This window comes from Aggregatibacter aphrophilus ATCC 33389 (genome assembly GCF_900636915.1).
In the GTDB taxonomy this organism is placed as follows: domain Bacteria; phylum Pseudomonadota; class Gammaproteobacteria; order Enterobacterales; family Pasteurellaceae; genus Aggregatibacter; species Aggregatibacter aphrophilus.
This window is the reverse complement of sequence record NZ_LR134327.1, coordinates 230,685-344,226: the sequence shown is the minus strand read 5'-3', so window position 1 is coordinate 344,226 and position 113,542 is coordinate 230,685. Positions and strand designations below refer to the sequence as shown.

The 113,542-nt window shown below is 44.5% G+C and carries 125 protein-coding genes, 5 tRNA genes, 4 rRNA genes, 4 pseudogenes, 1 riboswitch and 1 other annotated feature (1 of these 140 running past the window's edge); of the genes and pseudogenes, 98 read left to right on the top strand and 40 right to left on the bottom strand.

From position 1 onward, the window contains the following. Positions 1-31: 31 nt before the first annotated feature. Positions 32-847, bottom strand: coding sequence for a class I SAM-dependent methyltransferase (locus EL144_RS01875; RefSeq protein ID WP_005703548.1), 816 nt, complete (start codon positions 845-847; stop codon positions 32-34). Positions 848-1,088: 241 nt separating this feature from the next. Further along, positions 1,089-2,588, bottom strand: coding sequence for a helicase HerA-like C-terminal domain-containing protein (locus EL144_RS01870; protein WP_005703547.1), 1,500 nt, complete (start codon positions 2,586-2,588; stop codon positions 1,089-1,091). Between the two features lie 125 nt (positions 2,589-2,713). Here EL144_RS01870 and EL144_RS01865 point away from each other — a divergent pair, with 125 nt between their 5' ends. The 5 genes from EL144_RS01865 to gltS all read left to right on the top strand — a co-directional run bounded on the left by EL144_RS01865 (position 2,714) and on the right by gltS (position 6,498). Then, positions 2,714-3,382, top strand: a complete 669-nt coding sequence (locus tag EL144_RS01865) for an MOSC domain-containing protein (RefSeq protein ID WP_032995046.1) — start codon at positions 2,714-2,716, stop codon at positions 3,380-3,382. A 2-nt stretch (positions 3,383-3,384) separates the two neighbouring features. Beyond that, the gene (locus tag EL144_RS01860) at positions 3,385-3,858 is read left to right on the top strand and encodes a YchJ family protein (RefSeq protein ID WP_005703545.1); all 474 of its coding nucleotides are present in this window, start codon (positions 3,385-3,387) and stop codon (positions 3,856-3,858) included. Further along, on the top strand, positions 3,855-4,691 hold the full coding sequence (locus EL144_RS01855) for a virulence factor BrkB family protein (RefSeq protein WP_005702061.1): 837 nt from the start codon (positions 3,855-3,857) through the stop codon (positions 4,689-4,691). The genes EL144_RS01860 and EL144_RS01855 overlap by 4 nt, the downstream gene beginning before the upstream one ends. Next, complete coding sequence (gene dtd / locus EL144_RS01850; protein WP_005702062.1) at positions 4,688-5,122, top strand: D-aminoacyl-tRNA deacylase; 435 nt, start codon at positions 4,688-4,690, stop codon at positions 5,120-5,122. Before EL144_RS01855 ends, dtd begins: the two co-directional genes overlap by 4 nt. A gap of 167 nt (positions 5,123-5,289) precedes the next feature. After that, positions 5,290-6,498, top strand: coding sequence for a sodium/glutamate symporter (gltS, locus tag EL144_RS01845; protein ID WP_005702063.1), 1,209 nt, complete (start codon positions 5,290-5,292; stop codon positions 6,496-6,498). Positions 6,499-6,564: 66 nt separating this feature from the next. Here gltS and cpxA read toward each other — a convergent pair whose 3' ends face one another. The 3 genes and pseudogenes from cpxA to EL144_RS01830 all read right to left on the bottom strand — a co-directional run bounded on the left by cpxA (position 6,565) and on the right by EL144_RS01830 (position 9,354). Further along, positions 6,565-7,953 carry an envelope stress sensor histidine kinase CpxA gene (cpxA, locus tag EL144_RS01840; protein WP_005702064.1) on the bottom strand — a complete coding sequence of 463 codons (1,389 nt, stop codon included), beginning with the start codon at positions 7,951-7,953 and terminating at the stop codon, positions 6,565-6,567. A 55-nt stretch (positions 7,954-8,008) separates the two neighbouring features. After that, positions 8,009-8,416, bottom strand: a pseudogene (locus EL144_RS01835) (winged helix-turn-helix domain-containing protein); the annotation flags it as partial. 239 nt (positions 8,417-8,655) lie between these two features. After that, entirely contained in the window at positions 8,656-9,354 is a 699-nt protein-coding gene (locus EL144_RS01830; RefSeq protein WP_032995454.1) for an XRE family transcriptional regulator, read from the bottom strand. Between the two features lie 210 nt (positions 9,355-9,564). Here EL144_RS01830 and EL144_RS01825 point away from each other — a divergent pair, with 210 nt between their 5' ends. The 25 genes from EL144_RS01825 (at position 9,565) to EL144_RS01695 (ending at position 24,886) form a co-directional block, all read left to right on the top strand. Then, positions 9,565-9,816, top strand: coding sequence for a helix-turn-helix domain-containing protein (locus EL144_RS01825; protein WP_005544208.1), 252 nt, complete (start codon positions 9,565-9,567; stop codon positions 9,814-9,816). Positions 9,817-9,830: 14 nt separating this feature from the next. Continuing rightward, a complete protein-coding gene (locus EL144_RS01820) occupies positions 9,831-11,837 on the top strand; it encodes a transposase domain-containing protein (RefSeq protein WP_005705076.1) in 2,007 nt (668 codons plus the stop codon). 34 nt (positions 11,838-11,871) lie between these two features. Continuing rightward, entirely contained in the window at positions 11,872-12,789 is a 918-nt protein-coding gene (locus tag EL144_RS01815; RefSeq protein WP_005705078.1) for an AAA family ATPase, read from the top strand. Continuing rightward, a complete protein-coding gene (locus tag EL144_RS01810) occupies positions 12,789-13,019 on the top strand; it encodes a hypothetical protein (RefSeq protein WP_005705079.1) in 231 nt (76 codons plus the stop codon). The genes EL144_RS01815 and EL144_RS01810 overlap by 1 nt, the downstream gene beginning before the upstream one ends. Before the next feature lie 15 nt (positions 13,020-13,034). Next, positions 13,035-13,658, top strand: a complete 624-nt coding sequence (locus EL144_RS01805; protein WP_005705080.1) for a DUF3164 family protein — start codon at positions 13,035-13,037, stop codon at positions 13,656-13,658. Between the two features lie 10 nt (positions 13,659-13,668). After that, positions 13,669-13,869, top strand: coding sequence for a hypothetical protein (locus EL144_RS01800; RefSeq protein ID WP_005705081.1), 201 nt, complete (start codon positions 13,669-13,671; stop codon positions 13,867-13,869). A gap of 2 nt (positions 13,870-13,871) precedes the next feature. Further along, complete coding sequence (locus tag EL144_RS01795) at positions 13,872-14,084, top strand: ANR family transcriptional regulator (RefSeq protein WP_005705082.1); 213 nt, start codon at positions 13,872-13,874, stop codon at positions 14,082-14,084. A gap of 160 nt (positions 14,085-14,244) precedes the next feature. Continuing rightward, on the top strand, positions 14,245-14,436 hold the full coding sequence (locus tag EL144_RS01790) for a hypothetical protein (RefSeq protein WP_032995457.1): 192 nt from the start codon (positions 14,245-14,247) through the stop codon (positions 14,434-14,436). Beyond that, a complete protein-coding gene (locus EL144_RS01785; RefSeq protein ID WP_005705084.1) occupies positions 14,429-14,608 on the top strand; it encodes a hypothetical protein in 180 nt (59 codons plus the stop codon). The genes EL144_RS01790 and EL144_RS01785 overlap by 8 nt, the downstream gene beginning before the upstream one ends. 2 nt (positions 14,609-14,610) lie before the next feature. Continuing rightward, positions 14,611-14,889 carry a hypothetical protein gene (locus EL144_RS01780; protein WP_005705085.1) on the top strand — a complete coding sequence of 93 codons (279 nt, stop codon included), beginning with the start codon at positions 14,611-14,613 and terminating at the stop codon, positions 14,887-14,889. Positions 14,890-14,891: 2 nt separating this feature from the next. Then, positions 14,892-15,452 (top strand): DUF5420 family protein, encoded by a 561-nt coding sequence (locus EL144_RS01775; protein WP_032995459.1) that lies wholly within the window; start codon positions 14,892-14,894, stop codon positions 15,450-15,452. Between the two features lie 2 nt (positions 15,453-15,454). Continuing rightward, positions 15,455-15,949: a DUF551 domain-containing protein gene (locus EL144_RS01770; protein ID WP_005705088.1), complete on the top strand. Its 495-nt coding sequence runs from the start codon at positions 15,455-15,457 to the stop codon at positions 15,947-15,949. A gap of 115 nt (positions 15,950-16,064) precedes the next feature. After that, a complete protein-coding gene (locus tag EL144_RS01765; protein WP_005705089.1) occupies positions 16,065-16,604 on the top strand; it encodes a hypothetical protein in 540 nt (179 codons plus the stop codon). Next, on the top strand, positions 16,588-17,061 hold the full coding sequence (locus EL144_RS01760) for a gp16 family protein (RefSeq protein ID WP_005705090.1): 474 nt from the start codon (positions 16,588-16,590) through the stop codon (positions 17,059-17,061). Before EL144_RS01765 ends, EL144_RS01760 begins: the two co-directional genes overlap by 17 nt. Beyond that, positions 17,058-17,477, top strand: coding sequence for a Mor transcription activator family protein (locus tag EL144_RS01755; protein ID WP_032995460.1), 420 nt, complete (start codon positions 17,058-17,060; stop codon positions 17,475-17,477). The genes EL144_RS01760 and EL144_RS01755 overlap by 4 nt, the downstream gene beginning before the upstream one ends. A gap of 78 nt (positions 17,478-17,555) precedes the next feature. After that, the gene (locus tag EL144_RS01750) at positions 17,556-18,101 is read left to right on the top strand and encodes an N-acetylmuramoyl-L-alanine amidase (RefSeq protein ID WP_032995461.1); all 546 of its coding nucleotides are present in this window, start codon (positions 17,556-17,558) and stop codon (positions 18,099-18,101) included. A 236-nt stretch (positions 18,102-18,337) separates the two neighbouring features. Continuing rightward, positions 18,338-18,571: a DUF2644 domain-containing protein gene (locus EL144_RS01740; RefSeq protein WP_005705095.1), complete on the top strand. Its 234-nt coding sequence runs from the start codon at positions 18,338-18,340 to the stop codon at positions 18,569-18,571. Then, positions 18,564-18,848 (top strand): DUF2681 domain-containing protein, encoded by a 285-nt coding sequence (locus tag EL144_RS01735; protein ID WP_005705096.1) that lies wholly within the window; start codon positions 18,564-18,566, stop codon positions 18,846-18,848. The genes EL144_RS01740 and EL144_RS01735 overlap by 8 nt, the downstream gene beginning before the upstream one ends. A 119-nt stretch (positions 18,849-18,967) precedes the next feature. Next, positions 18,968-19,186: a TraR/DksA C4-type zinc finger protein gene (locus EL144_RS01725; RefSeq protein ID WP_005705097.1), complete on the top strand. Its 219-nt coding sequence runs from the start codon at positions 18,968-18,970 to the stop codon at positions 19,184-19,186. Next, entirely contained in the window at positions 19,183-19,518 is a 336-nt protein-coding gene (locus EL144_RS01720) for a DUF2730 domain-containing protein (protein ID WP_005705098.1), read from the top strand. The genes EL144_RS01725 and EL144_RS01720 overlap by 4 nt, the downstream gene beginning before the upstream one ends. A gap of 3 nt (positions 19,519-19,521) precedes the next feature. Next, positions 19,522-19,821 carry a VpaChn25_0724 family phage protein gene (locus tag EL144_RS01715; protein WP_005705099.1) on the top strand — a complete coding sequence of 100 codons (300 nt, stop codon included), beginning with the start codon at positions 19,522-19,524 and terminating at the stop codon, positions 19,819-19,821. 22 nt (positions 19,822-19,843) lie between these two features. Continuing rightward, a complete protein-coding gene (locus EL144_RS01710; protein WP_005705101.1) occupies positions 19,844-20,413 on the top strand; it encodes a DUF3486 family protein in 570 nt (189 codons plus the stop codon). After that, a complete protein-coding gene (locus tag EL144_RS01705) occupies positions 20,410-21,972 on the top strand; it encodes a terminase large subunit domain-containing protein (RefSeq protein WP_089503478.1) in 1,563 nt (520 codons plus the stop codon). Before EL144_RS01710 ends, EL144_RS01705 begins: the two co-directional genes overlap by 4 nt. Before the next feature lie 9 nt (positions 21,973-21,981). After that, on the top strand, positions 21,982-23,562 hold the full coding sequence (locus EL144_RS01700) for a DUF935 domain-containing protein (protein ID WP_005705104.1): 1,581 nt from the start codon (positions 21,982-21,984) through the stop codon (positions 23,560-23,562). Then, the gene (locus tag EL144_RS01695; protein ID WP_032995465.1) at positions 23,549-24,886 is read left to right on the top strand and encodes a phage head morphogenesis protein; all 1,338 of its coding nucleotides are present in this window, start codon (positions 23,549-23,551) and stop codon (positions 24,884-24,886) included. Before EL144_RS01700 ends, EL144_RS01695 begins: the two co-directional genes overlap by 14 nt. 8 nt (positions 24,887-24,894) lie before the next feature. Here the strand turns inward: EL144_RS01695 and EL144_RS11250 are convergent. After that, positions 24,895-24,969 (bottom strand) — tRNA-OTHER (locus EL144_RS11250). A gap of 43 nt (positions 24,970-25,012) precedes the next feature. On the opposite strand from EL144_RS11250, the gene EL144_RS01690 reads away from it, so the two are divergent. From EL144_RS01690 to EL144_RS01575, 24 genes are all read left to right on the top strand, one after another. Beyond that, positions 25,013-25,456 carry a phage virion morphogenesis protein gene (locus EL144_RS01690; protein WP_005705106.1) on the top strand — a complete coding sequence of 148 codons (444 nt, stop codon included), beginning with the start codon at positions 25,013-25,015 and terminating at the stop codon, positions 25,454-25,456. A 186-nt stretch (positions 25,457-25,642) separates the two neighbouring features. Continuing rightward, positions 25,643-26,719: a phage protease gene (locus EL144_RS01685; RefSeq protein WP_005705109.1), complete on the top strand. Its 1,077-nt coding sequence runs from the start codon at positions 25,643-25,645 to the stop codon at positions 26,717-26,719. Continuing rightward, the gene (locus tag EL144_RS01680) at positions 26,719-27,645 is read left to right on the top strand and encodes a Mu-like prophage major head subunit gpT family protein (protein ID WP_050332959.1); all 927 of its coding nucleotides are present in this window, start codon (positions 26,719-26,721) and stop codon (positions 27,643-27,645) included. The genes EL144_RS01685 and EL144_RS01680 overlap by 1 nt, the downstream gene beginning before the upstream one ends. A gap of 76 nt (positions 27,646-27,721) precedes the next feature. Further along, positions 27,722-28,120, top strand: coding sequence for an HI1506-related protein (locus EL144_RS01675; RefSeq protein ID WP_005705112.1), 399 nt, complete (start codon positions 27,722-27,724; stop codon positions 28,118-28,120). After that, positions 28,120-28,527: a gp436 family protein gene (locus EL144_RS01670; protein ID WP_005705114.1), complete on the top strand. Its 408-nt coding sequence runs from the start codon at positions 28,120-28,122 to the stop codon at positions 28,525-28,527. The genes EL144_RS01675 and EL144_RS01670 overlap by 1 nt, the downstream gene beginning before the upstream one ends. Next, positions 28,527-28,961 carry a DUF1834 family protein gene (locus EL144_RS01665; protein WP_005705116.1) on the top strand — a complete coding sequence of 145 codons (435 nt, stop codon included), beginning with the start codon at positions 28,527-28,529 and terminating at the stop codon, positions 28,959-28,961. The genes EL144_RS01670 and EL144_RS01665 overlap by 1 nt, the downstream gene beginning before the upstream one ends. Before the next feature lie 2 nt (positions 28,962-28,963). Next, the gene (locus tag EL144_RS01660) at positions 28,964-29,149 is read left to right on the top strand and encodes a DUF7210 family protein (RefSeq protein WP_005705117.1); all 186 of its coding nucleotides are present in this window, start codon (positions 28,964-28,966) and stop codon (positions 29,147-29,149) included. Beyond that, entirely contained in the window at positions 29,136-29,882 is a 747-nt protein-coding gene (locus EL144_RS01655) for a phage tail tube protein (protein WP_005705118.1), read from the top strand. Before EL144_RS01660 ends, EL144_RS01655 begins: the two co-directional genes overlap by 14 nt. A gap of 84 nt (positions 29,883-29,966) precedes the next feature. Then, entirely contained in the window at positions 29,967-30,392 is a 426-nt protein-coding gene (locus tag EL144_RS01650; protein WP_005705119.1) for a DUF6631 family protein, read from the top strand. Positions 30,393-30,400: 8 nt separating this feature from the next. After that, on the top strand, positions 30,401-30,580 hold the full coding sequence (locus EL144_RS01645; RefSeq protein ID WP_005705121.1) for a hypothetical protein: 180 nt from the start codon (positions 30,401-30,403) through the stop codon (positions 30,578-30,580). Positions 30,581-30,607: 27 nt separating this feature from the next. Further along, on the top strand, positions 30,608-33,907 hold the full coding sequence (locus tag EL144_RS01640; protein ID WP_050332961.1) for a tape measure protein: 3,300 nt from the start codon (positions 30,608-30,610) through the stop codon (positions 33,905-33,907). An 11-nt stretch (positions 33,908-33,918) separates the two neighbouring features. Further along, on the top strand, positions 33,919-34,914 hold the full coding sequence (locus EL144_RS01635; protein WP_005705127.1) for a hypothetical protein: 996 nt from the start codon (positions 33,919-33,921) through the stop codon (positions 34,912-34,914). Positions 34,915-34,916: 2 nt separating this feature from the next. After that, on the top strand, positions 34,917-35,882 hold the full coding sequence (locus EL144_RS01630; RefSeq protein WP_005705130.1) for a hypothetical protein: 966 nt from the start codon (positions 34,917-34,919) through the stop codon (positions 35,880-35,882). 5 nt (positions 35,883-35,887) lie between these two features. Continuing rightward, entirely contained in the window at positions 35,888-37,579 is a 1,692-nt protein-coding gene (locus EL144_RS01625; RefSeq protein ID WP_005705131.1) for a hypothetical protein, read from the top strand. 53 nt (positions 37,580-37,632) lie between these two features. Then, positions 37,633-38,442, top strand: a complete 810-nt coding sequence (locus tag EL144_RS01620; protein WP_005705132.1) for a phage BR0599 family protein — start codon at positions 37,633-37,635, stop codon at positions 38,440-38,442. A 12-nt stretch (positions 38,443-38,454) separates the two neighbouring features. After that, positions 38,455-38,706 carry a hypothetical protein gene (locus EL144_RS01615; RefSeq protein WP_005705133.1) on the top strand — a complete coding sequence of 84 codons (252 nt, stop codon included), beginning with the start codon at positions 38,455-38,457 and terminating at the stop codon, positions 38,704-38,706. 3 nt (positions 38,707-38,709) lie between these two features. Continuing rightward, positions 38,710-38,916, top strand: coding sequence for a hypothetical protein (locus EL144_RS01610; protein WP_005705134.1), 207 nt, complete (start codon positions 38,710-38,712; stop codon positions 38,914-38,916). Continuing rightward, positions 38,916-41,702, top strand: a complete 2,787-nt coding sequence (locus EL144_RS01605) for a phage tail protein (protein WP_005705135.1) — start codon at positions 38,916-38,918, stop codon at positions 41,700-41,702. Before EL144_RS01610 ends, EL144_RS01605 begins: the two co-directional genes overlap by 1 nt. Before the next feature lie 71 nt (positions 41,703-41,773). Beyond that, positions 41,774-41,965 carry a hypothetical protein gene (locus tag EL144_RS01600; RefSeq protein ID WP_005705136.1) on the top strand — a complete coding sequence of 64 codons (192 nt, stop codon included), beginning with the start codon at positions 41,774-41,776 and terminating at the stop codon, positions 41,963-41,965. A 217-nt stretch (positions 41,966-42,182) separates the two neighbouring features. Beyond that, positions 42,183-42,638 (top strand): hypothetical protein, encoded by a 456-nt coding sequence (locus tag EL144_RS01595; RefSeq protein ID WP_050332963.1) that lies wholly within the window; start codon positions 42,183-42,185, stop codon positions 42,636-42,638. Between the two features lie 38 nt (positions 42,639-42,676). Then, a complete protein-coding gene (locus tag EL144_RS01590) occupies positions 42,677-43,150 on the top strand; it encodes a hypothetical protein (RefSeq protein ID WP_005705138.1) in 474 nt (157 codons plus the stop codon). Positions 43,151-43,265: 115 nt separating this feature from the next. Continuing rightward, positions 43,266-43,589, top strand: coding sequence for a lactate dehydrogenase (locus EL144_RS01585; RefSeq protein ID WP_232010624.1), 324 nt, complete (start codon positions 43,266-43,268; stop codon positions 43,587-43,589). Between the two features lie 10 nt (positions 43,590-43,599). Further along, entirely contained in the window at positions 43,600-43,812 is a 213-nt protein-coding gene (locus EL144_RS01580; RefSeq protein WP_032995467.1) for a ribbon-helix-helix domain-containing protein, read from the top strand. A 95-nt stretch (positions 43,813-43,907) separates the two neighbouring features. Further along, the gene (locus EL144_RS01575) at positions 43,908-44,141 is read left to right on the top strand and encodes a hypothetical protein (RefSeq protein WP_032995468.1); all 234 of its coding nucleotides are present in this window, start codon (positions 43,908-43,910) and stop codon (positions 44,139-44,141) included. Between the two features lie 316 nt (positions 44,142-44,457). Here EL144_RS01575 and EL144_RS01570 read toward each other — a convergent pair. The 3 genes and pseudogenes from EL144_RS01570 to yejK form a co-directional block, all read right to left on the bottom strand. Beyond that, positions 44,458-44,751 (bottom strand): annotated as a pseudogene (locus EL144_RS01570) (response regulator); the annotation flags it as partial. A 45-nt stretch (positions 44,752-44,796) separates the two neighbouring features. Then, positions 44,797-45,210: an outer membrane protein assembly factor BamE gene (gene bamE, locus EL144_RS01565; RefSeq protein WP_005704384.1), complete on the bottom strand. Its 414-nt coding sequence runs from the start codon at positions 45,208-45,210 to the stop codon at positions 44,797-44,799. 66 nt (positions 45,211-45,276) lie between these two features. Then, positions 45,277-46,299, bottom strand: coding sequence for a nucleoid-associated protein YejK (gene yejK / locus EL144_RS01560; RefSeq protein WP_005704385.1), 1,023 nt, complete (start codon positions 46,297-46,299; stop codon positions 45,277-45,279). Positions 46,300-46,424: 125 nt separating this feature from the next. Between yejK and EL144_RS01555 the strand changes: the two genes are divergently transcribed. From EL144_RS01555 to EL144_RS01545, 3 genes are all read left to right on the top strand, one after another. Then, complete coding sequence (locus EL144_RS01555; RefSeq protein ID WP_005704386.1) at positions 46,425-46,646, top strand: YejL family protein; 222 nt, start codon at positions 46,425-46,427, stop codon at positions 46,644-46,646. Positions 46,647-46,652: 6 nt separating this feature from the next. Further along, positions 46,653-48,392 carry a DUF3413 domain-containing protein gene (locus tag EL144_RS01550; protein ID WP_005704387.1) on the top strand — a complete coding sequence of 580 codons (1,740 nt, stop codon included), beginning with the start codon at positions 46,653-46,655 and terminating at the stop codon, positions 48,390-48,392. 255 nt (positions 48,393-48,647) lie between these two features. Continuing rightward, a complete protein-coding gene (locus EL144_RS01545; RefSeq protein ID WP_005704388.1) occupies positions 48,648-49,637 on the top strand; it encodes an amidohydrolase family protein in 990 nt (329 codons plus the stop codon). A gap of 92 nt (positions 49,638-49,729) precedes the next feature. Here EL144_RS01545 and mazG read toward each other — a convergent pair whose 3' ends face one another. After that, the gene (gene mazG, locus EL144_RS01540; protein ID WP_005704390.1) at positions 49,730-50,524 is read right to left on the bottom strand and encodes a nucleoside triphosphate pyrophosphohydrolase; all 795 of its coding nucleotides are present in this window, start codon (positions 50,522-50,524) and stop codon (positions 49,730-49,732) included. Between the two features lie 193 nt (positions 50,525-50,717). Between mazG and uspA the strand changes: the two genes are divergently transcribed. From uspA to ruvX, 9 genes and pseudogenes are all read left to right on the top strand, one after another. After that, the gene (gene uspA, locus EL144_RS01535) at positions 50,718-51,143 is read left to right on the top strand and encodes a universal stress protein UspA (RefSeq protein ID WP_005702073.1); all 426 of its coding nucleotides are present in this window, start codon (positions 50,718-50,720) and stop codon (positions 51,141-51,143) included. Positions 51,144-51,350: 207 nt separating this feature from the next. Next, positions 51,351-53,975, top strand: a complete 2,625-nt coding sequence (alaS, locus tag EL144_RS01530) for an alanine--tRNA ligase (protein WP_005704392.1) — start codon at positions 51,351-51,353, stop codon at positions 53,973-53,975. A gap of 141 nt (positions 53,976-54,116) precedes the next feature. Beyond that, positions 54,117-54,299, top strand: a complete 183-nt coding sequence (csrA, locus tag EL144_RS01525; protein ID WP_005702075.1) for a carbon storage regulator CsrA — start codon at positions 54,117-54,119, stop codon at positions 54,297-54,299. A gap of 35 nt (positions 54,300-54,334) precedes the next feature. Next, a pseudogene (locus EL144_RS01520) lies at positions 54,335-54,509 on the top strand (phosphomannomutase CpsG); the annotation flags it as partial. A gap of 21 nt (positions 54,510-54,530) precedes the next feature. After that, positions 54,531-55,418 carry a UTP--glucose-1-phosphate uridylyltransferase GalU gene (gene galU / locus EL144_RS01515; RefSeq protein WP_005704394.1) on the top strand — a complete coding sequence of 296 codons (888 nt, stop codon included), beginning with the start codon at positions 54,531-54,533 and terminating at the stop codon, positions 55,416-55,418. Positions 55,419-55,570: 152 nt separating this feature from the next. After that, complete coding sequence (metJ, locus tag EL144_RS01510) at positions 55,571-55,888, top strand: met regulon transcriptional regulator MetJ (protein ID WP_005702077.1); 318 nt, start codon at positions 55,571-55,573, stop codon at positions 55,886-55,888. Between the two features lie 71 nt (positions 55,889-55,959). Further along, positions 55,960-56,694: a 16S rRNA (uracil(1498)-N(3))-methyltransferase gene (gene rsmE, locus EL144_RS01505; protein ID WP_032995292.1), complete on the top strand. Its 735-nt coding sequence runs from the start codon at positions 55,960-55,962 to the stop codon at positions 56,692-56,694. An 8-nt stretch (positions 56,695-56,702) separates the two neighbouring features. Beyond that, entirely contained in the window at positions 56,703-57,260 is a 558-nt protein-coding gene (locus tag EL144_RS01500) for a YqgE/AlgH family protein (RefSeq protein WP_032995293.1), read from the top strand. Then, a complete protein-coding gene (gene ruvX / locus EL144_RS01495) occupies positions 57,260-57,679 on the top strand; it encodes a Holliday junction resolvase RuvX (RefSeq protein WP_005704396.1) in 420 nt (139 codons plus the stop codon). Before EL144_RS01500 ends, ruvX begins: the two co-directional genes overlap by 1 nt. Before the next feature lie 100 nt (positions 57,680-57,779). Here the strand turns inward: ruvX and eno are convergent, their stop codons facing one another. The 3 genes from eno to pyrG all read right to left on the bottom strand — a co-directional run bounded on the left by eno (position 57,780) and on the right by pyrG (position 61,882). Further along, complete coding sequence (gene eno, locus EL144_RS01490; RefSeq protein WP_005704398.1) at positions 57,780-59,090, bottom strand: phosphopyruvate hydratase; 1,311 nt, start codon at positions 59,088-59,090, stop codon at positions 57,780-57,782. 181 nt (positions 59,091-59,271) lie between these two features. Next, positions 59,272-59,937: a thiamine phosphate synthase gene (thiE, locus tag EL144_RS01485; RefSeq protein ID WP_050332882.1), complete on the bottom strand. Its 666-nt coding sequence runs from the start codon at positions 59,935-59,937 to the stop codon at positions 59,272-59,274. Positions 59,938-60,006: 69 nt separating this feature from the next. Beyond that, positions 60,007-60,105: riboswitch (TPP riboswitch) on the bottom strand. Positions 60,106-60,247: 142 nt separating this feature from the next. Then, the gene (gene pyrG / locus EL144_RS01480; RefSeq protein ID WP_005704400.1) at positions 60,248-61,882 is read right to left on the bottom strand and encodes a glutamine hydrolyzing CTP synthase; all 1,635 of its coding nucleotides are present in this window, start codon (positions 61,880-61,882) and stop codon (positions 60,248-60,250) included. A gap of 196 nt (positions 61,883-62,078) precedes the next feature. Here pyrG and brnQ point away from each other — a divergent pair, with 196 nt between their 5' ends. From brnQ to hisIE, 17 genes and pseudogenes are all read left to right on the top strand, one after another. Then, on the top strand, positions 62,079-63,422 hold the full coding sequence (brnQ, locus tag EL144_RS01475) for a branched-chain amino acid transport system II carrier protein (RefSeq protein ID WP_318655610.1): 1,344 nt from the start codon (positions 62,079-62,081) through the stop codon (positions 63,420-63,422). Positions 63,423-63,548: 126 nt separating this feature from the next. Beyond that, positions 63,549-63,688: a sequence feature (His leader region), on the top strand. A gap of 31 nt (positions 63,689-63,719) precedes the next feature. Further along, positions 63,720-64,619, top strand: a complete 900-nt coding sequence (hisG, locus tag EL144_RS01470) for an ATP phosphoribosyltransferase (protein WP_005704402.1) — start codon at positions 63,720-63,722, stop codon at positions 64,617-64,619. A gap of 93 nt (positions 64,620-64,712) precedes the next feature. Then, positions 64,713-65,003, top strand: coding sequence for a helix-hairpin-helix domain-containing protein (locus EL144_RS01465; RefSeq protein WP_005704403.1), 291 nt, complete (start codon positions 64,713-64,715; stop codon positions 65,001-65,003). A 12-nt stretch (positions 65,004-65,015) separates the two neighbouring features. Next, positions 65,016-65,255, top strand: a complete 240-nt coding sequence (locus EL144_RS01460) for a recombinase RecA (RefSeq protein ID WP_005704404.1) — start codon at positions 65,016-65,018, stop codon at positions 65,253-65,255. A gap of 50 nt (positions 65,256-65,305) precedes the next feature. Next, a complete protein-coding gene (locus EL144_RS01455) occupies positions 65,306-65,803 on the top strand; it encodes an SRPBCC family protein (RefSeq protein WP_232010638.1) in 498 nt (165 codons plus the stop codon). Between the two features lie 3 nt (positions 65,804-65,806). Next, positions 65,807-67,093, top strand: coding sequence for a histidinol dehydrogenase (gene hisD, locus EL144_RS01450; RefSeq protein WP_005704407.1), 1,287 nt, complete (start codon positions 65,807-65,809; stop codon positions 67,091-67,093). 67 nt (positions 67,094-67,160) lie between these two features. Further along, a complete protein-coding gene (hisC, locus tag EL144_RS01445; protein ID WP_005704408.1) occupies positions 67,161-68,216 on the top strand; it encodes a histidinol-phosphate transaminase in 1,056 nt (351 codons plus the stop codon). A 137-nt stretch (positions 68,217-68,353) separates the two neighbouring features. After that, positions 68,354-69,442 (top strand): bifunctional histidinol-phosphatase/imidazoleglycerol-phosphate dehydratase HisB, encoded by a 1,089-nt coding sequence (gene hisB / locus EL144_RS01440; RefSeq protein WP_005704409.1) that lies wholly within the window; start codon positions 68,354-68,356, stop codon positions 69,440-69,442. A gap of 55 nt (positions 69,443-69,497) precedes the next feature. Beyond that, positions 69,498-69,905 carry a hypothetical protein gene (locus EL144_RS11455; RefSeq protein ID WP_232010637.1) on the top strand — a complete coding sequence of 136 codons (408 nt, stop codon included), beginning with the start codon at positions 69,498-69,500 and terminating at the stop codon, positions 69,903-69,905. A gap of 37 nt (positions 69,906-69,942) precedes the next feature. Further along, positions 69,943-70,335: a hypothetical protein gene (locus EL144_RS11450; RefSeq protein WP_012771826.1), complete on the top strand. Its 393-nt coding sequence runs from the start codon at positions 69,943-69,945 to the stop codon at positions 70,333-70,335. A 7-nt stretch (positions 70,336-70,342) separates the two neighbouring features. After that, positions 70,343-70,936 carry an imidazole glycerol phosphate synthase subunit HisH gene (gene hisH / locus EL144_RS01430; protein ID WP_005704411.1) on the top strand — a complete coding sequence of 198 codons (594 nt, stop codon included), beginning with the start codon at positions 70,343-70,345 and terminating at the stop codon, positions 70,934-70,936. A 120-nt stretch (positions 70,937-71,056) separates the two neighbouring features. Continuing rightward, positions 71,057-71,475, top strand: a pseudogene (locus tag EL144_RS01425) (transposase). Between the two features lie 88 nt (positions 71,476-71,563). Next, the gene (hisA, locus tag EL144_RS01420) at positions 71,564-72,307 is read left to right on the top strand and encodes a 1-(5-phosphoribosyl)-5-[(5-phosphoribosylamino)methylideneamino]imidazole-4-carboxamide isomerase (RefSeq protein WP_005704413.1); all 744 of its coding nucleotides are present in this window, start codon (positions 71,564-71,566) and stop codon (positions 72,305-72,307) included. After that, complete coding sequence (hisF, locus tag EL144_RS01415; RefSeq protein WP_005704414.1) at positions 72,289-73,062, top strand: imidazole glycerol phosphate synthase subunit HisF; 774 nt, start codon at positions 72,289-72,291, stop codon at positions 73,060-73,062. Before hisA ends, hisF begins: the two co-directional genes overlap by 19 nt. Positions 73,063-73,252: 190 nt before the next feature. After that, positions 73,253-74,401, top strand: a complete 1,149-nt coding sequence (locus EL144_RS01410; protein WP_005704768.1) for an IS4 family transposase — start codon at positions 73,253-73,255, stop codon at positions 74,399-74,401. Between the two features lie 75 nt (positions 74,402-74,476). Then, positions 74,477-75,100, top strand: coding sequence for a DUF2726 domain-containing protein (locus tag EL144_RS01405; RefSeq protein WP_005704739.1), 624 nt, complete (start codon positions 74,477-74,479; stop codon positions 75,098-75,100). Further along, the gene (hisIE, locus tag EL144_RS01400; RefSeq protein WP_005704737.1) at positions 75,100-75,702 is read left to right on the top strand and encodes a bifunctional phosphoribosyl-AMP cyclohydrolase/phosphoribosyl-ATP diphosphatase HisIE; all 603 of its coding nucleotides are present in this window, start codon (positions 75,100-75,102) and stop codon (positions 75,700-75,702) included. Before EL144_RS01405 ends, hisIE begins: the two co-directional genes overlap by 1 nt. A 48-nt stretch (positions 75,703-75,750) precedes the next feature. Here the strand turns inward: hisIE and nfuA are convergent, their stop codons facing one another. After that, positions 75,751-76,335 carry a Fe-S biogenesis protein NfuA gene (gene nfuA, locus EL144_RS01395; RefSeq protein WP_032995366.1) on the bottom strand — a complete coding sequence of 195 codons (585 nt, stop codon included), beginning with the start codon at positions 76,333-76,335 and terminating at the stop codon, positions 75,751-75,753. Positions 76,336-76,445: 110 nt separating this feature from the next. Beyond that, complete coding sequence (locus EL144_RS01390; RefSeq protein WP_050332923.1) at positions 76,446-77,132, bottom strand: DNA utilization protein GntX; 687 nt, start codon at positions 77,130-77,132, stop codon at positions 76,446-76,448. A gap of 159 nt (positions 77,133-77,291) precedes the next feature. Here EL144_RS01390 and EL144_RS01385 point away from each other — a divergent pair, with 159 nt between their 5' ends. Beyond that, the gene (locus EL144_RS01385) at positions 77,292-78,107 is read left to right on the top strand and encodes a Cof-type HAD-IIB family hydrolase (protein WP_005704731.1); all 816 of its coding nucleotides are present in this window, start codon (positions 77,292-77,294) and stop codon (positions 78,105-78,107) included. 40 nt (positions 78,108-78,147) lie between these two features. On the opposite strand, the gene purN is transcribed toward EL144_RS01385, so the two are convergent. Further along, complete coding sequence (purN, locus tag EL144_RS01380) at positions 78,148-78,786, bottom strand: phosphoribosylglycinamide formyltransferase (protein WP_005704730.1); 639 nt, start codon at positions 78,784-78,786, stop codon at positions 78,148-78,150. Then, a complete protein-coding gene (purM, locus tag EL144_RS01375; protein WP_032995365.1) occupies positions 78,786-79,826 on the bottom strand; it encodes a phosphoribosylformylglycinamidine cyclo-ligase in 1,041 nt (346 codons plus the stop codon). Before purM ends, purN begins: the two co-directional genes overlap by 1 nt. 182 nt (positions 79,827-80,008) lie before the next feature. Here purM and EL144_RS01370 point away from each other — a divergent pair, with 182 nt between their 5' ends. Further along, a complete protein-coding gene (locus EL144_RS01370) occupies positions 80,009-80,506 on the top strand; it encodes a surface-adhesin E family protein (protein ID WP_005704727.1) in 498 nt (165 codons plus the stop codon). A gap of 97 nt (positions 80,507-80,603) precedes the next feature. On the opposite strand, the gene clpB is transcribed toward EL144_RS01370, so the two are convergent. Next, positions 80,604-83,174: an ATP-dependent chaperone ClpB gene (gene clpB / locus EL144_RS01365; protein WP_050332921.1), complete on the bottom strand. Its 2,571-nt coding sequence runs from the start codon at positions 83,172-83,174 to the stop codon at positions 80,604-80,606. Between the two features lie 245 nt (positions 83,175-83,419). Between clpB and EL144_RS01360 the strand changes: the two genes are divergently transcribed. Beyond that, complete coding sequence (locus tag EL144_RS01360) at positions 83,420-84,016, top strand: ComEA family DNA-binding protein (protein WP_005704724.1); 597 nt, start codon at positions 83,420-83,422, stop codon at positions 84,014-84,016. Positions 84,017-84,168: 152 nt separating this feature from the next. Here EL144_RS01360 and EL144_RS01355 read toward each other — a convergent pair whose 3' ends face one another. From EL144_RS01355 to tusA, 5 genes are all read right to left on the bottom strand, one after another. Next, positions 84,169-85,398 carry an aromatic amino acid transporter gene (locus EL144_RS01355; protein WP_005704722.1) on the bottom strand — a complete coding sequence of 410 codons (1,230 nt, stop codon included), beginning with the start codon at positions 85,396-85,398 and terminating at the stop codon, positions 84,169-84,171. 103 nt (positions 85,399-85,501) lie between these two features. Next, positions 85,502-86,185 carry a metallophosphoesterase family protein gene (locus EL144_RS01350; RefSeq protein ID WP_005704720.1) on the bottom strand — a complete coding sequence of 228 codons (684 nt, stop codon included), beginning with the start codon at positions 86,183-86,185 and terminating at the stop codon, positions 85,502-85,504. 16 nt (positions 86,186-86,201) lie between these two features. Next, positions 86,202-87,473: a multifunctional transcriptional regulator/nicotinamide-nucleotide adenylyltransferase/ribosylnicotinamide kinase NadR gene (nadR, locus tag EL144_RS01345; protein WP_005704718.1), complete on the bottom strand. Its 1,272-nt coding sequence runs from the start codon at positions 87,471-87,473 to the stop codon at positions 86,202-86,204. An 85-nt stretch (positions 87,474-87,558) separates the two neighbouring features. Continuing rightward, on the bottom strand, positions 87,559-87,807 hold the full coding sequence (gene ubiK / locus EL144_RS01340) for a ubiquinone biosynthesis accessory factor UbiK (protein ID WP_005704717.1): 249 nt from the start codon (positions 87,805-87,807) through the stop codon (positions 87,559-87,561). A gap of 28 nt (positions 87,808-87,835) precedes the next feature. Then, positions 87,836-88,075 (bottom strand): sulfurtransferase TusA, encoded by a 240-nt coding sequence (gene tusA / locus EL144_RS01335; RefSeq protein WP_005704716.1) that lies wholly within the window; start codon positions 88,073-88,075, stop codon positions 87,836-87,838. A 202-nt stretch (positions 88,076-88,277) separates the two neighbouring features. Here tusA and EL144_RS01325 point away from each other — a divergent pair, with 202 nt between their 5' ends. From EL144_RS01325 to EL144_RS01280, 10 genes are all read left to right on the top strand, one after another. Beyond that, a complete protein-coding gene (locus EL144_RS01325; protein ID WP_005704715.1) occupies positions 88,278-89,741 on the top strand; it encodes a TrkH family potassium uptake protein in 1,464 nt (487 codons plus the stop codon). Next, complete coding sequence (gene hemG / locus EL144_RS01320) at positions 89,741-90,253, top strand: menaquinone-dependent protoporphyrinogen IX dehydrogenase (RefSeq protein ID WP_005704714.1); 513 nt, start codon at positions 89,741-89,743, stop codon at positions 90,251-90,253. The genes EL144_RS01325 and hemG overlap by 1 nt, the downstream gene beginning before the upstream one ends. Before the next feature lie 331 nt (positions 90,254-90,584). Further along, a 16S ribosomal RNA gene (locus EL144_RS01315) occupies positions 90,585-92,124 on the top strand. Between the two features lie 85 nt (positions 92,125-92,209). Beyond that, positions 92,210-92,286: transfer RNA gene (locus tag EL144_RS01310), tRNA-Ile, on the top strand. Between the two features lie 95 nt (positions 92,287-92,381). After that, a tRNA-Ala gene (locus tag EL144_RS01305) sits at positions 92,382-92,457 on the top strand. Positions 92,458-92,855: 398 nt separating this feature from the next. Next, positions 92,856-95,752: ribosomal RNA gene (locus EL144_RS01300) — 23S ribosomal RNA — on the top strand. Positions 95,753-95,956: 204 nt separating this feature from the next. Beyond that, positions 95,957-96,072: ribosomal RNA gene (gene rrf, locus EL144_RS01295) — 5S ribosomal RNA — on the top strand. A 49-nt stretch (positions 96,073-96,121) separates the two neighbouring features. After that, positions 96,122-96,237 (top strand): 5S ribosomal RNA (gene rrf / locus EL144_RS01290). The 16S, 23S and 5S rRNA genes sit together here with 4 tRNA genes alongside, the layout of an rRNA operon. A gap of 7 nt (positions 96,238-96,244) precedes the next feature. After that, a tRNA-Asp gene (locus tag EL144_RS01285) sits at positions 96,245-96,321 on the top strand. Positions 96,322-96,357: 36 nt separating this feature from the next. Further along, positions 96,358-96,433: transfer RNA gene (locus tag EL144_RS01280), tRNA-Trp, on the top strand. Positions 96,434-96,469: 36 nt separating this feature from the next. Here EL144_RS01280 and EL144_RS01275 read toward each other — a convergent pair. The 15 genes from EL144_RS01275 to ilvG all read right to left on the bottom strand — a co-directional run bounded on the left by EL144_RS01275 (position 96,470) and on the right by ilvG (position 110,324). Further along, positions 96,470-97,078: a hypothetical protein gene (locus EL144_RS01275; RefSeq protein ID WP_005702118.1), complete on the bottom strand. Its 609-nt coding sequence runs from the start codon at positions 97,076-97,078 to the stop codon at positions 96,470-96,472. After that, positions 97,075-98,061, bottom strand: coding sequence for a beta-ketoacyl synthase N-terminal-like domain-containing protein (locus tag EL144_RS01270; protein WP_005702966.1), 987 nt, complete (start codon positions 98,059-98,061; stop codon positions 97,075-97,077). Before EL144_RS01270 ends, EL144_RS01275 begins: the two co-directional genes overlap by 4 nt. Then, positions 98,061-98,351, bottom strand: a complete 291-nt coding sequence (locus EL144_RS01265; protein ID WP_005702120.1) for a phosphopantetheine-binding protein — start codon at positions 98,349-98,351, stop codon at positions 98,061-98,063. The genes EL144_RS01270 and EL144_RS01265 overlap by 1 nt, the downstream gene beginning before the upstream one ends. Further along, a complete protein-coding gene (locus EL144_RS01260) occupies positions 98,351-99,592 on the bottom strand; it encodes an ABC transporter permease (protein ID WP_005702965.1) in 1,242 nt (413 codons plus the stop codon). The genes EL144_RS01265 and EL144_RS01260 overlap by 1 nt, the downstream gene beginning before the upstream one ends. Continuing rightward, entirely contained in the window at positions 99,586-100,308 is a 723-nt protein-coding gene (locus tag EL144_RS01255) for an ABC transporter ATP-binding protein (RefSeq protein ID WP_005702964.1), read from the bottom strand. The genes EL144_RS01260 and EL144_RS01255 overlap by 7 nt, the downstream gene beginning before the upstream one ends. After that, on the bottom strand, positions 100,305-101,060 hold the full coding sequence (locus tag EL144_RS11670; protein ID WP_005702963.1) for a BtrH N-terminal domain-containing protein: 756 nt from the start codon (positions 101,058-101,060) through the stop codon (positions 100,305-100,307). The genes EL144_RS01255 and EL144_RS11670 overlap by 4 nt, the downstream gene beginning before the upstream one ends. Then, positions 100,945-101,238 carry a BtrH N-terminal domain-containing protein gene (locus EL144_RS11440; protein WP_269149062.1) on the bottom strand — a complete coding sequence of 98 codons (294 nt, stop codon included), beginning with the start codon at positions 101,236-101,238 and terminating at the stop codon, positions 100,945-100,947. The genes EL144_RS11670 and EL144_RS11440 overlap by 116 nt, the downstream gene beginning before the upstream one ends. 89 nt (positions 101,239-101,327) lie before the next feature. Then, entirely contained in the window at positions 101,328-101,717 is a 390-nt protein-coding gene (locus EL144_RS01245) for a hypothetical protein (RefSeq protein WP_005702124.1), read from the bottom strand. Continuing rightward, positions 101,707-102,867, bottom strand: a complete 1,161-nt coding sequence (locus EL144_RS01240) for a beta-ketoacyl-ACP synthase III (protein WP_005702125.1) — start codon at positions 102,865-102,867, stop codon at positions 101,707-101,709. The genes EL144_RS01245 and EL144_RS01240 overlap by 11 nt, the downstream gene beginning before the upstream one ends. A 2-nt stretch (positions 102,868-102,869) precedes the next feature. Beyond that, positions 102,870-103,787: a hypothetical protein gene (locus EL144_RS01235; protein ID WP_005702962.1), complete on the bottom strand. Its 918-nt coding sequence runs from the start codon at positions 103,785-103,787 to the stop codon at positions 102,870-102,872. 144 nt (positions 103,788-103,931) lie between these two features. Further along, entirely contained in the window at positions 103,932-105,473 is a 1,542-nt protein-coding gene (gene ilvA, locus EL144_RS01230; RefSeq protein WP_050332647.1) for a threonine ammonia-lyase, biosynthetic, read from the bottom strand. A gap of 213 nt (positions 105,474-105,686) precedes the next feature. After that, a complete protein-coding gene (ilvD, locus tag EL144_RS01225) occupies positions 105,687-107,525 on the bottom strand; it encodes a dihydroxy-acid dehydratase (protein WP_005702958.1) in 1,839 nt (612 codons plus the stop codon). Positions 107,526-107,819: 294 nt separating this feature from the next. After that, entirely contained in the window at positions 107,820-108,452 is a 633-nt protein-coding gene (locus EL144_RS01220) for a hypothetical protein (protein WP_005702957.1), read from the bottom strand. Continuing rightward, positions 108,452-108,667 (bottom strand): acetolactate synthase 2 small subunit, encoded by a 216-nt coding sequence (ilvM, locus tag EL144_RS01215; RefSeq protein WP_005702956.1) that lies wholly within the window; start codon positions 108,665-108,667, stop codon positions 108,452-108,454. Before ilvM ends, EL144_RS01220 begins: the two co-directional genes overlap by 1 nt. 4 nt (positions 108,668-108,671) lie before the next feature. Continuing rightward, positions 108,672-110,324 (bottom strand): acetolactate synthase 2 catalytic subunit, encoded by a 1,653-nt coding sequence (ilvG, locus tag EL144_RS01210; protein ID WP_050332644.1) that lies wholly within the window; start codon positions 110,322-110,324, stop codon positions 108,672-108,674. 166 nt (positions 110,325-110,490) lie between these two features. Here ilvG and EL144_RS01205 point away from each other — a divergent pair, with 166 nt between their 5' ends. Then, positions 110,491-111,309: a Cof-type HAD-IIB family hydrolase gene (locus EL144_RS01205; protein WP_005702953.1), complete on the top strand. Its 819-nt coding sequence runs from the start codon at positions 110,491-110,493 to the stop codon at positions 111,307-111,309. Next, positions 111,309-111,695, top strand: coding sequence for a fluoride efflux transporter CrcB (gene crcB / locus EL144_RS01200; RefSeq protein WP_005702952.1), 387 nt, complete (start codon positions 111,309-111,311; stop codon positions 111,693-111,695). The genes EL144_RS01205 and crcB overlap by 1 nt, the downstream gene beginning before the upstream one ends. Here crcB and EL144_RS01195 read toward each other — a convergent pair. Together EL144_RS01195 and EL144_RS01190 are read right to left on the bottom strand one after the other, a co-directional pair. Beyond that, complete coding sequence (locus EL144_RS01195) at positions 111,652-112,605, bottom strand: alpha/beta fold hydrolase (protein WP_005702950.1); 954 nt, start codon at positions 112,603-112,605, stop codon at positions 111,652-111,654. The genes crcB and EL144_RS01195 overlap by 44 nt on opposite strands. Then, positions 112,592-113,542, bottom strand: partial view of an O-antigen ligase family protein gene (locus EL144_RS01190; RefSeq protein ID WP_032994770.1) — the 3' portion only. Its footprint extends 309 nt past the window's final position; only the last 951 of its 1,260 coding nucleotides appear in the window; its start codon lies beyond the right edge, outside the window; its stop codon occupies positions 112,592-112,594. The genes EL144_RS01195 and EL144_RS01190 overlap by 14 nt, the downstream gene beginning before the upstream one ends.

Here is a 113,542-nt window from a genome sequence, read left to right as displayed (position 1 = left end):
AGCAAAGTGCGGTCTTTTTTTACCTCAAATTTTAAATAATTCGATACCGTAAGAAACGATAAGATTTGCGGACTGTGGGGAATATCCACATGATGGCGGCTTTCAATAAACCGATACGTTTCCAAGCCGGAAAATCGAACATATATTTTGCCGACATGAGTTGCAGATTATTTGCCCAATGCTCCATTTCATGATCGTCATCACAACCGTAATCAAATTGGGCTCGCATATGTTTTATTACGTCATGATGTTTTTGCGAATTACGACTCATCCAAGTGCTACCGATATCAAAAGCGATTTCACCACCGCTAAAACGGGCGGCTAAGTCTTTAAACAGTTTTTTCACTTGCGCTTCATTGAAGTACATCAACACGCCTTCAATAACAAATAAAAACGAAGCGTGCGGGTATTGCGTTTGTAATGTATCCATCCAATCCGTTTCAAAGGCTGACGCGGGCAATAAAATTTCGTTTTCCGCCAGCGGCATCATTTGCTTGCGTAATGCAATGACATCAGGCAAATCCAGTTCATAAAAAGGCGTGTTTTTGCCGATATCACCGACACGCTCATGACGTGCGTCCAACCCGCAGCCGACCATCACGATAATTGGTTGTTGATGGCGTTGAATAAAGTCTTTAGTCACGTTATCCAAATATGTGGCGCGAATCGCCGAACCTACGGAACTGTGTACGGCGGTATCAAATTTACTGAAATCGTAATCGATTTGCGGTACTAGACGCAGAGCTGATTCGTCATGAATAATCGGATCGGGTTTTAATGATTCTTGATAACGCATATATAGCGGAATAAGTAGGGTTTCGCTGACCGCATCTTGAATTTGAAACATAGTTACTCCTTATGTTTATACTGCTTGTTTGCAGTGGAATAAAGCTATGGCGGGCAGTACGGCGTAAACTGCCGTCATGGAAAAGGGATTTCTCTTATTAATAGGCGTGATTATAGATGAGAATTATTCTTAATTAAAGACTGGATAATGAAGAGTGAAAAACATTAAAAAAATGACCGCACTTTTTAAGAGAATATTGTCAGTGAATATCAAAAAGTGCGGTTCATTTTTCGGATGAATTTTATTTTTTAAACGCGCCCAAAATCCCACGCATAATTTGTTTGGTGATTTGGTTGCGGATGTTGCGTCCCACGGATTTTGCTACGCCACTGACCAATTCTTCCGTCACAGTCAGTTGCTCGCCACGTTTTTTGGTACCGAAAATCATGCGGCTGAGACTACCCATAATGCCGTTTTCTTCTTCCTGCTTGGCTTGTTCAGCTTGTTTTTGCGCTACGGCGGCTAAATCCGCTTGTTGGTTTAACACCTCAAAAGCAGATTCGTTATCCACATAATCTTTATAGAAAGCGTATAAATCGTCGTCTTTCACCCAAGCGGTGCGTTGTTCGGCGGTAATAGGCGCTAATTGGCTTTTCGGTGGGAAAATATAAGCAATTTCCACCGGTGTCGGCATGCCTTTTTCATCTAAGAACGAGACTAATGCCTGACCTACGCCGAGTGTTGAAATGGTTTCAACCACGTTTATGTTCGGGTTGGAACGGAAGGTTTCCGCGGCCGATTTCACGGCCTTTTGATCGCGTGGCGTAAAGGCGCGCAAGGCGTGTTGTACGCGGTTGCCTAATTGACCTAGCACGGTATCCGGTAAGTCCAACGGGTTTTGGGTCACAAAATAAATGCCCACACCTTTGGAACGAATCAAACGCACGACCTGTTCTACTTTATCCACCAATACGCTTGGTGCACCGTCAAACAGTAAATGTGCTTCGTCAAAGAACATCACAAATTTCGGTTTGTCGGGGTCGCCCACTTCCGGCAATTGTTCAAACAATTCCGCCATTAACCAAAGCAAGAACGCACTGTACATACGTGGGGAGTTAATTAATTTTTCCGAATTAAGCACATTGATGACGCCGCGTCCGTCACGGGTTTGTAACCAATCATCTAAATTTAATGCAGGCTCGCCGAATAAATTTGTTGCACCTTCGTTTTCTAAGGTTAATAAGGCGCGTTGAATGGCGCCTACGCTGGCGGCAGACACGTTGCCGTATTCCACTTGGAAGGTTTTGGCATTTTCCGCCACATATTTCAGCATTGCGCGCAGGTCTTTTAGGTCGATAAGCAATAAGCCTTTGTCATCGGCAACGCGGAATACCAGGTTGAGCAAACCTTCTTGCGTCGCGTTGAGGTTTAATAAACGGGAGAGCAACAACGGCCCCATTTCGGAAATGGTGGTGCGTAGCGGAATGCCGGTTTCACCGAACACGTCCCAAAAGGATACAGGGTAACCACTCAAATAGCTTTCGCCGCCTAAATTGAATTGTTCAATACGCTCGGCGATTTTGCCTTGCATCGCACCCGGTTGCACTAAACCGGAAAGGTCGCCTTTCACATCCACTAAAAACACCGGTACTCCATCGTCACTAAAGGCTTCCGCCATTTTGCGTAACGTGACGGTTTTACCTGTGCCGGTGGCACCGGCGATTAAACCGTGGCGGTTCGCCATTTTCGCGGTAATACCAAGTTGTTGGTTTTGAGGGGTTTGGGCTAATAAATATTGCATTGTTATTGTTCCTAATGGATTGCGAATGAATTTTCCGCATGATATTTAAAAATAGAAGTGCGGTCAAAAAATAAGTTGTTTTTACGGTATAATTCTGCAGATTTCAGATAATAACGAGGAAAATGATGGCAAATGCAGAAATTTTGATCATTAAGGTCGGGCAAGTACAACAGCTGACTTTTGCTGACGGCTCAATATATGAAAGTGCTATTCGCAAGCAACCGGTAGATACGGTGAACATCCATGCGCTAGGGGCGGAAGGCAATGATGTGGGATTAAAAGCCCATCACGGCGGCGTGGATAAGGCGCTCTTTTTTATGTCGGAAGATTCTTTCCCGGCGTTAAATGCGTTATTAGATGAAAATTTTTCTTATCAGGGCACAGCGATTTACGGTGAGAATTTTGTGGTTTCCGAGTTGAACGAAGATTCCGTATGTGTGGGAGACCGTTTTCAAATTGGCACCGGCGTGGTGGAAGTGTCGCAACCGCGTAAGCCTTGTGAACGTTTATCGAAAAATACCGAAAATCAAAATACTCAACAGACCGTATATCGTTCCGGTTGGTCCGGTTGGTATGTGCGCGTGGTACAAGCGGGTGTAATTCATAAAGGCGATAAACTGCACTTGTTAAGCCGTCCGCATCCTGAATTTACCATTCGTCATTTGAACCGTTTATTGTCGGCACCCAATCATGCAGAGGAGCTTGAACAGGCCTTGGCTCTTGAGGTGTTGGCGCCGGCGTTCAAGCGTTCGTTAAATTCACAACTGATAAAATTACAAGAAAAACAGAGTTAAAAATGACCGCACTTTTAGATTCAAATTGCCCTTGTCAATCGCAGCAAACTTATCAAGATTGTTGCGGACGTTTTCACGCCAGTGAACAATTGCCACAGACCGCCGAGCAACTCATGCGTTCCCGCTATGCCGCTTATGTACTGAAAAATGTGCCTTATATTGTGGAAACCACCGTGCCAAGACAACAGGCGTTACTAAACGTACAGGCCATTCAAACTTGGGCAGAAAATACCCAATGGCTTGGTTTGCAGATTTTAAAGACGGAGACGTTGAGCAAGCTCCAAAGTGCGGTGGAATTTAACGCCGTTTTTCAAGGTGAGGAGGGGGAACAATCTCATCATGAACGTTCGATTTTTGTAAAAATTGACGGGCGTTGGTATTTTGTGGATCCAACGGTGCCGCTGCCGACGATGAAACAACCTTGTGTGTGCGGTTCTGGCAAAAAATTTAAGCATTGTTGCGGAGGCTTTTTATGATTGAGTGGAAAACGTTTTGTACGATCTTTTGGCAGCGTTTTAATCAGAATAAATTAACCCAAGCCGCCGGTTATTTGACTTACAGCACCATGCTTGCCATTGTGCCGTTAATTATGGTGGTATTTTCCATTTTCTCGGCATTTCCGGTGTTTAACGAAGTAACCGGTGCCTTGAAAGAGTTTATTTTCACCAATTTTGCTCCGTCGGCGAGTGATGTAGTAGGGCAATATATTGATGAGTTTGTGAATAATTCCAAGCAAATGAGCGCGGTGGGGATTATCAGTTTGATTGTGGTAGCATTAATGTTGATTAATTCTATTGACCGTACGCTAAACAGTATTTGGCATGACACTAGCACTCGTCCGATTTTTACTTCTTTCGCTATTTATTGGCTCATTCTCACCTTAGGCCCGCTGTTAGTTGGCACCAGTATTGCCGCCAGTGCCTATGTAAAAACCATGTTTGAAAATGCATCGGGATTTTCTTTTGGCTTGAAATTATTGAGCTTTGTGCCGTTTCTTTCTACGTGGTTTATCTTCACTGTGATTTATATGGTAGTGCCGAATAAAAAAGTCAGCATCAAACATTCTGCTGCCGGTGCGCTTATTGCTGCCGTGTTTTTCACGTTGGGTAAGCAGGCCTTTGCTTGGTATATCGTGACATTCCCGTCTTATCAGTTAATTTATGGTGCGATGGCCACTCTGCCGATTATGTTACTGTGGATTCAGTTAAGCTGGACGTTCGTGCTACTCGGCGCACAATTAGCAGCAGTGTTGGCGGAAGTGCGGTCGGAAAAAATGATAAATTTAGAACAAATAGAGGAAACAAAATGATCGCATTAATTCAACGGGTAACTCAGGCGAAAGTGGACGTCGAGGGCGAAGTGGTCGGGCAAATTGGTAAGGGTTTGTTGGTGCTATTAGGTGTGGAAAAGGATGATGATTGCCAGAAGGCGGATAAGCTTGCGGAAAAGGTACTCAATTATCGTATTTTCAGCGATGAAGATGACAAAATGAATTTGAATGTGCAACAAATTGGTGGCGAAGTGTTGGTGGTGTCGCAGTTTACCTTAGCTGCGGATACGCAAAAAGGGCTGCGTCCGAGTTTTTCTAAAGGCGCACCTCCTGCATTGGCCAATGCGCTTTATGATTACTTTGTACAAAAGTGCGGTGAGAAAATTAAGGTGGAAACGGGGAGATTTGCTGCGGATATGCAAGTAAGCTTAACTAATGACGGCCCAGTTACATTTTGGTTAAATAATTAAGGTTTGACCTGTATTTTTATGTGTTTTTTGTAGAAGTGGTCTTTATTTTCTGCTAAATTGAAAGTCCTTTCGTGATTAATAAAAATTTTTTATTCTTCGCATAAGTTTTTCTGTGCTTTATATTTCAAGTTGTCATGGAAAAATTACTATCAAAAAGAGGATATTCTATGAATTTTAATACCTATGAAACCCTTGCTCTAGCAGGTTTTGTTTTGTTGCTAGGCTATTTCTTAGTCAAACGTATTTCCTTCTTGAAAAATTATAATATTCCCGAGCCGGTTGTGGGCGGTTTCTTAGTTGCGCTTATTCTTACCGTTTTATATCAAGGGTGGGGTTTGTCTTTTACTTTCGATACGAACTTGCAGTTCACCATGATGCTGGTATTTTTTTCTTCCATCGGTTTAAGTGCCAACTTTGCTCGTTTGATAAAAGGTGGTAAGCCCTTAATTATTTTCGTGATTGCTGCAACATTATTAATTTCTGTACAGAATTTTGTTGGTGTTGGTGGTTCTGTATTATTTGGTATTGACCCTGCTTACGGGTTAATTGCCGGTTCAGTGACATTAACCGGTGGGCATGGTACTGGTGCAGCATGGGCAGGTAAACTAACAGAGTTATTCCACCTTGAAGGCGCCTTGGAATTAGCCATGGCTTGTGCAACCTTTGGTTTAGTCTCCGGTGGTATTATCGGTGGTCCGGTGGCACGCCATTTATTAGGGAAAATGAAACATGGCGAGAATCCGGAAAGTGATGATGTCGATGATGTACAAGAGGCTTTTGAGCATCCCACTTATCAGCGTAAGATTACAACTCGTTCTTTAATTGAAACCATCACTATGATGGTATGTTGTTTACTTATTGGTCAGTTCTTAGATATACAAACAAAAGGCACACTTATTGAGTTGCCGACGTTCGTATGGTGTTTATTTACCGGCGTGGTAATTCGTAACTTGTTAACCCATATTTTCAAATTTAATGTTGCCGATTCTGCTGTAGATGTATTAGGTAATGTGGGTCTATCTTTATTCTTGGCAATCGCATTGATGTCCTTAAAATTATGGCAATTAGCAGGTTTAGCGTTACCTGTGGTCGCTATTTTGGCTATTCAAGTGGTATTAATGGCTGCATTTGCGATTTATTTGACTTATCGCATAATGGGAAGAGATTATGATGCGGTGGTACTAAGTGCTGGTCACTGTGGTTTCGGTTTGGGGGCTACGCCAACGGCCGTGGCCAATATGCAAGCAATAACCAGCCGTTTTGGGCCTTCTCATAAAGCCTTCTTAATCGTGCCGATGGTTGGGGCGTTTTTCATTGATTTGGTAAATGCTGCTGTACTAAAAGTATTTATGGAAGTCGTAAAATACCTACATTGATCACCTGATACGAAAAACAAAGAACCCTATTGATGATCCATAGAGTTCTTTGTTTTGTAATAGAAATTATTTGGCAATCCAAAGCGGTAGGCGTAAAGTCACGGCTAATCCACCTAAGCCACTTTTTCTTGCCCATACTGCGCCGTGATGGTCTTTAGCTGTGTTGGCTACAATAGATAAACCCAGCCCTGCACCGCCTGTTTTTCTAGTTCGAGCTTCATCAACACGATAAAATGGTTTAAAAATTTTTTCGTATTCTTCTTGTGGTAAACCTTCTCCGTTGTCTTCAATACGTATGAAGAGATCATTTTCATAAATATAAATGTACATAACAATGGCTGATTTTGTGTACTTCAACGCATTTCTAATGAGATTTTCCACTGCACTTGCCAATAAGCCGTGATTACCATTTAGGTAATATGTTTCTGGATGGACAATAGACTGAACAACGGTAAATTTAATATGTCGTTGTGCGGCTTCAAATTCCGCATCATTTAAGACTTCTGCCCATAATGTTGGAATTGGGAAAATGTTTTTTTCTAAATGACTGTGTAATTGCTGACGGGAAAGTTGCAATAAGTCATTGATCATTTTATCTAGACGTTGTGCTTCCGTATCAATTCGTTGGATTTCACTACTGTCGCCTAATTTACGGCGTAGCAGTGCCGTGGCTAACTGTAAGCGGGTGAGTGGTGTTCTAAGTTCGTGAGAAATAGAGGATAATAACGATTGTTGGTTTAATAACACTTCTTCGAGAGACTGCATCATTCGGTTAAAACTTTGTCCTACTTGGCGGAGTTCTAACAATCCTTTTGTTTCAAGATCTTTATTAATTCTCAAGTTTCCGATAGCAACGGCATTTGCGGCTAGTTGCAGATTGTGGATTGGTTGTCCGATACTGCGTGACAGCCACCAAAGCAATGGTGTAGAAATTAGAATGACCAATACAATCAGGAAAAATGGACGATCAAAAATATAATTTAAGATTTCTTTCTGGGCATTAATTTGATTAACAAAGTATAAACTATAGGATTGGTTATGTTCCGGATTTAAATAAAGTGAAAATGGTCCAACAATTTGAATATTGGAATAGATTTTTTTCAACGGTTGTTCTAATACTGCATTATTAAATATAAACTGGCGTAACGATTTTTCTTCTTCTGGTAAAGCGCCTAGAATTTGTCCGCTTGGTGCAATTAAAACCGGATGTGCGCTAAATCGATCATTTGGAAATACAGGCACACCGGCCAAAATACGTGAAATTTGATTATTACGGATAGAGGTGGTGATTTCTTTTTGATATTTTGCAACTTCGTATTCTTTTAGATTGGAATAAATATGTGCGTCAAAATAGGGCAACAGGAAAATAAATATTAATAAAATAGAGAATGTTAACCAGAAGAAGGTAAATATTCGGATGGTTAATGAGTTAAAAATAAATTCTTTTCTGAACATGATTCTTAGAGATAAAAAAGGCTATATGGAAATGGAATAGCCTTTAGTTAGTTGATTATTTTTCGGCAATTAATAGATAGCCTCGACCACGGAGCGTTTTAAACCATGGTAAGTCATCAGGACGATTAGGTAATTTCTTCCGTAGGTTTGACATATGCATATCAATCGCTCGATCAAACGGAGTCAGTGGTTTGCCTAGAACTTCTTGGCTTAATTCTTCACGGGTAAGAATTAGACCTGGGTTCATAATGAGTTTGAGTAATAAGGTAAATTCTGTGCCGGTTAATTCAAGATCCTTTGAGCCAAATAAGGCTTGTTGGCGTCCTGGATAAAGCAAAATGCCGGCAAACTCAACTTTATCCAAATCAGCAGGATCTTTGACGCTATTGGCTTGTGCAGTACGTCTTAGAATTGCTTTAATACGGGCGACTAATTCACGGTCGTTAAATGGTTTTTGCAAGTGTACCCAACCACTTAATATTAGAAATTGATAACAGGTTAGGACTTAAATTGAATTAAACGGAATTAAGCGGGAAAGAATCAATGAAATAAAGGGCTGAAAGAAATTTTGGCCTTTTTTGTTGGGTGGTTTTGTCGTTAAAGTTGGTTTTAGAAAAAAAGTGGCTAAAATCTAAAAAGGGCGGTTTTAGCCACTTAATTGTAGAAAAACAAAAAGGCGTTTAAAAAACGTTTAAAGACCGTTTAAATTACGCTTTTGCCGATGTAGGCAACTTGTCCGATTATCTCTAAATTGTCCGCTTCCTCTTTGGTTAGCGTTATCGGGGCGTACTCTTCTTTGTTGTCTGAAATGAGCTCTATGCCGTTCCAGTTGAGTTTTACACGCTTAACCCACACGCTTTCGCCGTTTTGCACTAAATAGATTTTATCGCCCTTGATCTCTTTTTTAGAGAGGTCAACCAACATCTGATCGCCGTCATCAATGGTTGGGCGCATGGATGTGCCATCTGCCCAAAATACGGCGGCGTGCGTTGGTTTAATGCCGAGCTTTTGCAACAGGCTGTCCGAATATGGCACTTGCCCGTCGGGCGCGGTTACGCCCTCGTTAAAGCTGCCAAAGCCTGCCGACACGTTTACCGAACAAAAGCAGTCAATCATTGAAACTCCGCTTATTTCGTGCTTTTGTGCGCGTTTAATCGGAGGACTATCAACATCCCCGTTCTTCTCGCCAGTTAGTAAATAACTAGGCTCAACCCCTAATTCTTCCGCAAGGGTAATAATCATTGAAGCTATAGGCTCAGTTTGACTTGTTTCCCAATTCTGCAAGGCAGATAACGAAAGCCCCAAATTCTCTGCCATGGCATTTCTGGAGATTTTTTTCTGCTCTCTTAACTCTCTAATTCGACTTCCTATTGATGAGTTGTTTTTAAACTTAACACGCATAACTTTAAAAAATCCTTGTATTTTCTTTAATGTTTTTAAAGTTGAATTAAAAGTTATTGATTTCAAAGAGATACAATAAACAACCCTTAAAACAACGCTTAATTTTTAATCAATTAACTTTAAAATGACTTTTTTAAAGTTGATTGAGTTGTTTTTATGGTTTATTATCCTCATTAGATTAACGAGTGAAGTTATCTAATGAGGACATAAATGGAAACTAAAAAAACAGCTATTGATTGGCATAGAGAAGACATCAAAGCTGCATTAGCAAAAAAAGGTTGGTCGTTGCGCCAGTTATCGTTGAAACACGGTTACAGCAACGGAAGCACGTTAAAAAATGCGTTAGACCGTCCATGGTTGAAAGGTGAACGCATTATTGCTGAAGCGATTGGCGTACCTGCCGAAGTGATTTGGGCATCTCGCTATGAGCAACGCAACCTTAAAAAATATGCTGACAGATAGTTTTGAGGTTATTTATGAGCGTAAACAACTTAAAAACACACTACTCAGCAAAAGAATTAGTTGGTTTAAGTTTAGCAACTTTGCCTAATTCGGTGCAAGGAATACTTTACCAAGCTAAAAAGAATTGCTGGGCAACTCAAAAAAGAGTTGGTAAAGGCGGTGGTGTTGAATATGCCGTGAAATCCATGCCGGAAGACGTGCAAGCCGAAATCGTGGTGAAACTTGGCAAAAGTGCGGTGAAAAATCTCCCAGTTTTAGCCGAGGAAAGTGCGCCTGTTGATGCGCAGTTGTTGTGGGCGACCTATGAACAAGGCACGGCAAAGCAACAACAAAAAGCGCAAATGAAGCTTGGCATTATGTTTGCGGTGGCCGAATTGGTCAACGGTGGCGTGAAGATTTTGGATGCGTTGGCATTGGTATGCCATAAACACAACCAAGATGGCGAGAAATCGGTCACGGTGAGTGCACTTAAGTCTTGGTGGTATCAAGTTAAAGACGCTGATCGTAGTTTGTGGCTACCGCTTTTAATGGATAGCTACGGTGCGCACAGCGAAAGCCGCGAGGCCGCTTTTACCTCTGAAGCCTGGGCATTTTTCCGCGCCGACTATTTCCGTAATGAGCGCCCTCAGTTTGGATCTTGTTATGAACGCTTGAAACGTGCGGCAAGTGCGAACGGTTGGGTTATCCCAAGCCCCTCTAGTATTAAGCGCAAAATCTTGCGCGAAATCCCAAAAACCCACCAAACCTATTTAAGAGATGGCACTTATGCGTTGAGCCGCATGTATCCATCGCTCATTCGTACCGTTGCCGGCATTGAAGCAATGGAATGGGTCAACGGGGACGGTTATAAGCATAACGTTTGGGTGAGATGGCATAACGGCCACATTATCCGCCCTAAAACGTGGCTTTGGCAGGATGTGCGCACCCGCAAAATCTTGGCGTATCGGTGCGATGAGTCGGAAAACACCAACATGATCCGCTTGGCGTTGCTTGATGTCGTGAATAAGTACGGTATCCCGAAACACTTAACCATCGACAACACCAAAGCGGCAGCCAATAAGAAAATGACAGGCGGGGTGAAAAACCGTTACCGCTTTAAAGTGCGGGAAGATGAGGTGCAAGGGATTATTCCGGCGCTTGGCATCCAACTGCACTGGACAACGGTGCGCTACGGCCGAGGACGGGGGCAAGCCAAGCCGATTGAGCGTGCATTTTCGCACGGTGGCTTGGGTGAGCTTGTGGATAAGCACCCTTTACTTGCCGGCTACCACGCAGGTGACAACGCATTAGACAAGCCTGATAACTACCAAGGCAACAAGGCGGGCGTGGACTATGAGAGTTTTATTTTAGCCCTCGAAGAAGGCATACAGATGTTTAACGAACGCCAAGACCGCGCCACTGAAATTTGCCAAGGCAAACTGAGTTTTAATCAAGCATTTGAACGGGATTATGCGGTTGCCGAGAAACGTTGGGCAACGCCTGAACAACTGCGCTACTTACTCACATTACACGAAGAAGTCACGCTAAAAGACAACGGCACCTTTACGTTAAAAGCCGGTGGCGAAGTGCAAGGATTACGCAACCGATACGAGGCTTACGAGTTGATTGGTACAAGCCACAAGAAAGTGGTGGTGCGTTACGACCCGAACAATTTGCACGATGCGGTTTGGGTGTACAGCTTGGATGGAAGTTATTTAGCCGAGGCGCACTGTACGGTGGATGCCGCCTTTGGCGACACAAGTGCGGCACAAGACCACTCTCGCAAAGAGCGCGAATTTGTACGCCACACCCAAAAAGCGGCGAAAGCGGCACAGGATATGGCAATCCAAGAGGCAGCCGCCTATATGCCACCGGTGGAGTTTGAAGAAAACCAAGAGGCGGAAGCCCAAATGTGGCAAGTCATTAAAGAAGGCACCGCATTACGCAAAGTGGAAGTCGTGCCGGAGGATGAACAAGAAGACGAAGCCGAACAATGGCTGATGAAAGGCATCGCCATGTTGAAAGAAGAAAAAGGGCTTTAAAGCCAGTTTAAACCACCTTTAAGGAGCGAAAAAAATGACATTAAGAGAGCAAATTAGCTTATTAATCAAACAAGGCAAGCTCACGCAAGCCAAGTTAGCGCGCGAAACGGGCGTAAACGGCGGGGCATTGAGTGCATGGCTAAACGAAAAATACACCGGCAATGTAGAAACAGTGGAAGAACCCATTAAAAACTGGATGGCCTTAAACGAACGTAAAGTGCAGGTGTTTGTTGAAGCGCCAAGTTTTATCGAAATCCCGACTGCTAAAACGGTGTTTGGTGTGCTTGATATGGCGCGCATTTTGCCAACGATGGTGACCATTTACGGCGCCAGTGGCGTAGGCAAAACGAAAGCCTGCCAAGCCTATCAACAACACAACACCAACGTGTGGATGATTACCGCAAGCCCGGCACGCGCCACGTTAAGCAGTATTTTGTATGAATTGGCATTAGAGCTTGGCATTAATGATGCGCCACGCCGTAAAGACCGCCTAAGCCGTTTAATTGTTAAAAAGCTACAAAAATCAAAAGGTTTGGTGATTATCGATGAAAGCGACCACTTGCCTTATGACGCTCTTGAAGAAATCCGCATTATCCAAGAAGAAGTCGAAGTCGGCTTTGCCCTAATCGGTAACGACAAGGTTTACAACCGCATCCAAGGCGGGGTGAACCAAGCGCACGAATATGCGCGCCTTTGGAGCCGTATTGGTAAGCATACGCCTATCAAGGGGAGCAGTAAGGCCGATATTAAAGCGATTGCAGGTGCTTGGGGTTTGGATACTGACGATAAAGATTTGATGACCGTACTTAATAGTATCGGCACCAAGGCAGGCGGTTTACGCGCGTTGACGCAGTATTTAAAACTTGCCGCTATCACCGCCAAAGCACAGGGCACCGCAATTACATTAGACCTGATTTTAATCGCACAAAAACAAATGACCGGGGGCAACTGATGAAAACCTTAAAAACGGCTTTGATTTTGACCGCACTTTTGAGCGGTGTCGCCCAAGCGGAAACGCTGAAATGTGCTGATAGCGATGAGTTGTGTTGGCAACAAGCGGCAAATGCAGAATGGCGCGAAGAATTTGGCGATATGCCACCGCCATTGACGGCCGAAGCCGAAAAAGAAGTGCGTGCATGGCTCGCCAAACACTACCCAAACACTGATTTTAGTAACCCGTAAAAAAAGGAAAAACAAATGGAAACTCAAAAAGTAACAATCCCCGAAGGCTATCGCAAAGACGCACGCGGCGCGCTTATCCCTGAGGCATCAATTAAAGAAATCGACAAAGTGCGAGATGAGTTGGTGCTTGAAATTGTGCGCAAGGCCGTAGCGACTAACCAAGTCATGAAAGACTTTAAAAGTGAAGTGTTTGGCGACATCGCCGCCTTTGTCGAACTTTCCGCTGCGCAGTATGGCGCAAATTTAGGCGGTAAAAAAGGCAACGTCACACTTTATAGCTTTGACGGTGAATACAAAGTGCAACGCGCTATCGCCGAATCATTGCAATTTGATGAACGCATCCAAGCGGCTAAAGCATTAATTGACGCCTGTTTGCAAGACTGGACAGAAGGCAGTCGCCCTGAGCTTAAAACCATTATTGACCGCGCGTTTGACGTGGATAAGGAAGGCAATCTTAACTCAAACAAGATTTTAGCCCTACGCCGCGTGGACATCCAAGACCCACGCTGGAAATGCGCGATGGACGCTATCTCCGACAGCGTGCAGGTGGTTGGCTCAAAAAGCTATATCCGAGTTTATAAACGCGTCGGCGACACCGACAAATACGAACCAATTAGTCTTGATTTAGCAAGCATTTAAGGAGCGCAAAATGAACTACTTAGGATTAACAGGAAGAAAAGAATATCCGGACCTAATTAATTTAGACCAAGTAACCATCATTAAAGCGGATAAAAACGAAGATGGGACCGTAAAACTGACATTTAACTTTGTCAACGGGTCAACTGTGACGGCGGATAGAGTCACCGCAGCAGATTACACCCGAATATTAAACTCAATTAGACGGGATTAATCATGGAAATGACCTACAAGGACTTATCCGAGCTGGCCGTTGAAGTGGAACGTGCGGGGGATTTGAGTTATGCCGCGACGCTTTGGTTTAAGGCGGCAGATATCGCCAAAAAAACGGTTAATCAAGATTGGGCAATTACGCGCGGTGAATTTTGCGAACACTGGCACCCAAGATTAAAACGCAAGAAACAAACGGAGGTAAAGCAAGATGGATGAACGCTTAATAACACTGCTGAGTATATGGGGGTGGGCTAGCTTTGCATTGATTGTGATCTTGCTTGCTTGCAAAGGCCGATAAAGCCCATTTACAGCGCATTTAAGCACGGTTTAAGTGCGCTGAATAATGAGTTTTAGAATAACAACTAAGGAGCGAATAATGGCTAAATATCTCGTCAGGCTAGATTGCACGGTGGAATTTGCAATTGAAGCCGAAAACATGCAACAAGCGATGGACGCTTGCGATTTGAATAACAATGACCTCACCCAAATGGCGCACATCATCACCGAAGTGTATGACGTGATTGAGGTTGAGCCTGTGCCATCCAAAGGGGATGAATACTATGATTGACAAAGATAAAAAGTCGCATGTAACTATCCAATTGGCACAGATTATTGAGCAGTTAGAAATGGCCAAGGAAATGTGGCAGGAAGATGATGATAAAGCGTGCTTGAAGCTATTACAGGCAGCAAGCAGAGAAATGAAATGTGTGGCGTGGAAGATTACGCCGGTGTTGGAGTGAGTATGGCAGAGCTAACAACAGAAGACCTAAAAGTTGGGCATGTTTATTCGGCGAAACGCCCTCAAACATACGGATTCGCCCGTTTATTGGGAGATAGACAAATCCTTTGGGTTGGGATGATTTATGACAACAAAGAAGGGTTCGTCCAGGGGTTGCAATATGACAGCCCGTCAGTAAAAGATGGACGGCATTATCCGAAAATTAGCGTAACCAAATTTTTAAAATGGGCAGACGCCGACATAACCGAAATAATGCCTAAGGGCGAATGGAGAAAGGGGTAAAAATGAAACCTGAATTTAGATATTTTAAATGTGCATTAAATGTTGAACCGGTTAAATCACTTTATCAACAATGGAATATCGACCACGAACAACGAAACAAAGAATTAGACGTAATTTTTGACACTATCCCGTTTTATGAGTTTTGGCGCGGCAGTGAAAGTCGAATTTATGGCATTGTATGTAGCGAAAACAATCCTGAATTTGAAAAAATTAAAGAGGATAAAACCTATAAATTTGAAATGATTGAAGGTGGGAAAGTGAATATTACCGGCAACAATCGCACCAAAGCCGGCAAGGCGTTTAACGCTAAAATCCAAGAACTCAGAAATATATTAAATCAATATCCAAGTTTTAATGATTTTATGATAAGCGAGTTAGCGCTTAATTGTTGGGTGTTTGCGAGTAACATGGCATATATCGCAGTGTGTGGTGTGGCAAGCGATCACTTTATCGCAAAAATACCGGTGAAATCAGAAGGCTTCGGTGGTGATGATTTTCCGGCAATCCCTGAGTGTTTAACGGAAATCAAACAAAGTGAATTTTTGATGTTACAAGGAAAATAAAAATGAACAAATATTTTGCTTATGACGCGTTAGAACGTGAGTTCACAACGCACGATACATTAGACGAAGCTAAATCACAAGCACAAGACTGTGTCGACCAGATATTTGAATTTGGCACAAATGATGGATTTGATACTGACCTTGAAGACGCTATAAAAGAGGGGTGTTTTGGGGTTGTGTTAGGCGGATTTGATTTACCGACCAGACCGCTCACCGAAGAGGAAAAAGAACTCTATGCCGATGAGTTCATTCACATGGTTGAAAATCCTCCGGTGCTTGTTGAGTATCCACAAAATGGCTGGATTAAGTGTTCGGAACGGTTGCCAGGCGATTGGAGTGAAGTTTTATTTGCAATGAAGGTACCGGAATCCGAATCCGGGTGGCTAATTAGAACGGGCAGCTACTTTGAAGATGGTATGGGATTTTGTAGTTTTGACGGTGTAGAGTTTGAAGGTGTAACACATTGGAAACCGTTGCCACAACCACCAATCGACTAAAACCCATTTACAGTCCATTAAATCTTCCCTAACCCCTCTTTACAAAAGAGGGGAATAAGTTAGATGAAGTGGGCTGAATAATGTGTTTTAAACCTAGTTTAAAGGAGTTTTAAAAGTGAAATTATGCCGTTGCCCGGTTTGCCATAGTGACATCCACTTGGATGTGCTATTAGAAGATGACGCGGGGCGTGAAATGTTGGGTATTATTACCAATTTACGCGGCGACAATGCCCGTGCGTTGGTGAGTTATATTTCCCTATTTAGACCGGGAAAAGCGGCATTATCTAACTCAAGAGCATTAAAATTAATGCAAGAGGTGTTGGATATGTATCAGCCGAGTCCGTTGTTGTCCCATGCGCTCACCGAAACTGTCAGTGGCGTGATGAAAAACCGCCGTGAAACCCGAAATGTGGTAGCGTTAACAAATCACAATTATCTCAAAAAGGTGTATGAGGGGGCGAAACCGTTATTTGCTGTGGTGCGCAATGAGCAAGGTAAAAGTACGGTGGAAAATACGGAAAAATTGGAAGAAGACAAGCGTACGGCTGCAATACAGTACATTGAGCAATATGCTGCTATTGGGCAATTGGAATTTGTAAAGAATATGCCGGAATATACAATTTGGTTGGAATGGAAAAATGATACTAGACGTTAAATTAACTAAACCTAAACTTATCCAGCTGATCCATATTGCAAAAAGCAAGTTAAATATGGATGAGTTAAGTTATCGTGTGTTGTTGGATAATCTAACCGGCAAAACAAGCACCACTAAAATGACGATTGAGGAGCTTTTAAAAGTGTACGAAAGCATGAAAGATAAGGGGTTTAAACCACAAGTCAGAAAAGGCAGAACACCGGTAACTGAACATGCGATTGTGAAATCCCGAATCACTCACAAAATCCGCGCAATTTGGATACAAATGCACAAAGCAGGCATTGTTAAAGACGGCTCGGAGCGTGCGTTAAATCGGTTTATGCACAATACATTGTTTAAAGCAAAAAACAATCAACCAAATCAGCTAATCAAGCTCAATGTGCAAAGTTTAGATGACGACGAAGCAACAAAACTACTTGAGATTTTGAAAAAATGGCAACGGAGAGCGCAAGTATGACAGACGAACAACACGATTTATTTGCAGATGACCACGAGATGGTCGGGCAGTTATTTGATAAGTTAGATCACATTCCGGATGATGAATTATCCAAGTCTTGGGAAAGCGTGTTAGTCAAATTAGTGCAGTTGATTAAAGCCGAATTTAGCCGACAAGGAAAGAGCTTTGATGATAAGACTATCGAAAAAATAATCCTTGTCATATCGCACTATCTCGGCGGTCGTGCTATCTACCTGCCGCGCGCAGACAGACTAAAAGAAGCACTCCGCGACTATGCTATCTATAATGATTTTAACGGCGGTAATGTGCGGGCATTAAGTGAGCGTTACGGCTTGTCTGAGCCGCATATTTACGCTATTATCCGCAAACAACGTAACATCATCAAAAAACGCTATCAGCCTGAATTACCCTACTAAATTTAGTGATAGACAATAAACCCGAATAGCTCCTTACTTTGTTTAAACTCCCTTTAAAACATTAAAGGGAGTTTTTTTATGTCTTTACCCATCCACAAAATAGTGATCCATTGCTCGGCCACACAAAACGGCAATCAATTACGCACTGCCACACAAACCGCCGCACAACGCATTGATGAGTGGCACAAAGCGCGCGGATTTAAACGTGACGCCGCAAAATGCAAACAATTTAACCCGCACTTAACCTCTATCGGCTACCACTTTGTGATTGATACTGACGGCACCGTGGAAACAGGCCGTCAAGTTGGTGAAGACGGGGCGCATGTAAAAGGCCACAACCAACATTCCGTCGGCATTTGCCTAGTCGGTGGCGTCACCAAAAGAGGCAAAAACCACGGTGAATACACCGAGGCGCAGTGGATTGCACTGCACAAACTCTTACGCAAACTCGAAAGTCAACATCCCAGTGCTCGCATTTGTGGACATCGTGATTTAAGCCCTGATTTAAACGGCGACGGCACGATTACGCCGAACGAGTGGCTGAAAGATTGCCCTTGTTTTGATGTATGGGCATGGCTTGATAGTGAGCAAATGATTAACTTTGACCATTTGTATAAGGGGTAAATGATGGGGCTTCCGATCTGTTTATTTGCCGTTTGCAGTTTTGGTGCTGTTATATCGTTTATGCATGACAAGACTGACATAGCGATTTTATTTTTGATTGTCGCAGTATGTCTAATTGGCATTATGTTTACTGTGATTAGCGTCAGTTTTGATGTTGTTACCGATTGCCAAGATTACGGCAAATTCAAAATAGGCGTTAATTTTTACCGTTGCGAGCTTATACAGGGGCAATAATTATGTTTTCACAGCTTTACACTAACGCGGACGGCCGATTGTCCACAACCGCATTTATCCAGTTTTTCGGCGCGATTTTAATGGCCGTTATCCTCTGCTTTTGCGCATGGGTTGACCGTCCTTATGTGCCGGAAATGTTTATGTACTTTGCCATTTTTTGCGCAGGCGGTGCAGCAACCAAGGGCTTTGCTAACGCATTAAATCGCAACAGACACAGAGACCCTAATTATGATTAATTTAAGCCTAATTGGCGCGCTTGGCGCCGTTATCTTGGCCATCATCGGCTATGTGTATTTTAAAATCCGCAGAATTAAATCTCACGCAGAGAGCCTGTCTCGTGCAAACGCGGAATTAACAACCAAAAACGAACAGCTCAAGACCGAAAAAGCGGTCGTTGAGAAACAAGTTAAAAACTACAAAGTGAAGCAAAAAAATGATGAAACAACTCATGGTCTTGGTCGCGACTCTGTTGTTGACGAGTTGCGCAAAAACAACGACTTACGCGCCGAATAATAGTTGCGCAGGCTTTGCCATTATTAAAGCCTCGGAAAAGGACACGCTAGGCACGTTGCGCCAAGTGTTAGCCCATAACAAAACCTATCGCACCATTTGCGAGAAGGAATCACAACCCAATGAATGACATTGTTGATAAAACCCAAGAAAGGGAAGAAATAATGTGGGATAACTGGCGCAAACAACAGGCATCGGCGCAACAATTTGCCAATGCCATGAACACGGCGCGGTATTGTATGGATTGCGGTGCGCTTATCCCCCCAGCCCGCATTAAAGCCATGCCGCACTGTGTGCGTTGTGTAAGTTGTCAACAAGAACACGAAGAATCACAAAAATGATGGAAATTATCTCTTTTATCCAGAAAAACTGGAGCATTATCGCCACCCTTTTTGGCGTTATAGGAACCCTTTTTTGGCTCAAAATGGATAGTAAATATGCCAAAAAAAGCGATATTTACATGCTGCAAGATGGCATCGAAAAAAACGATGAACGGTTGACAAAAATGGAATTAAAAGTGGACGCGTTACCCACTGCAAAAGATTTTGCATCACTTGAAAAATTGATGACAAAAATTGAAGGCGAAACGAAGGCCACTAACGCCACATTAAGCGCAATTAGCCGCCAAACGGGCTTATTGCTGGAAGATAAAGTTTTGAACCGAAAGGAATAAATCATGCACGATATTTTTACTAAAGACCAACGTCTTGTCATGCTCCGCACGCTTGCGGAAGACGGCTACGACGCTAACGAGTCCATCTTACAAGATGTATTAACCGCCTACGGACACAACATCAGCCGCGATTTGGTGCGCAATCATGCGATTTGGCTCGAAGAACAAGGTTTAGTCAAAATCAAGCGCATTGACACCGGCAAAGGTGAGTTTTTTGTCCTCGTCATCACTCAAAGAGGGTTAGACGTGGCACAAGGGCGCGTTATCGTGGACGGCGTTAAACGCCCGTCACCTCACCTTTAAACCGACTTTAAAGGGGCTTTAAATGAGTGATAAAACCACCCGCGGGCGCGCATCAAAAGTTGATTTATTACCACCGGACATCAAAACCCGCCTTGCCATGATGTTGCGCGACAAGATGTTTTCACAGGCTGAAATTTTGGAAGAAATTAACGATCTCATCCGCGATTGTGGCTTGCCGGAAACCGCACTTTTGAGCAAAACAGGGCTTAACCGCTATGCCAGCAAGATGGAAAAGATGGGGGCAAAAATCCGCGAAAGCCGCGAGATGGCCGAAATCTGGACGAAGCAAATCGGCGAAGCGCCGCAATCGGATGTTGGCAAACTCTTAATGGAGGCGGTCAAGACCATTGCCTTTGATAAGGCCATGGCGTTAGGTCAAGATGATGATGTCGACCCTAAAGTCATTAATCAGCTTGCTTTAGTAGCCAACCGAATTGAGCAAGCACAAGCTATCAACGAGGAGCGGGAGCGCAAAATTCGCAAAGAGGTGGCGCAACTTGCCGCAGAAACGGCGGAAAAAGTGATTTCGCAAGCCGGACTATCGCAAGAAACCGTTGACCACCTGAAAGCAAAAATTTTGGGGATTGCATGATGAAGTTACCGGATTTTATCCCGTTTGATCCGAAAGAATTATTATTGGGCTATCAAAAGCGCTGGGTTGCTGATGATAGCCCTTTAAAAATTGCCGAAAAGTCCCGTCGAACAGGTTTAACCTGGGCGGAAGCGGCAGATGATGTATTAATTGCGGGCAGAGCAAAATCAGACAGCGGGTCTGATGTTTTTTATATCGGCTCCAACAAAGAGATGGCACGCGAGTTTATTGACGCGGCGGCCATGTGGGCGGAAAACTTTAACCAAGCCGCCGGGCAAATCCAAGAAGAGATTTTTGATGACGAAGACAAGGACATTTTAACCTACGTCATCTACTTTGCATCGGGCTTTAAGATTAAAGCACTCTCATCCAACCCTAAAAACTTGCGTGGTATGCAAGGGGTCGTGTGTATTGACGAAGCGGCATTTCACGAAAAACTAGCCGAAGTTCTGAAGGCGGCTCTTGCGCTTACCATGTGGGGCGCAAAAGTGCGGTTAATCTCAACTCATAACGGCGTGGACAATCTGTTTAACCAATTAATCCAAGATAGCCGCGCGGGTCGCAAAAGCTACTCCATCCACACTATTACACTAGATGACGCGTGCAAAGAGGGGCTTTACCAACGTATTTGCCAGGTGTCAAAACAGGAATGGTCACCAGCAAAAGAAGATGCCTGGAAGCGCGGTTTATTGCGTGACACCTCCACGGAAGAAGACGCACTGGAAGAATACTACTGCGTACCAAAACGAAGCTCCGGTGGTTATATCCCTCGTCCGCTAGTTGACCGCGCGGCGAATCCGGATAAGGTCAAACTTGCATTTGAATGCGACAGCAAGTTTATAGACTACAGTGAGATGGAGCGTATTACGCTAGTCAATGAATGGCTAATCAAAGACGTTTTACCGCACTTAGACGCGCTAGATAAAGATATGCGTCACTCGTTTGGGTGTGACTTTGCGCGTAAAGGCGACTTGAGTATTTTTAGCGTTTGTGCCGTGCAACCGACTACGGCACGCCACATGGATATCACCCTTGAGGTGCGTAATTGCCCTTATGAGCAACAAAAACAAATCGTATTTTTTGTGTTAAAACACATCCCACGTTTTATCGGTGCGGCATTTGATGCCACCGGAAACGGGGGGTATTTAGCGGAGTCCGTGCTATTGCGTTATGGCGCAAGCATGGTCGAGACGGTGCAGTTAAATGATAAATGGTACCGCGAGTGGATGCCAAAATATAAAGCGCTATATGAAAGCGGACTGATCCAAATCCCGCAAGATGAAGAAATCATCTTAGACCAAGGGCACATTGTGGTGATTAATGGCGTACCGAAAATCGACCGCGCCCGCAATCAAGGCAAAAGCGGACAGCGCCACGGAGACAGCGCGGTGTCGTATTGTATGGCAGTGCGAGCAAGTTATATGACGGGCGGAGAAATTGAGTTTACACCACTGCCCGCCAAACACCAAAGCGCGACAGGCGGCCGAAATTTTGAATACTCCAACAGCGAAAAAGAAGACCTTAAGGCCGAGTTTGGCTCTGATTGGGATAATATTTAAGGATTACTTATGCAAAGCAAAATTTTAGACATCCACGGCAAACCATTTGCTTTTGATGACGAGCTACAAACCGAAAATGACAGCCGCTTAGGTTGGTTGCAACGTCATTATAGTGAGCACCCGGCAAGCGGTCTTACCCCATCCAAAGCGGCAACATTATTACGTGCCGCTGAAATGGGCGACTTAATCGGACAATGTGAATTGGCCGAAGATATGGAGGAAAAGGACTCACACTTGCAATCGGAGCTCGGCAAGCGCCGTAATGCCATCTTGACAATGGATTGGCAAATTGCCCCGCCGCCTAATGCCGGTGCGGCAGAACAACGAGACGCACAAATGCTCGAAGAAATCTTGCGTGACGCAACGTGGCTGGATGATTGCATTTTTGATGCGACTGACGCCATTTTGAAAGGGTTTAGTTGCCAAGAAATCGAGTGGGAACCGGGCCTTGTCAGCGGCCTGAAATTAATCCGTAATGTTAACTGGCGCGACCCTGCGTGGTTTATGACGCCGCAATATGACCGCAATACATTACGCTTGCGCGATGGCACAGAAAAAGGCGTGGAGCTGGCTAAATTTGGATGGATTACGCATATAGCCAAGGCGAAAACGGGTTATTTGTCCCGTATTGGTCTTGTGCGCACCTTGGTTTGGCCGTTTATTTATCGCAACTACTCCGCCCGAGATTTTGCCGAGTTTTTGGAGATTTATGGCCTGCCATTGCGCCTTGGTAAATATCCGGAAGGGGCTACCAACAACGAGAAAAATACATTGTTACGGGCGGTAATGAGTATCGGTCATAACGCAGGCGGCATCATCCCGCGCGGCATGGAGATTGAATTTGCCAAGGCGGCTGACGGCAATGCGGCAGAATTTATGGCGATGATTGACTGGGCGGAAAAATCCATGTCTAAAGCGATTTTAGGCGGCACGCTCACCTCGCAATCTGATGGCAAGACCTCGACCAATGCCCTTGGCAATGTACACAATGAGGTGCGCCAAGAATTACGTGACGCCGATTTAAAACGCTTAGCCGCAACGCTAACCCGTGATTTGGTGTACCCGCTTTATGCGCTTAACTGTAAGTCATTTAACGACGCGCGCCGCATACCACGATTTGAATTTGACACCGCCGAAAGTGAGGATATTAATAGCTTTGGTGAGGGATTGGGCAAGTTAGTTGACATCGGGTTTAAAATCCCGTTGCAATGGGCGCAAGATAAAATGCAAATCCCTGTTGCAGCCGAGAATGAAGACGTATTAAGCCGAACACAGCCCAAAGCCGAACCGGAAGACCCGCGCAAAAAAGCCATATTAAGCGCTAACCTACCGGAGCTTAAATTTAACACAATCCACCGCGACCCCGACGACTTAATCGACGAGCTGGAGCCTACGGCAGAAGAATACGAGTCGGTGATTGACCCGATGTTAAAACCGATTGTGGACGCTATCCGCACAGGTGGCTATGAATACGCACAAACCCGCCTGGCCGAACTCTATCAAGATTTGGACGATGACGCGTTGGAGCAAATGCTTACCCGTGCATTATTTGTTAGCGACTTGATAGGACGTCTCAATGCCAACCGCTAATCTAGATATGCGCGAGCTATTGCGCATGGAGCCTAAACTTGCCGTTGACTATCTCAAGGCCAAGGGGTATGCCATCGCCTGGAATTGGCAAGAAGCCCTTGAGGATGCCCACGCGCGGGCGTTTACCGTGGCAAAAGTCACCCGCATGGATATTTTAGAGACTATCCGCACGGCCACCGTGGAAGCCATTGAAAAAGGCATCCCGGAGCGCGAATATATCAACAATTTGCGCCCCAAACTGGAGGCGTTGGGATGGTGGGGAAAAGTTAAAGTGTCTAATACCAACGGCACGGAGCAGACGATACAGCTCGGCAGTCCGCGCCGCTTACAAACGATTTTACGCACCAATAAAATCACCGCTTACCATGCCGCGCGCTACGCCGAACAAATGGCCAACGCCGATGAACAGCCCTATTGGCAATATTTGGCGATTAAAGATAGTCGCACTCGGGCAAGTCATTTAGCCTTGCACGAGAAGGTGTATCGTTATGACGACCCGATTTGGGATGTCATGTATCCGCCCAATGGCTGGAATTGTCGTTGCCGGGTGCGTGCGTTAAGCCAAAGACGGTTAGACAAAATGGGGCTTGAGGTAAGTCAATCGGGCGGCAGAATTAAACAGGATTGGGCGCTTGCGGGCGTGGATAAGGCCACCGGCGAAGAAACCCATGCCAAAGTGTATAGCCTAACGACCGATAAAGGCACCATTACCACGGACGCAGGATGGAGCAATAATGTTGGCAAAAGTGCGGTAGGAAATGACATCGTTTTAATCCGTAAAATCTTAGATGCAAAAAACCGTGATTTACGTAGTCAGACTATCCAAGCAATCAACAAAAGTGAAGCGCGGCATAAGGCATTTGAGAATTGGGTTAAAGCCAACCTGAATAATCGTGGGGCAAGTGACCGATATATTAGCGCAGGTATTGTGTCTGAGGATATTGCTGACGATGTTAAGCAAATTACCGGACAAACAAGCCAACGCCTGCTTGTTATGACCGAAAGAAACTTATTACATGCCAATAGTCATAAACATCACAAAGGCGGCATAGGCTTAAATGAAAAAGAATACAGCTCATTATCACGTATTATTGCGGATGAAAGTTTGGTCGTCTTTGATAGGAGTGAGGGGCATAACAATCTGATCTATTTTAATGCCGACCGTAGTATTAAAGTGATTGTAACAGCCGATTTTAATCGTCGCAGACTGAAACCAAAAGAACAGGTGGATGCTGTCATTAATGCTTATAAGGTCGAAGACTTTGATATGGTATTAAATGCGATAAAAGGCGGTGTGTATGTAGTATTGAAAGGAAAGCCTTAAATGACTAAGCGCTGGGGCAGGATTTGAACCTACAGTATACATGATTTTGTCATCATGCCGCGTTGCCGTTTCGCCACCCAGCGCGTTAGTTGAATTGATTTAACCCCTTTTGAAGGAGTATGTCAAGTGGAACTCGATATAAAATTTGACGAAAAAGACATGCGCATTGTACAGGGCGCATTTGCTAAACTGGTGCAATTAGGCAAATCTGACGGCATTACACGCAAAATGGCTAACGTATTGCGTGAAGATGCTGAAGACGCTTTAGAGGATGAGCGGTCACCAAAAGGTGAAAAGTGGGAAGATCTCGACCCCGCCTATAAAAAAAGTCGTTATGCCAAGGGTTATGATGGTAAGATATTGCACCGCACCGGCTTATTGATGGCAAGCCTTAATATTGATTATGGTGATGACTTTGCCGCCGTGGGTGTGTCTGAGTCTTACGGCATATATCATCAGCTTGGCACCAAAAAAATGCCTGCGCGTCCGTTTTTAGGGATATCCGAGCAGGGAATAGATGAAATCAAGGATATTTTAAAAAACGCAATAAAACGCGCGTGGAGCGATTAAAATATATTAAGGCGATAAATCGTATTAACTTAATTTTTTAAACGCACTTAAACGCATTTAAACCCCTCTTAAACGCGATAGCAAATCCAATCTTAATCACAAATCACAAAATCAAACTAAAACATCATTAATTATTGCGAGCCACAATAAACCCACCACCCCCTCAAATTGGCGCATTATTGCGCCATGAAAACGACAAACCACCCTATTGCCGTCTTAACGGCCCAAATCAACAAAACCTCGGCGGACGGCTGGCAACAGCTTTTGCCGAAGGGTGAATTTAGATCTCGTGACGGCTCCCCGCACGACGTGCCGCATTGGTATATCGATGAGACGATTGCAAAACGTCTCATTGCCCGCTTACGTGCGCTAAAACAAGACGCCTTAGTTGACTACGAGCACGAAACCATCCTCAAAGCCAAAAAAGGCGAAGGCGCGGGAGAAGTGCTTGCCGCCGGGTGGTTTAATGCAGATGAAATCAAGTGGTTTGACGATAACGAGCGTCAAGGCTTGTGGATTAAGCCGCGCTGGACGCCAAAAGCCTATGACCACATCAAAAACGGCGAATTTGCTTTTTTAAGCGCCGTATTTAGTTACGACGACAAAGGCAAACCCATCGAACTCAGAATGGCAGCGCTAACCAACGACCCCGGAGTCACCGGCATGCGTCGGTTGGCGGTGCTGTCAGCCCAACTTAATCAACCCAACCCCAAGGAGAAAGCAACAATGAATCCATTGTTAAAGCAGTTGCTTGGCAAACTGGGTGTGACCGTGGAAGACAACGCGGAACTCACCGAAGAGCAAGCACAAACCGCACTTTCTGCGCTGGACGGCATTACCGCCGCCAAAACGACAGCCGAAACGCAAGTCGCCGCATTAAGCGCCAAAATCAATGATGTGGATTTAAGCAAATATGTGCCGAAAGCAACGTATGATGCCACGGTGCAACAGCTTGCCGTGTTATCCGCAAAAACCAATGAAACCGACGTGGCGGGCGTAATCGCAAAAGCCAAAAACGAAGGCCGCGTAATGGAAACCGAAGTGGACTATTTAACCGGCTTTGGCAAACAGCAAGGCGTTGCGGCGTTATCCGCCATGCTTGATGCACGTCCGAAACTTGCCGTGTTATCCGCACAACAAACGGAAAATCTGGAACAGCCGAAAGAAAAAGGCGTAGCAGTATTATCCGCAGAAGAACAAACCGTCGCAAAATTGTTAGGCATTAGCGAAGACGATTTTGCCAAAGAAAAGGAAGCTAAATAATGGCTAATGTAACCCCTGAAATCGTAAAAGCGTTATTTACCGGTCTTGGTAAAAACTTTCGTGAGGGCTTAGAAAAAGCCCCGAGCCAATACACCAAAATCGCTACTGTGGTTAACTCTACCACCAAAAGCAACACCTACACCTGGCTAGGTCAAATGCCTAAACTTAAAGAATGGGTAGGCAAACGCGCAGTCACCGCTATCCAGTCTCACGGTTATGCGGTAGTCAACAAAGACTGGGCGTCAGGGGTAGAAATCCTTCGTACCGACATTGAAGATGACAATATCAGCGTATATGCCCCGCTTGTCATGGAGTTAGGCCGCTCCGCAGGTGAACAACCGGACGAATTAGTGTTTGGCGCATTAAAAGCAGGCTTTAAAACAGCGTGCTATGACGGCCAGTACTTTTTTGACACCGACCACCCGGTTGGAAAAAATCCGGATGGCACGGACCCGGTGCAGGTGAGCAATATCACCGATGACAGCACTAATGTCACCGAAGATGGCGCATGGTACCTGTTAGACTGCTCCCGCGCGTTAAAACCGATTATTTTTCAAAATCGCAAAGCGCCCACGCCGGCTCAAATGACCGACGCTAACGCACAGAAAGTCTATGAAGAAAACATGTACAGCTACGGGGTGGACTTCCGTTGCAACGTGGGCTACGGCTTTTGGCAGATGGCACACGCCGTAAAAGGCAAGCTAACCGCCGAAAACCTGTGGAAAGCCATTAAAGCAATGCGCAAAGTAGAAGGTGACGGTGGCCATAAATTGGGCATTAAACCAACTCACATTGTGGTGCCGGTAGATTTGCAAGAGGAAGCCACCAAGTTGTTAGATCGTGCATTCCGCGTTGAAAACGGTGCCACCGTGGACAACGAATTACGCAACTTAAAACTTGAGTTGATTGTTGCAGACTACCTGTAACCGTTCATCAAAAAGTGCGGTGATTTTTAACCGCACTTTAAACCCCTTTTAAAACCTCTTTAAGGATAAAAATGCAATGCTTAACTTATTTAAAGTTGCGGTCCACAACCGTATTAAAGATGGCTATTGCCGCGCTGGGCGTGTGTTACCTCTCGGCAAAAGCACCCTTGAAGCGCTTACGGCTGAACAAGTGGCGGCGTTACAAGGTGACCACCGGTTGGTTGTTGGAACGCCTGAACCCATGGAGCCTAATCAAGAAGGTGACGGGCAACAAGTACCTCAAAACGGCGAGAACGGAACGCCGACAAAAACCGTGGATGACGGTGCATTACCAGCCGATTTAAACAGCCTGACCGTTGAGCAGTTAAAGGCCGCATTAACCGAGCGTAATGTGCAGTTTGCCGGCAATGCGGTGAAAGCGGATTTGGTTGCCTTATTGGCTGACGCCGTTAAGACCGTGCAGGACGGGCAATAATGCTTTACGCCACCCCGGAAGGCTTAGTTAAACGCTATGGCGAGCAAAGCATTAAAACGCTTGCCATAAGCGCGGACAGCCCCAAAGTCGCCGAAGCGCTTGAAGACGCCTCTCAGACGATTGATAGCTATCTTGCCGGGCGTTATACCCTGCCGCTAAAAAGCGTGCCTGCGGTATTAGAGCGCCACTGTTGTTACATCGCCCGCTATTTTTTGGAAAAAAATCGAGCAACCGACCAAGCCCGCCGAGATTACGACGACAGTATCCGCTACCTCGAAAAAGTGGCCAACGGCACTATCTCGCTCGGGATTAGTGAGGACGGCAAAACAGTGGAAGGCGATAATGTGGCCATCATTGAATCACAGGGCTCCGTATGGGCGCGTGATAAAGCAAAAGGGTTTATCTGATGAGCAATATTGCGAAAACCAGTGACGCGCTACAAGCGAGAATCCGTGAGCTTTGCGGTGATGTATTGCGAGAGGTGACCTCACATCCCGGGCACTGGGATGACTCGGCGGTCACACGCATTGTAAGTAATCCGCCCGCCGCTTATACCGCATGGCTTGGGCATATGCCGGGCGAACATCCGGGTATTGTGCAGGCACGCTGGGCGGTGTATGTCGTCGCAAACGTGTTAGACGGCGAGCGCGAAAATGATGTCGGCATCTATCAGTTGGTTGAGCGGTTAAGCGCGGGCTTGCACCGTTATCGACTACCACCAAGTGGCACATTTGAGCTGTTAAGCGTGCAAAACCTGTGGTCTGACACGCAAAGCGGCATGGGTGTGGCAGTTTACGGCATGTACTTTAAAGCACCAATGCCAAGCTATGACAAAGGGTAACTATGGCACAAACTAAAATTATCTTAACCGCTCCGCATACCCATGCAGGGCAACAATATCAGGCGGGAGAGACGTTGGAGTTAGACGAGTCCTCCGCAGAATTTATCTTAAAAATGGGCGCCGGCAAAGCTACCGCGACCCGTCGAGCAGAAGCACCAAGCGAGGAGACAAACAATGGAGCGCAATGAAACTTATAGCTACGGTCAAGGCCGTGTGTACCTTGGCGAACGTTTGCCAAACGGCGAACCGAAAAATTTACGTTGGGTAGGTGATGTGTCCGAAGCCAACCTATCCTTAAGCACGGAAGAATTTACCCACAAAGAATCTTACTCGGGTCAGCGCCAAGAAGTACGCAAAATCAATACCGGCAAATCAGGCGAGGTAAGCCTTAAATTCCACGAGTTAAGCCCTGAAAACTTGGCGTTGTTGTTACTTGGTGAGTATACCAAAATTGCCGCGGGTACAGTTACCGGCGAAGCGTTACCAACGGAAATTAAGGCCGGTGATCGCATTGCATTAAAACACGTCAATGTCAGCAATGTAGAAATCGCCAATATGACCGAAAACACCGATTATGTAGTGCATAAGGTATTTGGCGCGATTGAATTTTTGAAAGACAAATCCGGCAACACCGAAACAGTGAAATACAGCTACGGTGAGTCGCAAAACGTGGCAATGCTAACAAGCAACCCGAAAGACTTATTTTTGCGTTACGAGGGCGTCAACCTTGCCGAGCAAAACGAATGGGTGATGTTGGAGTTGTACAAAATCAACTTTAACCCAACCGATGCACTTGCGTTGATTAACAACGACAACTCGTTGGCCGCCTTGAATGCAAAAGCGAAAGTGTTGGCCGATACCTCTAAACCGGGCGATGCAGTCCTTGGGCGTTTTGGCCGCGTAGCCACTATTAAGCAGTAGCCATTCTGCAAGCTCCCCCGCTCAATCATTGCGGGAGCAACTTTTGATTGAGCGGGATTTTTTAAAATTGCAAGGATAATAAAAATGCAAAACCAAGCCACCTCCGAACTTGACATCCTCTACCCAAATCGCGACATCACCGTGGGCGGGGAAACCGTCACTGTGAAGGAATACACGCTTATCCAGCAAATGCAACATAACGCTAAATTGGCAGCGTTTATCGCAACTTTGCGTGACCAATTAGCCAGTGTCGATAAGCCCGAAAACGCGCGCTGGGATGAAATCATGCAGGCGCTTGCCGATAACTACGAAGCCATTATTGAGCTGGTTGCCGTATCCATTAACAAGCCCGTGGAGTTTGTTGCAAACCTAAATGCCCAAGAAGGCGAAGATTTGATGTTGTTGTGGTGGGCGGTCAACAGTAATTTTTTTACCCGCAAAGCGGTGCAACCGCTAGTCGAGCAAATAGCACAGACCAATGCGCGCCGCCTGATTGGGGCGAAATCATAGAGCACTTGGTGGCTAACGGTCACCAATTTAACGAGCTGGGGCAATACACTGCCCGGCAACTCATCCTATTTTACGAAAAATCCATGCTCCGCGCCCGACGTGAACGCGCCGCACGAGCAATAGATTGCGCCGTGGGATTTAGCGGCGGCAAAGACTTAACCAATTATATTAACGACCTGACCGCATAAAGTGCGGTCAATTTTTAAGGTGAATTTATGGCAGCAGATACCTTGACGCTTGCAATGCGCATTAAAGCCGATGTGGATGCGGCGGTGCGCAATTTTAAACAGTTTAAGGCGGAAATCACAGGCGTTGGCACGGCAAGTGATCGCTTGAGCGCGCAAGGTAAAGCGGGTGCGCAAGGTTTAAGCGTGCTAGATACTGTCACCGGGCAACTTAACAACAAGCTAAAACAAACAAAAACCGAATTAAACGGTGTCAGCCAACAATTAAACGGGTTTAAATCCCAATTGTTAGGGTTTACCGCTATTGCCGGCGTGTCTCTTGGCGCTAAAAGTATCTTACTTGATGCGGATGCCATGACTAGCTATCAGGCGCGCATTAAACTTGTCTCCCGCACAAACAACGAGGCGAAAGGCACGTTTAGAGAGTTGATGGACATCTCTAACGAGACGGGCAATGCGTTTAAATCCACTGCGGAGCTTTACACTCGTGTTTACCGTGCTTTGGGCGATAAAGCCAATAGCGCGGAACTCCTCCAATTTACCCGCACATTGCAACAAATGGTGGTCGTCTCCGGGGCATTACCCGAGGAGGCTAAGTCCGCCATTATCCAGTTATCCCAGGGTTTAGCCTCCGGCACCTTGCGCGGCGAGGAATTTAACTCCGTCGCCGAGCAAATGCCTATCTTTTTAGAGGTACTGCAAAAATCCCTCGGCAAAACCCGCGCCGAATTACGCAAAATGGCCGAAGACGGCGAGCTCACACCACAGATTATCTTGAGTGCGACAAAAGAAGCCGCCGCTGAAATCGAAAAACAATACGAATCCATGCCGCTGACTATCGGTCGCGCCGGTGCGCATTTTGGTAACGCGTGGACGGAATACCTTAACAAAACCGACAATGCTATCTCTTTAACCGCAACAGTAGCGGCCGCAATTAGTGGGCTTGCTAATAATCTAGATTTATTTGGCAATGTTGCACTTGTGGTTGCCGCAGTGGCCGCCTCCCGCTTTGTCGCCGGTATGGTGCAAAGTGCGGTGGCTATGGCGCGCAATGCCGCGGTGACAGCGGCATCTAACAATGCATTAGTTGCCCGCGCCGCCATTGAGGTTAAAGCCGCTCAGGCATCAGTGGCGATGGCCGCGTCAACCGATAGAGCAACACTGGCCACGGAACGTCTTGCATTAGCTAACCGCAATCTTGCCGTGGCTATGCGTGCCGCAACGTTTAGCGGATTGGGGCAAAGTTTACTCGCGCTTGCGGGCGGCCCTATTGGGCTTGCTATTACCGCTATTTTTGGCCTTTATGCGGCCTATGAATACATCAAAGGCAAAGAGGCGGAGCTTGATGCGCAATATCAGCAAACAGCCAACAGCATCCAATCCAACATCGAAAAAACGCAATCATTAATCCAAGCCCGCAAAGAACTGGGCGAAATTGGCGGATTTAGCGAGCGCGTGAGCCAAGTTGAAACCAACAATAAAGCAATCGAGGAAGCCAAAGCTCAGCTTGATGATCTGATTAAGCGTCGCGATGAATTGCTCAGTAAAAACCGCTTTAGTGTGATGGGCGGATTAATTAATGCAGACGAGATAAATCAAGTTAATGCGCAAATTAAGACACTGCAAGCCGCTGTTAATGACTTGAGCGAGACAACGGGAGAGTTGGCAGACATCAATCAGGAGCAACTCACCGCCGCATTTAACGCCGCGATGGAAGCAGGCGGCGAATTTGCCGAACGGTTAAAAGATCTTGGTGGCTTGGAGGCAGCAGAAACCCAAGAAGAGCTCAAAAAAGCCATTAAATCCGCGGAAGAACAAATGCAATCCATGAGCGGCGAATTGACGCAAACCGAGAAAAAACTGCGCAATGAGCTGACGCAAGCGACGATGACGGCGACCGAGCAACTTGAAAATATGAAGCAAGCCTTTATCGCGTTAAGCAAACAAGCCGGCAATGCGGCAAGCGAAATGGATCCGTTTATCGCCCGCATTAACATGATGATTGACCTTAACAAACAAATTGAGCAGGCAAAGCAAAACAAAACAAATGAATCCTGGCTTGAGCGGTTAAAAGACCGCGCCGCAACTGCCGGCATGGGCACCGCGCAAAAGATTATGTATGACGCGGAGAAAGAAGGATTAAACGACGAGCAACGCAAACTCGCCGCACAATACGCCGCAAAAATCGAAGCCGGCGAAAAAGCCAAAAAAAACGCCCGCACAAAAACTAAAAAATACGATGCAGAAGACAAAAACCTTGCGCTTAACGTGCAGTATTTGCGCTTAACAGGGCAAGAGGTTAAGGCTAACTTAACCGACATTGAGGGCCGTTATAACAAGCTATTAGCCGAGTTTACTAAGCACTCCAATGTGGATGGGATTAATCTGATTAAAAAAATCTTACCACTGGAGCAAGCCAAGGCGCAGGTGGACGGGGTGCAAGCTGAAATCAATCGCTTGTATCAAAACCAAAGCACGCAAGAGCAACGTATCCAAGCGCAGGTGCAGGTGGGCTTAATTAGCCACCTTGAGGGGCAACAACAACTGAAGGCCCTATACACCGAAACTGTGGCAGAGCTTGAAAAACAAATCCCGGTATTGGAAAAATTGGCCAAAATGCCTGGCGCGCAAGGTGAAGCGGCCAAAAGCTCTCTAGAGGGCATGAAAATCAAGATTGCCGAGCTTAAAAATGCGGGAAATGACCTTGAGAAGACCTTTAAAGAGGGTTTAACGGAAGGATTGCAAACCTCTATTGTAGGGCTTGCTAAAGGGACAATGACCTTGCGTGATGCCGTGTTAAATCTCGCCAATACCATCATAAATGCAATGATTAATATTGCCGCGCAACAGCTCGCCATGCAGGCGGCAAGCGCGACAAGCGGTTGGTGGGGTGCGATTGCAGGTGCATTTTCCAGCGGTACCGTTGCGGCCGCAACAGGGGGTTATATCCGCGGTCCCGGCACAAGCACATCGGATTCAATCCCCGCCCGCCTATCCAATGGTGAGTTCGTGGTTAAGGCGGATTCTGTGGCGCACTATGGCGTAGGCTTTATGCACGCCATCAACCGCCGACAACTCCGCTCATTTTCGCAAGGCGGCCCGGTATCTGTCCCTCCTGTGCCAAGCTACAGTGAGCCTGGATTAAGTGATTCTTTGCGTGACGGCCGCACGGGCACGCAGGTGGTAGCATCACCGGTCAACATCCAGCAAACCTTGGCAGTTGACAGTGCAGAGTTATTTACTGCGGGGCTCAAGACCACCGCGGGTGTTAAGGCAGTCATCACTATGCTCCGCGCCAACAAACAAACCGTAAAAGATATTTTAAATTAAGAGGTTATCACATGGCATACAAAACCGGCACCGCGCAAAACGAGCGCGATTTGCTTGACATCCTAAATAAGTTTTTAACCACCGACCCGACGTTGGTTGCCAATGGGCAGGCGTGGACGGTGTTGTTTGACCGCACTTTGCCGGCAACCACAACGACAAAAGAAATCCGTCAAATCGCCTGGAAGTCCACCGGTACAGGGATTGAGCAGGATATTTATATTTGCGCCTCGACCGCCAATTTGATTTCTGCCGACACATACAATATTAATTTTTGGGGTGGTACGTTTTACAACCCACAATTTGTCACCGAGACACAAATCCACAAAGGCTTAATTAACCCGTCGCCTGGCGTGGCATTGTTTGCCGATAACCGCGCGATTGAGTATCACATTGTTGCGGATGGTCGCTGTTGCAAGATTGTGACCCGTATCTCGCAAGTGTGCTCAAGTGCTTATCTAGGCTTTATTTTGCCTACTGTGCCACCGACAGAATACCCATACCCGCTTTGTATCGCCGGTAGTGCACCGCTAGTTGATGATAGTAATAGAGGTGTTTTTATCCGCTATTCACAGTCTGATAATTTTAATTCGTCTATCGTTAATCCGCTTTATGGCAATTGCTGGTTGATTACCCCTGACCAGACTTGGCGCGATTTTTACGGTGAGACATACAAAAACATCAATACCGACTCGGCATATCAATTTATGTATCCGATGTGTAATTACTATTCATACGGCAGTTATATGCAACCTCAAATTTTAAGTACGATGGGCGCTTCTCCCGGTGGGAGTTTTCCGCTTTTGCCGGTTGAGTTTTTAAGTTACAAGGTCTCCAGTCAAAAAAATAATCGCTGGGGTGCGCTGGATGGCGTTTATTGGATTCCAGGGTTGCAACGCGCAGCCGGAGATAAAGTAACAATTGCCGAGGGGCGCTCGGGCGTGGTGTTTAACGGCGGATTCCGCGTTAAAACCAAGGATTATTTTGTGATTGAGACAACGGGAGCGTAGCCATGGCATATCAAACAGGCACCGCAAAAACACTAAACGAGCTATTAACCAAACTTACCGAGTTTGCGCAGACCCAAAATTGGGTCATTGATAAAGCAACAAACAATGAGCTCTATTTGCATAATGACGACGGTTATTGGTCATTTGTGTTATCCGCAGAGAGTAATTTTCTGTTTGGCTATGTTAATTCCGGATTTGACAAAAGTAAGGGGGCAGACGCTCAACCCGGGTCATCAAAAAATAACTCATTTACGACCATTGAGACCGCAACCACTCAACTGCATAGCGGTAATTATGTGTCTTATGATTTTTTTGGCACTAAGCAATATTTACACATTGTTGTGCAAGTCGAAGCTGATAAATTTAGACATTTTGGGATTGGTACGCTTGATAAAGAGGGTGAGTATGTCGGCGGACAATATACTTACGGCACATCAATACAGGGACGATATGGGCATTACCAAGAAATAGATCACATTTATGGTTTTGCTAATGGTAAAAACGGTAATCAGGCAGTTGTTAGAGCTGATGGCATTAGCGGTGCAACAAAATCGCCGTGGTATTTTGCGCCGGTGAGTATTAATGATTTTAACGACATCAATAAAAAAGACTACGGTAAATATTTGCTGACGCTTGGGCGAGCATCAATGTACACCGACAATAAGACATACCACCCGGATAAATTACTGGTTGACTTTAGTCAATCAAAATTCGGTCAGACGTTAATCCCATGCCCGCACAGTTTGATTGCGCACGGCATTGACGGTGTGTTTCGCCGTTTGGGCATATTGCCGGACCGTTACGAGTGCACCATGGTTGGCATTCAGCCGCGCCAAATTTTAGAGATTGCCGGTGAGCGTTGGATGATTATCCCGAGCGCACAATACGACGAGCGCAATGCTAACTCAATCGAGGAGGGTAAAAACAACTCCGGCATCCAGGGCGTGGCATATCGCATTATTGAGTAGCAATTATGGCTAATATCACGGCATACAAAGCAAAAACAGGCAAATCGGGCGCGATTAAAGACACCGGCTATCTTGATAGTCTCACAACCCATCGCGGGGCTAACCAGCGCATTTTGGCGCGCCCGCGGAAGCTCATTCATGGTGCACTGACAGCTGGCGTGACGATTGATTTGACGCAATCCACGCGCGCTCATGTTGTGCCCAATTACTACGCTGATTTATATAAACGTATTTTTGTTATCCCGCACACCGTCAATCTTGGCTCAATCTCCACTGACCAGACTTTTAATGTGCAAGTTTGGAATGCCAACAAAAGTGCGGTAAAACTTTTATCTGTTTCCGTCGTCGGTGGTGAGGGCATAGAGCTTGTCGGCCCAACATCCGGCACGTTTAACGCGCTCGCCCTTAAAAAATGGACGGTTAAAGTCGGCATGCAGGGCACACCGGAGATTGATTGCGTAGTCACGTTTAACTTTTTGGGCAAAAGTCCCGTTACGCTACGCATTACCGGCTCGCGCTCCACTGATTGGTCGTTTATGCCGGATTGGAGTGAGGACGTCACCGAAAATCTCGAGTGGTTCACCCGCGTGCATCAATCCGTCACTGCCGCCGAACAACGTATCGCGCGTCGTTTAAGCCCGCGCCGCACGTTTGAGTTTAAAGTGAGTTTTAGTGACACCGAGCGCCAACTCTTTGAATCCGCCCTTTACGGCTACGGCTCGCGCGTGTGGTCGCTACCGATTTTTACCGATTGTGCAAGATTATTACAGCCTGTGCAACAGGGCGCGGTGGAGTTACCTATTAACACCGTGGGCTATGATTTTGCCGTCGGTGGGCGCGCAATTTTGATGACCGGAAGCAACAAGGAGATGGTTGAGATTACTGCGCTGGAGCCAAGTAAAATCACAGTTAAGCGCCCAATCGTTGGTAATTATGACCGCACTTTTACCGCCGTTTACCCGCTCCGCTCTGCTGTGCTTACGGATATGCCGCAAGTACGCCGTTTAAGCGATAACGTGTCAACCGCGCAAATCCGCCTACAACTGCACGAGCATAATGCGTGGAGTGATGATGTGAGCCATTTGCCGACTTATCGCAACCACCCGGTGTTGGAGCCGACATCGGAGTGGTCAGAAGACGTCACTGCGCAATATGCACGGCTGATTAAGACGCTGGATAATGAGACGGGCTTGCCGTATTACTTGGATACCGCAAACAAAGCCATGCAAATCACCGCCCACCGCTTTGTGGCAAGTGGGCGGGAAGAACAACGCAAGCTCCGCAATTTGTTTTACCACTTGCGCGGGCGTCAACGTGCGATTTGGGTGGCAACCTCAAGCACAGATGTGACGCCGGTGGGCGATATTGTCGGCAAGACTTTAGATATTGCCTACATCAACTATACCGGCGCACTGCAAAAGCAAACAGGACGCCAAGACGTGCGCATTGAGTGCACCGGCGGGCGGATTTTTTATCGCCGTATTGTGTCATCCGCAGTGATTAACTCTGCAACAGAGCGGCTCGCCTTTGACGGCGACACGCTCAATATCAAACAAGCGGAGATTCTTAAGATTTCGTACTTGACACTGTCCCGCTTGGAGAGCGACACAGTCAGTTGGGTGCATCACACTGACGCAGACGGCGCGGCAACAGTGACAGTGAGCTTCCGCGGGCTCCGCGATGAGCTTGAGCCGTAAAAACATCCATAAAAACGACCGCACTTTAAAGGCGGTTTAAAGGATATTTAAAGATGAGTTATTTAAGCAAAACACATTCCGTCTCTGAGGGGCGCCCGATTGATTTATATCAATTTGTGCGCGGCGAAAACGAGAAAATCTGGCGCTTTTGCAATGCGGACAAGGATTTAGAGATTAACAGCGAGAAATGGCTAGCGTCCGCTATCAGTGATGCCCGCGACGGCGGAGGTGATGGCAATGTGACGCTTCGCATGCCAAGCAACAACCCCGTGGCGCGCCTGTATCGAGGGCTTCCGCCTAGCCAAACTGTTAAGCTCACTATTATGCGCTTGCATGAGGACGACAACGAGATCCGTATTGTGTGGATTGGTACGATTACGGAGGCAAGTCGCCCGGATATACATACTACCAATCTTACCTCCGCGGCATTGTCCGACACCATGGATAGCGCAGGATTGCGCCTGACTTGGGGGCGTAACTGCCCTTATACACTGTATGACGTGGATTGCAAAGTTAAGCCGGGCAATTTTGTCGTCGCGGGGCTCACCATAAGCGCGATGGATGGTGTATCTATCACTGTTGATTTACCGCAAAACTTGCCGCAGGGTTGGTTTAATGCAGGTTTCATCGAGTGGACGGACGACGGCGTGCGCGAGGTGCGTGCAGTGACCGTTCATCAAAATAACAAACTCACGCTTATGGGCGGCACCCAAAAACTGTCTGTCGGCACAGTCATTAAGGTGTATCCGGGGTGTGATGGGCGCGCCGAGACGTGTCTTAAAAAGTTTAACAATATGCTCAATTACGGTGGCGCGCCGCACATGCCAAATAAGTCGCCGTATGATGGCTCGCGGGTATTCTGAGGGGTATTAATTATGTATGAGTCAATTGCATGGGCAATCGTCAAAATCGTCGCTTGGGCGGTTGCCAGTTATTACATCAATCAAGCGCTTAACAATAAGCGAGGCAATAATAACAGCCCCGATGCGGTGAACGCAAAAGATTGGAATTTTCCGCAAATTGACGAGGGCACGCCGCAGTGTGTGTTTTTTGGCGATTGTTGGACTGAGGACTGGCAAGTGTTGGCGTATGGTAACTACCGCACCACCGAAATCAAAAAAGGTTAAGTTATGGACAAGATGACTATCACAATGCAAGACATGCGCCGGGTAGATTTCTGCGCCTCCGGTGTGGAGGCGTTTTTTGTACGCGAAGGCTTGGACTATGCCGATTTTTTAGCACACGGGATTGATTCTGACGTGCTTTTAAACACGGGCAGTGTATTTGCCCGCAAATGTATTAATGCCGCCATTGCGGCGCGTCAAGGAGATAAATAATGGGTGGTAAACGTGGCGGCGGGTCGGTAACGGTTGGTTATCGCTATTATTGGGATATTCAAAGTGGGCTTGGACGCGGACCGGTGGACGAGATTGTTGAGTTACGTGTGGACGACAAAACCGCCTATGTTGGCAAGCCGGGTGAGCTCACTCACTCTCAGGCGATTTATATCGACAAGCCCAACCTCTTCGGCGGTGATAACACCGGCGGCGAGGGTGGGATTCAAGGCCGGATGGAGATACTCATGGGCGAGCCCGACCAAAAGCCGACACAAATGCTGATTAATTTACTCAAAGGAGTTTATAACCCATCGCTTGCCACCCATGCCTCAAGATGGCTGCGCAAATATGCAAACAAAAACCCTGAGCGCAATAAATTTTTTCAAAATGGCAACGTAGAGCCGGGTAATCTTAGCCAAGATGACATAATTCCCGGCTTCCGCGGCGTCGCCACGACAGTGTTTAGCGGGTTGATTAGTTGCTATAACGCCTATCCCAAAAAGCACAGTTACCGCGTGCGCAGAGCAAATAAAGGCTGGCACGGCGGTGTGGTGTGGTACCCCGAAAAAGCTAAAATCTTGCTACGCAACAATAATCTCAAAATCTCCGGCTTGACACCGGAGCAAGAAAAAAATGTACGAGAGATTCACGCCATGAATCCGGCACATATCTTGGTTGAGTGCGCTACGAATAAGAGTTGGGGCGGTAAAAAAGACCTTTCCGATTTGGATTTGGATAGCTACAAAAAAGCCGCCGATACGCTTTATGCCGAGGGCTTTGGCTTGTGTATCCGCTACAACCGCCAAACCTCCATTAAAGAGTTCATTCAGCAAATTGTGGATCACATCGGCGCGGCGCAATATGACAACATTGAGACCGGTAAACAAGCGATTAAGCTGATTCGCCATGATTACAAGGTCGAGGATTTACCGCTGTTTACATACGATAACGGGATTCTTTCAGTGCTCGATGATGATAGTGCGGCAACCGATAAGCAGGCCAATCAAATCATTGTTAAATACCGTGAGCCGGTGACAAACCGCGACGACCAGGCTATTGCTAACAATATCGCGGCAGTGCAAATGCACGGCGTAATTAGTAAGACGGTTGAGTATAAAGGGATTCCAACGTTTGATTTGGCGGCGCGTGTGGCTCAGCGTGATTTAGAGATGATTGCCAGTGGTTTAACGCGACTTAAAATCACCTTTGATATGCGTGGTAGTGAGTTACGCCCGGGTGATGTTATCCGGGTTAATCTGCCGGAGCGTGATATTGTGGACGTGGTCTTTCGGGTCGGTGAGCTTAAAAACGGCAATGAGGGCGAGATTGTCGCCACTTGCTTGCAGGATGTGTTTGGGTTGCCATCAGCTAACTACTCCACCCAAAAGGGCGAGTCGCTTTATGTGCCGCCCGATTACACCGCCAAACCGATTGAGCACGCGCAGTTGTTTGAGGTGCCATATCATGTCCTCCCGCTTGTATTGACGGACGCGGAGTTGGTGTATGTTAAGCCGACTGATTGCTTTGTGTGGGGCATGGGCGCGCAACCTACCCCGCTTTCCGTTGGCTATGACATGTTAGTCAACGTAGGCGCGGGCTATGCGCAGACTGCGACAGGCTCATTCACGCCATGTATTGAGCTGGTCGGCGAGGTGAGCCCTTATCAGACTAGCATTAAGTTTAGGTTAGAGGGTGAGTATTCCGCCCTTGCGGGCGCCGAGGCGCTCATTGTGGATGATGAGATTATTAAGATTGATTCCGTCGATTTTAAAACCGGCACAATGACTGTGGGGCGCGGTTGTGCGGATACTATCCCACAAGCGCATAAAGCGGGCGTCTTGGCGTGGTGTTATCTGCTTGCCGCCGGCACGGATGAGACAAAATACACTGTGGGCGAGCAAATTAAGGGTAAATTACTCACCCGCACTGCACAGCAAACGCTTGATGAGAGCAAGGCTCAGGTGCTTACACTTACCACCCGTCAACGTCAAGCCCGCCCTTATCCACCTGGCAAAGTGCAAATCGATGGCGGTTACGGTAACACCATTAATGACAAATCCGCGTTTAAGCTCACCTGGGCGCACCGTGACCGTGATGTGCAGGCGGATAAGTTGATTCCGCATACGGATGACAGCACCGTTTTGGGCAAGGGTGTCAGCTACAAAGTAGATTTACTGGATGGCGACAGCGTGGTGCGGTCTATTGATACCACCGCAACCGAGTTTGTTTACCCGGACGCCAAAAAGGTAGATGGCGAGCAATTTAGCCAAATAGCGTTATATAGCACCCAAAATGGCTTACAAAGCTTGCATCGTTATGTGCTCAAAGTCGGCGGCGCGTTAGTGTTACTCTATAAGTATGATTATCGTGAGACTTGGACTGCGGGCGATGACTTAATCAATAAGTATGATGACAATGATATCCCAGGCGGTAAATACCTTATGTTGTCAAGTAACGCGGAGCCAAAATCCAACATCTATAAAGACTATGCAATACCCGCCGGTAAATATGCTCGTTTTGTGCTTGATTACAAAATTATGACGTATAACCAACGCCGCGGCAAATGCCGGGTGATTGTGCAACTGCTTAATGGCAAAAACGTGGTGCAATCATACGATTCAGATTTAATGGGCGACTGGCAAACTAATGAGTGGCACCCGCAACAAGTTGCAGATAAGTTACCTGCAGGGGTAAATATCATTAGGTTTAAGATTGTGCCGGAGGCGGATATCCGCAATAACGCACTGACATTTAGAGATATCACAATTAGAGTTGGGGAGGAGTAGCTTTCAAACGTTTTAAAAAATGACCGCACTTTATGAAGAAATAATCAACAACCCCAAATAAGGATTAAATAATGCAAGATAAAACAGTCACCCTCCGCAACGGCAATACAGGCACCGTCGTCTATGAGAGCCAATTTGGCAAGCTATTAATCGTTGAGCATAACGGCGATGAGCTACCGCCGACGCACTGGCACAACGCTAACGGCTCATTTTACGCAGACTCACAAAGCCCGCTTGATGTAGTTGATATTAAAGCGGAATAGATAATAACTTGATAAGTTCTAATCTCTCCGACATTAATGTCGGAGAGATAATTCAAAAGCCCTTTAAACCTAGTTTAAGGGGCTTTTAAATATTTACACAAAATTGACAAAATAGTGGTTGATATATTATATAGTACGATATAATATACACCCCGTAAGCAAGAGGGACGCGGCACCGAGCTTACAACATTATCAACCCGCCGCAGGAGATAACAAAATGGCTAAATACACAATCAAACACATCTGCGGACACACTCAAGTCCATCAAATCTACGGCACCAATTCTCACGGTGAGCGCGACAACAAACAAGAGTGGCTTGCCAATCAAATTTGCTATGAGTGCTACAAAGCGCAACAACAAGCAGAGCGCGACGCCAAAAACGCTGAAAGCGCAAAAGCCAACGCCGAAGCTCACTTACCAACCCTCACCGGCACACCGAAACAAATCGCATGGGCGGAAACCATCCGCGCAGAAAAAATTAAAAAATTAAATGAAATCTTGGGAAGAATTGAGGCGTTAAAAGCCAAACGAGCATTAACCGAAGTGGAGCTAGAACAAGATACGAAACTCCAAGCATTCGCCACTACTTATAAAAACGAGGACAGCGCGGCAAGATGGATTGATTTGAGAGACCACAGCGTCGAATCCCTTTTAAACGAGTGTATTAAATAATAACGCCACGCCCCGGGCTAACGGGGCAGGAGGATAAAATGAAAAAATCATCTCGCACACCGAGTTTTGGTTTACACAACTCAACGGATAAATGGGTATTAATCGTTGATGACTATTTTGGCTACTTTGATAACCAAGAAGAACGTGATTTTTATCACAAAAAAGCAAGTGACCAGTTTGTGCTATACCACGGTTGCTTAAATAAATTAGAGCCAAATGAGTCGGTTAAATACAATATTGACGGTGAGCCGTCAGAAGATATCGCAACCTACCAGCCAATCGACATTATTAACTACATTAAAACAAAAAGAGTACGTACAAGAACGCGGTTAAGCCGCAAACAATGCGACAAACTGGCACTAAATAACCTCCCTTTGCGGTTTGTTTATTACAAGCGTCGCGATGTCAAACTATTTGATTTTGACAATCTTGACTTGCGACCGGTCGATGAAATTTGGCGGTCAACGGTACATGGCGTAGATTTTGACAAATACAATTATGATGAGGACTAAAATGGCCGAAAAATACATATACCACGTCACGACAACAACCGGGCATGTGCGCAAAAGCCCGCGCTCGGAAATCTCATCGGACACCTCCGTACTTTTAAAACCGTGGCTTGATGATATGTTTAAGGGTATATTGCGTGGCGTCTTTGAGACGGATTACGCGTGCAAGTGCAACTTTAGCAACACTAATTTAGCAGAGTTTGAGATTGTGCGACTGGATGACGCGCTAAATCATACGACGCTTGTTAAGTTTGTCGTATGCCGTCGTTCCGCCCGCAAAGCGCAAGCATGGTCGATTGTTGACGGAAAAGGGGATCCACCGAACGTGCCGTTCTGCGCAGTTAAGCTCTACACAGACAATGTAACAATGCAAGACATGCTAAATATGCCATTATTTGCTGACGTAGAGCGATGTGTTGCATGGGCCTGGCTTGAGAGATAAGGAGTTAATTATGGGCTACAAAAAACTTGCTGACAGTACTAAGCGGCTGATTAGCCAAAACGCCGGCAATTACAACAAAGCAAACTATAAGCAAATCAAGTTCCAACTCAAACCCGAGGTCGTAGCTGAGTTTGATAGCTTATGTGTAACGGAGGGGATTTCTAAAGCGGAAATGTTCCGCAAACTGTTAACGCTTTACAAAAATTTACAAAATAGTGATTGATATATTATATAGTACGATATAATATAGACCACGTAAGCAAGAGGGACGCGGCACCGAGCTTACAACATTATCAACCAGCCGCAGGAGATATAAAAATGACAACTACAACTTATTATTTCAGTGAGTCCAGCAGCGTTAACGCAATAGCACAAGCAGAGATGCTAAAGGCAACCAATCTATCAGACGCTAAACGCGAGGCTTCCCGCCGTCAATGCTTCCAAGGTACAGCCCTCAAAATCGGTACAATCTACAGCCTTAACGCTAACGGCTTATTGGTTGATGAGATCGCAAGTAAAGAGGACGGCAAAAAATGGGTTGACCGTTATTAATTAAGGGAGTAAGATTTAAACCGTCAGAGTAATCTGACGGTGTTTTTTCGGATGTTTATCCGCGTGTTAAAATAAAAGGCTTATTAATGACTAACTATTAGTCATTCCCTATAAAGCTTCAAGCAAAAACGGCAGGTTTCGTACTCTGCCGTTTTTGTTTTGTACTTGGTAACGATAGGTAAATTCTGAGGGTAAATGACTTGGGATTACAGGTAAAATTTAAGGAGCGTTGTAACCACTTAAACGTGGAAAATGAGTGATTTTTTATTTCTAAAATTATACGGTTAAATTTCCAAAATTGCGCGGCTCGCTACAGCAAGTAATCATCGGCACCCAATTCTAATCCTAAAATACGGTCAATATCATCACCACGGGCGGTAAGCATCATAACCGGCGTAGAAAAATCCTTTCTGATTTGTTTTAAGGTTTCGATGCCATTTAATACGGGCATCATAATATCTAACAAGATGAGGTCGTAACTATGGTCAAGTAGTGCTAATGCTTCCTTACCATTGTTTGCTACATTAATTTCAAAGCCTTCTAAATCTAATAATTGGGCGAGCAGCTCAGTGAGTTCTGCATCATCATCAACAAGTAAAATTTTAGCCATAAATTAAACCTTATGTGGATTACAATCAATTTGAGAATGGAATAGCTATTTCCAGAATTGCCACCAGCTCTTGGTTGGTGCGTCCGGTGCATTAATAATTGTATTGTTTACTTCGACTTGCTCTTCATTTGGTAGCGGTTTATCTAAATCGAAGTTGCTCACTGTGCCTTTTTGATCAAAGTTTACAACTAAAGTATGTTGTTCAGGCGTTTCATAGGCTTTTTGTTGTAAGAAAATATAGTACCAAGTGTTGTTACTATATGGATCAATCAGAACAGGAGTTCCTAGTAGGTATTGGACCTGTTGGGCTGTCATACCAGTTTTTAGCTGTGCCACGGTGGTGGCTTGTAAATAGTTACCCTGTGGCACATCAATACGATATACCACTTTATTAATACTGGAACAAGCGGTCACGCTTAATGCAAAAATTAATGTAGTTACAACAGATTTGAATTGCATTTTTTGCCTTTTATCCTCTGTAAATAATTGGAAACGATGATACCGAAAGTTTAATTAATTGCCAAATTAATTCTGCTCTTTTAGTCGGCGTTGTAATTGATCGCGTAGATTCGGTGGCAACTCTTTGATGGTTAAAGTATCGGCGGCTTCATCCCAAATAATGCGTTGATTTATTAATTCGGCGTCAAAACTGATTGTTACGCCTTTACCGGAGCCGGAAAATTTGGTTAATGATTTAAGTGCGGTACGAACCGGTGGAATGCTATCTTCCAACCCATAGTTTTGTTCTTGTGTGAATGTAACAAAAGGTTGCTGGTTTAGAGTTGGTAACGCTTCGGAAAGTTCCGTCAGCTCAATTTCTTCACGGCTGTTCATTTGGCCTTTACAGTATTCGAACACTTGTTTTTTCACTGTTTGAGTTTGTTCCGGATTAAGTTCGCCTTGTACGCAGTAATCACTCACTGCTTGTAATAAGCATTGGTTTTGTACTTGTGGATTGAGTCCTTCTTCTGCGCCTAAGAAATCCATAAAAAAATCGGCAATCTTGCGTCCTACACGACCTTTAATAAATGTGAGATAACGGTTTGAATCGGCATTGAGTTGTAAATCTGTCAGATTAATGCGGGCGGCCACATCAAATTGGGTAATATCTAAATATTCTGTACGTTGAATTTCCAATTGCTCGTTGACTAACATACTGACACGACTGTCCAATAGCGCAATAAATAAATAATCGGTAGCCAAGAAATTATATTGGCATAACACTAACGTGCCGTTGTCAGCAAAGTTATATTTACTCAGTTCAGAAATTAATAAGTGAGTTGCTTCGTGGCTGAATGGCAAAAAATCTACTTCATTTTCCAATAAACGGTTAAGGCTTTGGGCAAACACCGAAGATTCTTGAAACACACCATACGCTTTGGCTTTATTTTGATAGCCTTGATGTAATTGCAACATCATTTGTTCTACTTCGTGGGTAATAGTTAATAATTGTTCACGTAGAACACTGCTTAACGGCGGCGGATTGTCGCCTTCCGGCTCAGCTTTAATAATTTGATGGAGAATAATTTGTTTAACTGTAATGCTCATAAAACCACCTTAAAAAACTTTCGCTATTATAACCATACTTTTTAACAGAACTAACAAAATATGTTAGGATTAGCCCAATTATCGGTTAATATAGGCGACGTTTTACATCCGTTGGCTAATCAAACATGGCAATTCAATCAAAATATCAAGATAAACAAATAGATGCAATTCTAAACGACATGATCGCAGTGCTTGAAAAACACCAAGCACCATTAGATTTATCCTTAATCGTCTTAGGCAATATGACCACCAATTTGCTCACCGGTAATCTAGGGAAACAACAGCAAAAGGTCCTTGCCCAAGCCTTTTCTGAGGCGTTACTCAATTCCATTAATACAGCGAAATAATTGGCAATGTGGAAATTAAACAGCAAACAATATCGTGAAGAGACCTCGCAGAAGATTTCGTGGGGGCACTGGTTTGCTTTTTTTAATATTCTTTGGGCAATTTTTATTGGTGCCCGCTATGCATTTATTATTGACTGGCCGGACACATTATTTGGCAAAATTTACTTTTTTATCAACTTATTAGGACATTTTAGTTTTATTGTATTCGCCTTTTATTTGTTGGTGATATTCCCCCTCAGCTTTATCGTTAAAAACCACCGCACTTTTCGTGGGCTCACCGTTATCCTTGCTACGATTGGTAACACGTTATTATTAGTCGATACGGAAGTGTTTGTGCGGTTTAACCTGCATTTATCTTCCCTTGTTTGGAATTTGTTGGTGAATCCGGAAAACGGCGAATTATCACGCAACTGGCAAGTATTCTTTACGCCGATGCCGTTGATTTTATTAGTGCAAATGTTGTTTTCCCGCTGGTCTTGGCAAAAGTTGCGTAGCTTGGAGCGGCAAAAATGGTTAAGAGGGGTGGGTATCTTTTTTGTTTGCACCTTCATTGCAACGCATTTGATTTACGCGTGGGCGGATGCTTATTTATATCGTCCGATTACGATGCAACGTTCTAATTTTCCTCTGTCTCATCCGATGACGGCCCGTTCTTTCTTGGAAAAACATGGTTTCTTAGATAAGGAAGAATATGCTCAGCGTTTAGCGCAGGAAGGGCGTTTAGATGCGTTAGCCATTGAATACCCGAAAAATCCATTGCGCTTTGAGACACCAAAAGAAAATACGAATGTGCTGCTTATTACGGTTTCCGGCTTACGTTATGATGCCGTTGATATGGAAAAAATGCCGAATTTAACGGAGTTTGCACAACGTTCCACTCAATTTACCAACCATTACAGCAGCGGAAATAATAATAACGCCGGCTTAGTTGGGTTATTTTACGGATTGAATGCCAACTACACAGACAGCCTGCTCAGCAATAAAACCCCTTCCGTTTTGGTTGAACGTTTTGCACAACAACAATATGTGCAAGGCTTATTTTCCGCTAAGAAATTTGATAGCGCTATTTTCCGTCGCGCTATTTATCCAAAGGCGAAATTAAGCGGTGATAATAGCAACCAAGCTGCGGTGCAGTCCTTTAAACGCTGGTTGGATTCCGCTAAAAAACAGGAAAAACCGTTTTGGGGTTATTTGAGTTTAAATATTGAACCAAATTTGACGCAAGATAAATATCAGCAACAGCTTGCTAAACTAGACGAACTCTTCGGGCAACTCTTGCCGGAATTGGATTTGCCGAACACAATTGTGGTGATTACCGCAGAACATGGGTATAGTTTCAAGAGATTGACAGAAAAAGAAAAAATCAATGATTTTTCTCGTGACGAAGTGCAGGTGCCTATGATTGTCCGTTGGCAAGGCTTACCGGCCACAAAAATCACCAAATTAACTACGCATGTGGATTTATTGCCAGCATTGATGAAACACGTTTTTAACGTGAAAAATCCGATTGGTGATTATGCGCAAGGGCGTGATTTATTCAATTTGAAACAGGCAACGGATTGGGTCTTAGTCTCCAATTATCGTTGGAATGTGATTATTCAACCGGACGGCACGCAATATCACATTGATACACGCGGAAACTATCAAAAATACGACCGCACTTATCAGAAGATTTCATCGGAGAGACCGCCGTTAGGCTTATTCTTGGAAGTGTTCAATCAAGAGCGATCATTTTTAGAGAAATGATTAGAAATGTGCCTGACCAATAGCCAAAATCAATTATATTTTTGCATCGGTGAGTTTTATACTAGCGCACAATTTCATTAGGACAAATACGATGTTATTAATTAAAAATCTGCGAATTTTTTATAACATTATCTGTTATTTCAATGCACAGCCATTGATCGCCCGTCTATTTTCAATTAATACGAAATCCTCTGTTATGAGGATTTTTTTCTATTTGCTCCCTGCCTATCCTTCAAATTTACTTATGGAGTCACTATGACGAAAAGTCACGTTCGTAGTTTTAAAACCTTTATTCGAGATGAAATTATTAAAAAAGGCGGCTGGGTGAATGCGCATGCGCATGCGGATCGTGCCTTTACCATGACGCCGGAAAAAATCGGCATTTATCAAAACTGTAATTTGCAACAAAAATGGGATTTGGTGGATGAGGTGAAGCGTACTTCTTCGGTGGATGACTACTATGCCCGTTTTTGTCAATCAATTGAATTGATGATTTCCCAAGGAGTGACGGCTTTCGGTACGTTTGTGGACATTGACCCGGTGTGTGAAGATCGAGCAATTATCGCTGCCCACAAGGCTCGTGAAGTTTATAAGCATGACATCGTATTGAAATTTGCTAACCAAACCTTAAAAGGTGTGATTGAGCCAACGGCACGTAAATGGTTTGACATTGGTTCCGAGATGGTAGATATGATTGGCGGCTTGCCATATCGTGATGAGTTAGATTATGGACGTGGTTTGGAAGCCATGGATATTTTGTTGGAAACCGCCAAATCACGCGGCATTATGTGTCATGTTCACGTGGATCAATTTAATTCGCCAACGGAAATCGAAACGGAGCAACTGTGTGACAAAACCATTGAACACGGTATGCAAGGACGCGTGGTCGCTATTCACGGTATCTCCATTGGATCGCATTCCAAAGAATATCGTTATCGTCTCTATGAAAAAATGCGCCAAGCACAAATGATGATGATTGCTTGCCCGATGGCATGGATTGACAGTAATCGTAAGGAAGAACTCATGCCGTTCCACAATGCGTTAACACCGGCCGATGAAATGATTCCGGAAGGGATTACGGTGGCTATTGGTACGGATAATATTTGTGACTACATGGTGCCGTTGTGCGAAGGGGATATGTGGCAGGAGTTGAGCTTATTGGGCGCCGGTTGTCGTTTCCCGGATTTAGACGCGATGGTGAATATCGCCAGTATCAACGGCCGTAAAGTATTAGGGATTGATTAATCGAAATAAAATACCGAGCCATAATGCTCGGTATTTTGTTTTTAAAGTGCGGTCGTTTTTTTAAATGTTTTTATCTAAAAGTGCGGTGGATGTTAATGGCATTTTTCATCCTGTTTTACTTCATCCCACAATACATCCATTTCCATTAACGATGCTTCCGCAAGCGTACGGTTTTGTTCGTTAAGTTTGTCTTCAACTTTACGGAAACGTTGTTCAAATTTTTGATTGGCTTTTCGTAAACTCTCTTCGGCCTGACATTTTAAATGGCGACTTAAATTGACCATCGCAAACAATGCATCTCCTACTTCTTCTTCGATTTTCGTTTGATCTTGCGGGCAACGTTCCATTTCCTGTTTAACTTCACGCAGTTCTTCTTCCACTTTGGCAAAGACCGGCGAAATATCCTGCCAATCAAACCCGATTTTGGAACAACGTTTTTGTAGTTTTTCCGCGCGCATTAAGGCCGGGAAAGCATGCGGAATATTATCTAAAATAGAGATATGACCTTGATGTTGATGCTCCAATGCTTTCATCGCATTCCAATTTTGCAAGGCTTCCTGTTCATTATTCGCTTGCGTATCACCGAAAACATGAGGATGGCGACGCACGATTTTTTCTGCAACGTCCTGTACAACCTCATCGAACGTAAATTTATTTTCTTCTGCCGCCAGCTGGCTGAGAAATACCACTTGTAATAATAGGTCACCCAGTTCTTCTTTCAGGTTGTTCACATCGTTTTGCTCAATGGCATCGATGACTTCATAGGTTTCTTCTTTTAAACAAGGGATCATCGATACATAAGTTTGCTTGATATCCCACGGGCAGCCGTTCACGGGATCCCGTAATTGTGCGATTAACTGTATAAAATCATGAATAGAATAAGTCATATTGTGCTCGATATTGTTTGGAAAAATGGTAAGAAACAGGTGGCAAAATCATAGCACAAAAAATAGTCGGGATCTTTTTCTAATTAGAAATCAATGTTTTTCTCAAAATGTGATCCAGTCCATATTTTTTCTTACACACAAGTGCTACTATATCTATGAACAAAATTAACCCTGATCAGATAAGGAGTCGATTATGTACAAACACATATTAGTTGCAGTAGATCTTTCAGAAGAAAGTCCATTCCTGTTGAAAAAAGCGGTTGGCGTTGCGAAACGCCATGATGCGAAATTGTCCATCATTCACGTTGACGTTAACTTTTCAGATCTTTATACAGGGTTAATTGATGTAAATATGGTGTCTATGCAAGATCGTATTTCTAGCGAAACGCAACAAGCCTTATTGCAGTTATCTGAACAAGCAGGCTACCCGGTTAGCGAAAAACTCAGTGGTAGTGGGGATTTGGGTCAAGTATTAACAGATGCTATCGAACAATATGATGTGGATTTGTTAGTCACAGGTCATCACCAAGATTTCTGGAGTAAATTGATGTCCTCCACCCGTCAAGTGATGAATTCAATTACGATTGATATGCTGGTTGTTCCTCTTCGTGATGAATAAAAACGATAGTCGGCCGTAAAATAAGACAAAAACCAACCGCACTTTCACGAGTTCTGGATGTGAGTGCGGTTTTTATTTTTTACTTGCTTGGAAAATAAGACATTATGGAGAAAAAGGTTTTCTATAAATTAGAAAAATGTGCAACAATACGGAATTACTCAATTTATTTTGTCATTTTAGATAGTTAAAAGAAAGCAAGGCTTGTAAATGAAAACAACAGCGCAAATTAGACAATCTTATCTTGATTTTTTCCATAGTAAGGGACATCAAGTTGTAGCAAGTAGTTCTTTGGTTCCAGACAATGATCCGACATTATTATTCACCAATGCCGGGATGAATCAGTTTAAAAATGTATTTTTAGGGTTGGAAAAACGCCTGTATAGTCGCGCAACCACCGCACAACGTTGTGTGCGTGCTGGCGGAAAGCATAACGATTTAGAAAATGTCGGTTACACAGCCAGACACCATACCTTCTTTGAAATGTTAGGGAATTTCAGTTTCGGCGATTACTTTAAACATGATGCCATTCACTACGGTTGGGAGTTTTTGACATCTCCGCAGTGGTTAGGATTACCAAAAGAGAAATTATGGGTAACCGTGTACGAAACCGATGAGGAAGCCTATAAAATTTGGCACGATGAAATCGGTATTCCTGCAGAGCGTATTATTCGTATCGGTGACAACAAAGGTACACCTTATGCTTCTGATAACTTTTGGCAAATGGGTGATACAGGACCGTGTGGACCTTGTACCGAAATTTTCTACGATCATGGCGATCACATTTGGGGTGGTCCGCCGGGATCTCCTGAAGAAGATGGCGATCGTTATATTGAGATCTGGAATATTGTATTCATGCAGTTTAATCGCCATGCTGACGGCACAATGGAAAAATTGCCAAAACCGTCCGTCGATACAGGCATGGGATTGGAGCGGATTAGTGCGGTCCTACAACACGTTAATTCCAACTACAATATTGATATTTTCAAAACGTTAATTGCTAAAGTTGCCGAATTAACCGGTGAAAAAGATTTAAATAATAAATCTTTACGCGTTATTGCCGACCATATTCGTTCTTGTGCTTATTTAATTGCCGATGGAGTGGTACCTTCCAATGAAGGTCGTGGCTATGTGCTTCGTCGCATCATTCGTCGCGCAGTACGTCACGGGCATTTGTTAGGTGCAACGGAAGCCTTTTTCTATAAACTCGTGCCGACTTTAATTGAGGTAATGGCACAAGCGGGTGAAGATGTGAAAAAACATCAAGCTACCGTGGAAAAATTCTTACGTTTAGAAGAAGAACAGTTTGCTCGCACGTTAGAGCGTGGTCTAACCTTATTAGACGAAGCTTTGGCTAACGTAAAAGACAATGTATTATCTGGCGAGGTTGCGTTCAAGTTGTACGACACTTATGGTTTCCCGCTAGATTTAACTGCCGATGTATGTCGTGAACGAGGCATTGCTATTGACGAGGCGGGGTTTGAGCGCGAAATGGCTTCACAGCGCGTGCGTGCGCAGTCTGCCAGTCAGTTCGGTATGGACTACAATAATGTGATTCGCGTTGACGGTATAACACGATTTGAAGGTTATACCGAATCCGAATCGTTGGCAAAAGTGACCGCACTTTTCCATGACGGCAAAGCAGTAGAGTCTATTACGGCCGGTCAAAGTGCAGTGGTTATTTTAGAAAACACACCATTCTATGCGGAATCCGGTGGTCAAATTGGCGATATTGGACGCTTAGAAGGTAATGGTTTTATTTTTGACGTAAAAGACACCCAAAAATATGGTCAGGTTTTCGGCCACATTGGTGAACTCACACAAGGGAGTTTATCTGTTGGGCAGTCGGTGAATGCAGTGGTTGACGATGTTCGCCGTCAACAAATTTCTTTAAATCATTCTGCAACCCATTTGTTGCACGCCGCTTTACGTCAGGTACTAGGTGAACATGTAGCACAGAAAGGATCGCTTGTTTCTGATGCGTTGTTACGTTTTGACTTTGCCCACCATGAGGCGATTCGCAAAGAACAGTTGGCTGAAGTTGAACGTATCGTAAACCAACAAGTCCGAGCAAATAATCCGGTTCAAACCGAGGTTATGCTGCTAGATGCAGCAAAAGCAAAAGGCGCGATGGCATTATTCGGAGAGAAATATTCCGAGCAGGTGCGTGTTTTAGCGATGGGGGATTTCTCCATTGAGTTATGCGGCGGTATCCATGCGAAACGCACAGGGGATATTGGATTATTTAAAATTGTTACGGAAACTGCCGTGGCAGCAGGTATTCGTCGGATTGAAGCTATTACCGGCGAAACTGCGATTGAATGGCTACAACACCAACAAACTTTATTAAATCAAAGCGCCGATTTACTGAAATCCGATGTGAATTCCATTACGGATAAGATTTCTCTGTTGCAAGATAAATTTAAGAAAGTTGAAAAAGAGTTACAAACATTAAAAGAAAAAGCTGCATTGCAAGTCGGTAATGATCTGGCGCAAAGTGCGGTGAAAATTCATGGTGTTTCTGTGATTATGCAACAACTTGATGGTATTGAAGCGAAGTCTTTGCGTTCAATGGTGGACAGCCTGAAAAATCAATTAGGTTCAGTTATTGTGGTATTTGCTTCCGTGTTAGATGAAAAAGTTAACTTAATTGTTGGGGTAACTGATGATCTAACTGCAAAAGTCAAAGCCGGTGAACTGGTGAATTTGATGGCACAACAAGTTGGTGGTAGAGGCGGTGGCCGTCAAGATATGGCTATGGCCGGCGGTACTCAACCGGAAAATATAGGCAAGGCATTGTCAGTTTGTTCTGATTGGTTGAAAGCAAACTTATAATCTTGTCTTTGGTTAAATGTAATGTCGTTGCACTTATCATTCTGTAAGTGTGGGGGTAAAAAAGTATTGTTTAATGTTTGATGGGATGTTGGAAGTAAAAGAGGGAAGTTTTATAAATAAACTACAAGGTGAGGAGTTTATATGCTGATCTTAACCCGTAAAGTTGGCGAAAGCTTGCTCATCGGCGATGATGTTTCTATCACGATTCTGAATATACGAGGCAACCAAGTTAAAATTGGTGTGCAGGCACCCAAGGATGTTTCTGTTCATAGAGAAGAAATTTACCAACGTATTCATCAAGCAAAGGATGAACAGAAGGCGTAGCAAATTTTATTTTATGATCATGAGATGGAGAAGTTATAAGTAAATTGACTTGCTTTAAAGCTTACAATATCCGTGGCCGTTTAGGCGAAGAATTAAATGTGGATATTGTCTATCGTATAGGTCGTGCATTTGTGCAGTTTTTGAAGCCCAACAATAATTATCGTTGATGGCGATGTTTGCTTAATGAGTAAAGAATTTAAAAGTGCGGTTTTTTATACAAGGAAAAAGTAAATGAAAGCGATTATTCCTGTCGCAGGCTTAGGTACGCGTATGTTACCTGCAACTAAAGCAATTCCAAAAGAGATGTTAACTTTAGTGGATAAACCGCTCATTCAATATGTGGTAAATGAATGTGTTGCAGCGGGCATTAAAGAAATTGTGTTGGTGACCCATTCTTCCAAAAATGCCATTGAAAACCATTTTGATACTTCCTTTGAGTTGGAAACCATGTTGGAAAAACGCGTTAAGCGTCAGCTCTTGGAAGAAGTTCGTTCTATTGTGCCGAAAAACGTAACAATTATGCATGTCCGCCAAGGCAATGCGAAAGGTTTGGGGCATGCGGTATTGTGCGGTCGTCCGTTGGTGGGCAATGAGCCTTTTGCCGTGGTATTACCAGATGTATTACTTGCCGAATTTTCTGCTAATCAGAAAAAAGAAAATTTGTCAGCTATGTTAAAACGCTTTAAGCAAACTCAGGCCAGTCAAATCATGGTAAGCCCAGTTAAACCTGAAGAAGTTAGCAGTTATGGTATTGCCGATTGCGGTGGCGTTGAAATTCCTCCGGGTGAAAGTACTAAAATTGATAATATTGTCGAAAAACCAAGCATAGATGATGCACCATCAAATTTGGCAGTTGTCGGTCGTTATGTGTTCTCTGCGGCGATTTGGGATTTATTGGAAAAAACTCCGGTTGGTGTGGGGGATGAAATTCAGTTAACTGATGCGATTGATATGCTTATCGACCAGGAAACCGTAGAGGCATTCCATATGACCGGTGTTTCTTACGATTGCGGCGATAAAATTGGTTATATGAAAGCCTTCGTTGAATATGGTTTGCACCATAATAAACTTTCTGGTGAATTCAAATCTTACTTAAAAGATTTAGTAAAAACGTTTTAATTCTATTAAATAAAAAGGCATCGATGAGATGCCTTTCTTTTTTTCCTAATTTTAAGAATAGAAATCTAGCAGTCTTCACGGCTAGATTGTTATTTTTATTATTTTTTATTAGAATATTTAGACAATTAATAAGGTTATTTCAGGAATCAGTTATGGCGGATTGGAACGGACAATACATTAGCCCTTATGCGGAACATGGTAAGAAAAGCGAACAAGTGAAAAAAATTACGGTATCTATTCCGATTAAAGTGCTTGAGATTTTGACCAATGAACGCACCCGTCGACAAATTCGTAATTTACGCCACGCGACTAACAGTGAATTGCTCTGTGAGGCCTTTTTGCATGCATTTACCGGTCAACCTTTGCCGACAGATGAGGATTTGCTAAAAGAGCGCAGTGATGAAATCCCTGAAGAAGCGAAACTGATCATGCGTGAATTAGGTATTGATCCGGCCAAATGGGAATATTAATTTCTCATTTCTCTCTTTGCCCTCTTCTTTTCTGTTATGATAGGACTATGATTTTTAGTTAATGTTCTATTATGCGAGTACCTAGAATTTATCATCCCACTGCGTTGAATCATCTCACTTTTTGCACCTTGTCCGAAGACGGTGCCAACCATGTGGGACGTGTTTTACGTATGCTGCCCGGCGAACACCTTGAACTTTTTGACGGTACTAACCATATATACCAAGCTGTTATTACTCAGGTAGGTAAAAAATCCGTTGATGTCGAGATTTTAAGCCAACAGTTTGACGATAGAGAAAGCCCGTTGTCAATTCATCTTGGCCAAGTTATTTCTCGTGGCGAGCGAATGGAATTTACCATTCAAAAATCCGTCGAATTAGGCGTGAATGTAATTACACCGCTGTGGTCGGAACGCTGTGGTGTGAAGTTAGATAGCGATCGCATGGAGAAAAAAATCCAACAATGGCAAAAAATCGCGATTGCCGCCTGTGAGCAATGTGGGCGCAATAAAATTCCGGAAATTCGCCCGTTAATGAAGTTACAACAATGGTGTGCCGAGCAGGATGACACACTAAAATTGAATTTACATCCGAGGGCAACTCATTCCATTCGTACGTTACCGGCCATTCCGGCCGCCGGCGTGCGCTTATTAATTGGTTCTGAAGGTGGTTTATCGCCACAAGAAATCGCACAAACCGAGCAACAAGGGTTTGTGGAAGTCTTATTAGGAAAACGCGTATTACGCACTGAAACGGTAGCAATGGCGGCAATAACCGCATTACAAGTCTGTTTTGGTGATTTGGGGTAAGAATTATGATGGATTTACAAGATCATCTATTAATTGCCATGCCAAATTTAGATGACAGTTATTTTTATCGGACGGTCATTTATATTTGTGAGCATAACGAAAAAGGGTCTATGGGATTGGTCATTAACCAACCAACGGATTTGAGCATTGCGGAGCTAGGCGCCAAAATGAATTTTATGATGGTAACCGACCGCACTTATAACGACAAACTGGTGCTTGCCGGTGGGCCGGTGAATATCGATCGCGGTTTTATTTTGCACACCAACACCCCAAATACCTTTGATCATAGTTATAAAGTCAATGACAATCTCGTTTTGACAACCTCTGCCGACGTGGTAGATACCTTCGGTACCATGGGCGAACCGGAGAAATATTTGGTTACCTTAGGTTGTGCCAGTTGGGAGCCGAATCAGTTAGAGCAAGAGATTGTTCACGATTCTTGGTTGGTTGTGCCGGCGACGGAGCAAATTCTGTTTGATTTGCCATACGATCAGCGTTGGTTCGCAGCCAATCAGTTGCTTGGCATTGATGGACATAACTTTGTTGGTCAAGTTGGGCATTGTTAATGGGCATTACCGTTTTGGCGTTTGATTTCGGCACAAAAAGCATTGGCTGTGCGGTTGGTCAAAGCATCACCGGTACGGCGCAGTCTTTGCCGGCGTTTAAAGCGCAAGATGGCATTCCTAATTGGGACGCCATTGGCAAAACCATTAAAGAATGGCAACCGGCTCGAATTGTCGTCGGTTTGCCACTGAATATGGATGGCTCCGAACAAGAGCTGACCTTACGCGCCAAAAAATTCGCCAATCGCCTACATGGGCGCTTTAACTTGCCGGTGGAGTTACAGGATGAGCGCCTCACGACCACAGAAGCACGCAGTGAAATTTTCAGTCGTGGCGGTTATCGTGCCTTAAATAAAAGCAAAGTGGACGGTATTTCCGCTTGTTTAATATTGGAAAGTTGGTTTGAGCAATACAGTGAATAAATTGCTTTAAAAAAACACATAAAAAAATCACCGCACTTTTATTTTTCAACAAAAAGTGCGGTGTTTTTTAGCGAGTTTTAATAACTGCGATGGTTATTAATTAAGCTTGACCTTTAACCGCTTTTAAGCCTGGGAACGGAGCCGGTGTGCCGGAGCGCTCTAATGCTTCTTCGATACGGATTAATTGGTTGTATTTCGCAATACGGTCAGAACGGCTCATAGAACCAGTTTTGATTTGACCTGCTGCTGTACCAACCGCTAAATCTGCGATGGTTGCATCTTCAGTTTCACCTGAACGGTGAGAGATCACCGCGGTGTAACCTGCATCTTTCGCCATTTTGATGGCAGCTAAAGTTTCAGTTAAAGAACCGATTTGGTTGAATTTGATTAAGATGGAGTTTGCGATACCTTTTTCGATACCTTCTTTTAAGATTTTAGTGTTAGTTACGAATAAGTCGTCGCCCACTAATTGAACGCGGTCGCCTAACACTTTAGTTTGGTATGCAAAACCTTCCCAGTCAGATTCGTCTTGACCGTCTTCGATAGATACGATTGGGTATTGTTTAGTTAATTCTTCTAAATAGTGAGTGAACTCTTGAGAAGTGAATGAACGGCCTTCGCCTTTCATTTCGTATTTACCGGTTTCTTTGTTGTAGAACTCAGAAGATGCGCAGTCCATTGCTAAAGTCACGTCTTTACCTAATACATAACCTGCTTTTTCAACAGCTTCTTTGATACAGGCTAAAGCGTCAGCGTTAGAAGCTAAGTTTGGTGCGAAACCACCTTCGTCACCTACAGCAGTGCTCATGCCTTTATATTTTAATACTTTCGCAAGGTTGTGGAATACTTCAGCACCGATACGAAGTGCTTCACGTAATGTTTTCGCACCAACCGGTTGGATCATGAATTCTTGGATATCAACGTTGTTGTCTGCGTGTTCACCACCGTTGATGATGTTCATCATTGGTAATGGCATAGAGTAAACGCCTGGGGTGCCATTTAATTCTGCGATGTAAGCGTAAAGCGGAAGACCTTTAGATGCCGCTGCTGCTTTGGCGTTAGCAAGAGAAACGGCAAGAATCGCGTTTGCACCGAAATTAGATTTGTTGTCGGTGCCGTCTAAATCGATCATGATTTGGTCGATTTCAGCTTGGTTAGAAGCATCTTTGCCAAGAATTGCTTCAGCAATCGGACCATTTACCGCTGCAACAGCTTTTAATACGCCTTTACCTAAGAAACGGGATTTGTCGCCGTCGCGTAATTCTAAGGCTTCACGGGAACCGGTAGAAGCACCTGATGGCGCGGCTGCAAGGCCAACGAAACCGCCTTCTAAATGAACTTCGGCTTCCACAGTTGGGTTACCGCGTGAGTCGATAATTTCGCGACCAATGACTTTAACGATTTTTGCCATTTTATTTTCCTCATTAAGTTAATCAAAACGGGTTAGACTGTAAATGCTCGATATGATAAAGCTATTTTGCGATTTTGTCTTGTAAAATTGCATATCCTTTGATTTTTCTCACTATTTTACCGGGTGAAGTGCGGTGAGATTTTTTAATGGATTTAAATGGTTCCCGATAAAATCGATGCCTTTAGGAAGCATCGAAATAGTTAAGTAAATTTTTGACCGCACTTTGCCAATCCTCGGCTTGAGTGACCGCACTAATCACCGCAATACTGCTTACGCCCGTCGCGAGAACATCGGCAAAATGCGAGGCTGTAATGCCGCCAATGGCTACAGTCGGTATATCGCCTAAATCTTTTACTTGCGCGGCTAAATTGGCAATGCCCTGTGGCGCGGAAGGCATGATTTTAGATTGCGTGGGGAAAATATGCCCAAGCGCGATATAAGAGGGACGCAAGGGCAACACCAACTCAATTTCTTCTCTATTGTGCGTTGAAACGCCAAGGCGCAGTCCGGCTTGTTGAATTGCATTTAAATCCGCCGTGAGCAAATCCTCCTGTCCCAAATGTACGCCGTAAGCCTGATATTTAATTGCCAACTGCCAAAAATCATCCACAAATAACCGCACTTGATGTTGTTTGGCTAAGGCAATGCAACGGGCGATTTCCTCTTCTGCTTGTTCCGGCGAGCGATCTTTAATGCGAATTTGCAAGGTTTTTACGCTGGCATGAATGAGCCGTTCAATCCATTCGTAACTGTCCACAATAACATACAACCCCAACTTAAATTCGGTGGGCGCAAAAGGGGCATTGGGTGGAACAATTTCGGCTAAGTTAGACACTGATGTTGGCATAGCAAGTTCCAATGAATGAAATTAATGGAATGTAAAATGAATGAAAAATTGCTTGCTCACAGCGCAATAAGAAAAGGAAAACTTGTTTCCTACGCAGGGATTACCCCAACAGGTTCACGGATCCCGCAATGTTGCGATCTCAGCCTTCCGGCACTCCGACAAGCGGACTTTACTATAATCAACGGGGGAAGAAAGGACAAGGAGAAAACTGGTTTTTTGTGAGACAGGTCACAGTGAGAAAACAAAAAGCGCGGTCAAAAATCCAAGTGTTTTTTTGACCGCACTTTCATTTCAATTTTTCAGAAATTTGTTAGTCGGATTTTTTCTGATTGTCTTTTGCCACTTTCACAAAGCCGTCAAATAATGGGTGGCCGTCACGTGGCGTAGACGTAAATTCCGGATGGAATTGGCAAGCGATAAACCAAGGATGGTTTGGTACTTCGATGATTTCCACCAATTTTTTATCGGCGGATAAACCGGTCACTTTCAGACCTGCTTTTTCGATTTGCGGAAGCAATACGTTGTTTACTTCATAACGGTGACGGTGACGCTCTTCGATAGTTTCGGCGCCGTACAATTGGCGTGCCAGGCTACCTTCTGCTAAATGGCATTTTTGTGCGCCAAGACGCATGGTGCCGCCCAAGTCGGATTTGTCACTGCGAACTTCAGTGTTGCCGTCGGCGTCTTGCCATTCAGTAATTAAACCTACCACCGGTTGTTCACAAGTGCGGTCGAATTCGGAAGAGTTTGCGTGGCTCATGCCGGCGACATGACGGGCAAATTCGATTAACGCCACTTGCATACCTAAGCAAATGCCTAAATACGGAATATTGTTTTCACGCGCATATTTGGCGGTGAGGATTTTGCCTTCTACGCCACGATAGCCAAAGCCGCCCGGCACTAAAATACCGTCTAAGCCTTTTAAGATCTCTACGCCTTTGGTTTCTACATCTTGTGAGTCGATGTATTTAATATTCACGGTTAAACGATTTTTGAAGCCTGCGTGTTTTAAGGCTTCGTTCACGGATTTATACGCATCCGGCAATTCGGTGTATTTGCCCACCATGCCGATGGTGACTTCGCCTGTTGGGTTGGCTTGTTGGTATAACACTTGTTCCCATTCGGATAAATCCGCTTCCGGGCAGGTTAAGTGGAAACGATCACAAATAAAATCATCCAAGCCTTGAGATTTCAATAGCGCCGGGATTTGGTAAATGGAAGACACGTCTTTCAGAGAAATGACCGCGCGTTCCGGTACATTACAGAATAAAGCGATTTTGGCGCGTTCGTTCGGTGGCACCATACGATCGGAACGGCAAATGAGCACATCCGGCTGAATCCCGATGGAGAGTAATTCTTTTACGGAATGTTGCGTCGGTTTAGTTTTGACTTCGCCTGCGGTCGGAATGTATGGAACGAGCGTTAAATGCATGAAAATGGTACGTTCACGTCCCACTTGCACGGCAAGCTGACGCAAAGCTTCCAAGAACGGTAGTGATTCGATATCGCCCACGGTGCCGCCCACTTCCACGATGGCGATATCATGTCCCGCAGCACCATCAATCACGCGCGCTTTAATTTCGTTAGTAATGTGGGGGATCACTTGAATAGTGGCGCCCAAGTAGTCGCCGCGACGCTCTTTGCGTAGTACTTCAGAATAGATTTTGCCTGTAGTGAAATTGTTGCGTTTGGTCATTTTGGTACGAATGAAACGTTCGTAGTGACCTAAGTCCAAGTCAGTTTCTGCGCCGTCTTGGGTTACGAAAACTTCACCATGCTGGGTCGGGCTCATGGTGCCCGGATCGACGTTGATGTAAGGGTCGAGTTTCATGATTGTGACATTCAAACCGCGCGCTTCTAGGATTGCGGCAAGTGATGCTGCTGCAATGCCTTTACCAAGCGAAGAAACCACACCGCCTGTGACGAAAATATAATTGGTAGCCATAAGAAACCTACATTGTTGCTATTGTGATGGATGGAAAATTTAGGATAAAGATAAATCTATCAAGACGGGAGCGTAGTTTACAACAAAGGCGGAATTAACTCAATCACCGCTCAGGTGAATTGCAGCTAAAGTGCGGTCGAATAAAGCAACGTTTTTGTGCATTTTGTACTGTTTCATTACGAATTGAAGGGTTTTTATAGTAGAATGCCCCGGCTTTTTATCACAAGAGAAATTTATTATGTTTTCACGCAAAGATATTATTGTTTTAGGTATGATGATTTTCGCCCTATTTTTAGGCGCAGGGAATATCATTTTTCCGCCAATGGAAGGCTACACGGCAGGGCAGCATTGGGCAACCGCCGCCTTAGGATTTATTTTAACAGGCGTATTAATGCCATTTATCACCTTGGTTGTGGTGTCAATTTTAGGACGTGGCGAAGAACTTACCCGCTATTTACCAAAATGGGCAGAAGTGACTTTTTTGGTTATGTTGTATTTGGTGATTGGTTCCACTTTCGCTATGCCACGAATCACCAACGTGGCATACGAAATGGCATTAGTGCCGTTAGATCTTGTAGCAGATACACCAGCAACTCACCTGATTTTTGCTGTGGTCTTTAACATTATCGCCATGCTATTTATGCTTAAACCAAATACCATTATTTCCAGCGTTGGTAAATTTATGACCCCAGCGTTGTTGGTGTTATTGGTCGTAGTAACCGTCACAGTATTTATTTCCCCTTTGTCAGAAATTGCCGCGCCAACGAAAAGCTATGCAGATAGTTCTGCGTTGACCACCGGCTTAATCAGCGGTTATCAAACGATGGACGTTTTGGCGGCGATTGCTTTCGGTGGTATTGTTGCCCGAGCGTTAAGTGCGAAAAACGTCACTGAACCGCAAAAAATCATGCATTACACCGTTTCTGCCGGTTGCATTTCAGTGGTTTTATTAGCCGCACTTTACTTCTCCCTCTTCTATCTTGGGGCAACTAGCGACCAAGTAGCGCAAGGCGCAAGTAACGGTGGTCAAATTTTCTCTCGTTATGTAAACGTGTTATTTGGTAAAGAAGGTTCTTGGATCATGTCCGGCATCATCTTCTTGGCCAGTTTAACCACTTTAGTCGGCGTGACCAGTGCTTGTGCATACTACTTCGCTAAATTTTCCCACCGCTTGCCTTATGCCTTTTGGGTGGTGCTATTTACCATCATGACCACCATTATTTCCGAAAATGGCTTAACCAAATTATTGCAAGTGACCATTCCGGCATTGTTATTGATCTATCCGGTGGCGATTATGTTGGTGGTGTTGCAATTCGTTCGTGCTAAATTGCCACGTGTGAAATTAACCTATAACGCCACGATTGCGGTCACCGTGTGTTTTAGCTTGTGCGATAGCTTAAATAACGTGGGATTATTGTCTGACGGCATGAAACAATTCCTTAGCAACTTCCCGTTATATGATAATGGCTTGGCATGGTTAATTCCGGCGTTAGGGGTGATGTTCTTAACCATGTTGGTAGGTAAAAGCGCGAAGAAATAAGGGATAAATTTTGATGCCGAAGAAAATTTCTACAAAAAAGCCCTTGCATCGCAAAATTTTCTTGGCTATATTCTACCCATCTTTTGATTAAAAAGGATTCATTATGTACTTAACTAACGCATTACACCATCATCACCGTTTACCTGAATAATCTTTCGGGCATTCGGCGTGTTCGGAAGATAACTTCCGAGTACGAGTGAAATGCAGACATAATCAATCACCGTTTAAACAACCCCTCGGAAGGCAACTTTCGAGGGGTTTTGCGTTTTTAGGTTTTAACAAAATGAGGGCGACAACATGACTGACAAAAAACGTTTACGCATCGCCATGCAAAAGAAAGGGCGCTTAAGCAAAGACTGTGCAGAATTGCTGAGTCAATGCGGCGTGAAAATTAATTGGAACGAGCAACGCCTTATCGCCTATTCGGAAAATATGCCTATTGAAATCTTGCGCGTGCGTGATGACGACATTCCAGGCTTGATCTTCGACGGCGTGGCGGATCTCGGCATTATCGGCGAAAACGTGCTGGAGGAAGAAGAGTTGGGGCGTTTAGCTGCCGGAGAAACCGTCGCTTATAAAAAGCTGCGTCAGTTGGATTTCGGCGGTTGCCGTTTATCTTTAGCAATTGATCGCGATCAGCAATACAACGGCGTACAGGATTTCGCCAATGCCCGCATTGCCACCTCCTACCCGAATTTACTCAAACGTTACATGAAAGCACAAGGCGTGCCGTTCAAAAGCACGTTGCTGAACGGCTCTGTGGAAGTTGCCCCTAGCGCAGGACTTGCCGATGCCATTTGCGATTTAGTCTCCTCAGGCGCAACCTTGGAAGCGAATGGTTTGAAAGAAGTGGAAGTGATTTACCGCTCCAAAGCCTGTTTAATTCAACGCGCTGAACCTTTAAGCAGCGATAAACAAATCTTGGTAGATAGACTGCTCACCCGCCTTCAAGGCGTGCAACAAGCTGCCGAATCTAAATACATCATGCTACACGCGCCGAAAAATAAACTCGAAGAAATCACCGCACTTTTACCCGGTGTGGAAAATCCAACGATTCTGCCGCTGGCACATGACGATTCCAAAGTAGCCATGCACGTGGTCAGCCAAGAAAATCTGTTCTGGGAAACCATGGAACAATTGAAAGAAGTCGGTGCCAGTTCAATTTTGGTGTTACCGATTGAGAAAATGATGAAGTAAAGGGTATCTAGGAAAGCAGCTAAAAGTGCGGTCATTTTTTGAGCGTTTTATAAAACTTTCGCGAAATTTATCCGTTTTGAAAAGGAAACGTAAATGAACCCGAAAAAAGTGAAGCGCAGTCACTTAACCAAGCTGACTGATTTACCCAACATCGGTAAAGCGACCGAGGCGGATTTAATCCGTCTTGGGATGCGAATGCCGCATGATTTGCTAGGGCGTAACGCATATCAAATGTATGATGACTTATGCCGCATTACCGGGCAAAAACATGATCCTTGCGTAATCGATGTGTTTTTATCGATAGTGGATTTTATCAACGGCGGCGAACCGCAGGATTGGTGGAAATTCACAGCACAACGCAAGGCGTATTTAGCGTCTATTTAAAAGGAGAAATATATGCCGTTCAATGACATTGAAAAACAATCTCTACTTGCACAAAAAGGCATCGGACCGACGGTGTTAAAACGTTTAACTGAAATGGGATTGGATAACGTTGCTATATTAGCGAAAACGGATCCGGATTTCATTCTACAACGTGGCGCAGAAATCACCGGCTCAACTTGCTGGCGCAACAGCCCACAAGCGCGCAAAGCGATTGAAACAGCGGTAAATTGGGCAAAAGAGCAAGTAAAATAAGTAGCCGTTATAAAGGGATACACTACTCCACTAACGATGAAGGGCGAGATATGAAAATTATTTCATATGGTTTATTGTTCATAATAGGTATTGGCATAATGATTTATGTTATTGGTTATTTTTTACCGGAAACACGTAAATTAACCAAGGAAACGATGTATTCTGCTAATGCGGAGAAAGTTTATAACGTAATTACGGATAATCAAAATTGGCAATACAGAACCTCTTTAGATAATTTAGAAATTTTATCCCAAGATGGCGAAAATGAAGTTTGGCAAGAAACAACCAATGGTATAACCATTCTTTTTAAAACGAGAGAGAAACGCCCTGTTGAATACTATGCTTTTGATATGTCGAGTCAATTTTTTACGGGAGAATGGCACGCTACATTAACGCCAATCGACGAAGAACAAACCCGTTTTGAAGCGACAGAAAGTTTAACTTTCCCAAACCCTTTTATAAGAGTATTAAGTTATCTTTTTATGGATTTGGAAAAGTTTAGGCAAACCTATGAAGATGAATTAAGAAAGAAATTAGAAAAGGAATAAACTATGCAAACCTTCGTCTGGAATAACCTCAACACTGTTGAAAAGCAACAAACCCTTACCCGCCCGGCGATTTCCGCTTCAAATGAGATTAAAAGTGCGGTGGAAAATATCGTTAAATTTGTGCAACAGGACGGCGATAAGGCGTTGTTTGAACTCACGGAGAAATTCGATAAAACCAAACTCGACAGTTTGATTGTCACTCCACAACAAATTGCGGAGGCGACGGCGCGTATTCCTGAGTCGTTGAAGAAGGCGATTCAGAATGCCAAGCGCAATATCACTGCCTTTCACGAAGCACAGAAACCACAGGCGGTGGATATCGAAACCCAGCCCGGCGTGCGTTGTCAGGTGGTGACGCGCCCGATTAATCGTGTCGGTTTGTACATTCCGGGCGGTTCTGCGCCGTTATTTTCTACGGTGCTCATGCTTGCCATTCCGGCGAAAATCGCAGGTTGTAAGAAAATCGTACTTTGCTCGCCACCACCGATTGCGGATGAAATTCTTTACGCTGCCAATCTGTGTGGCGTGCAAACCATTTATGCGGTGGGCGGTGCGCAAGCGGTGGTGGCGATGGCGTTAGGTACGCAAAGCGTGGCGAAAGTGGATAAAATTTTCGGGCCGGGCAATGCCTTTGTGACGGAAGCCAAACGCCAAGTCAGCCAAATGATTAACGGCGCCAACATTGACATGCCGGCAGGGCCATCGGAAGTGTTGGTGATTGCCGATGAACAGGCGGATCCTGAATTCGTTGCTTCCGATTTGTTGTCACAGGCAGAACACGGCGCAGATTCGCAAGTGATTTTGGTCACACCGAGCGAAATGCTGGCAAAACAGACCGCACTTTGTGTGGAACAACAGCTTGCCCAACTGCCACGCGCGGAAATCGCCCGCAAGGCGTTGTCCCACAGTCGTATTCTGATTGCCGAAGATTTGGCGCAATGTGTCGCCATCAGCAATGAATATGCACCGGAACATTTAATCGTGCAAACGCAAAACGCCCGTGAATTATTACCGCTTTTAGACAACGCCGGCTCGATTTTCTTAGGCGCATATTCCCCTGAAAGTATGGGCGATTACGCCAGTGGCACCAACCACGTTATACCAACTTATGGCTACACCAAAACCTATTCCAGCCTTGGTTTAGCTGATTTCAGCAAACGAATGACCGTGCAAGAACTCACCCCGCAAGGCTTTAAAAATTTAGCCGAAACGGTGGAAGTGATGGCGGAAGCTGAGCAGTTGATGGCGCATAAAATGGCAGTGAGTTTGAGATTAGCAAAATTATCGTAAAAATTGACCGCTCTTTTTTCCCCTCGCCCGCTTGCTGGAGAGGGGAAAACATTAACAGGAAAACAATATGACAATCACAACATTATCCCGACAAAACGTGCAAGCGCTCACGCCCTATCAATCCGCCCGCAAACTCGGTGGCAACGGCACGATTTGGCTAAATGCGAACGAATATCCCATTTCGCCGACGTTTCAACTTTCGGGCAAAGATTTAAACCGCTACCCCGAACCGCAACCGCAGGCAGTGGTGCAAGGTTATGCCAATTATGCGGGTATACCGCCTGAAAATGTGTTGGTAACCCGTGGCGGTGATGAAGGCATTGAGTTGGTTATCCGTGCGTTTTGCGAACCGAACCAAGACGCCATTTTGTTCTGTCCGCCTACTTATGGCATGTACGCCGTGAGTGCCGAAACGGCAGGTGTGGCGTGTAAAACCGTGCCATTAACGGCAGATTTCCAACTGAATCTTGCCGAAATTAAACAGCAACTAGAGGGCGTGAAAGTCGTCTTTGTGTGTAGCCCAAACAACCCGACAGGCAATTTGCTGAAACGGTCGGATTTGCTGGAGCTTTTGCAGCTCACTGCCGGCAAAGCCATTGTGGTGGTGGATGAAGCCTACATCGAATTTTGCCCTCAAGCGACACTCGCAAAAGATCTGAAAAATTATCCTCACTTAGTCATTATCCGTACCCTCTCCAAAGCCTTTGCCTTGGCAGGATTGCGTTGCGGTTTTGTATTAGCCAATGCGGAGTTAATCCAAATTCTCAGTAAGGTGATCGCCCCTTATCCCATCCCGGTGCCAAGCGCCGACATCGCGGAACAAGCCTTGCAGGCGGAAAATATCGCCCTTGTGCAAGCCCGCGCACAGGAGATTTTAGCCAACCGCCAGTGGCTGGCAGATGCCTTAGCAGACTTGCCACAAGTGGAAAACGTGTACGACAGCGAAGCCAATTATTTGCTCATAAAATGCCAAGATGGCGAGCGCGTTTTCAAGGCGTTGTTGGAGCAAGGCATTATCCTGCGTGATCAAAACAAAGCGTTAAATTTGCAAAATTGCATTCGGATTACCGTGGGGACGAAGGAAGAATGCGAGAGCGTAGTAGGGGCAATTGGGCAAATCTAACGCTCCACGCCTAGGGTAACAAGTTACCCTAGGTTCGTTATAGCCGTACTCCTTTGGAGTACAAACCAGCTTGCCCCAAAGGGGCAGAATGATACGTAACCTAGGGTAGCTTTGCTACCCTAGGCAAGGAGAAAAATATGCAACCAACCCTTTTCATCGACCGCGACGGCACACTGATTGACGAACCAAAAACCGATTTTCAGATCGATAGTTTGGAAAAACTGAAATTTGAGCCGAACGTAATCCCTGCCTTGCTCAAGCTCAAAGGCAAATACCGTTTTGTGATGGTGTCCAATCAAGACGGGCTAGGCACGGATTCTTTCCTGCAAGAAGATTTCGACAAGCCGCATAATGCCATGATGGCGCTGTTTAAATCGCAGGGTATTGAATTTGACGATGTGCTGATTTGTCCGCACAAACCGGAAGATAACTGCGCCTGCCGCAAACCAAAAACCAAGTTACTGAAAAAATACATCCAAAAAAACTTGTTCGATCCTGACCGCTCTTTTGTGATCGGCGACCGTGCCACTGACGTACAGTTAGCGGAAAACCTCGGCATTCGTGCACTGCAATATCACCCTGAAAAATTAAACTGGGATCTGATCGCAGAAAAACTACTCGGCGAACCCGTCAGCAATATCGGCAACCGCCCACCTCGCTACGCGGAAGTCGCCCGCAAAACCAAAGAAACGGACATCAAGGTTCAAGTATGGCTGGACGAAACGGGCGTTAACCAAATCAGCACCGGCGTGGGCTTTTTTGACCACATGCTCGATCAAATCGCCACTCACGGCGGTTTCCGCATGAACGTCAGCTGTAAAGGCGACTTACATGTAGATGAACACCACACCGTGGAAGACACCGCTCTTGCCTTAGGTCAAGCATTAAAACAAGCCATCGGCGACAAACGCGGCATCGCCCGCTTCGGCTTCGTGTTGCCAATGGACGAATGCAAAGCGGAATGTGCCTTGGATTTATCCGGTCGCCCGTGGATTAAATTCGCTGCCCGCTTCAAACGGGACAAAGTGGGCGATTTCAGCACTGAACTTACCGAACACTTCTTTCAATCTCTCGCCTTCTCGCTACTCGCCACGCTTCACCTCAAAGCCACCGGCGACAACGACCACCACAAAATCGAGAGTTTGTTTAAGGTGTTTGGGCGGACGTTGAGACAGGCGATTCGCATTGAAGGGAATGAGTTGCCGAGCTCGAAGGGCGTGCTATGATTTGTAGATGAGATTTTAAACAAGCTTACAACAAATGCTAAAAAAGGATATAAAAATGAAACATCAAACATTTAAAATTTATAAATTAAATAAGAAAATTTCTAAAGACGGGTTTAAACAACTAGAGATTGGTGGAAAAATTAGTTTTCTTAAGGATGTTTTGTTAAAAAACTGTAGCTTTCTTGTGAATGAACGAGGAGAGTGGTTGCTTAATTTTTTTGCAGATAAATCCTACGAACAGAGTCTATTTATAAGTCAAGATGATTTAGATTTTAAAGTATATAGAAGGCTTACAACAGCCAGCATCATAATTAGTTCTAGTGAATTTAGTGATAATGATGCAGAAAAGTTATCCATGGCCATTCGTCAGTCAAAATCAATAAAAAGAAATGATTTCATAGAATATCCCTCTCATTATTCTCATATTGATGGTAGAGGACTTTCTTTTTTTTTCAAAAATTGATAATCAGCAAGATAACTTTTATAGGCAATTAATTTTATTGTCATTAGCTTATTCTTATCTTGGTGCTATTGAATTTATCACAAATAAATTAGCGGAAAAAGTAAGTTGCCAAGATTGTAATATTGATGAATTAAATAAACTTTATATTGAAGCGGCTAAATTTAATTCTGTATTTTTCTTTCATCAGCCAGTGTTAATAGATAAAGCAAGTTTGACTGAAATGTGGAAGGAAATAGATAAAATTCTCGAGGTGAATACATCATCAGATGAATTATTAGAACAGTTATCCAATGTTCATTATATTTTGAATTTAGATTCAGAAAATAAAAAAATTGAAAAAGAAAAAATACAGCATGCCAAACAAGAGAAATGGAACTTTGTATTTGCCATTATAGGGATTTTTATCGGAATCATTGAATTATTAAAGTAGAATGAACATGATCAACATCACCATCATCGATACCGGCTGCGCTAACCTCTCCTCCGTCGAATTTGCCTTTGACCGCTTGGGTTATCGCGCCGAAATTACGCGGGATATTCACAAAATCCAATCTGCCGATAAATTGCTGTTGCCCGGTGTGGGCACGGCGATGGCAGCGATACGGAATTTGCAGGAGCGCAAGCTAATTCATTGCATCCGCAACGCTACCCAACCGATGCTCGGTATTTGCTTGGGGATGCAGCTGATGACCGAATTTTCTACCGAAGGCAATGTGGCGACGCTCGGCTTAATGAGTGGGCAGACGGATCTTATCCCTGACAGCGGCTTGCCGTTGCCTCACATGGGCTGGAACAAGGTGCGTTACACGCCAGACCATCCGCTGTTTGCCGGCATTGAACAGGACAGCCATTTTTACTTCGTACACAGCTACGCCGTACAACCCAACGAAAACACAATTGCGACAAGCTGTTACGGCCTAGACGTCTCCGCCGCTATCGCCAACAAAAATTTCTACGGCGTGCAGTTCCACCCGGAACGATCGGGTAAAAATGGCGCGTTGTTGTTGAGAAATTTTGTGGAGAAGATTTGATTTTGCGATCGGGATCGGAAAGTTGAGATAGTGTGATTGCCGTTTCTTTCCGCCTAGGGTAACAAGTTACCCTAGGTTAAGCATAATTCTACCCTGTTAGGGTAGTAGTTAGAGGAAAGAATGAGTTATACACGTTTGTTTTATCATATTATTTTTCGAACTAAACACGGTGTTCATGCTATTAATGAGGAAAATGAACAGGTTTTATACCGTTATATTTGGGGATTTGTAAAGGAACATAGTTCTATTTTATATCGAATTAATGGGATGCCAGATCATCTTCATTTATTTGTAGAGCTACACCAAACAATTTCAGTTGCTGAATTTGTGCGTAAATTAAAGAAAGCAACACATCTATTTTTAGACGCAAATAAAGACTTATTTCCTGATTTTACAGCATGGTCTGTTGGATATTGTGCATTTATATTAAAAATCAAAAGGTACATCATCAGACAAGCGATTTTAAAAATGAAATGAAAACATTATTTCAAAATGAAGGAATTAAATTTAATCCCACGTTTTTTGAAGATAATCTATAACTGCCCTAACGGGGCAGAATCATGCCTAACCTAGGGTAACTGGTTACCCTAGGCACATAAGACAGCCCAACAGGAGGATAGAAAATATATGCAATCCATCATCATCCCTGCCCTCGATCTCATCGACGGGCACGTTGTCCGCCTGCACCAGGGCGATTATGCGCAGCAGACCACCTACAGCGACAATCCTATTGAGCAGTTTGCAAGCTATATTCAGCAAGGTGCGCAGCAGTTGCATTTGGTGGATTTAACCGGTGCGAAAGATCCGTCGAAAAGACAGACCGCACTTATCGGCAAGATTATCGCCGCCACGCAAAGCAACATTCAGGTGGGCGGTGGGATTCGTACTGAACAGGATGTTGCTGATTTGCTTGCGGTGGGCGCGAACCGCGTGGTGATTGGTTCTACGGCAGTGACACAACTGGATATGGTGCAAGGCTGGTTTACCAAATATGGTGCGGAGAAATTCGTGTTGGCGCTAGACGTGCGCATTGAAAATGGGCAGGAATTGGTGGCGATTAAAGGTTGGCAGGAAACCAGCACGCTGACCCTAGAAAACGTCGTGGAAAACTACCGCACTTTTGGCTTGCAACATGTGCTTTGCACCGACATTTCCCGCGACGGCACGTTGGCAGGTTCCAATGTGCAGCTTTATCGTGAAGTGTGCGCTAAGTTCCCGGATGTGCAGTTCCAGTCTTCCGGCGGCATCGGTTCGTTGGCGGATATCGACGCTCTCAAAGCCACAGGCGTGGCAGGCATAATTGTGGGGCGCGCGTTGTTAGAAGGAAAATTTAATGTAGCGGAGGCAATCGAATGTTGGCAAAACGGATAATTCCTTGTTTGGACGTACGCGACGGGCAGGTGGTGAAAGGCGTGCAGTTTCGTAATCATGAAATCATCGGCGACATCGTGCCGCTGGCGCAACGTTATGCACAAGAAGGCGCGGATGAGCTGGTGTTCTATGACATTACCGCCTCTTCGGACGGTCGCACTGTGGATAAAAGCTGGGTGGAACGCGTGGCGCAAGTCATCGACATTCCGTTCTGCGTAGCGGGCGGCATTAAAACCATCGCGGACGCGGAACAGATTTTTGCTTTCGGCGCAGATAAAATCTCCATCAATTCTCCTGCCCTTGCCGACCCTGATTTGATTTCCCGCTTGGCGGATCGTTTTGGCGTGCAGGCCATCGTGGTGGGCATTGACAGCTGGTTTGAGCAGGAAACGGGCAAATATTGGGTGAACCAATACACCGGCGATGAAAAACGCACCCGCCAAACCAATTGGCAGTTGTTAGATTGGGTGGCAGAAGTGCAACAACGCGGCGCGGGTGAAATTGTATTGAATATGATGAACCAAGACGGTGTGCGCAACGGTTATGATTTAGCGCAACTGAAACTGGTGCGCCAAACTTGCCATGTTCCGCTTATTGCCTCCGGCGGCGCGGGCGAAATGGTGCATTTCCGCGATGCTTTTATTGACGCCAATGTGGACGGTGCTTTAGCCGCAAGCGTGTTCCATAAGCAGATTATTAATATCGGCGGATTGAAGGATTATTTGGCACGGGAAGGCGTGGAAGTACGGCGGTAACACAAAAAAGTGCAGTCATTTTTGGGCGTGTTTTTGGTGTTATGTAGTAAAGGCGAACGATGGCGCGCGTTTCCTAACGCGTGCCGAAATAAATAAGAAAAAGTAAGTTACAAGCACCCGTTGGGAAACCACAACTGTTCGAAACCTGAGAAAAAGGTAAAATCACCTTATTAACAGAGAGAGGTGAGCGATGAAACTCAGAGAAATCTTAAGCTATATTCCGAAAGAACAGTTAAGAATGTTTGCATTGGAATATCAAGTTGACCGTCAAGTGAAAAAATTAAGCGGTGAAGTGATGTTTTATTTACTGCTATTTTCATCATTAAATGTACGACATAACAGCTTAAGAACATTAGAGCAATTTTACAGTTCTCCGACCTTTACCGGATTATTTGATAAACCGATAAAGCATGCAAAATATAATTCGATTGGCGACCGATTAAGAACCATTAATGCGGATTATTTTAAAGCAATTTTCGAGTCAGTATTAAGTCGATATAGTGACAGTTATTTAAAACCGAAAGATAACATTATCGCTTTTGATTCCACAATCGTGACGCTTTCAAGTAAGTTATTAAAAACGGGAATGAAAGTGGGGAGCTATCAGGGAGTAAACGGAATCAAGTTCAGTGTGGCGTTTTCGAGCGTACCGGTAAAATCAAAACTGTTTACGCAACGGGTTTATTCCTCGGAAGATGTTGCGCTCAAAGAGCTGATTGTAGAATGTCCGTTGAGCCGGGATAATATCTTATTGTTTGATATGGGAATTCAGTCAAGAAATACGTTTGATGAATTTACCGATAAACATTTTACCTTTGTGACCCGGATTCGTGAGATAGCGCGTTATCGGGTCATGAGTGAAAATCCGGTAGAAATCCGGGAGACGGCAAGTATGGTTATACAATCGGATTATAATGTCAGATTATTTAATAAGGAAAATAAAGAAACCCGACATATTTTTCGATTAATTATCGCGAGATTAAAAGAGAAGGATGAAGAGATTTACTTTCTGACAAACCATGCGGATTATTCGGCAACGGAAATAGCTGAGTTATATAAGAGACGTTGGGAAATCGAAGTTTTTTTCAAATTTATTAAGCAACATTTAGACTTCAGCCATTTACTTTCACGTAATGAAAATGGCATGAAAGTGGAGATGTATATGACGTTAATTACGGCGATTTTATTAATTGTTTATAAGAAAGAGAACGGTTTATCCGGTTATAAGATGGCGAAGTTAAAATTAGCCATTGAAATTGAAAGTCTTTTAATTAAAGAGATAGTTTTAATTTGTGGCGGAGACCCAAGCGGGGTTGACCGTCTTTGGGTTCCAAGTTAAGGTTTCGAACAGCTGTGGTTGGGAAACGGGCGCTATCCGTGGTCAGATATTTTTAAGAATAACTAAGGTAACTCAATGATATTAGAACAATTAATAAGAAGTGAGACGTTCTTTTTAATATTAATTTTTATAGGCATTGCTTTTTTATTAACCATTCTAAAAGAATTATTAAGAAAGCAAAGAAGAAGGACCAAGAAAACATATCGTTATGTTGAACCATCAATAGCAGATAGGCATGTAACAATAAATTCAAATACTTTTTCCAGTCCAAGCCTGGGGGTTGTTGCTAACGCCGAATTTCGTCGTAAGTTACTCTTGAATAAAAGTGAATATCGCTTGTTTACTCGATTGATTTCCTTATTAGAAAAATCTCATCAGGAACAGAAATATCGTTTATTTTCACAAGTGGCTATGGGCGAATTTGTTCAAAGTGAAAATTCAGAGGCATTTCGTTTGGTTAATAACAAACGTGTCGATTTTTTAATTACGGATAAATTTGGTAATCCGGTCGTTGTGATTGAATATCAAGGAGGCGGACATTATCAAAATAATGCTATTGAACGTGACGCTATTAAAAAAGAAGCCTGTCGAAAAGCTAGAATTGAATATATTGAATTTCCACAAAAATATGACGAATTACATTTTGAACGAATATCACACGTTTTAAATTTAGAATTTAATAGAAAGAGGGAAAAATAATGTTAGAAATCAACTGGCAAAAAATCAATAACCTCCTCCCCGTTATCGTACAACACGCGACGACGTGCGAAGTGCTGATGCTCGGGTATATGAATCCGGAGGCGCTAGAGAAAACCTTGGCGGAGAAGAAAGTGACGTTCTTTTCCCGTACGAAGAATCGCCTGTGGACGAAAGGGGAAACCTCGGGCAATTTCTTACATGTGGTGGATATGAGTTTGGATTGTGATCAGGATGCGTTGTTGATTTTGGCGGATCCTGTCGGGCCGACTTGCCACACGGGAACGGAAAGCTGTTTTAGTCAGTTGCAAAATGAACCGAATTGGATCTTTTTCAGTAAATTGGAAAAACTGCTGAAGGCACGTAAAGGGGCAGATCCGGAAACTTCTTACACGGCGCAATTATATGCGCGCGGCACGAAACGCATTGCGCAGAAAGTGGGCGAAGAAGGCGTGGAAACAGCGTTGGCGGCGACTGTGAAAGATCGTAATGAAACTATTTGTGAAGCGGCGGACTTGGCATATCACTTGACGGTGTTATTGCAAGATGCGGACTTAAGCTGGGCGGATGTGATTGGTAAATTGAAAGAGCGTCACGCAAAATAGTGCTCGTAGGCAATAAAAAACCACCTTTCGGTGGTTTTTTATTTGGGCTTAATAATAAGAATGTTCGCCGCGTTGGTGTTCCGTCACATCTCTTGCGCCTTTTAATTCATCCGGGAAGAGGCTGATTAATTGTTTTTCCACACCATCTTTCAAGGTGACATCCACCATGGAGCAACCGTTGCAACCACCACCGAATTGTAGAATCGCATAGCCGTCATCGGTGATTTCCAATAACGTGATTTTACCGCCGTGGCTTGCCAATTGCGGGTTGATTTGAGTTTGAATGACATATTCCACACGTTCGATTAACGGCGCGTCATCAGCCACTTTGCGCATTTTAGCGTTTGGCGCTTTTAAGGTGAGTTGTGCACCTAATTCTTCCGTGACATAGTCGATTTCTGCCTCTTCCAAGAACGGCAAACTGATTTCATCCACAAAGGCGGAAAATCCGGTAAATTTGATTTCCGTATCGCTGGCTTCTACAGAATTCGGCGGGCAGTAAGATACGCCACATTCGGCACTTGGGGTGCCCGGGTTGACGACGAAAATACGAATATTGGTTCCTTCTTCTTGTTGCTCAAGGAGACGACGAAAATGGGCTTGTGCAGCCTCTGAAATAGATATTTGTTGCATGAAAAAAAAGCTCCCCACAAACTTGATTGATTTTGTCGGGCATGATACGCCTTGTGCGTTTTTTTTTCTACCTTTTGCTGCAATAAATTCGGTTTTTCTTGCCTGCATTTTTAGGTTCGTGCCAAGCCCCATACTTGAATGTGTTCCACGTGCATTTTGCGTAATTGCTTGGCGATTTCGTTAAGGGTGGAACCGGTAGTAATGACATCATCCACCAACGCTATACGACGATAGCGCCGCTGTTTCCCTTTTGGAGTTAGTTGAAAGGCATTTTTCAGGTTTTGACGCCGATCTTTTGCGCTTAAACCACGTTGGGTCGGCGTACGTTTAGTGCGGCGCAACACATCGTTGGCATAGGGAATGCGCAACCATTTTGCCAGTTGGCGTGCCAATAAATCCGCCTGATTATAACCCCGTTGCCATTGACGAAAATGATGTAATGGCACCGGAATAATCGCGTCGGGAATCATTAACCCGTGGGTGCGGCGGGCATTGCGAACGGCTAAATACAATAAACGAGCCAGCGTGCGGTCAAGCCAAAATTGTTTTTGAAATTTAAAGCGATGAATCAGCGTGGAAAGCGGTTCGTTGTAACGCCCGATAATCACCATGCGATCCCATGTCGGTTCCTGCTGTAAACAGTTGCCGCAGTGTAAGGCGTTTTCCATCAGTTCCGCACCACAACAACCGCAATAAGGAAAGCGCCGAATGCTTCGGTTGCAACGGCTACATAAGCCATGTTTGGCAAGTTTAAGGGGCGCGTGGCAATGCACGCAATTGGATTGAAAAACGTTCACGAAAACAACAGCACTTTATGAAGAGAAAACAGGCTCATCATAAAGTGCGGTACTTTTTTTCGTTGTTTTTTTAGCCCGATTTTAGGATCCGCCTCGCAAAAATGCTAAAATTAGGCAACATTTCTGCCGGATGTTGAATTTAAAGAGAAGAGAAAAAGTATGACAATCCCGAATTATCGCGACCAAATCAAAGTGGTCTTTTTTGATATTGATAACACGTTGTTTATGAAACAACGTGATTTCCTGCCGGCGACGGTGCCTGTGTTTATGCGCAAGTTAAAAGAGAACGGCATTATTCCTGCTATTGCCACAGGGCGCACCCGCTGTGCTTTTCCGCATAAATTGAATCAGGTGATTGAGCAGGAAGGCATTGATTTGTTTGTGACCATGAACGGGCAAATGGCAAGTTATCGTGGGCAAGTGATTGAGAAACATGTTATTCCAACAGAAAAAATTCGCCATTTGGTGCATTTTTTTGAGCAACATAATATGCCTTTTGCATTTGTGTCGGATCATACGGTAGCGGTTTCGGAGCGGAATTCCGTGGTGCAGTTCGCCATGGATCCGATATTGAAAGATTACATCGTCGATAAAGCCTTTTTTGAAGGAAACGATATTGGGCAAGTGTTGCCCTTTTATCGCGCAGATCGTGATGAATTTGTGCAAAATTCAGGCATATTGGATGGTTTGCGCGTGGTGCGTTGGCATGAAGACTCCGTGGATTTATTTGATGCGGAAGGCTCAAAAGCCCGTGGTATTCAAGCCGTGGTGAAACATTTGGGGTTGCAAATGGACAATGTGATGGCGTTCGGTGATCAATTAAACGATTTGGAAATGTTAAGCACTGTTGGCGTAGGGGTCGCCATGGGCAACGGTCATGAAAAACTCAAAGCGATTGCCGATCATGTGGTGGAACCGCTTGAACAAGATGGCATTTATCGGTTTTTACTCAAAGCCGGATTAATTCACGAATAATATTAATAACGCGCCGAAAAGCGCGTTATTTTTTATGGTACTAATCAATGGCATAGCCTTGCGGCGGTAAACGGTTTCCGTCTAAATAGGCGTGATTGTCAATTAACCTCAGCCTTCCTTCAACAAACCACTTAATGACCAACGGGTAAAACCGAATTTCCTGCTCTTTCACCCGATCTTCAATGTCCGTGATGTTATCTTCGGGGAAAATGGGTACTTTGGCTTGTAATACAATGGCGCCGCCATCTATTTTTTCATTCACAAAATGAATGGTCATGCCGTGTTCCGTCTCGCCTGCTTCCATAGCGCGTTGATAAGTATGCAACCCTGAGTATTTCGGCAATAAGGAAGGGTGAATATTGAGAATTTTTCCCGCAAAGCGGTGGGTAAATTCTGAGCTAAGAATTTTCATGTAGCCGGCAAGCACGATTAAATCTGCGCCGAGATTGTCTATTTCATCACCAATATGGCGATCCATGTCGAGGTTGTTGGCGTAGTCGCTACGCAAAAAAGTGCGGTGAAAAATACCCGCACTTTTCGCCCGCTGTAGCCCAAAGGCATCGGATTTATTGCTGAATACGCCTACGATTTCGGCGTTGATATAACTTGATTTACAGGCATCAATAAGAGCTTGTAAATTCATGCCATGGCCGGAAATAAGAACAACGATCTTCTTCATTAACGAATAACAACTTGTTCTTTATCGTCTTGGGTAAGATGTTGGATTTCACCAATGACCCAGGCTTTCTCACCCGCTTGTTGTAACAGACCAAGGGCGGTTTCCACATCTGCTTTCGGTAATGCCACAATCATGCCTACGCCGCAGTTAAACGTGCGGTACATTTCGTGGTCGGTGATGTTGCCATGCTGCTGCAACCAATCGAAGGCTGCCGGCCATTGCCAACTGTTTTCATCAATGACTGCTTTTACGCTGTTTGGCAATACGCGCGGGATATTTTCCCAGAAACCGCCGCCGGTTAAGTGGGCGATAGCGTGAACGTCAACGTGTTTGATCAGTTGTAAAATCGATTTCACATAAATCTTCGTTGGCGCCAACAAGTGATCCGCTAAAGAACGACCGTCTAGTTGTGCCTCGGCAGGATTTACGCCGGCAACATCAATGACTTTACGAATTAACGAATAACCGTTGGAATGCGGCCCGCTGGACCCTAGGGCGATTAACGCATCGCCGACTTTGACTTGGCTGCCGTCAATGATTTCAGATTTTTCCACCACGCCTACACAGAAACCGGCCAAGTCGTAATCGCCTTGGTGATACATACCCGGCATTTCAGCCGTTTCACCGCCAACCAAGGCACAGCCTGATTGTTCACAGCCGTTGGCAATGCCTTTAATCACGCTGGCGGCGACATTCACGTCTAATTTACCGGTGGCGTAATAATCCAGGAAGAACAATGGTTCGGCACCTTGCACCACCAAGTCGTTTACGCACATGGCGACAAGATCAACACCAATGCTGTCGTGACGATTTAAATCAATCGCTAAACGTAATTTTGTGCCGACGCCATCGGTGCCGGACACCAAAATCGGCTCTTTATATTTAGCCGGAATTGCACATAAGGCACCAAATCCGCCTAAGCCGCCGATGACTTCAGGGCGGGTAGTCCGTTTGACTTCAGGTTTGATACGTTCGACTAACTCGTTACCGGCATTGATATCCACACCGGCGTCTTTGTAACTTAAGGATGGTGTACTCACGATGGTTTCCCGTTGATTTATGAAAATAAAATGAATTAGGGCGCCATTGTACACGCTTACGCAATCGTTTGCGAGGTGCTAAGAGGATTTTTCTCCAAAGGCGTGCTTTCAATTAGCTATTAGATGGAAATTGTGACAAAATGAAACACATAGGAACAGTTCGGAATAAAAAGGAGTCTGCTATGAAAAAAACGATCGCTATTTTAACCGCACTTTTACTGGCTGCCTGCACCTCCTCCTCTTCAATTAAACCTGCGACTGCGCAAACTCATGCAAAAGCGCCGGAAGAAGTCTCCATCACGCCGCCGAAGAAAACCAAAGCAGGTTTCTTACAACTTATGCCCGGCATTTTTTATTATGTTGACGTGGATTCCATTTGGGTTGATGACAAAGATAAACGCCTTGTGCATTTTGATGTGGTGATTAATTTAGATAAAGGGCTGTATGTGTTTAAAGAACACCCGAAACTTTACGCGAAATCTATCCGTCAATATAAAACCTTAAATTGCGAGAATTTTGCGTTTACTCACGCGCGGAGCGATTTTTATGCCGATTTCTGGGGCGATGGCATTCGCACCACCTCCAAACGCCAAGCTCAGCACACCATTACGCTACAACCGCAATCTTCGTTGTATATCCTTGGTCAAGTGATATGCGCCAACGTGCATCATCGGAAGTAGGAAAAGAAAAAGTGCGGTAGATTTTGACCGCACTTTCTATCATCGAGATAACAAAAAAGCCATTTAGCATTCACTAAATGGCTTTCGTTTTTATGTTTTATTGTTTTGCCACAATCTTGCCGTCAACATAATCCACGGTAATCGGTTTTTCCGGTAGCAAACTGCCGGAAAGGATTTGTTGCGCTAACGGGTTCTCAATTTCTTGTTGAATCGCACGTTTTAACGGACGCGCGCCGTAAATCGGGTCATAGCCGATTTCGCTGATGAAATTGAGGGTGGCGTCAGTAAAGTGCAACACATAGCCTCGGCTTTCCATGCGGTTGATTAAGCGTTTTAACTGAATTTCCGCAATGGCGCGAATGTTGTCTTTATTCAACGGATGGAACACCACGGTTTCGTCAATTCGGTTAATAAATTCCGGACGGAAATGTTGGCTCACCACAGACATCACTAACGCTTTCATGTCGTCGTAACTTTCTTCTTGGTTGCCTTGAATCAAATCGGAACCCAAGTTAGACGTCATGATTACCACCGTATTGCGGAAATCCACAGTTCTGCCTTGTCCGTCGGTTAAACGGCCGTCATCCAACACTTGCAACAAGATGTTGAATACATCGTGGTGCGCTTTTTCCACTTCGTCGAGCAAAATCACGGAATACGGGCGACGACGCACAGCCTCGGTTAAATAACCGCCTTCTTCATAGCCCACGTAGCCCGGAGGTGCACCGACCAAGCGGGATACACTGTGTTTTTCCATGAATTCGGACATGTCGATACGCACCATAGCATCTTCGCTATCAAACAAGAATTTCGCCAAGGTTTTGCACAATTCTGTTTTACCCACACCGGTTGGCCCAAGGAACAAGAAGGAACCAATCGGGCGATTAGGATCGGAAAGACCGGCACGGCTACGACGAATGGCATTCGCCACAGCATCCACGGCTTCGTTTTGCCCGATAACCCGTTTGTGTAATTCTTCTTCCATGCGCAAGAGTTTTTCTTTTTCGCCTTCCATCATTTTGGAGACCGGAATGCCGGTGGCACGGGAAAGCACTTCAGCAATTTCCTCGTCGGTAACACGATAGCGTAATAGGCTCATTTCTTTGCCTTCCGCACCTTCTGCTGCCGCTAATTGTTTTTCCAATTCCGGAATTTTACCGTATTGCAATTCGGACATTTTGCTCAAATCACCGGCACGACGGGCTTGTTCCATTTGGGTACGGGCATTTTCCAATTCAGCTTTAATGTGTTGAGTACCTGAAAGGGCAGCTTTTTCAGATTTCCACACTTCTTCTAATTCAGCGTATTCCCGTTCTTTTTCCGCTAATTCTTTTTCTAACATCTCCAAGCGTTTGCGGCTGGCATCGTCATCTTCTTTTTGTAACGCCTGTTGTTCCAATTTGAGTTGGATAATACGGCGATCCAAGCGATCTAACGGCTGTGGTTTGGAGTCGATTTCCATCCGAATGCTAGAAGCCGCTTCGTCGATTAAATCGATGGCTTTATCCGGTAACTGGCGATCGGAAATGTAACGATGAGACAATGTTGCCGCTGCCACGATAGCCGGGTCGGTAATTTGCACGTGGTGATGGATTTCATAACGTTCTTTTAAGCCACGCAAAATAGCAATGGTATCTTCCACGCTTGGTTCTCCCACGAACACTTTTTGGAAACGACGTTCAAGTGCCGCGTCTTTTTCAATGTATTGGCGGTATTCGTCTAACGTGGTGGCGCCCACACAATGCAATTCGCCACGCGCCAAACTTGGTTTTAACAAGTTGCCCGCATCCATGGCGCCGTCGGTTTTACCCGCACCCACCATGGTGTGAATTTCATCAATAAATAAAATGACACGGCCTTCTTCCTGCGCTAATTCTTTCAATACGGCTTTCAGGCGTTCTTCAAATTCGCCGCGATATTTTGCCCCGGCGATTAATGCACCCATATCAAGTGAAAGCACGCGTTTATTTTTCAAGCCTTCCGGCACTTCGCCGTTCACAATACGCTGTGCCAACCCTTCCACAATGGCAGTTTTACCCACGCCCGGTTCACCGATAAGCACCGGGTTGTTTTTGGTGCGGCGTTGCAATACTTGAATGGTGCGGCGAATTTCTTCATCACGCCCAATCACCGGATCCAATTTGCCACTTTCCGCACGGGCGGTTAAGTCGATAGTATATTTTTCTAAGGCTTGGCGGCTTTCTTCCGCGTTTTGATCATTCACGTTTTGTCCCCCACGAATATGATCGATGGCTTGTAAAATTTGTTCTTTTTTCGCACCGCACTTTTTCAGTATCTCACTGACGGTGCCTTTTTCTTCTAAGGCGGCAAGTAAAAAGAGTTCGGAGGAAATAAATTTATCCTGCCGTTGTTGTGCCAATTTATCGCATAAATTCAAGATGTTAAGCAACTGACGGGAAAGTTGTACATCACCGCCATTGCCGGACACTTGCGGAAGTTTGGCAAGTTCGTTGTTGAGTTCATTGCGCAACACGGCAACGTTCACGCCGCTTGCGGTTAAAATCGGCGCCACGGAGCCGTCTTGTTGATTTAACAACGCGCTCAATAAATGTACCGGTTCAATAAATTGATTATCTTTGCCAATCGCCAAAGATTGCGCTTCAGCAATGGCTTGTTGGAATTTGGTCGTAAATTTTTCAATATTCATAGTATTTCCTTCTTCGTTCCATAGATGTTCTGTTGAACATTTGTTCGCCAAATTTAAATAAGATCGTTTTGAGTAATTTCAAGGGAAGAAAAAATAATTTTTTAATTTTCTCTATTAATATTTTATTTTTGATAGGTTTTGCTTTTGGTGAACTTTTGCCGCGTAATTTTTTCTAATCACAAGATTTGCCGTTAAAGTGCGGTCGTTTTTAAACTTGTTTTTTTAATTTATCAAAGGAAGAAAAAATGAAACCATTAAAATCTCTGCTTGCTTTAGCCGTCGCCATGACAGTATCCACAACCGTATTGGCGGAAGAAAGTGTGTTATCGGATGTGAAAAATAATGCCAAAGCTGCGTGGCAAACGGTGAAGACCGAAGCTAAAGATGTTGGTGGCCAAGTGAAAGAGGGCGCCATTAAAGTGAAAGATGGGGCAGTGGAAGTTAAAGACAAAGTTGCCAATAAAATGAAATCGGCAAAAGAGGCAACGAAAGAGACCTTTACAGAAGCCAAAGACACCACTAAAGAAAAATTCGCTGAAGCCAAAGATGCGACCAAGGAAAAATTTACCGAAGCCAAAGATGTGACGAAAGAGAAATTTTCTGAAGGTAAGAAAGCGGTAAAACGCCAATTTAAAAATGAACAGCCGGCGCAAGTTGAAGAAAAATCGACCGTAAAAGAGGGTGCCAAATCGACTGCAACCCGTAGCAAAAAAGTAGATATTAACAGTGCCGATGCGGCAACGTTGCAAAGCCTGTCCGGCATTGGTGAGGTAAAAGCCAAAGCGATTATTGAATATCGTGAGAAAAACGGCAAAATCAAAAACTTGGAAGAGTTATCCTAGGTACCGGGTGTAGGCGACTCCACCTTAGAAAAAATTAAACCGCATGTTCGATTTAATTAAGATTACCAAGAAAAACAAAGGGCTGTGTGAACAGCCCTTTGTTTTTATATGCTCTGTAAGAACAAAAAGTGCGGTGGGAATTTTCGTTAAATTTAACCCACCACTTTTGGTAGAACACCGGATTCCATCAGGAAAAGAATGGCGATAATTAAGAGGCCGACGATCAAGGCAAGCACCAGCATGAGATTGCCGCCGGCTACGCGATAGGGCAGATCTTTGTATTGTTGTCTGGTTCGCCATGCCAAGCCGATAGGTAAAATGAGACAGTAGAAGGCACACAATAAACCGGCGTAGCCTAGGGCGGCGATAAATCCGTTCGGGTAGAACAACGCGAAGATTAGCGGCGGAATGAAGGTGGTAGCGGTGAGGCTAAGACGATTCGCCGGGATTTTTGTCCGTTTGAATAAGTCATTTAAGCCTTCAAATAAACCGAGTGCCACGCCTAAAAAGGAGGTGATTAAGGCAAGCGAATAAAACACTGGAAGAATGCTACTTAACATATCACTGCTGGTTAACGTTTTGGTGGCGTTAATTAAGCCGGTGATGCTTGGGTTTTCTTTTAAAATGGCAATAAATTCATTTTGACTGAAGATGCCGTGAGTGGCTAATTGCCATAATAGGTAAGCGCAAAGCGGAATGGCGGTACCGATAATAATCGCCATTCTGAAGCGTTTAACATCGCCATCCAAATAATTATTAATGCTGCCCATGACCACGTGGAAACCGTAAGAGGTGAAAAACACCGGACCGGCAGACAAAATTAACGCATAATCTAAAGGCATTTCCATGAGATTTGCCGGTGCAATTTTCGGCAACATCATGGCGAGCACTAAAATGAACACCAAAATTTTGCCTGAAAACAGTAAGCGGGTAATACCGTCCACGCCTTTGGTGCCGATGACCACAAAGGCGCCTAAAAGAATGGTAAAAATCAAAATAGAGGCTTTTAAATTGGCATCGCCTTCGCCGAAGAAGTTTTCCGGTAAGGCACTGGCTAAGACTTCACCACCGCCGGTCATGTAGGCCGCAGATAAGGCATAAAGTAAGATAAATAAAGACACCGTTGAGATGATGCGCCCCGGAATGCCGAAGTATTTTTCTGTTAAGGTGGCTACGCCGTCATCTTTGCGTTTGGCGGTTTGGTACACTTCAACAAAAAGCAGTCCGCTGTAGGCAAGAAGTAACCAAAGTCCGATTAATAATGCGGCGGTGAAACCAAAACCGATCCCGGCCGAAGTAAGCGGCATCGCCAACATCCCGGCACCAATGGCGGTTCCTGCAATGATTAAGGCGCTACCTAGTGTTTTATTTTTTAATAACATAAGCTAATTCCAAAAAAAGTGAAGGCGCATTATCGCATAAAATCACCTGAGATTAAGGATTTTATACGAAAGTGCGGTTGAATTTTTAGGTGTTTTTGAGCGTTTATAATGCTCTGTCATCCACGCCGACATAAAGATAACGACCGGCTTCGTCGCATAGACTGCGAAAACCGACGTTGATAATTTGATAATGATGTTTGGATCCTGCGTAATCAAAATTCTCATGGTGGTGGCCATGGTAAATTTGTTGTACGCCCATTTTTTCCGCCAGTTGATTAATCACCTCAAAGCCGGTTGGATGTGGTTTTGGCGCTTCGTGACAAATTAAAATATCCGCTTGTTGAGTTTCCAACGCTTCAATATCTGATGGGAAAATCGAGGTGCGATGCCGCAACGGCGCGCCACCCCGCCAAATTCTTTCCTGAGAACAATATTGGCAATAATGGATGGGATCAAAAAACATCGGTTTATTCGGTGGCATCCAAATTTGTCCGCGAAAGACACCGCCTAAACCGGCAATCCGTTTACCTTGAATGTTCTGCACCCGTCCATGCAAGTTGCGATGCTTCCATTCTGTCCCCCATAAGGATTCAAACGCCGCCGTCGTTTTGCTGTCGTGATTGCCGTGAATGAACCACAAATCAGCGAGCTGAGCGAGCTTTTCCAACGGTTCGGGCGTTGTGAGTTGCAAATCACCAAGTATCACCAAGGCAATATCCTTGTGGGCTTGCAAAAATGGGTAAAGGTGGTCAAAACTGCCGTGGGGATCGCCCGCAAATAAAATCATAGTTCCTCTATTTTATTTAGAAAATAGAATGCGGATGGTCGCTGTTTAATTCCGGTAAATCTTCTTCGTTTAGAATTTTTTCAACGATCGCTTTTACTTGGTTATAACGCTCCAAATAACTCGGTGATTCAATTTCAATGTAAGGCACATTGTATTTATCGAGCAATTTTTTCAATAGTTGTTGGAAACGTTGGCGTTGTTTTTGGCTACCCAAGCTACGCAAACCGTCATCTACCCATTGCGTATTGTTGTTGAGCAAAATGGTGACATCGAAAGGATATTCTTTAATCATGGAATCCAAAAACGGATGGGCTTTGCCTTCATATTGAATACAGAAGGCTTGCGTGGTGATGAAATCCGTATCGATAATGGCGACTTTGTGAGCGTGACGCACAGCATAGTCAATGTAACGTTGATGCCCTAATGCCATTTGCGGATAATCGGAATATTGCATTGCCTGCTCGTTGCCACCCAGTTGTTCAAACACGAATTCACGGCCATATTCCCATGCGGATGTGGTATTAAATACGGTGGCTAATTTGTTGACCAGAACGCTTTTCCCGCTGCTTTCGCCACCTAAAATTGCAATGGTTTTGGCGAAGAACGGGCGCACTTCTTTCGGGATAAATTTCCAATAATGGAAAGGGTGATTACGAATTTTTGTCGCGGAGACATTAAAGAATTCCCGTTTAGGATCCACTAAAGAGACTTCCAGATTTAAATATTTTTCGTAAGGCGCTTTATCTTGCACTTCACTGCTGAAGACTACGCTTGGCGTAAAGCCTTTTTCTTTGAATAACTCTTTTACCCGACTTGCCCATTCCGGCCAACCGTTAGGGTAGCTGGTGATGCCATCTTCTACCAAATGATGAATAAAAATATGATCTTTTTGATATTTGAAAATTTGTTGCATCCAGCGTAAACGATCTTGCACCGTTGGCATCCGTTTCATTTTGCTATCATAAAACAGTTTCAAATCCCGCTCCGTGTCGCTACACACAATAACGTGCACTTCATCCACTTTACTGAAGGCTTCATAAATCATATTAATGTGACCTGTGTGGACAGGGTAAAATTTGCCGAAAATAACACCAATTTTTTTGTTATTCGGTTCGTGAATTTGTAGCACACGATGTAGCGCGGTTAATTTTGTGGCGCTGGGATTCTTAATTTTTCCGCTCACCAACTGATTGAAATAAGCACGGGTAATATTGGCCTGTTGGCAAATATCATTCACTTTAAGATTAAGCTTCTTACGTTTTTCTTGTAAGTATTGGAAAGTTGACATACTTATTCCTCATTTTAGGTGGGATTGAAACTAAAGTGCGGTCGAAAAATACGGCGTTTTTCTTCTTTGCCGAGACGGAATCTTTTTATTGTGCTTTTTCGCCAAGCAGTTCCTCAACGCGCTTTTCCAGTGCCGTCAATTTCTCGCGTGTACGCATTAACACTTGGGTTTGCACGTCAAATTCTTCTCGGATCACAATATCCAATTTTGACAATTGCGCCTGTAAAACTTGTTTTACTTTCGCTTCGGCATCTTGGCCTAAGTCTTTAATCCCTTTAGGTAAATTATCTTGAATTTGTTGTATGATATGCTCTATTTTTTTCGGATTTAGCATAAATGCCTCACTTTGATTTCAATTAATCCTATTTCCCTTTTTTCACCCAATAACGAAAGGGCGGTTGTGTGGTTTCGCTATGTAGCAAGGTATGATCCATAAACTGACAGAAACTTGGAATATCACGGGTTGTTGCAGGGTCGTCGGCTAACATCAAAAGCACATCACCGTCTTGCAGATGTCGAATGTGCTTACGAATCAACATTACCGGCTCAGGGCAGCGTAGGCCAATGGTATCAAGTGTTTGTGTGATTTTTATATTATCCATTTTTGTTATTTGTTACGAAAAGTTACGGTTTATAATACAATAAAGTGTGATACAAAATCAGCAAAATTCGGAAAATGGCTACACAATATGATTTTCAAACCATAAAAAGTGCGGTCATAAAAAAACAGCGTTTTTGAATATTGTTTTGTCGTTCTCTCCAATGAGGATAACATTAACAAAGAATGAATAGAGAGATTATTTAGTGCATATTTTATCTATTTTACGTATTGTCGGAATTTTAGTGATGTGCTTTTCATGCACCATGTTATTGCCGGCATTTGTGGCGTTGCTTTACGGTGATGGCGGCGGTAAGGCCTTTATCCAGTCCTTTGTCATGAGTGCCATCGCCGGTGCGATTTTATGGTGGGCATGTCATCACCACAAAGAAGAGTTACGTTCGCGCGAGGGGTTCTTGATCGTTGTTGCTTTCTGGGTTGTGATGGGCAGTCTAGGGGCGATCCCATTCCTTTTATTTGAGGCCCCTGATTTAACCATTTCTTCCGCATTTTTTGAGTCTTTTTCCGGTTTAACGACGACCGGTGCTACTACAATCATAGGATTGGATCAGTTGCCTAAAGCGATTTTATTCTATCGCCAGTTATTGCAGTGGCTAGGCGGCATGGGGATCATTGTACTCGCGGTGGCGATTATTCCATTGTTGGGGATTGGCGGGATGTCGCTGTATCGCGCAGAAATTTCCGGGCCGGTAAAAGAAAATAAAATGCGTCCACGGATTACCGAGACCGCGAAAACATTGTGGTTTATTTATGCGTCATTAACTACACTATGTGCTCTAGCCTATTGGTTCGCAGGAATGTCGCCGTTTGATGCGATTAGTCACAGTTTCTCTACGGTTTCTATCGGCGGATTTTCTACTCACGATAATAGCATGGCCTATTTCAATAGCTCAGCCGTTAACCTAATTACGATTGTATTTTTACTTATCTCCGCTTGTAACTACGCCTTACATTTTAATGCGTTTTCTCAACTTGGTAAGCGTAATATTCTGTCAAGTTATTTTCGTGACCCGGAATTTCGTTTCTTTATTTTTATTCAGTCGATCTTAGTGGTGGTGTGCTTCGTCATATTGCTTACCAATCATCATTTTAATGATACTTTGCAAAGTTTAGAGCATGCTGCCTTCCAATCGGTTTCTATTTCCAGTACGGCAGGCTACACCACATCAAGTTTTGACCAGTGGCCGGTATTTTTACCAATTCTGCTAGTATTTGCTTCTTTTATTGGTGGTTGTGCAGGTTCTACCGGCGGGGGATTAAAAGTTATACGCATACTTGTCCTTTATTTACAAGGAAAGCGGGAATTGAATCGCTTGATTCACCCTAATTTGGTTTATCCTATAAAGTTAGGCAAACGGGTACTAGACGAACGGGTGATTCAGAGTATTTGGGCGTTTTTCTCTGCCTATTTACTAGTCTTTGTTATTTGTTTATTAGGTGTGATTAGCTGTGGGGTTGAGACCTTCGATGCATTTAACGCAGTTATTGCATGTTTAAATAATGTAGGTCCCGCATTGGGTAGTGTGAGTAGCAACTTCGTGAGCATTCCTGATGAAGCCAAATGGATTCTCACGCTTGCCATGGTATGCGGACGGTTAGAAATTTTTTCATTATTAGTGCTATTTACGCCGGCTTTTTGGAAATCATAATGAAAACGCTTATTTTATATTCAAGTCATGATGGGCAAACTAAGAAAATTGCTGCCTATATTGCGGAAATTATCAAAGAAAATGTTGATGTTAAATCAATTAGCGATGTGGTTAATCTTCAAGATTATGATCGTATTATTATTGGTGCATCAATTCGTTACGGGCATTTCAATAAACAACTTTATAAAATGTTGGAAAAACACACCGCACTTTTAAATCAAAAGATTACCGCTTTTTTTGGTGTCAATTTAACTGCTCGCAAACCGGAAAAATCCACACCGGAAACTAACGTCTATGTGCGTAAATTTTTACAACGAATCACTTGGCAACCAACGATTTCTGCGGTTTTTGCCGGTGCGTTGTTTTACCCGCGCTATACGTTTTTGGATCGTGTAATGATCCAATTTATTATGCGAATAATGGGTGGGGAAACGGATCCGAAAAAAGAGATCGAGTATACCGACTGGCAAAAAGTGCGGTCGTTTTCAGAAACGTTTTTGATCTTGAAATAAGCAAATTGTATTTTTTCTAAGCTATCAGACATTTTTTTGAAAAATTCACTTGATCCTTTGGATCTAATCCCTATAATACGCCTCCGCATCGCAAGGGGGAGTAAGTGAAAGAAAATCAATAAAATTTTCTTGACTGTAAATGCAGTTTACTTCTATAATTCACAACCTTGCTTAATGCAAACGTTCTTTAACAATCAATCAGACAAACTGTGTGGGCACTTGAAGATTCGTTTTTAAAAGAATTTTAAAATTGAACTGAATAGTGCTACGAAGATTCGTTTATTTATAGATAGATTAATTAAGTCAGCAGTATTGAGCGATTAAACTTTTTGAATTGAAGAGTTTGATCATGGCTCAGATTGAACGCTGGCGGCAGGCTTAACACATGCAAGTCGAACGGTAACAGGTAAGTACTTGTACTTATGCTGACGAGTGGCGGACGGGTGAGTAATGCTTGGGGATCTGGCTTATGGAGGGGGATAACGACGGGAAACTGTCGCTAATACCGCGTAGAATCGGGAGATGAAAGTGTGGGACCTTCGGGCCACATGCCATAGGATGAACCCAAGTGGGATTAGGTAGTTGGTGGGGTAATGGCCTACCAAGCCGACGATCTCTAGCTGGTCTGAGAGGATGACCAGCCACACCGGGACTGAGACACGGCCCGGACTCCTACGGGAGGCAGCAGTGGGGAATATTGCGCAATGGGGGCAACCCTGACGCAGCCATGCCGCGTGAATGAAGAAGGCCTTCGGGTTGTAAAGTTCTTTCGGTGACGAGGAAGGTTGTTGTGTTAATAGCGCAACAAATTGACGTTAATCACAGAAGAAGCACCGGCTAACTCCGTGCCAGCAGCCGCGGTAATACGGAGGGTGCGAGCGTTAATCGGAATAACTGGGCGTAAAGGGCACGCAGGCGGACTTTTAAGTGAGGTGTGAAATCCCCGGGCTTAACCTGGGAATTGCATTTCAGACTGGGGGTCTAGAGTACTTTAGGGAGGGGTAGAATTCCACGTGTAGCGGTGAAATGCGTAGAGATGTGGAGGAATACCGAAGGCGAAGGCAGCCCCTTGGGAATGTACTGACGCTCATGTGCGAAAGCGTGGGGAGCAAACAGGATTAGATACCCTGGTAGTCCACGCTGTAAACGCTGTCGATTTGGGGATTGTGCTTTGAGCTTGGTGCCCGTAGCTAACGTGATAAATCGACCGCCTGGGGAGTACGGCCGCAAGGTTAAAACTCAAATGAATTGACGGGGGCCCGCACAAGCGGTGGAGCATGTGGTTTAATTCGATGCAACGCGAAGAACCTTACCTACTCTTGACATCCATGGAATCTTGTAGAGATATGAGAGTGCCTTCGGGAACCATGAGACAGGTGCTGCATGGCTGTCGTCAGCTCGTGTTGTGAAATGTTGGGTTAAGTCCCGCAACGAGCGCAACCCTTATCCTTTGTTGCCAGCGATTTGGTCGGGAACTCAAAGGAGACTGCCGGTGATAAACCGGAGGAAGGTGGGGATGACGTCAAGTCATCATGGCCCTTACGAGTAGGGCTACACACGTGCTACAATGGCGTATACAGAGGGCGACGAAGCCGCGAGGTGGAGTGAATCTCAGAAAGTACGTCTAAGTCCGGATTGGAGTCTGCAACTCGACTCCATGAAGTCGGAATCGCTAGTAATCGCGAATCAGAATGTCGCGGTGAATACGTTCCCGGGCCTTGTACACACCGCCCGTCACACCATGGGAGTGGGTTGTACCAGAAGTAGATAGCTTAACCGCAAGGGGGGCGTTTACCACGGTATGATTCATGACTGGGGTGAAGTCGTAACAAGGTAACCGTAGGGGAACCTGCGGTTGGATCACCTCCTTACCGAAAGACGAACTTAAGTGTCCACACAGTTTGGCTGATGATTGTAGACAGAGCCAGAACACTATAGAAGACAAGAAATCCTGTTGGGTCTGTAGCTCAGGTGGTTAGAGCGCACCCCTGATAAGGGTGAGGTCGGTGGTTCAAGTCCACTCAGACCCACCACTTAGACTGGTGAGTTTGGTTGGTTAATTTCATTGTGAATTAACTTTCAATATATCAAAAGCACTATGTGTGAGTGAAAGCCAAAGGATATGATTGGGGATATAGCTCAGCTGGGAGAGCGCCTGCCTTGCACGCAGGAGGTCAGCGGTTCGAACCCGCTTATCTCCACCAATATCGTCATAGTTAAGTTTATTGCATACGTATTATTAAAAATACCATACTTATCTTCTTTACTTAAAGTAGATACGTTATTTGTGGTCCAAATAGGTAGGCGTAAAGATATCAAGTCAATAAATTTAACTATGATGATAAAGAAACAAACTTCTTTATAAAAACCTGTTCTTTAACAAACCGGAAACAAGCTGAAAACGAGACTTTCAAGAAAGTCTGAGTGAGAGTGATTGATAAAAGGTGATTACTCTTAATAAATTAACTGTTACTGCTTAGCGGCGTTAAGTGTTTTTCGATTCAATGTTGTGATTTTAAGTGGATTTTCAATTTAATGTTAAGTTCATGAGGTTGAGTTAATCATAAGGTTGAGTTAATCATAAGAATACTTGAGGTTGTATGGTTAAGTGACAAAGCGTACAAGGTGGATGCCTTGGCAATCAGAGGCGAAGAAGGACGTGCTAATCTGCGAAAAGCTTGGATGAGTCGATAAGAGGCGTTTAATCCAAGATGTCCGAATGGGGAAACCCAGTGGGTGAAGAACCCACTATCATTATCTGAATCCATAGGATAATGAGGCGAACCGGGAGAACTGAAACATCTAAGTACCCCGAGGAAAAGAAATCAACCGAGATTTCGTTAGTAGCGGCGAGCGAACGCGAAGGAGCCTGTTAGTGATAATGACAGAGGCAGAGGAACAAGCTGGGAAGCTTGGCGACACAGGGTGATAGCCCCGTACTCGAAGTCCAGGTTATGGTACTAAGCTAACGACAAGTAAGGCGGGACACGTGATATCCTGTTTGAAGATGGGGGGACCATCCTCCAAGGCTAAATACTCCTGATTGACCGATAGTGAACCAGTACTGTGAAGGAAAGGCGAAAAGAACCCCGGTGAGGGGAGTGAAATAGAACCTGAAACCTTGTACGTACAAGCAGTGGGAGCCTGAAAGGGTGACTGCGTACCTTTTGTATAATGGGTCAGCGACTTATATTTTGTAGCGAGGTTAACCGAATAGGGGAGCCGAAGGGAAACCGAGTCTTAACTGGGCGAGTAGTTGCAAGGTATAGACCCGAAACCCGGTGATCTAGCCATGGGCAGGTTGAAGGTTGGGTAACACTAACTGGAGGACCGAACCGACTAATGTTGAAAAATTAGCGGATGACTTGTGGCTGGGGGTGAAAGGCCAATCAAACCGGGAGATAGCTGGTTCTCCCCGAAATCTATTTAGGTAGAGCCTTGAGTGGACACCTTCGGGGGTAGAGCACTGTTTCGGCTAGGGGTCCATCCCGGATTACCAACCCGATGCAAACTGCGAATACCGAAGAGTGATACTCAGGAGACACACGGCGGGTGCTAACGTTCGTCGTGGAGAGGGAAACAACCCAGACCGCCAGCTAAGGTCCCAAAGTCTATATTAAGTGGGAAACGAAGTGGGAAGGCTTAGACAGCTAGGATGTTGGCTTAGAAGCAGCCATCATTTAAAGAAAGCGTAATAGCTCACTAGTCGAGTCGGCCTGCGCGGAAGATGTAACGGGGCTCAAATATAGCACCGAAGCTGCGGCATCAGTAGCAATACTGTTGGGTAGGGGAGCGTTGTGTAAGCGGAAGAAGGTGGCTCGAGAGGGCTGCTGGACGTATCACAAGTGCGAATGCTGACATAAGTAACGATAAAACGGGTGAAAAACCCGTTCGCCGGAAGACCAAGGGTTCCTGTCCAACGTTAATCGGGGCAGGGTGAGTCGGCCCCTAAGGCGAGGCTGAAAAGCGTAGTCGATGGGAAACGGGTTAATATTCCCGTACTTGGATAAACTGCGATGTGGGGACGGAGCAGGTTAGGTTAGCGTGCTGTTGGATATGCACGTTTAAGTTGGTAGGTGGGGAGTTTAGGCAAATCCGGACTTCCTTAACACTGAGAGATGATGACGAGGCTCTACGGAGCTGAAGTAACCGATACCACACTTCCAGGAAAAGCCACTAAGCTTCAGGTTTATCTAAACCGTACTGAAAACCGACACAGGTGGTCAGGTAGAGAATACTTAGGCGCTTGAGAGAACTCGGGTGAAGGAACTAGGCAAAATAGCACCGTAACTTCGGGAGAAGGTGCGCCGGCGTAGATTGTAAGGGTTTACCCCTGAAGGTTGAACCGGTCGAAGTGACCCGCTGGCTGCAACTGTTTATTAAAAACACAGCACTCTGCAAACACGAAAGTGGACGTATAGGGTGTGATGCCTGCCCGGTGCTGGAAGGTTAATTGATGGTGTAATCGCAAGAGAAGCACCTGATCGAAGCCCCAGTAAACGGCGGCCGTAACTATAACGGTCCTAAGGTAGCGAAATTCCTTGTCGGGTAAGTTCCGACCTGCACGAATGGCATAATGATGGCCAGGCTGTCTCCACCCGAGACTCAGTGAAATTGAAATCGCCGTGAAGATGCGGTGTACCCGCGGCTAGACGGAAAGACCCCGTGAACCTTTACTATAGCTTGACACTGAACATTGAATTTTGATGTGTAGGATAGGTGGGAGACTATGAAGATGATACGCCAGTATTGTTGGAGTCGACCTTGAAATACCACCCTTTAACGTTTGATGTTCTAACGAAGATGACGAAACGTGGTCTCGGACAGTGTCTGGTGGGTAGTTTGACTGGGGCGGTCTCCTCCCAAAGAGTAACGGAGGAGCACGAAGGTTTGCTAATGACGGTCGGACATCGTCAGGTTAGTGCAATGGTATAAGCAAGCTTAACTGCGAGACGGACAAGTCGAGCAGGTACGAAAGTAGGTCATAGTGATCCGGTGGTTCTGCATGGAAGGGCCATCGCTCAACGGATAAAAGGTACTCCGGGGATAACAGGCTGATACCGCCCAAGAGTTCATATCGACGGCGGTGTTTGGCACCTCGATGTCGGCTCATCACATCCTGGGGCTGAAGTAGGTCCCAAGGGTATGGCTGTTCGCCATTTAAAGTGGTACGCGAGCTGGGTTTAGAACGTCGTGAGACAGTTCGGTCCCTATCTGCCGTGGGCGTTGGAGAATTGGTTGGGGCTGCTCCTAGTACGAGAGGACCGGAGTGGACGCACCGCTGGTGTTCCGGTTGTGTCGCCAGACGCATTGCCGGGTAGCTAAGTGCGGAAGAGATAAGTGCTGAAAGCATCTAAGCACGAAACTTGCCAAGAGATGAGTTCTCCCAGATTATAAATCTGTAAGGGTTGTTTAAGACTAAGACGTAGATAGGCATGGTGTGTAAGTGGTGCGAGCCATTGAGCTAACATGTACTAATTGCCCGAGAGGCTTAGCCATACAACGCTCAAGTGTTTTTTGGGGAGACCTGAGGCATGAGGGCGGAATTGGGTGAGTAGCAGTTAAGAGAGAGTAAAGAGAGACTGTAGGTGATTCACCGGGAATAGAGGTGATGATACAGAGAGAAAGTTGAGAGTCAGCTTGTTTTGGTTTGAAGGATAGAGAGTAAGATAAAGAAGACGGATTTTAAGTCATCGACCGAATTTTGGCGGCGATAATGCGGTGGGTCCACCTGACTCCATCCCGAACTCAGAAGTGAAACGCCGTAATGCCGATGGTAGTGTGGGATGTTCCCATGTGAGAGTAGGTCACCGCCAAGCTTATTACTTTAGTTAATTAAATGTTAGTTAACTAAAGTAATAAAAATTTTTTAGCAGTCATAGTGCAGTAGGCCCACCTGAATCCATACCGAACTCAGAAGTGAAATGCTGTTACGCCGATGGTAGTGTGGGATGTTCCCATGTGAGAGTAGGTCACTGCTAATCCTCATTAGGAGTGGTAGTTCAGCTGGTTAGAATACCTGCCTGTCACGCAGGGGGTCGCGGGTTCGAGTCCCGTCCATTCCGCCAAATTTTTAATCTTCTAAGATTACATACCATACCAATAGGGGCGTAGTTCAATTGGTAGAGCACCGGTCTCCAAAACCGGGTGTTGGGAGTTCGAGCCTCTCCGCCCCTGCCATTAAATCCTTACTTTAGTTTTTATGCAACAATCCTATTAGTCGGATGTTATTAATTTATTTGAACTCCATTCTGCAATTTGTAAAAAATCTATCTCTTTTGGGATCTCATTTTTATTTAAAAATTCCTCTAATTTTCTAACCTTACCCTTTCCTGCTTTAGTGATTAACCAAAAATATGCGCCTTCAGCTTGTTTGTTATCTGACTCTAATATCCAACCGACTAATGCTTGCTGTGTATCACAATTTTCTAAATCCAATAATGCGAGTTGTAATGGTTGCCAGAAATTATATTGATTGATTGCTAGGAATACTGAATTTCCACTAAGTTGCAATGTTTGCGCCAGTTGAAATGTCGCCGCATTATTGATATTCGCCATAAAGTCTAAGGGGCTAGGCAAGTTTTGGTCCATAAGTTGATTAAACATTTTGTCGAATTTACTTGGCGAATTAAATGGTGAACCTAAATAAATACCCGTATTTTCATTAAGAGAGGGTTTTAACGGTAAGGCCCCAAGTAAAGCAAGCTGAGTGAAACGGCTTAAACGACGAGCGTCGATTCCGTGTTCTTTGAGTTGCTGACGTAGTTTTTTGTCATCAATTTTATTGCTGATGAACCGATTAATTTCTTGTATATAAAATGTCATTCACCCACCTTTAGCATCCATGCAATATTACTGCCGCCAAACCCCAAAAAATAATTTAAAAAATGACCGCACTTTGTCCCTTCGTTTTGTAATCGTTCAATTAAAAATGCTGTTTCCAATGCACCACTTGCACCAAGCGTGTGCCCCATATATGGTTTAATCAAAAGACGTTTTGCATGTGGGAATAGTTCATCTAAAACTTGTTGTTCCATCATATCGCTATTGCTTCCTACGCCATGCACTTTAATGGCTTGAACGTCTCTTGTGTTCAGATGTGTGTTGGCTAAGCAGTCAGCCAGTAATTGACGCAGCGCGATTTCACTACTATTTGTGAGATTTTCGTTATCTGTGATAGTCGTTATACCAAATATTTCACATGAAAATGTTAAATTTGGTTGTGTCGATAATGCGATGCAACCAACTCCCTCGCCTAAAACAATGCCTGTAGGATTGGCAAAGGGCTGGTATTCATCCGCTTGCGATAATAAATTCATTGATTGAAAATGTTCAAAAGTAAGTCGATTGAACATCTCAAAACCAACCACTAAGACCTTTTCGTACATGTTAGCTTTCAGCATTTTGTAGGCATAACCAATGGCTTGTGCGGAAGAGGTGCAAGAAGTGGCAATACTGAAAACCTCGGTCTGATAACGTATACGCAAACCATCAGAAATTACAGCAAGGCTATGTTCGTCTGGTAAAGGTTGATGATTCGCTACACGCATTTCACAATCACTAATCACATAAGCTGTGGACCCGAGCAGGATGGGAATATTTTTGAGCTCGGATTTATCCCAACCGGCACGTTGTAAAGTGCGGTCAATTTCCAGGTCGATATAATGATAGAGCTGTTCTAGTGATAACAGCGGTTCCTTAAATGCATTGAAATAAGGAAAACAAAGCGGTTGCCCTAACATGTTGGAGGTACGTTGTCCGAGCTTTTCAGCAAACCGAGCGGAAACAGCGTTGAGATAAACATTCATTAGATTTTGCTATGTTGTTCACGAATAAAGGCAGCAAGATCACGTACATTCATCATATGCTTACGCACCATACGATCCCCCTGTAATCGCACGCCAAAATGAGCCTGTAGTGCAACAACAACTTGTAAAGCATCTAGCGAATCCAATTGGATGCGACTTTGCTCGCCAAATAGCCATTCGTCATCGATGATTTCTGCAGGATCAAGTTCGTCTTTTTCCGTTTCTTGAACGATAAGCTTTTTGAGTTCCAGTTCGAGTGTCGGTGCTTCCAGTGTAAAAATATAAGCCATTAGAATCTCGCTTGTTTGGTTAATTGTCGTTGATAAGTTAATGTGGCGAAAAGTAACGTTATCGCACCAAAGCCACTTAATAAATAGAGCGGTTGTTGAATTTGGCTGAGGTGATATTGGTTTAACAATAAATTTTGGAAACCGCTTAATGCCCATCCCATGGGTGAAAATTGTGAAATAGTTTGCATGATTTCCGGCATGACATACACCGGCACCATAATACCGCCAATGGCCGCCATGATAATAATGCCGCCCCCGCCCAACACTACGGCGTGTTCGGTAGTTCTTGCCAGCACACTGATTAATAAACCATAGCCTAGTGCGGCAAGGCTTACCGCAGCGGATAATACAAAATAAGGCAACCAATTTCCGGAAAGCGTAAACGCAGGCATATCTAGCGCAGGCAACACAAAATAACCTAGCGCCACCATGCCGACGAATTGTAACTGGTTAATCAAAAAATAAGGAATTAACTTGGCAATAATCAAACTCAATGCAGAAGCTCGCGCCATACGCAACCGAGTCAGCGTGTTGGTTTGGCGTTCCATCGCCATCACATTGGAAAGCGGAATCATAATAAAGAACATACCAAAAATCAGCCATGCAGGCACACTATGTTGTACCGAGCTAGGTTTGCTGACTTCCTTACCATGGCGGTTCACATAAATTTCTTGCCACAAATCTTTAGCAAGATAATCGTTAATTTGCGCAAATTTGCTATCTAGATCTTTATTGACTTTATTTTGAATTTCTTTGATTTGTTTACGTTTATTATTTTCTAACGTAATGTGATTGTCTGCCAAATAATCGTTTAAACGCAGTTGCGAATAATGCTTTTGCAACACACCTTTCACACCCAGTAGCCAACTGCGATCTACGCTCGGATTTAACCAAAGCTGCAAGGCTTGTTCTTCTGAAAGTGCGGTCTGTTTTTGATTAGGATTTAAAACCAATAGGTCAAATTTACCTGCTTGTAAATCAGCTTGATATTGAGCTAATTCTGACAACGGGGCTTGTTTAACTGCAAGATTTTCTTTCTTGAGTTGAGTGAGGAAATCATCATTTAGCTGATTTTTTTCACTTAATAGCACAATTTCCGAGCGATTGCTTAACGCATTATCGTTACTCAAGGCCGCCGACATAATTAACATAAACAAAATCGGCATAATAAATAATACGGCAACGCCATGCAGATCACGGCTTAATAGGCGCATTTCTTTGATAATCGATGCAATTAACATATGTTTTCCGCCTTATTTAAAAACGCTAAATAAAAACGTTCCAAACTTTGTTCTTCTTCTAAAATGCCTTGTACGGAGCCTTGATAAATGAGATTGCCTTCATTTAACAGCACTAATTTGTCACATAATTGCTCAATTTCTTGCAAATAATGAGAGGTATAAATCACTGTCACACCTTGCTGTTTCAACGCCGCTACGCTATCCAAAATAAACTGACGGGATTGAGGGTCAATCCCCACGGTGATTTCATCTAGAAAAATCACTTTGGGGTGATTAATTAAGCCAATAGCAAAATTTAAACGGCGTTTTAACCCACCGGATAAATGCTTCGCCAGCTTGTTTTTATGCGACATTAAATCTACTTTGGTCAATAATTCCAACAAATAGCTTTTATCTCGAATATCATACAATGATGCAAAAAATGTCAGATTTTCCCAAACGGTCAGCAACGGATAAAAAGCAAAATCCTGTGGCACCAAGGAAATCTGATGGCGTTGTTTCTTGTTCAATTTTGCCAAAGGTACGCCATCAAAATAAATCTCTCCTTGTTGTACGGATTGTAACCCTGCAAGCAGGGACATCAGCGTGGTTTTGCCTGCCCCGTTGGGACCGAGAAGACCTACGGTAGAAGCCGATTCAATGCGAAAACTGACCGCACTTAATGCGTTCTTTTCTGCGTTGGAGTAGTGATGGCTAAGATTGTTTATTTGAATCATAAATTACGTAAGGTTTGCCAAATGAGTTGTTCTTTATCCGCAATTTCCCGCAAATAGTCCGCCACCGTTTTATAGCCTTCCATTGTTGGTTTTTTACATTGTTTCACACATAAGCCCGCGAATTGGCGCCACATATCGCCGATTTCCGTCATGTGTTCGGAGGCTTTTTTATATTTAGGCTCTTGGCAGATATTGGCAGCTTGTTCAAGGAAATAGGCGTATAAATAACGGAAGCCTGCGCCGCCGGTGCCGATTTCTTCTTGCATACGCACGATGTGACCTAGATATAAGCGTTTGTATTTTTCCGAAGAATGAGTTGCCAGTTTTTCAATTTGTTTGGCAACGGTACGAATGCCTTTTACACCGACGAAAAAGAGCGGAGCCAACATTTGTTTGGCATTTTTGCAAACGGCTTTACGGATGAGATTTGGTAAGTCAATTTGTGTTAAGTCAGGTTGATTTTCAAAATAATACATCAACCCTTTCGGCGCTAATACGCCCTTCGCAAAACGGGCCCGTTGCAAATCTTCTGCGGCACAACGTTGTACGCTTTCAAATACGGGATCGCTAATCAAATAGTCATTTTGTTCTTTGCCGTACACAATTAAATTGTGCGCGTTAAAATGAAAACGCATTTCAGGCGGGAAATAAGGCAACCAGAAAACAGAGGTTTGTAAACCCACCAATTTTTCTTCGGCAAGTGCTTGATTTAACGCTTGCTGTCCAGCCTGTGGCGAACGAAACTTTTGCATTTTCAACCGAACTTTCAACTGCTTTGATAGCCATTTTGATAATGGATCGCGGCGGCATTCGATAAGAAATCAGTGGCAATCCGTTAATTTTTACCAACGGAATATAAACAAAGGTCAACGCCGAGGCCAAACCGAAAACCATGGCTTCGTTAAAATCCACACCTTGCGCTTTTAACATGGTAGACATGACACCACTTTCGCAGTGAGCCGTGTGCTGATGTTGGAAATTGTTCATAAGAATTAATATATAACCGTTATTCTTTTAATTTAGATATCTTTTAATGTCGAAATTGACACTCCAAACACCTCCGCATATCTTCCCAATACCTTATCCGACAATTTGGCAAACACGCTTGGTTTAAAGTGTCGTTTGATTTGCCATTGCCAAAAGCCGGTGGCTTGGGAAAGACCGATGAGGTCGAAGCGGTAGCGGTACATATAATAAAAGAGCGGTGACTTTTCGCCACGTTTTACAGCGTCTAACGCTTCGTTAGTAAGTTGGTTGAGCTCTTCCACCGCTTGTTCGGTAGCGAATTCTTCCGTTTCCCAGCCGTTAGTGGTAGCGGTTTGGTAGTTGCCGTTTTTGGTGGCATAGACCACTTTACATTGTCCACGAAAGATTTTGCTGTTGTCTTGCGGGATATCGTTAATTTCCATTAACCACCTCGAGTAGCATAAAACAAGAGGAAAAACGCCCGCTTTCCGGGATGTAACACAACACTTTTTGTCCGTTTTTAAGCGGGTATTTCTCTAAAAATTCTTGCAAAATAATATAGATAGATGCTGAACCTGTATTCCCTTTCGTTTCCAAGTTAGTAAACCATTTTTCTTGCGGAATGACGAAATTGATATTTTTCAGCCCGTCCAACAATTTGTCACGAAAAAAGCCCGAAGAATAATGTGGTAAAAAGTAATCAATATCTTCGGCTTTCAGGTTATATTTTTCGATCAAACGTAGTAGTGCTTTTTCCACCGTGTAATGCACGATATTTTCATTGAGCAGTTTCACGTCTTGTTTGGCTGACATTAAGTTGCGAGCTTCACGTTCCTGCGTGCTGACGCTTTTCCAACCGATGAATTGATTATCACGAATTTCTGCCCCCGCATACATACACACGGGCATTTCGTTGGCGTAAGAAATGAGATCAATCCAATGAATTTTTAGGCTAACGCCTTGTGGATTAGGTTGATTGCTCAGTTGCACCGCACCTGCACCATCAGAAAGCATCCAACGCAGAAAATCTTTTTCAAAGCCAATTTCAGGCTTGGCGTCTTCTAATTGTTTCTGATTAATTTCCGCTTGAAAATATTCCCCACGTCCCATAGCGGAAGATGTTTCGGACGCTACGGCAACGGCGCCTTGGTGTTCGCCGGTGCGAATGGCATTGTAGGCGTGTTTCATCGCAGTCATACCGGCAACGCAAATCCCGGCGGTAGTGATGACTTCGTAAGGAGGTGCATTAGGAATTAAGCCATGAATCATCACGCCTTGTCCCGGCATGATTTGATCGGGAGAGGAGGTAGCACATGCCAAACAACTTATATCATTAACATTCATACCTTGCACGATCAGGTGTTTGATTGCTTCTGCCGCGAGCTCTGCACCGGTGTGCGTAGTGGCGCGGGTATGCGGGTCAATGGCGTAATAACGAGTTTTTATGGCATTAGAGCGCAAAATCATTTTACGCACACGGGAAGGCGTATCACCCGCCATGCCTAACACCTGCTCTATGTGATCGTTATCAACGGGCTGATTCGGTAGAAAAACACCGACACGATTGATATAAACATCAGTTAATACAGTCAACTTTATTCCCCTGAAGGTTCGGCAAAATAGCGTCTTTGACGCGCTAATTTTTCTTTTAATAGTGGTTTAAGTAAGCGTTTTATTACCGCTGAAAGCGGCACAACAGTAAGAATGAGTATAATCAAAAAGACAATATAAAAATAGAGCACAATCTTGCGAAAACGTGGTGAAATTTGACCGCACTTTAATAGCAATTTTCCCCAAAGATAAAAGCTACGATGGCCAACTTTTTCGCTCATCATGAGTTTTTCATCAATTTTCACAGCCTCCATATTCTGAAAGAGTGATTTATCTAACGGCTGATTTTTCGTCAATATATGAGCTAATCGGGTGCCAAACCGCTGCATGTCCAACATGTCTGCGTTGCTAATACCGGCAGCGGGTAACCATGAAAAATATTGTTTTTCCCCTGTCAGTAGCCACATTGGCGTTGTAATAAAACTGGCCCATGCGTTGGATTGATCGGTTTTCACGACATTGCCAATCAAGTTTGCACCAAGTGCGGTCAGCATTTTTTTCATTTTTTCCTGCGCCATTAACCACATATTGCGACAGCCGATAAGTGTGATCACCGGTGTGTTTTTTAGAGCTTTTGCCTGTTCTGATTGTAAAAATGCTGTTATTGGCTGCGAAGGTGATAAAAACCAAACGCTATAAGCAATGATAACTAAATCATAGGTTTTCCGTTCAAGTGTTGGTGGCTCAATAGGTGCCGGTATTAAATGTACCGATTCCGGAAATTGGTTAAAGAACGACATAAATTTCCACGGGAACACATAGGGCTTCAGCGGATGAATTTGACATTCTTCAATGATAACGTTTTGTTGTTTTAACGGTTGAAGAAAGTGTTTTGTCAATTCGTTAAGCTGGCCGGTTTGGGAATAAGAAACCACTAAAATGTGTTTTGGGGGTTCAGGCATAGATTAAAAATATCAAGATAAAAACCAGCTTGCATTTTATCTTATTTTCGGCGTATTTTTAATCATTTTCGGGCATTTGAACGAAATGCCAATAAAAATGACCGCACTTTTCGGCCTAAAGTGTGGTCATTTTTTGTTGTATTTTTAACGTAAGAAATAACGGTAGGACTTGCTGTCGGTCACATCCTGATAGACATATCCCAAGGCTTCCAAGGCGTGTTCAAACTCGCCGGCATCGTCTTGCTCCAATTGGAATCCGGCGAGAATGTTGCCGTAGTCGGCACCGTGGGCGCGGTAGTGGAAAAGGGAAATGTTCCAGCGTCCGCCTAAGGTTTCAAGGAATTTCAACAATGCGCCTTTTTGTTCCGGGAATTCAAAGGTGTACAGGCGTTCGCCGTGATTCTCAACCCGTCCACCCATTAAATAACGAACGTGGGTTTTGGCGATATCATCGTCGGACATATCTTCCACATCAAAGCCATTTTGTGTGAGATCGGCGATGATGTCGGCTTTTTCCTGTTCATCTGCCGTGCGAACTCCCACGAAGACACAGGCGTGTTTGTCATCAGCATAACGGTAGCTGAATTCCGTTACAGCACGACTGCCTAGTACGTGGACGAATTTTAAGAAGCTACCCGGCTGTTCCGGCATCGTCACGGCAAGTAAAGCTTCGCGATTTTCACCGATTTCGCAACGTTCGGACACATAGCGAAGGGTGTGGAAATTCAAGTTGGCGCCGGACAAAATCGCTGCCATGTTTTTGCCTTGAATGTTGTGTTGTTTGACGTATTTTTTCAGACCGGCTAAGCCTAATGCACCTGAGGGCTCTGACACCGCGCGGACATTTTCAAACAGGTCCTTCATGGCAGCGCACACTTCATCGCTGTCCACTAACACCGTGTCGTCTAAATAGCGTTGGCACAGGCGGAAAGTTTCATCACCGATACGTTTTACCGCTACGCCGTCGGCGAATAAGCCAACGTGTGCTAAATCCGTCGGTTCGCCTTTTTCTAATGCGACAGTTAGGCAGGCAGAATCTTTGGATTCCACGCCGATGACTTTAATTTCCGGCATAAATTGTTTGAGTAAAATTGCCACACCGGCCGCCAAACCGCCACCGCCGACTTGCACGAAGACATAATCCAAATCCGCCACTTGTTGTAACATTTCCATAGCCAGCGTGCCTTGGCCCGCAATCACTAACGGATGGTCGAAGGGCGGAATAAACGTCATGTTTTTTTCTTTTGCAAGCTGAATGGCTTTGGCCTTGGCTTCATCGAAATTGGCGCCGTGCAATAACACTTCACCACCAAAACCACGCACCGCATCCACTTTAATGCTTGGGGTGTTTTGTGGCATCACGATAAGAGCTTTTAAGCCGAGTTGTTTTGCCGATAATGCCACACCTTGTGCATGGTTACCTGCCGACGCTGCGATCACACCGGCGTGCTTTTGTTCATCAGACAGGGTGGAGATCATGGCATAGGCGCCACGTAGCTTGAAGCTGTTAACCGGCTGGCGGTCTTCACGCTTAATCCAAATATGGTTATGCAGACGGTCGGATAATTTGCCCATTTTTTGTAACGGCGTGACCGTCGCCGCTTCATAAACACGGGAGCCCAGTTTGACGATGGCGTTAATATAATCACTTTGGCTCGGTTGTGGGTTTGTAAGTAGATTTTTCATAGTATCGTAAGGCGGGATTTGGCCCACCAGGTTATTCATTCATGTTAAACGGTGGGAGAAATCCCATCTTGTAAGCGCGGTTATTTTTCTAACCATTAAAAAAACACTCAGAAAAATGACCGCACTTTATTGAATTTTGTTGTAGGGACAGGTTTTATACCTGTCCCTGTTCGATATTGATAAGGACAGGCATAAAGCCTGTCCCGACAATTTTTATTTTAATAGACTTTTATCACGCACGGCGCCTTTATCTGCGGACGTGGCGAAGTGGCCAAACACTTTTAAGGCGAAAGACACTTCACGTTCACGGTGCGCCGGTTGCCAACCTTTGGCATCTCGCTCGGTACGGCGTTTAGCTAATTCTTCATCGCTGATGTTGAGGTTAATCGCGCGGTTCGGAATATCGATTTCGATAATGTCGTCATCCTGTACTAAACCGATAGCGCCACCGGAAGCCGCTTCAGGCGAGGCATGGCCGATGGATAAGCCGGATGTGCCGCCGGAGAAACGTCCGTCCGTTAACAAGGCGCATTTTTTGCCTAAGCCCATGGATTTTAAATAGCTGGTCGGATAGAGCATTTCTTGCATGCCCGGGCCGCCTTTCGGGCCTTCATAGCGAATCATGACGACATGACCTTCTTTGACTTTGCCGCCTAAAATCCCGGCAACGGCATCTTCTTGGCTTTCAAACACGATGGCTCGACCGGTGAATTTCCAGATAGACTCATCCACGCCCGCGGTTTTGACGATACAACCGTCTTCGGCAATGTTCCCGAACAAGACGGCTAAGCCACCTTCTTTAGAAATCGCATTTTCTTTGTTGCGGATACAGCCGCTTACACGGTCATCGTCCACGCTGTCCCAACGACAATCTTGTGAGAAGGCTTGGGTAGTGCGAATGCCTGCCGGGCCGGCACGGAAGAATTTGTGTAATGCTTCGTCTTGGTTACGGATGATATCGTATTGATTTAATTGTTCTTCCAACGTCATACCCAACACGGTTTTGGTGTGGTGGTGAATTAAACCGGCGCGATCCAATTCGCCCAATAAGCCCATAATTCCGCCTGCACGGTGTACGTCTTCCATGTGGTATTTGTTGGTGTTCGGCGCAATTTTGCTCAAACAAGGCACAACACGGGATAAGCGGTCGATGTCTGACATTTTGAAATCTACGCCCGCTTCTTGAGCCGCTGCGAGTAAGTGTAAAACGGTGTTACTGGAACCGCCCATGGCGATATCTAAGCTCATAGCGTTTTCAAAAGCGTCAAAGGTGCCGATAGAACGAGGCAATACGCTTTCATCGTCCTGTTCGTAATAACGTTTGCACAGTTCCACAATTTGGCGACCGGCTTTTAAGAATAATTCTTTACGGTCGGCGTGTGTGGCAAGCATAGAACCGTTGCCCGGTAAACTCAAACCGAGTGCTTCCGTTAAACAGTTCATGGAGTTGGCAGTGAACATCCCTGAGCAGGAGCCACAAGTCGGGCAGGCACTACGTTCAATAGCATCAATACGCTCATCACTGACATTAGGATCCGCCGCTTCAATCATCGCATCAACTAAGTCTAAACGAATCAGTTGATCCGATAACTTGGTTTTGCCGGCTTCCATTGGGCCACCGGAAACAAAAATCGCCGGGATATTCAGGCGCATTGCCGCCATCAACATTCCCGGGGTAATTTTGTCACAGTTGGAAATACACACCATGGCATCGGCGCAGTGGGCGTTTACCATATACTCCACGCTGTCTGCAATCAAATCACGGCTTGGTAGGGAATACAGCATCCCGCCATGTCCCATGGCAATACCGTCATCCACCGCAATGGTGTTGAATTCTTTTGCCACGCCGCCAGCTTTTTCAATTTCCGCCGCGACCAGTTGTCCCATGTCTTTTAAATGCACATGCCCCGGGACGAATTGGGTGAAGGAGTTCACTACCGCAATAATGGGTTTTCCGAAGTCATTTTCTTTCATTCCTGTGGCACGCCATAAGGCACGTGCACCCGCCATATTACGACCTTGTGTACTGGTCGCTGAGCGTAGTTTTGGCATTGTTATATATTCTCCAAGTAAATTTTCGTTAAGGTTTTTTGTGTATGATTAATTTCTTCGTTAACTAAGACTGTCAAATCTCCCCTAACCCCTCTTTGCTAAAGAGGGGGGCTTTAGCCATTAATTTTATTTGGCTCATTTATGTCTCATTTTATTGATATTTCAATATTAAATTTGCGAGACCATATTAAAATCTTCCAATGTATTCCCCTCTTTAGCAAAGAGGGGTTAGGGGAGATTTGGCAGAAGATAATACTGAGAAATTATTCAATAAAATTAAGTTTATAAATACAATTAGTTAGATAAAGAATCTATTGCTTGAAATGGCAATGAAATAATTGCTAATGGAATCACTACAATCGCACCAACAGTAAAAGCAGCTAATAATCCTGGCGATGGAGCATCTGGACCTCTATCAAATCCTCTTGTATTTTTATACTCAATAAAGTTTGTTTTTAATGGTTTAGAGAGTTTTCCCTTCATCAGGATTTCATCTTTGTTCTGAAGTTTTACAAGCTCACCATGACTTATTCCAAAAAATAAATCAGGATTTCCTTGAGAAGATTTATAAACATCAGGCTTATTAAATAAGCTTTGTCTTTCCTTTTCAGTCAACTTTTCGCTATCAAGTTCAATAGATATAAATGCTTTAATTTTGTTATCTTCGCTATTTTTTTCAATTCGATCTATATGTGCTTCCTTAAAGGCTTTCATATCTTTAGAATTCAAAAAATTAATGAAATGCTGCACATCTTCAGATTTAGAAGAAGAGAATTGATAGCTATTTAAATCTCCTATGACATAAATATTATTGTTTGCAATAAAAAAGGCTTGGATCACCTCTGTTTTCTTAGATATTTCTTCTTTATTGGTTGTACATCCAATAAAGAAGAAAACAGAAATAAAGAGGAAGATAATTTTTTTCATTATTTAATCTCCACCACATCATAAATTTTCTCCAACTGACTGACTAACAAATCCAAAATGCGGTCAGATTTTACGGTGAATTTTAAGCGCACTTTGTCGTCAATCAGTTGCATATCCATTTGGGTTACGGTGAAACCACGGTGGCGGATGACGCGGAGAATGCGTTCGAGCACTTCGGGGCGGTGTTGGGCTGTGAGTTCGATTTGGTGTTCCATGTGATTACTCCATACTTTCCAACATATCTGCGTTGCACGCGCCCGGCGGCACTAACGGCCACACGTTTTCGTCGGAATGGATGCAAATATGCAATAAATAAGCCTCTTGGCTGTTGAATAAACGTTCTAGTGCGGCATCCACTTGATGGGCGGAATCAATGCGTTCCCCTTTAATGCCGAACGCCGAGGCGAGCACCACGAAATCCGGGTTGTCGTCTAGAATCGTGCTACTGTGACGCGCATTGAAGAAGAGGGATTGCCATTGGCGCACCATGCCGAGACGTTGGTTATCCAATAACACGATTTTAATTGGGGCTTTGCCACGACCAATGGAGCCGAGCTCTTGAATATTCATCATGATGGAGCCATCACCACTGACTAAAATCACTTCATCTTCCGGGCGGGCTTTTTTCGCACCGATGGCGGCCGGCAAACCGAAACCCATGGTACCGAAACCGGCGGAGGTGATGAAGTTTTCCGGTGCGTGATGTTGCACGTGTAACGCTGACCACATTTGATGTTGTCCCACATCGGTCACGACGATGGTTTTCGGTGTTTTTTTGCGTGAAATGCTGTTGAGCAACCATAACGGGTTGATGAGTTGTTCGCCACAATGTTCGCCGTAGCTGAACGCAAATTGTTGTTTATATTGCGCGACGGTTTGTTGCCAAGGGGCAATATCAAGCGGCATGCTAAGGCTTTCCAATGTGGTGATTAAATGGCCTCGTAGTGCCACATCAGGGCGGCGCAATTTGCCTAATTCGGCACCGTCGATGTCCACATGAATCACTTTGGCGTGTGGCGCGAAGGTGTCGAGTTTGCCGGTTACGCGGTCATCAAAACGCGCGCCGAATACGAGCAATAAATCGGCTTTTTGGGTGGCGTAGTTAGCGGCTTTGGTGCCGTGCATACCGATCATACCGAGATAATAAGGATCGTCGGGCGATACCGTGCCAAGCCCTTTTAAGGTCACGATATTTGGCATTTGGGTCGTGTGTAAGAAATAACGCAATGCCGGAACGGCACCTGCCATGCCCACACCTCCGCCGATGTAAGCCATCGGGCGTTTGGTTTGTTGTAATAATTCGATGGCTTGGGCTAAATGCGCATCACAAAGTGCGGTCATTTTTTGCGGTGAATTAACGATAGGTTTTGCTGTGGTCGGTGCAAGTTGGACGTCTTTCGGCACATCGACTAATACCGGGCCCGGTCTGCCACTTTTGGCGATTTCAAAGGCCTTGGCGATAATTTCAGGTAATTCTTCAATATTTTGTACAATGAAGCTGTGTTTGGTGCAGGCAAGGGATAAACCGAGTACATCCGCTTCCTGAAAGGCGTCGGTGCCGATAAGCGGGGAGGCGACTTGGCCTGTAATGGCAACGATAGGAATGGAGTCCATTAAGGCATCGCCTAAACCGGTCACTAAATTGGTTGCGCCGGGGCCGGAGGTGGCGATACATACGCCGACCTTGCCGGACGCTCGAGCATAGCCGATGGCCGCCATGGCTGCGCCTTGTTCGTTGCGACAAAGTAGGTGATCTAAGCCGGAATCATAAATTGCATCGTAGGTTGGCATGATGGCGCCGCCGGGGTAGCCGAAGATTGTGTTTACATGATGTGCTTTTAAGCACTCGATTATTAAATTTGCACCATTCATTTTCGTCGTTATTTTCAGTTGTTATCGTTAATTTAGGAGGGGAGTTTTTCTACAGTGTGAAGGTTTAATCTTTTATTACATTTCTTAAAAAAATTCAAGAAAACATCAAATATTTTTATATAAAATTTGCTACCATTAGTTATTATTTCATTTGAGGTGACAAATTATGCAAAAACTTCCTTATCGCGCCATTGTTTCGGATATGGATGGTACATTACTCAACGGGGATCATGTGGTCGGTGATTTTACCGCGCAAACCTTGGAGCGCCTGTATGACAGTAAGGTGGATATTGTTCTTGCCACGGGGCGTAATTACTTTGATGTGTCGAGTATTTTGAAGAAAACTAAGGTGAAGGAGGCGGTGCTGATTACTTCAAACGGTGCCCAAGCGCATAATTTGCAAGGGGAGCTGTTGCTAAATAATTCCTTGCCGGAAGAGATTGCTTATCAAGTGATGAATTTGCCGTTTGATGATACACGGGTATGTGTGAACAGCTATCAGGCTGATGGCTGGTTTATCAACAAAGACATTCCTGAGCTTTATAAATATCACAAAGACTCGGGCTTTATGTACGACGTGGTGGATTTTAAACAGCACCACGGTCGCGATACGGAAAAAGTGTTTTTTATTGCCCGCACACCGGCAGATTTGGTGGAATTGGAACATCAATTGCGCGATCGTTTCGGTGCGCAAACTAGCATCACCTATTCCACGCCGAGTTGCTTGGAAGTGATGAATAAAAATGTGTCAAAAGCCACCGCACTTGCCCAAGTCGTTCAGGCGCGGGATTATGGCTTGCAGGACTGTATCGCCTTTGGTGATGGTATGAATGATGTGGAAATGTTATCGGAGGTGGGAAAAGGGTGCATCATGGGCAACGCTGATCCGCGTTTGATAAAAAATTGTCCGCAGTTGGAAACTATTGGTCGTAACACAGACGAAGCCGTCGCTACTTACTTGCGGGCAATTTTCGGGATTTATTAATGCCAATTCTTTCCACTTTACTTTTCATCAGCAGTGGCGCCGCACTTGGTGCCTGTTTACGTTGGGGGTTAAGTATTGTACTTAATCCGTTGTTTGCCGCTTTTTCTTTCGGTACGCTGATTGCCAATTATGCGGGTTGTTTCATTATCGGTGCGTTATTCGCGTTATTTTGGTTCTTTCCGCAAATTTCAGAAGAGTGGAAGTTGTTCTTGGTGACGGGCTTTCTTGGCAGTTTAACCACCTTTTCCTCATTTTCCATTGAAGTGGTGAACAATTTGTTTAACGGCAAATTTGGTGTCGGCATGGGCTTGATTGCCGCGCACGTGATGGGCAGTTTGTTGTTTACTTTATTGGGTTTATTACTTGTTCGCTACGCGTTGAAGTAAGAAACGCATAAATATGCTGCAATGTCGGTGTGCGAATATCATCCGTTTCAAACAGGATTTCATGTTTGGTTCGGGCGATTTTGCGCAGGCGCCCATGAGCAAAAAGTGCGGTCAGTTTTTCTAGCGTTTTATTGTCCACGATCTTTTCCTCTTCCGCTTCAAACACTAATACCGGCGTTTCCACCCGACGAATGATTTTCGGCAGATGTTTGATGGCATTTAAACATAAATGCACCCAACGGAATGTCGGTCCGCCCAAACGAATGTTTGGATTGGCTAAATTCACTTCATTCATCCACTGCATTCGCGCGGCATCATGGCTGAGGTTATTTTCCTGTAGGTTAGCGGGTTTATATGGTCCTTTGCCGAACACATAGCGTTCTCCCTGCCCCCACAACATCATCATGTTTAACAGAATTTCATCACGTACGGGCTGTTTTAACGGCACGCCAAAAAACGGTGCAGAAAACACCGCACGTTGAATCCTGTGGTCGAAATTTGCTAAATAATAGGTTGTGACTAAAGCACCCAGGGAATGGGCCAAAATATATTGGTTGGGATAAGGATAAAGTGCGGTCAGATTGTCGATAATTTCTGCCATATCTTCGGCATAAAAACGAAACTCATCTAAATGACCTTTTTCGCCGTCTTTCAATAAACGTTGGGAATAACCTTGTCCGCGATGGTCAAAAACCAGTACGTCATAGCCTTGTTGATAAAAATCGTAAGCCAATTCCGTCCATTTCAAGATATTTTCCGCTCGACCATTCACCATGATCACTAACTCACGCGCTGTCGGATGATGAGTAAAATGACGGTATGCCAGTCGACAGCCGTTTTCCCCGTTGAGATATTGCAACGGGTATTGGGCGGCGAATTGGTGTAATTGAGCGCTATTAAACGGTTGCATGTTTGGCTAAAAGTCGTTGTTGTTTGGTGAACGCATAAAATACGATAACCAAAAAGAAATAGAAAATATTGCCGGAATTATGGCTGAAAAAACCTTGGCTCATGCCGTAAAACATGACGGAAAGAATATGTACGACACCAAGTAAGCCTGCTAATTTCTGTTCTGCATGGGAGCTCTTTAAATTTCGCCAAAAGAGATAAAATGGCACGAAAAACACACCGATTAACGCCAATAAACCTACTATTCCGCGCTTGGATAAATCATCCAAATATTGATTATGGGCGTGATTAAAACCCGACGCAAATTGGCTGATTAAGCCTTGCTCAAATTGTTGTTTACGCTTTTCTGATACGCCTTGCACACCCCAGCCTAGCCACGGTTTTTCTTGCGCCATTAATAATGCGCTTTTCCACATATCAAATCGCGCACCGACAGAAGTAGAACCGTCATTTCTTTGTAAATAAGCACTGATATCATATTCGGCGGCGGCAACACGTTCAGCAATGCGATTATTCGGTAGCTGGTTAATACCAAAGCCGGCAATAATTAAAATACTAAATAGCCCAAGAAAAAATCGTTTTGAAAGATGTTGACGATAAACCCATAGTATAAGGGTGAGAATGAACGGCACACCAATCCAGCCACCTCGCGCGGTAGAGAGAATGCTGCCAAGGATGCCACATAATCCTGCAAAGGTGCAAAGTGCGGTCTGTTTTAATTGTGTTTTTTGAAAAAAATAAAACCCGATAGCAACGCTAAACATTCCCAGTGACATCGCAATGTCACCACCTTGAATGTGCATAATACGAACACTAAATGCCATTTTGCTGTGCAATACCAGCTTGTCATAGATGGCTGTGATGCCTGCAATCATTGCACCTAAAGGAATCGCGTAAAGCACCGTGTTTAGGCGTGGTGGAATATGCAATAGCAATAG

Coding starts and splice junctions, on each gene's coding strand:
- EL144_RS01875 (WP_005703548.1), bottom strand. CDS start 847: ATGTTTCAAATTCAAGATGCGGTCAGCGAAACCCTACTTATTCCGCTA.
- EL144_RS01870 (WP_005703547.1), bottom strand. CDS start 2,588: ATGCAATATTTATTAGCCCAAACCCCTCAAAACCAACAACTTGGTATT.
- EL144_RS01865 (WP_032995046.1), top strand. CDS start 2,714: ATGGCAAATGCAGAAATTTTGATCATTAAGGTCGGGCAAGTACAACAG.
- EL144_RS01860 (WP_005703545.1), top strand. CDS start 3,385: ATGACCGCACTTTTAGATTCAAATTGCCCTTGTCAATCGCAGCAAACT.
- EL144_RS01855 (WP_005702061.1), top strand. CDS start 3,855: ATGATTGAGTGGAAAACGTTTTGTACGATCTTTTGGCAGCGTTTTAAT.
- dtd (WP_005702062.1), top strand. CDS start 4,688: ATGATCGCATTAATTCAACGGGTAACTCAGGCGAAAGTGGACGTCGAG.
- gltS (WP_005702063.1), top strand. CDS start 5,290: ATGAATTTTAATACCTATGAAACCCTTGCTCTAGCAGGTTTTGTTTTG.
- cpxA (WP_005702064.1), bottom strand. CDS start 7,953: ATGTTCAGAAAAGAATTTATTTTTAACTCATTAACCATCCGAATATTT.
- EL144_RS01830 (WP_032995454.1), bottom strand. CDS start 9,354: ATGCGTGTTAAGTTTAAAAACAACTCATCAATAGGAAGTCGAATTAGA.
- EL144_RS01825 (WP_005544208.1), top strand. CDS start 9,565: ATGGAAACTAAAAAAACAGCTATTGATTGGCATAGAGAAGACATCAAA.
- EL144_RS01820 (WP_005705076.1), top strand. CDS start 9,831: ATGAGCGTAAACAACTTAAAAACACACTACTCAGCAAAAGAATTAGTT.
- EL144_RS01815 (WP_005705078.1), top strand. CDS start 11,872: ATGACATTAAGAGAGCAAATTAGCTTATTAATCAAACAAGGCAAGCTC.
- EL144_RS01810 (WP_005705079.1), top strand. CDS start 12,789: ATGAAAACCTTAAAAACGGCTTTGATTTTGACCGCACTTTTGAGCGGT.
- EL144_RS01805 (WP_005705080.1), top strand. CDS start 13,035: ATGGAAACTCAAAAAGTAACAATCCCCGAAGGCTATCGCAAAGACGCA.
- EL144_RS01800 (WP_005705081.1), top strand. CDS start 13,669: ATGAACTACTTAGGATTAACAGGAAGAAAAGAATATCCGGACCTAATT.
- EL144_RS01795 (WP_005705082.1), top strand. CDS start 13,872: ATGGAAATGACCTACAAGGACTTATCCGAGCTGGCCGTTGAAGTGGAA.
- EL144_RS01790 (WP_032995457.1), top strand. CDS start 14,245: ATGGCTAAATATCTCGTCAGGCTAGATTGCACGGTGGAATTTGCAATT.
- EL144_RS01785 (WP_005705084.1), top strand. CDS start 14,429: ATGATTGACAAAGATAAAAAGTCGCATGTAACTATCCAATTGGCACAG.
- EL144_RS01780 (WP_005705085.1), top strand. CDS start 14,611: ATGGCAGAGCTAACAACAGAAGACCTAAAAGTTGGGCATGTTTATTCG.
- EL144_RS01775 (WP_032995459.1), top strand. CDS start 14,892: ATGAAACCTGAATTTAGATATTTTAAATGTGCATTAAATGTTGAACCG.
- EL144_RS01770 (WP_005705088.1), top strand. CDS start 15,455: ATGAACAAATATTTTGCTTATGACGCGTTAGAACGTGAGTTCACAACG.
- EL144_RS01760 (WP_005705090.1), top strand. CDS start 16,588: ATGATACTAGACGTTAAATTAACTAAACCTAAACTTATCCAGCTGATC.
- EL144_RS01755 (WP_032995460.1), top strand. CDS start 17,058: ATGACAGACGAACAACACGATTTATTTGCAGATGACCACGAGATGGTC.
- EL144_RS01750 (WP_032995461.1), top strand. CDS start 17,556: ATGTCTTTACCCATCCACAAAATAGTGATCCATTGCTCGGCCACACAA.
- EL144_RS01740 (WP_005705095.1), top strand. CDS start 18,338: ATGTTTTCACAGCTTTACACTAACGCGGACGGCCGATTGTCCACAACC.
- EL144_RS01735 (WP_005705096.1), top strand. CDS start 18,564: ATGATTAATTTAAGCCTAATTGGCGCGCTTGGCGCCGTTATCTTGGCC.
- EL144_RS01725 (WP_005705097.1), top strand. CDS start 18,968: ATGAATGACATTGTTGATAAAACCCAAGAAAGGGAAGAAATAATGTGG.
- EL144_RS01720 (WP_005705098.1), top strand. CDS start 19,183: ATGATGGAAATTATCTCTTTTATCCAGAAAAACTGGAGCATTATCGCC.
- EL144_RS01715 (WP_005705099.1), top strand. CDS start 19,522: ATGCACGATATTTTTACTAAAGACCAACGTCTTGTCATGCTCCGCACG.
- EL144_RS01710 (WP_005705101.1), top strand. CDS start 19,844: ATGAGTGATAAAACCACCCGCGGGCGCGCATCAAAAGTTGATTTATTA.
- EL144_RS01705 (WP_089503478.1), top strand. CDS start 20,410: ATGATGAAGTTACCGGATTTTATCCCGTTTGATCCGAAAGAATTATTA.
- EL144_RS01700 (WP_005705104.1), top strand. CDS start 21,982: ATGCAAAGCAAAATTTTAGACATCCACGGCAAACCATTTGCTTTTGAT.
- EL144_RS01695 (WP_032995465.1), top strand. CDS start 23,549: ATGCCAACCGCTAATCTAGATATGCGCGAGCTATTGCGCATGGAGCCT.
- EL144_RS01685 (WP_005705109.1), top strand. CDS start 25,643: ATGAAAACGACAAACCACCCTATTGCCGTCTTAACGGCCCAAATCAAC.
- EL144_RS01680 (WP_050332959.1), top strand. CDS start 26,719: ATGGCTAATGTAACCCCTGAAATCGTAAAAGCGTTATTTACCGGTCTT.
- EL144_RS01675 (WP_005705112.1), top strand. CDS start 27,722: ATGCTTAACTTATTTAAAGTTGCGGTCCACAACCGTATTAAAGATGGC.
- EL144_RS01670 (WP_005705114.1), top strand. CDS start 28,120: ATGCTTTACGCCACCCCGGAAGGCTTAGTTAAACGCTATGGCGAGCAA.
- EL144_RS01665 (WP_005705116.1), top strand. CDS start 28,527: ATGAGCAATATTGCGAAAACCAGTGACGCGCTACAAGCGAGAATCCGT.
- EL144_RS01660 (WP_005705117.1), top strand. CDS start 28,964: ATGGCACAAACTAAAATTATCTTAACCGCTCCGCATACCCATGCAGGG.
- EL144_RS01655 (WP_005705118.1), top strand. CDS start 29,136: ATGGAGCGCAATGAAACTTATAGCTACGGTCAAGGCCGTGTGTACCTT.
- EL144_RS01650 (WP_005705119.1), top strand. CDS start 29,967: ATGCAAAACCAAGCCACCTCCGAACTTGACATCCTCTACCCAAATCGC.
- EL144_RS01640 (WP_050332961.1), top strand. CDS start 30,608: ATGGCAGCAGATACCTTGACGCTTGCAATGCGCATTAAAGCCGATGTG.
- EL144_RS01635 (WP_005705127.1), top strand. CDS start 33,919: ATGGCATACAAAACCGGCACCGCGCAAAACGAGCGCGATTTGCTTGAC.
- EL144_RS01630 (WP_005705130.1), top strand. CDS start 34,917: ATGGCATATCAAACAGGCACCGCAAAAACACTAAACGAGCTATTAACC.
- EL144_RS01625 (WP_005705131.1), top strand. CDS start 35,888: ATGGCTAATATCACGGCATACAAAGCAAAAACAGGCAAATCGGGCGCG.
- EL144_RS01620 (WP_005705132.1), top strand. CDS start 37,633: ATGAGTTATTTAAGCAAAACACATTCCGTCTCTGAGGGGCGCCCGATT.
- EL144_RS01615 (WP_005705133.1), top strand. CDS start 38,455: ATGTATGAGTCAATTGCATGGGCAATCGTCAAAATCGTCGCTTGGGCG.
- EL144_RS01610 (WP_005705134.1), top strand. CDS start 38,710: ATGGACAAGATGACTATCACAATGCAAGACATGCGCCGGGTAGATTTC.
- EL144_RS01605 (WP_005705135.1), top strand. CDS start 38,916: ATGGGTGGTAAACGTGGCGGCGGGTCGGTAACGGTTGGTTATCGCTAT.
- EL144_RS01600 (WP_005705136.1), top strand. CDS start 41,774: ATGCAAGATAAAACAGTCACCCTCCGCAACGGCAATACAGGCACCGTC.
- EL144_RS01595 (WP_050332963.1), top strand. CDS start 42,183: ATGGCTAAATACACAATCAAACACATCTGCGGACACACTCAAGTCCAT.
- EL144_RS01590 (WP_005705138.1), top strand. CDS start 42,677: ATGAAAAAATCATCTCGCACACCGAGTTTTGGTTTACACAACTCAACG.
- EL144_RS01585 (WP_232010624.1), top strand. CDS start 43,266: ATGTTTAAGGGTATATTGCGTGGCGTCTTTGAGACGGATTACGCGTGC.
- EL144_RS01580 (WP_032995467.1), top strand. CDS start 43,600: ATGGGCTACAAAAAACTTGCTGACAGTACTAAGCGGCTGATTAGCCAA.
- EL144_RS01575 (WP_032995468.1), top strand. CDS start 43,908: ATGACAACTACAACTTATTATTTCAGTGAGTCCAGCAGCGTTAACGCA.
- bamE (WP_005704384.1), bottom strand. CDS start 45,210: ATGCAATTCAAATCTGTTGTAACTACATTAATTTTTGCATTAAGCGTG.
- yejK (WP_005704385.1), bottom strand. CDS start 46,299: ATGAGCATTACAGTTAAACAAATTATTCTCCATCAAATTATTAAAGCT.
- EL144_RS01555 (WP_005704386.1), top strand. CDS start 46,425: ATGGCAATTCAATCAAAATATCAAGATAAACAAATAGATGCAATTCTA.
- EL144_RS01550 (WP_005704387.1), top strand. CDS start 46,653: ATGTGGAAATTAAACAGCAAACAATATCGTGAAGAGACCTCGCAGAAG.
- EL144_RS01545 (WP_005704388.1), top strand. CDS start 48,648: ATGACGAAAAGTCACGTTCGTAGTTTTAAAACCTTTATTCGAGATGAA.
- mazG (WP_005704390.1), bottom strand. CDS start 50,524: ATGACTTATTCTATTCATGATTTTATACAGTTAATCGCACAATTACGG.
- uspA (WP_005702073.1), top strand. CDS start 50,718: ATGTACAAACACATATTAGTTGCAGTAGATCTTTCAGAAGAAAGTCCA.
- alaS (WP_005704392.1), top strand. CDS start 51,351: ATGAAAACAACAGCGCAAATTAGACAATCTTATCTTGATTTTTTCCAT.
- csrA (WP_005702075.1), top strand. CDS start 54,117: ATGCTGATCTTAACCCGTAAAGTTGGCGAAAGCTTGCTCATCGGCGAT.
- galU (WP_005704394.1), top strand. CDS start 54,531: ATGAAAGCGATTATTCCTGTCGCAGGCTTAGGTACGCGTATGTTACCT.
- metJ (WP_005702077.1), top strand. CDS start 55,571: ATGGCGGATTGGAACGGACAATACATTAGCCCTTATGCGGAACATGGT.
- rsmE (WP_032995292.1), top strand. CDS start 55,960: ATGCGAGTACCTAGAATTTATCATCCCACTGCGTTGAATCATCTCACT.
- EL144_RS01500 (WP_032995293.1), top strand. CDS start 56,703: ATGGATTTACAAGATCATCTATTAATTGCCATGCCAAATTTAGATGAC.
- ruvX (WP_005704396.1), top strand. CDS start 57,260: ATGGGCATTACCGTTTTGGCGTTTGATTTCGGCACAAAAAGCATTGGC.
- eno (WP_005704398.1), bottom strand. CDS start 59,090: ATGGCAAAAATCGTTAAAGTCATTGGTCGCGAAATTATCGACTCACGC.
- thiE (WP_050332882.1), bottom strand. CDS start 59,937: ATGCCAACATCAGTGTCTAACTTAGCCGAAATTGTTCCACCCAATGCC.
- pyrG (WP_005704400.1), bottom strand. CDS start 61,882: ATGGCTACCAATTATATTTTCGTCACAGGCGGTGTGGTTTCTTCGCTT.
- hisG (WP_005704402.1), top strand. CDS start 63,720: ATGACTGACAAAAAACGTTTACGCATCGCCATGCAAAAGAAAGGGCGC.
- EL144_RS01465 (WP_005704403.1), top strand. CDS start 64,713: ATGAACCCGAAAAAAGTGAAGCGCAGTCACTTAACCAAGCTGACTGAT.
- EL144_RS01460 (WP_005704404.1), top strand. CDS start 65,016: ATGCCGTTCAATGACATTGAAAAACAATCTCTACTTGCACAAAAAGGC.
- EL144_RS01455 (WP_232010638.1), top strand. CDS start 65,306: ATGAAAATTATTTCATATGGTTTATTGTTCATAATAGGTATTGGCATA.
- hisD (WP_005704407.1), top strand. CDS start 65,807: ATGCAAACCTTCGTCTGGAATAACCTCAACACTGTTGAAAAGCAACAA.
- hisC (WP_005704408.1), top strand. CDS start 67,161: ATGACAATCACAACATTATCCCGACAAAACGTGCAAGCGCTCACGCCC.
- hisB (WP_005704409.1), top strand. CDS start 68,354: ATGCAACCAACCCTTTTCATCGACCGCGACGGCACACTGATTGACGAA.
- EL144_RS11455 (WP_232010637.1), top strand. CDS start 69,498: ATGAAACATCAAACATTTAAAATTTATAAATTAAATAAGAAAATTTCT.
- hisH (WP_005704411.1), top strand. CDS start 70,343: ATGATCAACATCACCATCATCGATACCGGCTGCGCTAACCTCTCCTCC.
- hisA (WP_005704413.1), top strand. CDS start 71,564: ATGCAATCCATCATCATCCCTGCCCTCGATCTCATCGACGGGCACGTT.
- hisF (WP_005704414.1), top strand. CDS start 72,289: ATGTTGGCAAAACGGATAATTCCTTGTTTGGACGTACGCGACGGGCAG.
- EL144_RS01410 (WP_005704768.1), top strand. CDS start 73,253: ATGAAACTCAGAGAAATCTTAAGCTATATTCCGAAAGAACAGTTAAGA.
- EL144_RS01405 (WP_005704739.1), top strand. CDS start 74,477: ATGATATTAGAACAATTAATAAGAAGTGAGACGTTCTTTTTAATATTA.
- hisIE (WP_005704737.1), top strand. CDS start 75,100: ATGTTAGAAATCAACTGGCAAAAAATCAATAACCTCCTCCCCGTTATC.
- nfuA (WP_032995366.1), bottom strand. CDS start 76,335: ATGCAACAAATATCTATTTCAGAGGCTGCACAAGCCCATTTTCGTCGT.
- EL144_RS01385 (WP_005704731.1), top strand. CDS start 77,292: ATGACAATCCCGAATTATCGCGACCAAATCAAAGTGGTCTTTTTTGAT.
- purN (WP_005704730.1), bottom strand. CDS start 78,786: ATGAAGAAGATCGTTGTTCTTATTTCCGGCCATGGCATGAATTTACAA.
- EL144_RS01370 (WP_005704727.1), top strand. CDS start 80,009: ATGAAAAAAACGATCGCTATTTTAACCGCACTTTTACTGGCTGCCTGC.
- clpB (WP_050332921.1), bottom strand. CDS start 83,174: ATGAATATTGAAAAATTTACGACCAAATTCCAACAAGCCATTGCTGAA.
- EL144_RS01360 (WP_005704724.1), top strand. CDS start 83,420: ATGAAACCATTAAAATCTCTGCTTGCTTTAGCCGTCGCCATGACAGTA.
- EL144_RS01355 (WP_005704722.1), bottom strand. CDS start 85,398: ATGTTATTAAAAAATAAAACACTAGGTAGCGCCTTAATCATTGCAGGA.
- EL144_RS01350 (WP_005704720.1), bottom strand. CDS start 86,185: ATGATTTTATTTGCGGGCGATCCCCACGGCAGTTTTGACCACCTTTAC.
- nadR (WP_005704718.1), bottom strand. CDS start 87,473: ATGTCAACTTTCCAATACTTACAAGAAAAACGTAAGAAGCTTAATCTT.
- ubiK (WP_005704717.1), bottom strand. CDS start 87,807: ATGCTAAATCCGAAAAAAATAGAGCATATCATACAACAAATTCAAGAT.
- tusA (WP_005704716.1), bottom strand. CDS start 88,075: ATGGATAATATAAAAATCACACAAACACTTGATACCATTGGCCTACGC.
- hemG (WP_005704714.1), top strand. CDS start 89,741: ATGAAAACGCTTATTTTATATTCAAGTCATGATGGGCAAACTAAGAAA.
- EL144_RS01275 (WP_005702118.1), bottom strand. CDS start 97,078: ATGACATTTTATATACAAGAAATTAATCGGTTCATCAGCAATAAAATT.
- EL144_RS01270 (WP_005702966.1), bottom strand. CDS start 98,061: ATGAATGTTTATCTCAACGCTGTTTCCGCTCGGTTTGCTGAAAAGCTC.
- EL144_RS01265 (WP_005702120.1), bottom strand. CDS start 98,351: ATGGCTTATATTTTTACACTGGAAGCACCGACACTCGAACTGGAACTC.
- EL144_RS01260 (WP_005702965.1), bottom strand. CDS start 99,592: ATGTTAATTGCATCGATTATCAAAGAAATGCGCCTATTAAGCCGTGAT.
- EL144_RS01255 (WP_005702964.1), bottom strand. CDS start 100,308: ATGATTCAAATAAACAATCTTAGCCATCACTACTCCAACGCAGAAAAG.
- EL144_RS11670 (WP_005702963.1), bottom strand. CDS start 101,060: ATGCAAAAGTTTCGTTCGCCACAGGCTGGACAGCAAGCGTTAAATCAA.
- EL144_RS11440 (WP_269149062.1), bottom strand. CDS start 101,238: ATGTTAAAAGCGCAAGGTGTGGATTTTAACGAAGCCATGGTTTTCGGT.
- EL144_RS01245 (WP_005702124.1), bottom strand. CDS start 101,717: ATGGAAATTAACGATATCCCGCAAGACAACAGCAAAATCTTTCGTGGA.
- EL144_RS01235 (WP_005702962.1), bottom strand. CDS start 103,787: ATGCCTGAACCCCCAAAACACATTTTAGTGGTTTCTTATTCCCAAACC.
- ilvA (WP_050332647.1), bottom strand. CDS start 105,473: ATGAAAAATCTACTTACAAACCCACAACCGAGCCAAAGTGATTATATT.
- ilvD (WP_005702958.1), bottom strand. CDS start 107,525: ATGCCAAAACTACGCTCAGCGACCAGTACACAAGGTCGTAATATGGCG.
- EL144_RS01220 (WP_005702957.1), bottom strand. CDS start 108,452: ATGAAAAAAATTATCTTCCTCTTTATTTCTGTTTTCTTCTTTATTGGA.
- ilvM (WP_005702956.1), bottom strand. CDS start 108,667: ATGGAACACCAAATCGAACTCACAGCCCAACACCGCCCCGAAGTGCTC.
- ilvG (WP_050332644.1), bottom strand. CDS start 110,324: ATGAATGGTGCAAATTTAATAATCGAGTGCTTAAAAGCACATCATGTA.
- EL144_RS01205 (WP_005702953.1), top strand. CDS start 110,491: ATGCAAAAACTTCCTTATCGCGCCATTGTTTCGGATATGGATGGTACA.
- crcB (WP_005702952.1), top strand. CDS start 111,309: ATGCCAATTCTTTCCACTTTACTTTTCATCAGCAGTGGCGCCGCACTT.
- EL144_RS01195 (WP_005702950.1), bottom strand. CDS start 112,605: ATGCAACCGTTTAATAGCGCTCAATTACACCAATTCGCCGCCCAATAC.